Source organism: Paenibacillus sp. FSL K6-1318, from assembly GCF_037976905.1.
In the GTDB taxonomy this organism is placed as follows: Bacteria; Bacillota; Bacilli; order Paenibacillales; family Paenibacillaceae; genus Paenibacillus; species Paenibacillus amylolyticus_A.
Genome location: NZ_CP150270.1, coordinates 2,564,629 through 2,679,971 on the forward strand (window position 1 = coordinate 2,564,629; position 115,343 = coordinate 2,679,971).

At 44.1% G+C, this 115,343-nt stretch carries 126 protein-coding genes and 3 pseudogenes (1 of these 129 running past the window's edge); 115 read left to right on the forward strand and 14 right to left on the reverse strand.

From position 1 onward, the window contains the following. Nucleotides 1-110: 110 nt before the first annotated feature. The 6 genes from NYE45_RS11500 (at nt 111) to NYE45_RS11525 (ending at nt 4,859) form a co-directional block, all read left to right on the forward strand. Nucleotides 111-485: a helix-turn-helix transcriptional regulator gene (locus tag NYE45_RS11500; RefSeq protein WP_036609188.1), complete on the forward strand. Its 375-nt coding sequence runs from the start codon at nt 111-113 to the stop codon at nt 483-485. 2 nt (nt 486-487) lie between these two features. Further along, nucleotides 488-1,495 (forward strand): Gfo/Idh/MocA family oxidoreductase, encoded by a 1,008-nt coding sequence (locus NYE45_RS11505; protein WP_340016700.1) that lies wholly within the window; start codon nt 488-490, stop codon nt 1,493-1,495. A gap of 267 nt (nt 1,496-1,762) precedes the next feature. Then, nucleotides 1,763-2,203, forward strand: coding sequence for a ribonuclease (locus NYE45_RS11510; RefSeq protein WP_264929197.1), 441 nt, complete (start codon nt 1,763-1,765; stop codon nt 2,201-2,203). 14 nt (nt 2,204-2,217) lie between these two features. Then, the gene (locus NYE45_RS11515) at nt 2,218-2,493 is read left to right on the forward strand and encodes a barstar family protein (protein ID WP_340016701.1); all 276 of its coding nucleotides are present in this window, start codon (nt 2,218-2,220) and stop codon (nt 2,491-2,493) included. 249 nt (nt 2,494-2,742) lie between these two features. Continuing rightward, the gene (locus NYE45_RS11520; protein ID WP_340016702.1) at nt 2,743-4,032 is read left to right on the forward strand and encodes an MFS transporter; all 1,290 of its coding nucleotides are present in this window, start codon (nt 2,743-2,745) and stop codon (nt 4,030-4,032) included. Between the two features lie 134 nt (nt 4,033-4,166). Then, the gene (locus NYE45_RS11525; RefSeq protein ID WP_340016703.1) at nt 4,167-4,859 is read left to right on the forward strand and encodes a helix-turn-helix domain-containing protein; all 693 of its coding nucleotides are present in this window, start codon (nt 4,167-4,169) and stop codon (nt 4,857-4,859) included. Nucleotides 4,860-5,050: 191 nt separating this feature from the next. Here NYE45_RS11525 and NYE45_RS11530 read toward each other — a convergent pair whose 3' ends face one another. Then, nucleotides 5,051-5,617: a TraR/DksA C4-type zinc finger protein gene (locus NYE45_RS11530; protein WP_340016704.1), complete on the reverse strand. Its 567-nt coding sequence runs from the start codon at nt 5,615-5,617 to the stop codon at nt 5,051-5,053. A 199-nt stretch (nt 5,618-5,816) separates the two neighbouring features. On the opposite strand from NYE45_RS11530, the gene NYE45_RS11535 reads away from it, so the two are divergent. From NYE45_RS11535 to NYE45_RS11675, 29 genes are all read left to right on the forward strand, one after another. Continuing rightward, nucleotides 5,817-6,194 carry a DivIVA domain-containing protein gene (locus NYE45_RS11535; protein ID WP_024630343.1) on the forward strand — a complete coding sequence of 126 codons (378 nt, stop codon included), beginning with the start codon at nt 5,817-5,819 and terminating at the stop codon, nt 6,192-6,194. Between the two features lie 53 nt (nt 6,195-6,247). After that, the gene (locus NYE45_RS11540; RefSeq protein WP_340016705.1) at nt 6,248-6,682 is read left to right on the forward strand and encodes an Rrf2 family transcriptional regulator; all 435 of its coding nucleotides are present in this window, start codon (nt 6,248-6,250) and stop codon (nt 6,680-6,682) included. Nucleotides 6,683-6,718: 36 nt separating this feature from the next. Then, nucleotides 6,719-7,216 carry a metallophosphoesterase gene (locus NYE45_RS11545; RefSeq protein ID WP_145146978.1) on the forward strand — a complete coding sequence of 166 codons (498 nt, stop codon included), beginning with the start codon at nt 6,719-6,721 and terminating at the stop codon, nt 7,214-7,216. Between the two features lie 254 nt (nt 7,217-7,470). Beyond that, nucleotides 7,471-8,382, forward strand: a complete 912-nt coding sequence (locus NYE45_RS11550) for a sugar phosphate isomerase/epimerase family protein (protein ID WP_340017354.1) — start codon at nt 7,471-7,473, stop codon at nt 8,380-8,382. Beyond that, on the forward strand, nt 8,379-9,551 hold the full coding sequence (locus NYE45_RS11555; protein WP_340016706.1) for a Gfo/Idh/MocA family oxidoreductase: 1,173 nt from the start codon (nt 8,379-8,381) through the stop codon (nt 9,549-9,551). The genes NYE45_RS11550 and NYE45_RS11555 overlap by 4 nt, the downstream gene beginning before the upstream one ends. A 58-nt stretch (nt 9,552-9,609) precedes the next feature. Beyond that, nucleotides 9,610-10,707 (forward strand): Gfo/Idh/MocA family oxidoreductase, encoded by a 1,098-nt coding sequence (locus tag NYE45_RS11560; protein WP_340016707.1) that lies wholly within the window; start codon nt 9,610-9,612, stop codon nt 10,705-10,707. A gap of 302 nt (nt 10,708-11,009) precedes the next feature. Further along, complete coding sequence (locus NYE45_RS11565) at nt 11,010-11,300, forward strand: hypothetical protein (protein WP_090808356.1); 291 nt, start codon at nt 11,010-11,012, stop codon at nt 11,298-11,300. A gap of 199 nt (nt 11,301-11,499) precedes the next feature. After that, nucleotides 11,500-11,817, forward strand: a complete 318-nt coding sequence (locus NYE45_RS11570; protein ID WP_340016708.1) for a hypothetical protein — start codon at nt 11,500-11,502, stop codon at nt 11,815-11,817. Nucleotides 11,818-12,010: 193 nt separating this feature from the next. Continuing rightward, entirely contained in the window at nt 12,011-12,730 is a 720-nt protein-coding gene (locus tag NYE45_RS11575; protein ID WP_340016709.1) for a ferritin-like domain-containing protein, read from the forward strand. Between the two features lie 237 nt (nt 12,731-12,967). Beyond that, the gene (locus NYE45_RS11580; RefSeq protein WP_340016710.1) at nt 12,968-13,612 is read left to right on the forward strand and encodes an HAD hydrolase-like protein; all 645 of its coding nucleotides are present in this window, start codon (nt 12,968-12,970) and stop codon (nt 13,610-13,612) included. Between the two features lie 213 nt (nt 13,613-13,825). Beyond that, the gene (locus NYE45_RS11585) at nt 13,826-14,230 is read left to right on the forward strand and encodes a DUF4259 domain-containing protein (protein ID WP_340016711.1); all 405 of its coding nucleotides are present in this window, start codon (nt 13,826-13,828) and stop codon (nt 14,228-14,230) included. A gap of 327 nt (nt 14,231-14,557) precedes the next feature. Beyond that, entirely contained in the window at nt 14,558-14,989 is a 432-nt protein-coding gene (locus NYE45_RS11590; RefSeq protein ID WP_340016712.1) for a hypothetical protein, read from the forward strand. A gap of 176 nt (nt 14,990-15,165) precedes the next feature. After that, entirely contained in the window at nt 15,166-15,486 is a 321-nt protein-coding gene (locus tag NYE45_RS11595) for a hypothetical protein (RefSeq protein WP_340016713.1), read from the forward strand. Nucleotides 15,487-15,700: 214 nt separating this feature from the next. Further along, nucleotides 15,701-16,114, forward strand: a complete 414-nt coding sequence (locus tag NYE45_RS11600) for a CPCC family cysteine-rich protein (protein WP_340016715.1) — start codon at nt 15,701-15,703, stop codon at nt 16,112-16,114. 179 nt (nt 16,115-16,293) lie between these two features. Continuing rightward, nucleotides 16,294-16,923: a hypothetical protein gene (locus NYE45_RS11605; protein ID WP_340016716.1), complete on the forward strand. Its 630-nt coding sequence runs from the start codon at nt 16,294-16,296 to the stop codon at nt 16,921-16,923. A 153-nt stretch (nt 16,924-17,076) separates the two neighbouring features. Then, nucleotides 17,077-17,703, forward strand: coding sequence for a Type 1 glutamine amidotransferase-like domain-containing protein (locus tag NYE45_RS11610; RefSeq protein ID WP_340016717.1), 627 nt, complete (start codon nt 17,077-17,079; stop codon nt 17,701-17,703). Nucleotides 17,704-17,760: 57 nt separating this feature from the next. Beyond that, the gene (locus NYE45_RS11615; protein ID WP_340016718.1) at nt 17,761-18,531 is read left to right on the forward strand and encodes a nucleotidyltransferase; all 771 of its coding nucleotides are present in this window, start codon (nt 17,761-17,763) and stop codon (nt 18,529-18,531) included. 119 nt (nt 18,532-18,650) lie between these two features. Further along, complete coding sequence (locus tag NYE45_RS11620) at nt 18,651-19,136, forward strand: VOC family protein (protein ID WP_340016719.1); 486 nt, start codon at nt 18,651-18,653, stop codon at nt 19,134-19,136. A gap of 158 nt (nt 19,137-19,294) precedes the next feature. Next, entirely contained in the window at nt 19,295-19,927 is a 633-nt protein-coding gene (locus NYE45_RS11625; protein WP_340016720.1) for a hypothetical protein, read from the forward strand. A gap of 151 nt (nt 19,928-20,078) precedes the next feature. After that, nucleotides 20,079-20,774 (forward strand): hypothetical protein, encoded by a 696-nt coding sequence (locus NYE45_RS11630; protein WP_340016721.1) that lies wholly within the window; start codon nt 20,079-20,081, stop codon nt 20,772-20,774. 147 nt (nt 20,775-20,921) lie between these two features. Further along, nucleotides 20,922-21,425 carry an NUDIX domain-containing protein gene (locus tag NYE45_RS11635; RefSeq protein ID WP_340016722.1) on the forward strand — a complete coding sequence of 168 codons (504 nt, stop codon included), beginning with the start codon at nt 20,922-20,924 and terminating at the stop codon, nt 21,423-21,425. Between the two features lie 74 nt (nt 21,426-21,499). Continuing rightward, nucleotides 21,500-22,042 (forward strand): GrpB family protein, encoded by a 543-nt coding sequence (locus tag NYE45_RS11640; RefSeq protein ID WP_340016723.1) that lies wholly within the window; start codon nt 21,500-21,502, stop codon nt 22,040-22,042. A gap of 768 nt (nt 22,043-22,810) precedes the next feature. Then, entirely contained in the window at nt 22,811-23,347 is a 537-nt protein-coding gene (locus NYE45_RS11645) for a hypothetical protein (protein WP_340016724.1), read from the forward strand. Between the two features lie 234 nt (nt 23,348-23,581). Continuing rightward, nucleotides 23,582-24,148, forward strand: coding sequence for a histidine phosphatase family protein (locus NYE45_RS11650; protein WP_340016725.1), 567 nt, complete (start codon nt 23,582-23,584; stop codon nt 24,146-24,148). 72 nt (nt 24,149-24,220) lie between these two features. Further along, on the forward strand, nt 24,221-24,586 hold the full coding sequence (locus NYE45_RS11655) for a DUF4180 domain-containing protein (RefSeq protein ID WP_340016726.1): 366 nt from the start codon (nt 24,221-24,223) through the stop codon (nt 24,584-24,586). A gap of 110 nt (nt 24,587-24,696) precedes the next feature. After that, on the forward strand, nt 24,697-25,239 hold the full coding sequence (locus NYE45_RS11660; RefSeq protein WP_340016727.1) for an AAA family ATPase: 543 nt from the start codon (nt 24,697-24,699) through the stop codon (nt 25,237-25,239). Nucleotides 25,240-25,304: 65 nt separating this feature from the next. Then, entirely contained in the window at nt 25,305-26,102 is a 798-nt protein-coding gene (locus tag NYE45_RS11665; protein WP_340016728.1) for an AAC(3) family N-acetyltransferase, read from the forward strand. Between the two features lie 54 nt (nt 26,103-26,156). Continuing rightward, complete coding sequence (locus NYE45_RS11670) at nt 26,157-26,624, forward strand: DinB family protein (protein ID WP_340016729.1); 468 nt, start codon at nt 26,157-26,159, stop codon at nt 26,622-26,624. Between the two features lie 5 nt (nt 26,625-26,629). Then, nucleotides 26,630-27,256, forward strand: coding sequence for an HAD-IA family hydrolase (locus NYE45_RS11675; RefSeq protein ID WP_340016730.1), 627 nt, complete (start codon nt 26,630-26,632; stop codon nt 27,254-27,256). Here the strand turns inward: NYE45_RS11675 and NYE45_RS11680 are convergent. Then, complete coding sequence (locus tag NYE45_RS11680; RefSeq protein WP_340016731.1) at nt 27,236-27,685, reverse strand: DUF1569 domain-containing protein; 450 nt, start codon at nt 27,683-27,685, stop codon at nt 27,236-27,238. The genes NYE45_RS11675 and NYE45_RS11680 overlap by 21 nt on opposite strands. Before the next feature lie 204 nt (nt 27,686-27,889). Between NYE45_RS11680 and NYE45_RS11685 the strand changes: the two genes are divergently transcribed. From NYE45_RS11685 to NYE45_RS11720, 8 genes are all read left to right on the forward strand, one after another. Next, complete coding sequence (locus tag NYE45_RS11685) at nt 27,890-28,726, forward strand: aminoglycoside phosphotransferase family protein (protein WP_340016732.1); 837 nt, start codon at nt 27,890-27,892, stop codon at nt 28,724-28,726. A 191-nt stretch (nt 28,727-28,917) separates the two neighbouring features. Then, nucleotides 28,918-29,364: a GNAT family N-acetyltransferase gene (locus tag NYE45_RS11690; protein WP_340016733.1), complete on the forward strand. Its 447-nt coding sequence runs from the start codon at nt 28,918-28,920 to the stop codon at nt 29,362-29,364. An 82-nt stretch (nt 29,365-29,446) separates the two neighbouring features. Then, nucleotides 29,447-29,731 (forward strand): hypothetical protein, encoded by a 285-nt coding sequence (locus NYE45_RS11695; RefSeq protein WP_340016734.1) that lies wholly within the window; start codon nt 29,447-29,449, stop codon nt 29,729-29,731. 38 nt (nt 29,732-29,769) lie between these two features. Then, entirely contained in the window at nt 29,770-30,306 is a 537-nt protein-coding gene (locus NYE45_RS11700) for a GNAT family protein (protein WP_340016735.1), read from the forward strand. Between the two features lie 82 nt (nt 30,307-30,388). After that, the gene (locus NYE45_RS11705) at nt 30,389-30,919 is read left to right on the forward strand and encodes an AAA family ATPase (protein WP_340016736.1); all 531 of its coding nucleotides are present in this window, start codon (nt 30,389-30,391) and stop codon (nt 30,917-30,919) included. A 32-nt stretch (nt 30,920-30,951) separates the two neighbouring features. After that, the gene (locus NYE45_RS11710; RefSeq protein ID WP_340016737.1) at nt 30,952-31,302 is read left to right on the forward strand and encodes a DUF952 domain-containing protein; all 351 of its coding nucleotides are present in this window, start codon (nt 30,952-30,954) and stop codon (nt 31,300-31,302) included. Between the two features lie 74 nt (nt 31,303-31,376). Further along, entirely contained in the window at nt 31,377-31,862 is a 486-nt protein-coding gene (locus tag NYE45_RS11715) for an N-acetyltransferase family protein (protein WP_340016738.1), read from the forward strand. Between the two features lie 12 nt (nt 31,863-31,874). Next, nucleotides 31,875-32,405, forward strand: a complete 531-nt coding sequence (locus tag NYE45_RS11720; protein ID WP_340016739.1) for an AAA family ATPase — start codon at nt 31,875-31,877, stop codon at nt 32,403-32,405. Nucleotides 32,406-32,513: 108 nt separating this feature from the next. On the opposite strand, the gene NYE45_RS11725 is transcribed toward NYE45_RS11720, so the two are convergent. Next, nucleotides 32,514-33,101 carry an SMI1/KNR4 family protein gene (locus tag NYE45_RS11725; RefSeq protein WP_340016740.1) on the reverse strand — a complete coding sequence of 196 codons (588 nt, stop codon included), beginning with the start codon at nt 33,099-33,101 and terminating at the stop codon, nt 32,514-32,516. A gap of 448 nt (nt 33,102-33,549) precedes the next feature. On the opposite strand from NYE45_RS11725, the gene NYE45_RS11730 reads away from it, so the two are divergent. The 16 genes and pseudogenes from NYE45_RS11730 (at nt 33,550) to NYE45_RS11805 (ending at nt 43,791) form a co-directional block, all read left to right on the forward strand. Continuing rightward, nucleotides 33,550-33,906 carry an NIPSNAP family protein gene (locus tag NYE45_RS11730; RefSeq protein ID WP_340016741.1) on the forward strand — a complete coding sequence of 119 codons (357 nt, stop codon included), beginning with the start codon at nt 33,550-33,552 and terminating at the stop codon, nt 33,904-33,906. Then, the gene (locus NYE45_RS11735) at nt 33,903-34,427 is read left to right on the forward strand and encodes a GNAT family N-acetyltransferase (protein ID WP_340016742.1); all 525 of its coding nucleotides are present in this window, start codon (nt 33,903-33,905) and stop codon (nt 34,425-34,427) included. Before NYE45_RS11730 ends, NYE45_RS11735 begins: the two co-directional genes overlap by 4 nt. Before the next feature lie 2 nt (nt 34,428-34,429). Continuing rightward, entirely contained in the window at nt 34,430-34,972 is a 543-nt protein-coding gene (locus NYE45_RS11740) for a GNAT family protein (RefSeq protein WP_340016743.1), read from the forward strand. Further along, nucleotides 34,969-35,538, forward strand: coding sequence for a hypothetical protein (locus NYE45_RS11745; protein WP_340016744.1), 570 nt, complete (start codon nt 34,969-34,971; stop codon nt 35,536-35,538). Before NYE45_RS11740 ends, NYE45_RS11745 begins: the two co-directional genes overlap by 4 nt. Further along, complete coding sequence (locus tag NYE45_RS11750) at nt 35,535-35,993, forward strand: GNAT family N-acetyltransferase (protein ID WP_340016745.1); 459 nt, start codon at nt 35,535-35,537, stop codon at nt 35,991-35,993. The genes NYE45_RS11745 and NYE45_RS11750 overlap by 4 nt, the downstream gene beginning before the upstream one ends. Before the next feature lie 95 nt (nt 35,994-36,088). Next, nucleotides 36,089-36,564, forward strand: a pseudogene (locus NYE45_RS11755) (GNAT family N-acetyltransferase). Nucleotides 36,565-36,667: 103 nt separating this feature from the next. Continuing rightward, a complete protein-coding gene (locus NYE45_RS11760; RefSeq protein WP_340017355.1) occupies nt 36,668-37,480 on the forward strand; it encodes a serine hydrolase in 813 nt (270 codons plus the stop codon). Nucleotides 37,481-37,500: 20 nt separating this feature from the next. Continuing rightward, on the forward strand, nt 37,501-37,968 hold the full coding sequence (locus tag NYE45_RS11765) for an NUDIX domain-containing protein (protein WP_340016746.1): 468 nt from the start codon (nt 37,501-37,503) through the stop codon (nt 37,966-37,968). A gap of 361 nt (nt 37,969-38,329) precedes the next feature. Then, nucleotides 38,330-38,863 (forward strand): GNAT family N-acetyltransferase, encoded by a 534-nt coding sequence (locus NYE45_RS11770; RefSeq protein WP_340016747.1) that lies wholly within the window; start codon nt 38,330-38,332, stop codon nt 38,861-38,863. Continuing rightward, nucleotides 38,860-39,495 carry a hypothetical protein gene (locus tag NYE45_RS11775; RefSeq protein ID WP_340016748.1) on the forward strand — a complete coding sequence of 212 codons (636 nt, stop codon included), beginning with the start codon at nt 38,860-38,862 and terminating at the stop codon, nt 39,493-39,495. Before NYE45_RS11770 ends, NYE45_RS11775 begins: the two co-directional genes overlap by 4 nt. Before the next feature lie 81 nt (nt 39,496-39,576). Beyond that, nucleotides 39,577-39,732 carry a hypothetical protein gene (locus tag NYE45_RS11780; RefSeq protein WP_340016749.1) on the forward strand — a complete coding sequence of 52 codons (156 nt, stop codon included), beginning with the start codon at nt 39,577-39,579 and terminating at the stop codon, nt 39,730-39,732. Between the two features lie 17 nt (nt 39,733-39,749). Further along, a complete protein-coding gene (locus tag NYE45_RS11785; RefSeq protein ID WP_175623673.1) occupies nt 39,750-40,166 on the forward strand; it encodes a hypothetical protein in 417 nt (138 codons plus the stop codon). Nucleotides 40,167-40,373: 207 nt separating this feature from the next. Beyond that, a complete protein-coding gene (locus NYE45_RS11790; protein WP_340016750.1) occupies nt 40,374-41,561 on the forward strand; it encodes a glycoside hydrolase family 5 protein in 1,188 nt (395 codons plus the stop codon). Between the two features lie 203 nt (nt 41,562-41,764). Further along, the gene (locus NYE45_RS11795) at nt 41,765-42,304 is read left to right on the forward strand and encodes a GNAT family protein (protein ID WP_340016751.1); all 540 of its coding nucleotides are present in this window, start codon (nt 41,765-41,767) and stop codon (nt 42,302-42,304) included. Nucleotides 42,305-42,549: 245 nt separating this feature from the next. Continuing rightward, a complete protein-coding gene (locus NYE45_RS11800) occupies nt 42,550-43,350 on the forward strand; it encodes an aminoglycoside phosphotransferase family protein (RefSeq protein WP_340016752.1) in 801 nt (266 codons plus the stop codon). A gap of 18 nt (nt 43,351-43,368) precedes the next feature. After that, nucleotides 43,369-43,791, forward strand: coding sequence for a DUF1801 domain-containing protein (locus NYE45_RS11805; RefSeq protein ID WP_340016753.1), 423 nt, complete (start codon nt 43,369-43,371; stop codon nt 43,789-43,791). 204 nt (nt 43,792-43,995) lie between these two features. Here NYE45_RS11805 and NYE45_RS11810 read toward each other — a convergent pair whose 3' ends face one another. Then, complete coding sequence (locus tag NYE45_RS11810; protein ID WP_340016754.1) at nt 43,996-46,260, reverse strand: FAD-dependent oxidoreductase; 2,265 nt, start codon at nt 46,258-46,260, stop codon at nt 43,996-43,998. A 145-nt stretch (nt 46,261-46,405) separates the two neighbouring features. Between NYE45_RS11810 and NYE45_RS11815 the strand changes: the two genes are divergently transcribed. The 13 genes from NYE45_RS11815 to NYE45_RS11875 all read left to right on the forward strand — a co-directional run bounded on the left by NYE45_RS11815 (nt 46,406) and on the right by NYE45_RS11875 (nt 60,069). Then, the gene (locus tag NYE45_RS11815) at nt 46,406-47,173 is read left to right on the forward strand and encodes a helix-turn-helix domain-containing protein (protein WP_340016755.1); all 768 of its coding nucleotides are present in this window, start codon (nt 46,406-46,408) and stop codon (nt 47,171-47,173) included. 212 nt (nt 47,174-47,385) lie between these two features. Next, nucleotides 47,386-49,206, forward strand: a complete 1,821-nt coding sequence (locus tag NYE45_RS11820) for a histidine kinase (protein ID WP_340016756.1) — start codon at nt 47,386-47,388, stop codon at nt 49,204-49,206. A gap of 71 nt (nt 49,207-49,277) precedes the next feature. Further along, nucleotides 49,278-50,129, forward strand: coding sequence for a helix-turn-helix domain-containing protein (locus tag NYE45_RS11825; protein ID WP_340016757.1), 852 nt, complete (start codon nt 49,278-49,280; stop codon nt 50,127-50,129). Nucleotides 50,130-50,297: 168 nt separating this feature from the next. Then, nucleotides 50,298-51,614, forward strand: a complete 1,317-nt coding sequence (locus NYE45_RS11830; protein ID WP_340016758.1) for an ABC transporter substrate-binding protein — start codon at nt 50,298-50,300, stop codon at nt 51,612-51,614. Nucleotides 51,615-51,835: 221 nt separating this feature from the next. Then, nucleotides 51,836-52,717, forward strand: coding sequence for a sugar ABC transporter permease (locus NYE45_RS11835; protein ID WP_036670532.1), 882 nt, complete (start codon nt 51,836-51,838; stop codon nt 52,715-52,717). A 77-nt stretch (nt 52,718-52,794) separates the two neighbouring features. Next, the gene (locus tag NYE45_RS11840) at nt 52,795-53,625 is read left to right on the forward strand and encodes a carbohydrate ABC transporter permease (protein WP_145149084.1); all 831 of its coding nucleotides are present in this window, start codon (nt 52,795-52,797) and stop codon (nt 53,623-53,625) included. Nucleotides 53,626-53,720: 95 nt separating this feature from the next. Further along, nucleotides 53,721-54,239: an effector binding domain-containing protein gene (locus NYE45_RS11845; RefSeq protein WP_340016759.1), complete on the forward strand. Its 519-nt coding sequence runs from the start codon at nt 53,721-53,723 to the stop codon at nt 54,237-54,239. A 98-nt stretch (nt 54,240-54,337) separates the two neighbouring features. After that, a complete protein-coding gene (locus NYE45_RS11850; RefSeq protein ID WP_062833964.1) occupies nt 54,338-54,886 on the forward strand; it encodes a glutathione peroxidase in 549 nt (182 codons plus the stop codon). Nucleotides 54,887-54,966: 80 nt separating this feature from the next. Beyond that, complete coding sequence (locus NYE45_RS11855) at nt 54,967-55,815, forward strand: AraC family transcriptional regulator (RefSeq protein WP_340016760.1); 849 nt, start codon at nt 54,967-54,969, stop codon at nt 55,813-55,815. 137 nt (nt 55,816-55,952) lie between these two features. Continuing rightward, on the forward strand, nt 55,953-56,207 hold the full coding sequence (locus tag NYE45_RS11860; protein WP_340016761.1) for a hypothetical protein: 255 nt from the start codon (nt 55,953-55,955) through the stop codon (nt 56,205-56,207). Nucleotides 56,208-56,356: 149 nt separating this feature from the next. Next, nucleotides 56,357-56,956, forward strand: a complete 600-nt coding sequence (locus tag NYE45_RS11865) for a nitroreductase family protein (RefSeq protein WP_076330783.1) — start codon at nt 56,357-56,359, stop codon at nt 56,954-56,956. A gap of 215 nt (nt 56,957-57,171) precedes the next feature. Next, the gene (locus NYE45_RS11870; RefSeq protein WP_340016762.1) at nt 57,172-58,803 is read left to right on the forward strand and encodes an S-layer homology domain-containing protein; all 1,632 of its coding nucleotides are present in this window, start codon (nt 57,172-57,174) and stop codon (nt 58,801-58,803) included. Between the two features lie 348 nt (nt 58,804-59,151). Beyond that, nucleotides 59,152-60,069 carry an NAD(P)/FAD-dependent oxidoreductase gene (locus tag NYE45_RS11875; protein WP_340016763.1) on the forward strand — a complete coding sequence of 306 codons (918 nt, stop codon included), beginning with the start codon at nt 59,152-59,154 and terminating at the stop codon, nt 60,067-60,069. Nucleotides 60,070-60,190: 121 nt separating this feature from the next. On the opposite strand, the gene NYE45_RS11880 is transcribed toward NYE45_RS11875, so the two are convergent. Continuing rightward, nucleotides 60,191-60,400 (reverse strand): hypothetical protein, encoded by a 210-nt coding sequence (locus tag NYE45_RS11880; RefSeq protein ID WP_340016764.1) that lies wholly within the window; start codon nt 60,398-60,400, stop codon nt 60,191-60,193. A 242-nt stretch (nt 60,401-60,642) separates the two neighbouring features. Here NYE45_RS11880 and NYE45_RS11885 point away from each other — a divergent pair, with 242 nt between their 5' ends. From NYE45_RS11885 to NYE45_RS11905, 5 genes are all read left to right on the forward strand, one after another. Next, nucleotides 60,643-60,996, forward strand: a complete 354-nt coding sequence (locus NYE45_RS11885; protein ID WP_340016765.1) for a DUF3243 domain-containing protein — start codon at nt 60,643-60,645, stop codon at nt 60,994-60,996. Nucleotides 60,997-61,242: 246 nt separating this feature from the next. Further along, complete coding sequence (locus NYE45_RS11890) at nt 61,243-61,809, forward strand: hypothetical protein (RefSeq protein WP_340016766.1); 567 nt, start codon at nt 61,243-61,245, stop codon at nt 61,807-61,809. A gap of 158 nt (nt 61,810-61,967) precedes the next feature. Beyond that, the gene (gene cyoE / locus NYE45_RS11895; RefSeq protein ID WP_340016767.1) at nt 61,968-62,825 is read left to right on the forward strand and encodes a heme o synthase; all 858 of its coding nucleotides are present in this window, start codon (nt 61,968-61,970) and stop codon (nt 62,823-62,825) included. 196 nt (nt 62,826-63,021) lie between these two features. Beyond that, complete coding sequence (locus NYE45_RS11900) at nt 63,022-63,504, forward strand: tetratricopeptide repeat protein (RefSeq protein ID WP_340016768.1); 483 nt, start codon at nt 63,022-63,024, stop codon at nt 63,502-63,504. A gap of 30 nt (nt 63,505-63,534) precedes the next feature. Continuing rightward, a complete protein-coding gene (locus NYE45_RS11905) occupies nt 63,535-63,732 on the forward strand; it encodes a hypothetical protein (RefSeq protein WP_340016769.1) in 198 nt (65 codons plus the stop codon). A 42-nt stretch (nt 63,733-63,774) separates the two neighbouring features. Here the strand turns inward: NYE45_RS11905 and NYE45_RS11910 are convergent, their stop codons facing one another. Beyond that, nucleotides 63,775-64,650, reverse strand: a complete 876-nt coding sequence (locus NYE45_RS11910) for a LysR family transcriptional regulator (protein ID WP_340017357.1) — start codon at nt 64,648-64,650, stop codon at nt 63,775-63,777. Between the two features lie 165 nt (nt 64,651-64,815). On the opposite strand from NYE45_RS11910, the gene NYE45_RS11915 reads away from it, so the two are divergent. The 4 genes from NYE45_RS11915 to NYE45_RS11930 all read left to right on the forward strand — a co-directional run bounded on the left by NYE45_RS11915 (nt 64,816) and on the right by NYE45_RS11930 (nt 71,902). Beyond that, on the forward strand, nt 64,816-65,763 hold the full coding sequence (locus tag NYE45_RS11915; protein WP_340016770.1) for a DMT family transporter: 948 nt from the start codon (nt 64,816-64,818) through the stop codon (nt 65,761-65,763). Between the two features lie 187 nt (nt 65,764-65,950). Beyond that, entirely contained in the window at nt 65,951-66,982 is a 1,032-nt protein-coding gene (locus NYE45_RS11920; RefSeq protein ID WP_340016771.1) for a LacI family DNA-binding transcriptional regulator, read from the forward strand. 246 nt (nt 66,983-67,228) lie between these two features. After that, complete coding sequence (locus NYE45_RS11925; protein WP_340016773.1) at nt 67,229-69,775, forward strand: glycoside hydrolase family 2 protein; 2,547 nt, start codon at nt 67,229-67,231, stop codon at nt 69,773-69,775. 216 nt (nt 69,776-69,991) lie between these two features. Beyond that, nucleotides 69,992-71,902 carry an AraC family transcriptional regulator gene (locus tag NYE45_RS11930; RefSeq protein ID WP_340016774.1) on the forward strand — a complete coding sequence of 637 codons (1,911 nt, stop codon included), beginning with the start codon at nt 69,992-69,994 and terminating at the stop codon, nt 71,900-71,902. A 140-nt stretch (nt 71,903-72,042) separates the two neighbouring features. Here the strand turns inward: NYE45_RS11930 and NYE45_RS11935 are convergent, their stop codons facing one another. Together NYE45_RS11935 and NYE45_RS11940 are read right to left on the reverse strand one after the other, a co-directional pair. Further along, nucleotides 72,043-72,714: a hypothetical protein gene (locus NYE45_RS11935; RefSeq protein ID WP_062833979.1), complete on the reverse strand. Its 672-nt coding sequence runs from the start codon at nt 72,712-72,714 to the stop codon at nt 72,043-72,045. A gap of 43 nt (nt 72,715-72,757) precedes the next feature. After that, complete coding sequence (locus tag NYE45_RS11940; RefSeq protein ID WP_169482853.1) at nt 72,758-73,279, reverse strand: hypothetical protein; 522 nt, start codon at nt 73,277-73,279, stop codon at nt 72,758-72,760. A gap of 227 nt (nt 73,280-73,506) precedes the next feature. Between NYE45_RS11940 and NYE45_RS11945 the strand changes: the two genes are divergently transcribed. From NYE45_RS11945 to NYE45_RS11965, 5 genes are all read left to right on the forward strand, one after another. After that, complete coding sequence (locus NYE45_RS11945; RefSeq protein ID WP_062833981.1) at nt 73,507-74,184, forward strand: SOS response-associated peptidase; 678 nt, start codon at nt 73,507-73,509, stop codon at nt 74,182-74,184. Between the two features lie 186 nt (nt 74,185-74,370). Further along, nucleotides 74,371-75,501, forward strand: a complete 1,131-nt coding sequence (locus tag NYE45_RS11950; RefSeq protein WP_340016775.1) for an NADH-dependent flavin oxidoreductase — start codon at nt 74,371-74,373, stop codon at nt 75,499-75,501. A gap of 137 nt (nt 75,502-75,638) precedes the next feature. Continuing rightward, on the forward strand, nt 75,639-76,406 hold the full coding sequence (locus NYE45_RS11955; RefSeq protein ID WP_340016776.1) for a DeoR/GlpR family DNA-binding transcription regulator: 768 nt from the start codon (nt 75,639-75,641) through the stop codon (nt 76,404-76,406). 20 nt (nt 76,407-76,426) lie between these two features. Next, nucleotides 76,427-76,885: an OsmC family protein gene (locus NYE45_RS11960; RefSeq protein WP_062833984.1), complete on the forward strand. Its 459-nt coding sequence runs from the start codon at nt 76,427-76,429 to the stop codon at nt 76,883-76,885. 58 nt (nt 76,886-76,943) lie between these two features. After that, complete coding sequence (locus tag NYE45_RS11965) at nt 76,944-77,534, forward strand: DUF2062 domain-containing protein (RefSeq protein ID WP_340016777.1); 591 nt, start codon at nt 76,944-76,946, stop codon at nt 77,532-77,534. Here the strand turns inward: NYE45_RS11965 and NYE45_RS11970 are convergent. Beyond that, on the reverse strand, nt 77,512-78,441 hold the full coding sequence (locus tag NYE45_RS11970) for an AEC family transporter (RefSeq protein WP_340016778.1): 930 nt from the start codon (nt 78,439-78,441) through the stop codon (nt 77,512-77,514). The two genes, NYE45_RS11965 and NYE45_RS11970, sit on opposite strands and share 23 nt — an antisense overlap. Nucleotides 78,442-78,655: 214 nt before the next feature. Here NYE45_RS11970 and NYE45_RS11975 point away from each other — a divergent pair, with 214 nt between their 5' ends. Beyond that, nucleotides 78,656-79,738, forward strand: a complete 1,083-nt coding sequence (locus NYE45_RS11975; protein ID WP_062833987.1) for a lactonase family protein — start codon at nt 78,656-78,658, stop codon at nt 79,736-79,738. Between the two features lie 136 nt (nt 79,739-79,874). On the opposite strand, the pseudogene NYE45_RS11980 reads toward NYE45_RS11975, so the two are convergent. Next, nucleotides 79,875-79,991 (reverse strand): annotated as a pseudogene (locus tag NYE45_RS11980) (IS3 family transposase); the annotation flags it as partial. 737 nt (nt 79,992-80,728) lie between these two features. Here NYE45_RS11980 and NYE45_RS11985 point away from each other — a divergent pair. The 3 genes from NYE45_RS11985 to NYE45_RS11995 all read left to right on the forward strand — a co-directional run bounded on the left by NYE45_RS11985 (nt 80,729) and on the right by NYE45_RS11995 (nt 81,480). Further along, on the forward strand, nt 80,729-81,037 hold the full coding sequence (locus NYE45_RS11985) for a hypothetical protein (protein ID WP_340016779.1): 309 nt from the start codon (nt 80,729-80,731) through the stop codon (nt 81,035-81,037). A 16-nt stretch (nt 81,038-81,053) separates the two neighbouring features. After that, the gene (locus NYE45_RS11990; protein ID WP_340016780.1) at nt 81,054-81,188 is read left to right on the forward strand and encodes a hypothetical protein; all 135 of its coding nucleotides are present in this window, start codon (nt 81,054-81,056) and stop codon (nt 81,186-81,188) included. Between the two features lie 97 nt (nt 81,189-81,285). Next, entirely contained in the window at nt 81,286-81,480 is a 195-nt protein-coding gene (locus NYE45_RS11995; RefSeq protein ID WP_340016781.1) for a DUF6199 family natural product biosynthesis protein, read from the forward strand. Nucleotides 81,481-81,670: 190 nt separating this feature from the next. On the opposite strand, the pseudogene NYE45_RS12000 reads toward NYE45_RS11995, so the two are convergent. Next, a pseudogene (locus NYE45_RS12000) lies at nt 81,671-82,306 on the reverse strand (IS3 family transposase); the annotation flags it as partial. Between the two features lie 128 nt (nt 82,307-82,434). After that, on the reverse strand, nt 82,435-83,328 hold the full coding sequence (locus NYE45_RS12005) for a hypothetical protein (protein ID WP_340016782.1): 894 nt from the start codon (nt 83,326-83,328) through the stop codon (nt 82,435-82,437). Between the two features lie 372 nt (nt 83,329-83,700). Between NYE45_RS12005 and hxlA the strand changes: the two genes are divergently transcribed. From hxlA to NYE45_RS12065, 12 genes are all read left to right on the forward strand, one after another. Further along, nucleotides 83,701-84,333, forward strand: coding sequence for a 3-hexulose-6-phosphate synthase (gene hxlA, locus NYE45_RS12010; RefSeq protein ID WP_036670570.1), 633 nt, complete (start codon nt 83,701-83,703; stop codon nt 84,331-84,333). 4 nt (nt 84,334-84,337) lie between these two features. After that, nucleotides 84,338-84,901, forward strand: coding sequence for a 6-phospho-3-hexuloisomerase (hxlB, locus tag NYE45_RS12015; RefSeq protein WP_340016783.1), 564 nt, complete (start codon nt 84,338-84,340; stop codon nt 84,899-84,901). 271 nt (nt 84,902-85,172) lie between these two features. Further along, nucleotides 85,173-85,532: a helix-turn-helix domain-containing protein gene (locus tag NYE45_RS12020; RefSeq protein WP_036608849.1), complete on the forward strand. Its 360-nt coding sequence runs from the start codon at nt 85,173-85,175 to the stop codon at nt 85,530-85,532. Nucleotides 85,533-85,940: 408 nt separating this feature from the next. Next, nucleotides 85,941-87,743, forward strand: coding sequence for an oligoendopeptidase F (gene pepF / locus NYE45_RS12025; RefSeq protein ID WP_340016784.1), 1,803 nt, complete (start codon nt 85,941-85,943; stop codon nt 87,741-87,743). Nucleotides 87,744-87,852: 109 nt separating this feature from the next. Further along, nucleotides 87,853-88,368 carry a DUF2500 domain-containing protein gene (locus NYE45_RS12030; RefSeq protein WP_340016785.1) on the forward strand — a complete coding sequence of 172 codons (516 nt, stop codon included), beginning with the start codon at nt 87,853-87,855 and terminating at the stop codon, nt 88,366-88,368. Nucleotides 88,369-88,603: 235 nt separating this feature from the next. After that, on the forward strand, nt 88,604-90,097 hold the full coding sequence (locus NYE45_RS12035; protein WP_340016786.1) for a rhamnulokinase family protein: 1,494 nt from the start codon (nt 88,604-88,606) through the stop codon (nt 90,095-90,097). A gap of 1 nt (nt 90,098) precedes the next feature. Continuing rightward, a complete protein-coding gene (locus NYE45_RS12040) occupies nt 90,099-90,860 on the forward strand; it encodes a DeoR/GlpR family DNA-binding transcription regulator (RefSeq protein ID WP_340016787.1) in 762 nt (253 codons plus the stop codon). A gap of 306 nt (nt 90,861-91,166) precedes the next feature. Then, on the forward strand, nt 91,167-91,895 hold the full coding sequence (locus NYE45_RS12045) for a (Fe-S)-binding protein (protein ID WP_017688927.1): 729 nt from the start codon (nt 91,167-91,169) through the stop codon (nt 91,893-91,895). Continuing rightward, nucleotides 91,892-93,409: a LutB/LldF family L-lactate oxidation iron-sulfur protein gene (locus tag NYE45_RS12050; protein ID WP_340016788.1), complete on the forward strand. Its 1,518-nt coding sequence runs from the start codon at nt 91,892-91,894 to the stop codon at nt 93,407-93,409. The genes NYE45_RS12045 and NYE45_RS12050 overlap by 4 nt, the downstream gene beginning before the upstream one ends. After that, the gene (locus NYE45_RS12055) at nt 93,399-94,124 is read left to right on the forward strand and encodes an LUD domain-containing protein (protein WP_340016789.1); all 726 of its coding nucleotides are present in this window, start codon (nt 93,399-93,401) and stop codon (nt 94,122-94,124) included. The genes NYE45_RS12050 and NYE45_RS12055 overlap by 11 nt, the downstream gene beginning before the upstream one ends. A 214-nt stretch (nt 94,125-94,338) precedes the next feature. Next, nucleotides 94,339-94,893: a glutathione peroxidase gene (locus NYE45_RS12060; protein WP_340016790.1), complete on the forward strand. Its 555-nt coding sequence runs from the start codon at nt 94,339-94,341 to the stop codon at nt 94,891-94,893. Between the two features lie 298 nt (nt 94,894-95,191). After that, nucleotides 95,192-98,365: a bifunctional cytochrome P450/NADPH--P450 reductase gene (locus NYE45_RS12065; RefSeq protein ID WP_340016791.1), complete on the forward strand. Its 3,174-nt coding sequence runs from the start codon at nt 95,192-95,194 to the stop codon at nt 98,363-98,365. Nucleotides 98,366-98,564: 199 nt separating this feature from the next. On the opposite strand, the gene NYE45_RS12070 is transcribed toward NYE45_RS12065, so the two are convergent. Beyond that, complete coding sequence (locus NYE45_RS12070) at nt 98,565-98,987, reverse strand: hypothetical protein (protein WP_340016792.1); 423 nt, start codon at nt 98,985-98,987, stop codon at nt 98,565-98,567. 123 nt (nt 98,988-99,110) lie between these two features. On the opposite strand from NYE45_RS12070, the gene NYE45_RS12075 reads away from it, so the two are divergent. Further along, nucleotides 99,111-99,455, forward strand: coding sequence for a hypothetical protein (locus NYE45_RS12075; protein WP_253507822.1), 345 nt, complete (start codon nt 99,111-99,113; stop codon nt 99,453-99,455). A 158-nt stretch (nt 99,456-99,613) separates the two neighbouring features. Here NYE45_RS12075 and NYE45_RS12080 read toward each other — a convergent pair whose 3' ends face one another. Next, nucleotides 99,614-100,903: a Gfo/Idh/MocA family oxidoreductase gene (locus NYE45_RS12080; RefSeq protein WP_076330815.1), complete on the reverse strand. Its 1,290-nt coding sequence runs from the start codon at nt 100,901-100,903 to the stop codon at nt 99,614-99,616. A gap of 127 nt (nt 100,904-101,030) precedes the next feature. Here NYE45_RS12080 and NYE45_RS12085 point away from each other — a divergent pair, with 127 nt between their 5' ends. The 12 genes from NYE45_RS12085 to NYE45_RS12140 form a co-directional block, all read left to right on the forward strand. Further along, nucleotides 101,031-101,933, forward strand: a complete 903-nt coding sequence (locus NYE45_RS12085) for an AraC family transcriptional regulator (protein ID WP_340016793.1) — start codon at nt 101,031-101,033, stop codon at nt 101,931-101,933. After that, a complete protein-coding gene (locus NYE45_RS12090) occupies nt 101,930-102,376 on the forward strand; it encodes a RidA family protein (protein ID WP_340016794.1) in 447 nt (148 codons plus the stop codon). The genes NYE45_RS12085 and NYE45_RS12090 overlap by 4 nt, the downstream gene beginning before the upstream one ends. Nucleotides 102,377-102,384: 8 nt before the next feature. Continuing rightward, on the forward strand, nt 102,385-102,975 hold the full coding sequence (locus tag NYE45_RS12095) for a GNAT family N-acetyltransferase (RefSeq protein ID WP_340016795.1): 591 nt from the start codon (nt 102,385-102,387) through the stop codon (nt 102,973-102,975). A 179-nt stretch (nt 102,976-103,154) separates the two neighbouring features. Then, on the forward strand, nt 103,155-103,820 hold the full coding sequence (locus NYE45_RS12100; RefSeq protein ID WP_340016796.1) for an aminoglycoside phosphotransferase family protein: 666 nt from the start codon (nt 103,155-103,157) through the stop codon (nt 103,818-103,820). Between the two features lie 29 nt (nt 103,821-103,849). Next, complete coding sequence (locus tag NYE45_RS12105) at nt 103,850-106,072, forward strand: class I SAM-dependent methyltransferase (protein WP_340016797.1); 2,223 nt, start codon at nt 103,850-103,852, stop codon at nt 106,070-106,072. After that, the gene (locus NYE45_RS12110) at nt 106,072-106,647 is read left to right on the forward strand and encodes a histidine phosphatase family protein (RefSeq protein WP_340016798.1); all 576 of its coding nucleotides are present in this window, start codon (nt 106,072-106,074) and stop codon (nt 106,645-106,647) included. Before NYE45_RS12105 ends, NYE45_RS12110 begins: the two co-directional genes overlap by 1 nt. Before the next feature lie 61 nt (nt 106,648-106,708). Then, the gene (locus tag NYE45_RS12115; protein ID WP_340016799.1) at nt 106,709-107,371 is read left to right on the forward strand and encodes a 3'-5' exonuclease; all 663 of its coding nucleotides are present in this window, start codon (nt 106,709-106,711) and stop codon (nt 107,369-107,371) included. A 23-nt stretch (nt 107,372-107,394) separates the two neighbouring features. After that, a complete protein-coding gene (locus NYE45_RS12120) occupies nt 107,395-107,769 on the forward strand; it encodes a hypothetical protein (RefSeq protein WP_340016800.1) in 375 nt (124 codons plus the stop codon). Nucleotides 107,770-107,947: 178 nt separating this feature from the next. Then, nucleotides 107,948-108,946, forward strand: coding sequence for an ABC transporter substrate-binding protein (locus tag NYE45_RS12125; protein WP_340016801.1), 999 nt, complete (start codon nt 107,948-107,950; stop codon nt 108,944-108,946). 343 nt (nt 108,947-109,289) lie between these two features. Then, entirely contained in the window at nt 109,290-110,768 is a 1,479-nt protein-coding gene (locus NYE45_RS12130; protein ID WP_340016802.1) for an AraC family transcriptional regulator, read from the forward strand. A 792-nt stretch (nt 110,769-111,560) separates the two neighbouring features. Then, nucleotides 111,561-113,939: a putative PEP-binding protein gene (locus NYE45_RS12135; protein ID WP_340016803.1), complete on the forward strand. Its 2,379-nt coding sequence runs from the start codon at nt 111,561-111,563 to the stop codon at nt 113,937-113,939. 115 nt (nt 113,940-114,054) lie between these two features. Further along, a protein-coding gene (locus NYE45_RS12140) for an LTA synthase family protein (RefSeq protein WP_340016804.1) crosses the window boundary here: on the forward strand, nt 114,055-115,343 show its 5' portion. Its footprint extends 649 nt past the window's final position; 1,289 of the gene's 1,938 nt are visible here — the first part of the coding sequence; its start codon is at nt 114,055-114,057; its stop codon lies beyond the right edge, outside the window.

Below are 115,343 nucleotides of genomic sequence, written 5' to 3' on the forward strand. Positions count from 1 at the left end.
CGCCCTCCTTGAAGATGGATAAAGGGGAGGCAAAGCGGAGAAAGATGGCAGAACCCGAACATAAGTTTTATAATACTAGATATATAGGTTCTGACAGGAGGGGAATGAACGTGGCTTTTATGATTGCACAGCGGGCATTTATTAAGCTGTATCTGATTACGATGGTTGAACAGCACAGGGGATATGGTTACGAGATGCTGGAGGCGATGAAGCAGGAATTCAAAGACTACGGTTATGTACCACCCCAGAGCGAGGTATATCGGGCACTGCATGAATTGGTACAGCAAGGTGTTTTTTATCGCACGAAGAAGCTGAAGGGTAACGATCCGAAGGTCGATTTTCAGGAAATCGTTTTATATCATTTTACGGATGATGGTGCGGAGAAAGCCGAATTATACAAGAAACAGGTCAAAACAGATCTGGATCGTTGTCTAGGCATGTTACACAAGGCAGAAGAGGACAATTACGGTACGAAAGGAAGATGAGCATGAATAGACAGTTACAGTGGGGTGTACTCGGTACGTCAACCATTGCCAAAAATGCAGTCATTCCGGCGATCCAGCAGTCCGAACGTGGTGAGGTGCTGGCGATTGCCAGCCGTAGCAAGGAAAAGGCGGAAACCCTTGCCGAAGAACTCGGCATTGCCAGATCGTATGGCAGTTACGAAGAACTCATCGCTGATCCAGACATCGAAGCCGTCTATATTCCTTTACCTAACCATATGCACAAAGAATGGACCATCAAAGCTGCGCAGGCTGGCAAACACGTGTTGTGCGAGAAACCAGCAGCCCTGAATGCAGATGAATCCGCAGAAATGATAGAGGCATGTCACCAGCAAGGCGTTCTTTTTGCAGAAGCAATAATGTATCGATATCATCCCAAGCACAGACGTGTGCAAGAGATTATAGCCAGTGGAGAGATTGGCATCGTCAGAGCCATCCATGGTAACTTTACCTGTAATACTGCTGATGATAAGGAGAATGTAAGGTTCAAAAGAGAGATGGGCGGCGGATCATTATTCGATCTTGGCGTGTATCCGATCTCGGCAGCCCGGATGTATCTGGGACAGGAGCCGGAAGCGGTGACGGTACACGCGCTATTCTCGGACGAGCATGATGGCGTTGATATGATGGCATCGGGACTAATAGAGTTTCCGAATTCGGTAGCTTTAACTTTTGACTGTGGCATGTGGGCGTCAGGACGAGCAGAGATGGAGATTCTCGGGACGGAAGGGCGAATTGAACTGCCAAAAGTGTTTGGTTGGGAGAACAGTGATATTCCACCTCAAATTATTGTGCACACGGATTCTGTCAGCCGTGAGGAGCGTGTGTCCGTGTCGAATTCCTATGTGCTTCAGGTAGAGACGTTCGCAGCGGCTGCACTTGAAGGAGAGGCTTTGCCTTTCAGTCCGGAAAATACCATTCAGAACATGCGTGTCATTGATGCGTGCCTGGAATCGGCGCGAACTCGTCAACGTGTGCAGCTGATCGATTAGACCAATTCAAACCAGACCAAATGTACTAGAAAATGCAGACTCCATCTTCAGGATGAGAGTCTTTTTTTCCATCTTAAAATGTTAGAATTATAATATTTTACAATTAAATCGTCTTCATTTGATATTTACACCAAAATCATGTGATATAAATAGTCATGGGATGACTTGTTTACTATAATCTAGCAGAACGTACAACTAGACAGTTACAGCTTGCACAATGCATATGTGGCAACGTTCATCTACTATGAGGATCGGGAGGCAGGATTGATGAAAAAACTACTATCAACCGCTTTACTGGCATTGTTGTTAACATTCGTTTTCTTCACAGGTTCACAGTTCACCCCAGCCCCACAGCAGAAGGCTTCTGCTGCAACATGTACCATTATCAATACGTTTACGGGTGTAGCAAACTATTTGAGTGCAAACGGAACGTTACCATGTAACTTTATTACCAAATCACAGGCAACAGGACTCGGCTGGGTAGCTTCACAAGGAAACTTGGCTGTCGTCGCTCCTGGGAAAAGCATCGGCGGAGATACATTCGGCAATCGGGAAGGGCTTCTGCCAGCAGCGAGCGGACGGACATGGCGCGAAGCGGATATCAACTATACTTCCGGCTTCCGTAATTCGGATCGGATTGTGTATTCCAATGATGGACTCATCTACAAAACGACAGATCATTATGCATCATTTACACGCTTAAAATAGAGGAAGGGGCAGTCATGAATATTGTGATTCTGGATGGAGTAGACTTTGCGAGTAGTGCTGAACTTCATCAGCAATTAAAGGATAAGCTAGCTCTGCCAGATTTTTATGGCGGTAATCTCGATGCATTGTGGGATTGCCTGACGGGTACGATTGAACTTCCACTTGAGTTAAAATGGACCAACTACCGAATCAGCGAAGAACGCCTGGGAAATGAAGCAGACCGGGTACGTGATTTAATGTTGGAGGTACAGGCTGAGCAGTCTGGATTTCAATTGCGTGTTGAGAAGTAGGCAGAAAATGAAGGCAGTTCAAATACGATCAGCCCAACCTAACAGACCACATATGGTCTGTTTTTTGGTGTTATAGGAGATTTTTCAAAAAGTCTGTTATTGATTACGAAGCATCTGAAAGAAGAGCGAGTTTTTTTACTTTGCTTACTTGACGTTAAAATTATTTTCACGGAGGTATTGATTTCTGCATAATGTACGTTAAAATAAAATTAACATGAAAAATATTTTAACGTTAGGGAGTGGGAAGCCATGAACGATAGCACAGCAGTTGGCAAGCAAGGTATAGGTGAATTAATACGAATCAAGCCCTATATGCAATTTATGCTCAGTAGAGTTGTATCCAGATTTGGTGATTCCATTGATTCGATTGCATACAGCTGGATGGTGTACATTCTGACTGGTTCGAAAGTGTTGATGGGTACGTTACTGGCGGTGAATTTCTTGCCCAATATCCTCCTGGGTCTGTTCGCCGGGGCTTTGGTTGATCGCATGTCTCCCAAAAAAGTGATTGTGATCACCAATACGGGTCGCGGGTTATTCGTTGGGATTACAGCCCTGTTATTCGGACTAGGGCAACTCGAAGTGTGGCATCTGTTTGTCATCACGATTCTGAATTCTTTGCTGGAATGCTTCACTACTCCTGCGGAAGTGTCCAGTGTGCCCAGATTGCTTCCCCAATCGATGCTGCTCTCCGGTAATGCCATGTCGTCTTCCGCAACTAGAGTGGCAGAACTCGCAGGACTTGCAGTGGCTGGTGCACTCATTGCTTCAATAGGCATTGCCTGGACGATCTTGATAGACGCTGGGTTGTTTGCGCTAAGTGCTTTAATTATGAGCCGAGTAGGATACCCTGGAGTGTCAACATCTGCTAACAGTGAAAATGAGACATCAACTGAAATACATTCTCTTCGATCCGAAAAAAGGAGTATATTCTCCGAAATGGCGGAAGCCTTTCATTTTCTCCGTAAACAGGCCTTATTGCTAATCGTTTCAATCCTGTTTGCCTTCGTTAATTTCTGCCTGATGCCATTCAATGTTCTCCGTACACCGTATGTCATTGAAACGCTGCATGCTGGCGCTTGGGGATTAAGTCTGCTCAGTGGGCTGATGGTGGGAGGCATGTTGCTTAGTGGTGTGTGGTTAACGCAAAGGGGAGCAAATTACCGTAAAAGTGTGCTGGTCATCAGCGGTATTGTTATGTTGGGTCTCAGTTATGCGATGACGGCACTTCCGGCTTATATGAATTCCTTCCAACTGCCGGTTGCGGCGACCTTTTGTCTACTGATGGGCATAGGGATTCCACTGGCTACGACACCGCTGGCTACCTATCTTATGGAAGTAACCCCTTCCGAGATGCTAGGCAGAGTGTATGCCCTTCAGAGTATGCTTGTCTTGAGTGTTGCACCACTTGGGAGCCTGGTTTCAGGAGCACTTGCAGATTGGATGACTATGCCTGTTCTGTTTATCGTCTTCGGTATTATGCTTGCCATGTCAGCAGGTATGCTGCTATTTAGCAAAAGTTTTCGAACTGCCCTGTAAAGTACATTCAGAGGCGATCATTATCCGATTTTAGGTAGCATGTCATCTCTGGGATGTTTTGACCGAAGCCCTGAAGCAGCGGTATAATAGAGTCATCGATGGGCAACAGGTACCCCGGAAATGAGGATACAGGGATGCAGCACAAAGTTCTATCCACAATTGAAGAAATTAAAATCTACTCCGATCCGTATCGGATACAGATTATGAATATGTTTAACAAGCAGGGCAGACCATCCACAGTCAAAGAAATCGCCGATCAGATGGGTGAGGTACCAGCCAAAGTGCATTATCATGTGAAAAAGTTGGAGAAAATTGGTCTGCTCACCATTGTTTCCACGCGGGAGATTAATGGGATTATTGCGAAATACTACGAACCATTCACCGGAGAGATCCATCTCCGTCACGAAGATGAAGATAAGGAAAACTCACCATTGAAACAGGTATTTCGGTCTGAAACGCTCAAACTATTAAATGAGATGTTTGAACAAAGTCGTCAGCGATTCATGCATCAGGCGGAAAACGAAGATCGGATGTTTCTCTCGGACATCACGCTGTATGCAAACCGTGAGGAAGTAGAGCAATTGTATAAGAACATCATTAAACTCTGTGAACCCTATACAACAAAAGAGAATCAACAAGGGGAGCATGAGATCTTTCAGTTATTCTCTGCCCTCTCTAAACCGTTAGTGAAAATACCTGTGTCTAAGACAGATGCAAAAGAGAAAAAGAAAGCTACGTCCGGTAAGGGCAAATCAACTTCTAAAACGTCTCGAGCTGTTTCTAAACGGCAGGAATCTGCATCATCGGGTAGTGAGTCGGAAGATTAAACGGACGGAATATAAGTGTTCAGCGTTATCGCTGGAAGCAAGTAACGGCAACCGTGGGAGACTGTGTTGGAGAAAACTAGAAAAAGCCGCCAATGGCGGCTTTTTAATGCTTGATAAGACAGGATAACGTTCGTATATCCTATTGAATCAAATTTAATTTTGACGCATAACCGTTCTAGTTCATAACCACGTTACATGTTCTCATCATAGTCCTTCACATCACGTTTGGCTGCAGTTGCAGGGGAGTTGGAGGTACCGTATTCTTCGACCGCTTCCCAGGCATCTGCATTATCGAACTTACCGGCGTTACGCTGTCTTCCTTCTCCAGCACCACTTGGAGGCATGGTCATGACCTCTTCTTCAACGGGACGATCGTTGCTGACTTCCCGGTTAGGCGTGTCATCAATACAATAAGCGGTATAGGGGATAGCTTCAAGTCGTTCGAAGGGAATATCTTCTCCGCACGTTACACAGGTTCCGTATGTACCTTGTTCCATACGTTCCAATGCGTCGTTCACTTGATTGAATTCGTCTGTTAATGTATCGTCGATCGCCAGATCACGGCTGCGTTCAAATGTTTCCGTACCGGCATCTGCCGGATGATTATCGTATGATGACAGCTCACCGGTTGAATCTTTCAGCGACTCGACTGGAGCACCGTCTTCCATGCTGGATTCAAAATGACGCTGCAAGTTTTCGCGTTGCTCCAAAAGGGCGTTTTTCAGTTCTTGACGTTGATCTTTGGTTAAAGTACTCATAAGGACATGCTCCTTTCCCGTTGTGGGGTGTATGTGTCCTTACCCGAATCGGATGAAAAGCAATCATTTTCGTGAGGAATAGGGTCGTATCATTTTATATCTGACGGATTATGTGTTATAAAAAATAGAGAGAGAAAATGCCGTATGTTTTTCACTGGAAAAAGGAACCACGGCTTGGCTTATAATGGAGGTTGTCAATATGGATGAACATATGAAACGAAGATTGGATAAACAAAGACAATTGTTCAAACAATTGGGTGTACAGCTAGATGCGTTATCGATTCATGAAAAACAATTCAATTATAAACTTCGTGGTTATGATCCGGATGAGGTGGACGCTTATCTTGACCTGGTCATCAAAGATTACGAACGTTTCTATGCCAATATTGCAGATCTGATGGACAAATGGCAAGAGCAGCAGTTAACGATTCGGGATCTCAAGTCGTCCGCGAAACCAGTGGAAGATCCGACCAAGATTGATCGCAAACAGCTGGATGATATTGTGAAACAACTGGAATACAGTGTGCGACAACTCAAGATCAGAGCACGTCCCGAACAGGATCTGTTCTCTGAATAATGTCAGCTTGTCTAGAATGATATTAAAAATGCTCAAAATAAAGGTGGTTAATCATGAGTACTCATTTTTCGGTCAGTGTGCATTGTTTGTTGTTATTGTCACTCAGCGCGCCTGAACGAATCACGTCTGCACATATTGCAGGAAGCGTGAATACCAACCCTGTCGTCGTCAGACGGATTCTGGGCGGGCTGAAAAAGGCAGGATTGGTGAATTCCTCTCCTGGAACAAGAGGTTTCTATTTGGCGAAGCCATCCAATGAAATTACATTAGACATGATCTATCAGGCTGCCAAGGATGAAGGTCCATTGTTCCCGATTCACGGCAATTGTAACCCGGATTGTGAAGTGGGCTTGCATATAGACACCCTCTTGACCAATCTGTATCAGGTTGCAGAGTCCAAGGTGGAGCAGTTCTTCGCATCCATTACCCTTGAAGATATGGAACGTTCCAGTTCCCAGATGTTAGCTGTCCCATCGCAGGCAGAGTAGATTGTAATCAGAGGTAAAGGAAAGGTGGGTTGTTATATGAAAATTGTAGTCATCTCCGACACGCATTGTTCACGAAAATCACGCAAGTTACCGACACAGCTCCTAGAGGTATTGCCGAGTGCAGATCTCATTCTTCATGCCGGTGACTGGTCGGATTGGAGTGTATATCCATTGCTTAGCGAGTATGCACCTGTTGAAGGGGTAGCTGGTAATACGGACCCGTCCGAAATCGCTGAAAAACTGGGATATTCCCGCATAGTTGAAGTGGAGGGGCTTCGTCTGGGTCTTGTGCACGGTCATCTAGGGTCAAAGGGTACAGAGCAGAATGCAATTCATACCTTTGCAGGCCAGCATGTGGATGCTGTGATCTACGGACACTCACACATCCCGGTGATGCATACCGTCGATAATACGCTGGTATTTAATCCGGGGTCGCCTACGGATCGGCGTTTTCAAAAGCAATATTCATTCGGCATCATGACCATAGATCAGGGGAAAATACAGGCTGAGCATGTGTTCTTTGACCGGGATTAGAGAGATATGCATGGATTGCTAACTATAAACTTTTAAAAGGCATCTTTGAACAGAGGCAGATTCTGTTTCAGGGGTGTCTTTTTTGTTTTTTTGCTCATTTTGTCACTTGTGAAGTTATCTCTGAATGGGGAATGTGCCCTGTTCTTTATCTGTCATTCATCTGTTGGCGTTTCCCCCTATGGTGAGGTTCAGTGGAGTGATACAATGCCTTTACGACATAAAATGAATACGTTTACATAAGGAGATGGATCATGATGAAACTGTCTGTATTCACCGTGGCTACCCCAGATCTGAATGCAGAAGAATTGGCAGCGGCAGCGGCAGCAGCAGGGATTGATGGAATCGAGTGGAGATTCCGCGGAATTCCTGAAGATGCGATATCCGAGGAGCCTTCTTACTGGAGAAATAATCGATGCTCCGTAGATCCGAGCCGCTGGGAGGAACAGGTTCCTGTTTTCCGTGAAGCGGCGGAAGGGCAAGGAAGGAAATCCATCGCACTTGTACCGTATCTGAATTGTGGAGATCTGCCTGCCACCGAGCAGGCGTTTCAGGCTGCGGTTGGGTTAGGAGCATCAATGATGCGTGTGGGTGTTCCTGGGTATGATCGCAAGACCAGCTATCCTGAGTTGTATCGTAAAGCGGTTGAATATCTGAGTGAAGTGCAGGATCTGGCCAAACAGTACAACATCAAGGCCCTCGTAGAGACGCATCACCAGACGATTGCACCCACGGCATCGCTGGCCTATCGACTTGTGCAATCGCTGGACCCGCAGCATGTGGGTGTATTGTACGATCCAGGCAATATGGTGCATGAAGGATATGAGAATCATCGGATGGGACTTGAGTTGCTAGGACCTTTTCTGGCTCATGTGCATGTAAAAAATGCCGGGTGGTTTGAATCAGAGAAAGATTCGCAAAAGGCTAATGTGACTGAGAAGAGCGGCGGGGCGGCTCTGAATACAGCCTGGAAATGTCACTGGACGCCGCTGACTGAAGGCATGGTCGATTGGATACAGATGGTGCGGGATCTTCGTGCCGTCGGGTATGACGGATATTACGGAATAGAGGACTTTAGTGGTGCCTTGGAATCCAAGGCGATGTTACAGCATTTTGCAGACGTTTTCGCCGAAATTGAGCGTCGTGTGGACGAGGAGGAGCAGTCATGAGTATCGTAAGAGTAGCGGTGATTGGTATAGGAAATATGGGAGCATCACATGCCAGAACGTTGGTTGCCGGAGAAGTACCCGGTGCAGAACTGGTCGCCGTATGTGATGTAAGAAGAGAGATGGAGAGCTGGGTATCCAGTCATCTTCCGGCAACGGTCACCTATTGGCAGGATGCTGAGCAGATGATGGCTTCAGGTACGATTGATGCAGTCATCATTGCGACGCCGCACTATGACCATCCGGAACAGGCTATTCAAGCGTTCCAGCATGGCTTGCATGTCATGATTGAGAAGCCAGCCGGTGTGTATACGAAGCAGGTACGCAAGATGAATGAAGCGGCCGCAGCCAGCGGTAAAGTCTTTTCCATGATGTACAACCAGCGGACCAATCCACTCTACATTAAGCTGAGAGACTTAATCGCTTCGGGAGAACTGGGTGAGGTACGGCGGACCAACTGGATTATTACAAACTGGTACCGATCCCAGAGTTACTATGATTCCGGCGGCTGGCGGGCAACTTGGGCAGGCGAAGGTGGCGGTGTACTGATTAACCAGGACCCGCATCAACTGGATCTGTGGCAGTGGACCATCGGCATGATGCCGGTGCGAATGCGTGCTTTCTGTTCGTTTGGCAAGTATCGGAACATTGAAGTGGAAGATGATGTAACAGCTTATGTGGAATATGAAAATGGAGCTACAGGTGTGTTTGTAACCACAACAGGTGAAGCACCGGGTACCAATCGATTCGAGGTCAACGGAGACCGAGGTAAAATCGTAATCGAAGATGGAAAACTTACATTCTGGCGACTTCGGGAATCTGAGCCTGAATTCAATCAGCGGTTTACCGGAGGTTTTGGACAGCCAGAATGCTGGAAATGTGAAATCCCGATTACAGGTGTGGAAACGGGGCACCCGGGTCTGATTCGTAACTGGGTAGATGCGATTCGTACAGGCGCACCACTCATTGCTCCCGGTGAGGATGGTATACACGGATTAACATTGTCGAACGCGATGCTGCTGTCTACCTGGACGGATAATTGGGTGGATCTGCCAATCGATGAGGATCTATTCTATGAGCATCTGCAGGAACGCATTGCTGGATCAACGACGAAGAAAGACAAGGCATTCAGTGGCGCTCAACCTGCTGATCTGAGTCAGACGTTTAAATAAAGACGATTTGTTAGACGAATTCATTTTATCAAAAATTTTATAATGGGGATGGGATGACATGGCTAAAGATGGCATGTTTTATGCGCCAAAGAGCGTCACAAAAGAGGTGGTATGTGGTCCGGGTGAGTTCACCATTGCGGCTGTAGCCTTGGATCATGGGCATGTCTACGGCATGGTTGGGGGATTGTTGGAGGCCGGGGCTACCCTCAAATGGGTGTATGATCCGGACCCGGCGAAGGTAGAGGCATTTCGAAAGCAGTTCCCACAGGCTCAAGTCGCAGCATCGGAAGCTGAGGTGCTCGCAGATGATGAGGTGTTGCTGGTGGCAAGTGCAGCGATCACTTCAGATCGTGCGCCGCTTGGCATGAGAGTATTGGCCGCAGGCAAGGATTATTTTACAGACAAAGCTCCGTTCACCACGCTTGAGCAATTAAAACTTGCACGAGAAGAAGTGAAGCGAACAGGCAAAAAGTACATGGTGTATTACAGTGAACGACTGCATGTAGAAAGTGCGATCTATGCGGGGCAGCTCATCGAACAGGGGGCAATCGGCAAAGTAGTGCAAGTTATGGGGACGGGGCCGCATCGATTGAATGCGGGCGGACGACCGGATTGGTTCTTCAAGCATGAGCAGTATGGCGGCATTCTCTGTGATATCGGGAGTCACCAGATCGAACAGTTTCTGACGTTTGCATCATGTACGGACGCTGAGGTAGGGTTCAGCCGGGTGCATAACTTCAATCATCCACAGTTCCCGGAATTGGAAGACTTCGGCGAAGCTTCTCTGATCGGCGACAACGGAGCGTCCGGTTACTTCCGAGTGGACTGGTTCACACCGGATGGTCTGGGCACATGGGGCGATGGGCGTACAGTTATTCTGGGAACGGACGGTTATATTGAGCTGCGGAAGTATATCGATGTTGCGAGAGAGCCGGAAGGTGATCAGGTCTATCTGGTAAACCATGAAGGTGAGTTTCGCTACAGCGTGAAGGGCAAGGTCGGTTATCCGTTCTTCGGTCAACTCATTCGCGATTGTCTGGACCGGACCGAGACCGCCATGACACAGGAACACGCATTCAAAGCGGCAGAACTCTGTCTGATCGCACAGCACAAAGCGATGAGCGAGCGCGTGGTGTGGAGTAGCGGAGCGAAGTAAATGTTTTAGGTGAAGGGGAGCAAAGGTTGATTACTAAAGATTGTCCGCAATTTGAGTGAGGAAAGAGCAGCCCAAATGTTAAACTGCATCCAACAGGTTAGTTATGTCTAACGAATGGAGCAGTTCACACTGGGGCTGCTTTTTTTAGTATGTTCGTAACTTCGCAGATGGATTAATATGGGTTATATTATATGTAGTTCGGATATGGATTGATAAGAGAGGTATTTACGAAGTTCGTAGATATGATGTTATCGGAAATCGGACAAAGAGACTATAGAAAATGAAAAGAGTGAAATTACTTTATGGGTTTAGCTGTAAGTTTCAAATTACAAAAAATCATAGATGGCAAAGCGATTTATAACTATGGCTTGAACTTCAATAATTTTGAAGGGGAAATAGAAATAGATTTAAGTGAAACAAGTAACTCTTTAACAGAAGATGAGAATCGAGCAAAAATTAAAGCAATCTTAATTACTCCTTGCAATGGGGAATGGTCAAATTCTGGTCTTGCACTTAGAGTAGTTTCAAAAATTTATAGGAGCTACATAAAGGAACAAAAGTATATTGAATCAGGAGGACACTATGCGGGATAATTAGTGTGCATGTTATCCACTGAAGTGTCCGACATCCGATAACAATATATTCACGCTTAGGACATCCGTCCTTGGCCCGGCATATGCCGGACACCCGACATACGTCGGGTCGTGAATACAGGAACGTTATACGCAATTATTGCATTTTGAATATATCAAACATGATTATTTTATTTAAATGCATGAAGGAGTAGAAATGTTGAAATATTCAAATAAAGTTGATTGGTGTTCATGTAATCAAGGGTGGATAGAGATAAAGAAAGATAGTCGAAACGGGCAATTGTTTTTTAAGTGCTCAGAATGTATGGCAGAGTTTAATTTATATGAAGATATTAATAGATTAGCACGAGATATAACTAGAGATGAAAACCCTTTAGATCCGTCAAATATTGAAATAATTAAACATGAGTACTACAAACTAATAATTAAAGAGTGGGAAAACAAATATTTAATACGAAATGACAACAAAGTGATTAAAAAATGGAATGATGAGAAAAGAGAATTCGAAAGAATTTAGGAAATGAAAAAAGTTTTTTCAGATTAGTCAGGAAGGCAATAACAGCGTATAACATAATATTCAAGCAGCGGCTCCTTTGGAGCCTTGGTCTGCGGAGGGATTTCGAAGAGGAATTTCAGCAGACAACCCCTTTGGGGTTCATGAATACAGGGACGTTATCTGAAATAAACCTACTCCATTTTAGGAGCAAATAATGAATATCACTTTCTCGAAATGGGTGCAATATTATCGAAGAAATAATCAAAACCTCAAATATATTCATTGGGATGACAACTATAAATTAACAACTATTGAAAGAGAAATAATCAATAAGTCAATTCAACAGTTTCAATTAGGAGAAAACTCTGAAGGTAAACATCTAATTAAACGTGCGCAAGAATATGTACATCAGACACAAGATCAGGATTACTATGAAGCGCTTATAGAATTCATTAAAGAAGAACAGAGGCACGCTAGAGATCTAGGCAGATTTATGAAGGTACAGGGAATCCCACTCCTTCGTAGACATTGGGTGGACAATGTATTTAGAAGATTACGTCGATATGCGAGTCTAGAACAATCAGTCATTGTTCTATTAACTGCTGAGATCATTGCTAAGTTGTACTATAGAGCCTTGCAAAAATCTACAAAGTCAGAAGTATTAATAGATTTATGTAATCAGATTTTAAGTGATGAGGAGAAACATGTTCAGTTTCAATCCGAAACACTTCATAAATTTGCTCAAAATAGAAACGTTCTCTTTAACAGAATAGTTTATATCCTTCGTAGAATCCTTTTTGAAGGAACGCTAATTATAGTGTGGTATCAACATAAGCCTGTATTTAAAGCTGGGGGATATAAACTCAAAAGTTACTACTATGAATGCCGTCATGAGTTTAACTTAACAAAGAAGATTATAGCTAATTCACAGTAGAGGTTTACGTCAGATAACATTATATCCAAGCTTTGGGTCCTGACGCTCCCTCGGTCAGCCCGAAGGGAATTCGCAGGGAAGTGGAATCAGGCGGACACATCCGCACCTACTAACGGCATCGCGTTCGCCCCGAACGTGGCTTAAGTCGGTGGGGCGTCGTGGATACATTAACGTTATAGGAAATCAGCGTATAAAAATACAAAATAAATTATTCAAACTCTGAATAGGAGTGAAATCATGCTGGAAGCGGTTATTTTCGATATGGATGGTACACTATTTCAAACAAACAAAATCTTAGAGTTATCGTTAGAAGAAACGTTTTCTGTCTTGAGGTCTCGTAATGAATGGTCGAGTGAAACTCCGACTCAAAAATATCGTGAAATTATGGGAGTTCCTCTACCAGTAGTTTGGGAAACGTTATTACCGAACCATTCAAACGAAATCAGACGAATTGTGGACGAGATCTTCCTAGAGAAGCTAATTGCAAATATTAATTATGGCAACGGTGCACTTTATCCGCATGTCAAAGAAGTTTTTGATTTTTTAAAACAGGAAGGCTGCTTAATTTTTATTGCAAGTAATGGACTAATCGAATACCTCAATGCTATCGTTAACTGTTACAAGTTAAATAATTGGGTGACAGAAACCTTTAGCATCCAACAAATAGAGACTCAGAATAAGGATGACTTAGTTAGATATATTCTTATGAAATATCACATCAACAATGCTGCTTTAGTTGGCGACAGGATCTCTGATATCGAAGCAGCAAAAAACAATGGATTGAAGGCTTTCGGTTGTCGATTTGACTTTGCCCAAGAATGGGAACTTAAACAAGCGGATTATATTATTGATGATTTACTTGAATTAAAAAAATATATTTAACATCATGGGTAGTGGAGTATTTATGTAAGTATTTTCGAAGCAGACGCTGATATCCGATAACATCATATTCAAGTAGCGGCTCCTCAGGGAGCCTTGGTCTGCAAGGATCTCGGAGAGGAATTTCGGCAGACACCCCCTTCGGGGTTCATGAATACAGGAACGTTATGTCCATAAGAGCTTTAAAACTTAATGACACTTTTTGGAGGTTAATTGATGGGAGCATGGGGAACTGGAATTTTCGAGAACGATGATGTATTAGATTGGAAGGCAGATTTACTTGATTCTGATGACATCGAATTAATTGAAGAGACGATTGAAGAAGTATTAGAAGAAGATTATATTGAGTCAGATTTAGCTTCCAATGCTTTAGGCGCAATTGAGATCCTTGTAGCATTACAAGGTAATCCTGGGAAAGAAATATTGAATAAACAAAGTAATACAGAGGATCTATATGACTGGATCGATAAACATAAAGGTAAAGGAAAAAAACTTATTTCAAAAGCTAAACGAGCAGTTAAGAAAATTAAGAAAGATTCAGAACTAAAAGAGCTATGGGAAGAATCAGAAGAATACCCAATCTGGTTAAATACAATAAATGACTTAGAAAATCGATTGTAAAGAAATTGATAGCTTTTCGAGAAGAGGGAACTTCACATAACAAAATATTCAAGCTGGGGCTCCGTTGGAGCCTTGGTCTGCTGGAAGGGTTCCGATGAGGCAATTTCGGCAGACAACCCCTTTGGGGTTTATGAATTCAGGAAAGTTAGCTGAAATTAATGAAGAAACTTTATAAACCTTTACTAACTTCCAGAAAGGATAAACATGTATAAGTTAATAACTTTATTGATTTTAGTAGTTCTGTTGGGCTGTTCGGATAATACGCGAAGGAGCTCCGAACAAAATGATGCAATAAATGATAGTACTTTGAAGGAGGAACTTAATGAAATGTATACCTATAAAGCTATTACTGAAGAAGATGAAACATTAGAATCCTCAAAATTTCTGGATACAGGCATTATTGCGGGTGAAGAAAGTGCGAAGTTTAGAGGAGCGCTTCTTACTTTGTTTGGTGAACCGTTATATAAGTCAGATAATGCTGAAGATGCGTACTATTATTTAATTGAAGTAAGCGATGATACGAGTAAGTGGTACTTTACTGTTTATGAAGGTCCTTCAGGACCTACGATTGGTTATGATGAAAAGGAAAACCAAGCAAACGCAAGGGAAGCCTCCAAAGCTTTGCTAGAGAAAATTAAAGAAACCACACCTTCTGATTTTAATGAAGTCATATATTACGAAGACTTTGACTCGAAAATTACATATGGATGTAAGAACGGAGAATGTTATTATAATGAAGAAAACGAAGAAGGTCGTTAGAACTCGAAGGTATTTCATAGGAGTCATTAACTCCAGCTAACATAATATTCACGCTGTGGGCATACCCCCTTGGCCCGGCATACGCTGGGTCGTGAATACAGAAACGTTATCTGAAAGAACTTAAAGCTAGAGAATAATTATTGAAAACAATAACAGATTTATTTTGAAGGAGTCCTATGGAGAAGTGGGAAAAACTTATTGAAATATTGCTAGATGAAAGTGCTTCAGATGCCGAGCGAGACGACTCAGCCATGGATCTAAGTGAATATAATCATAAAAATGTAATTAAGACCTTAATGATAACGGCAAAACATGATAAAACTGACAACATAATAAAAGCAAGCTGTGGTGAATCCCTAGCCATGATTTTTATACAGAATGATCGATTTGAAAAAGAATTTTATAATTATCTAAGAGGCATAGCTAAGACAGAATTTGAAAGCAACATCATTTCAAAAAGAAACGATTGGAAGAAATACTTAGACATAGAGACATAGAGACATAGAGACATAGAGACATAGAGACATAGAGACATAAGGAGTAAGGAGAATCGGAGAAGACGTATCCATCAGATAACATAATATTCAAGCTGTGGCTCATTCGGAGTCTTGGTCTGTGGAAGGAATACGGAGAGGCATTTCAGCAGACAACCCCTTCGAGGTTCATAAATACAGGAACGTTAGCCGAAATCCGTAGAGGAGAATATAGATTATGAAACAGAGATACAAATGTCCTTGCTGTGGTTACTTGACCCTTTTCGAACTGTTTGAAATATGTAGCATGTGTAACTGGGAAGACGATGGACAGGACGATCCGTATGCTGAAGAAAGGTGGGGAGGGCCAAATGGAGACTATACATTAAGTGAAGCAAGGACGAATTTTATAAGATATCTCCATATGTATAGAGAGCCAATTGAAGATGAATATGAATACTCACTAAAAAAATTATTAGTCCAAAAACATCACATATCCATACAGAACAATGAAATGGCGTTATGGAAACAAATAATTGTTGTTGAGACTAAGTTAGATAAACTTATAGGGGAAAAGATCACTAAATACGAAAAAGATTTAGAAAATCGTAGAAAGAACGGATATGAAGGTGACTCAGAGGACATCGGCTAACACAACATTCCTACGTCGTCGCTATCGCTCCTTGGTTGCCAAGAGGATTTTCTGAGAAGTGGAATCAGGCGACTCATTCATCGGCTAAGTCTGACGATCCGGACCCAGGGTCCTTAAGCGGTTTGAACGTCAGGAATGCGCCAACCTTATATGTAATCATTTTAAAACTAGGAGGAAACATGCCAGCATATTTTTCGATAGAATACTCATTTCCTTATAATGATTTTTCTATTAATTTTACTCAAGAAATTTACGAAACCATATTTGAGGACTTTCCTTTTAAATCAGGTTATTGGAATTCAGAAAGAAACAGCCTTGAAGAAATCATAGCATGGAACTCTAAGTTGCTTTCAGATAAGTTTAAGTTGGGATTTGATCAGCATGTCAAACATAATTATAAACAAATGTTATTACAGTCAGATCAATTTAGTCACTTAAGATTATTCTGGATGTATCGAACTGATGAAATTGTGCTACATCTGATCTTACCAGAAAACGAGGTAGAGTTAGAAAATCATTATTGGAAATTTAAAAGAGAACAAATCGCACCTTTGCTAAATTTATCATTAAAAATTTGGGAGAAACACGAATTGAATATGGTACAAACATATAAAGAATTAGGAGAATCTACTGAAATAGAACATGTATTAAAAGGAGAATTAACTGCTTCAGAACCATTTTCAATTATAAAGTCTGGAATTTTTGAAAATCATCATAATGATCAAGACAACCGTGAAAAAATAGTGATAAATAAAGGCATGCTTATAATTGAAAAAGAGTATATGGATTTACTTGATAAGAGTAGATGACTACATATAACATAATATTCACGCTGCGGGCATACGCCCTTGGTCCGACGGACACCCGACATGCGTCGGGTCGCTAATGTACAACGTTAGCAGAAATCATGGGAATGCTTAATTAAAGATTAGATAAACTATTATTTAAGGACGGTGATTTCAATGAGTAGCTTGTTACTAACCTCTTGTGGTTTTTATACTGAAGATATTAAAAATCAATTTCTGGATCTTATTGATAGAGATATTTCTCAATTAAAGGTCTCTATTATTACAACAGGATCCCCCATGAAAGAAAATAATAGATATGCACAAAGGGCATTGCAAGAGTTCAAGGATATGGGGTTTCAGCATATCAATTTTGTAGATATAGAATTTGATGATCCGCAAATTCTTTTACATAGAGATGTTATATATATTAATGGCGGAAATCCATTTACATTATTGTATTACGCGAAGAAAAGCGGTGCGGATGAAATTATTAAAACACTGGCCGCACAGCATGTAATTATAGTTGGAGTAAGTGCTGGAACGTTATTACTGGGACCGAATATTAGCATTGTCGATTTCTTTACTCCACAGATGAACACTATGAATTTAACGGATTTTAAGGCAGTAGGTGTAACCGACAAGCTTATTTTTCCTCACTATGATCGAGAGGACATATTTAAAGATAGTACTAATAAAACAATTGAAGAGAGAATAGTAGAATTTGAATCCAATGAGAACTGTAAGGTGACAAGGCTTAAAGATGATGAATATATCTCAATCTTAATAAATCAAACACTTTGAAAGTCGTAAATTCATTATAAGTAGCTCGAAGAAGCTCATAGTTTAGGAGGAGTCTATATGATATTAGAAAAAGTTATAAATAGAATTGCAATACAAAGTGAATATAAGGACTTGGTTGATAAGTATGTGGATCGTATCCTTAACGAATTCAAAGCTAAGATTCATAGCATTTATATGTGTGGCTCGATTCCCAAAGGAACAGCTCAACCTTTTAAGTCAGATGCAGACTTTACTATTATATGTGTAAATCCCAAAGATATCGATTACGAAAGATTGTCAAATATTAAAGACAGGCTTTTGGAAGAATATCCAGTCGTAACTAAGATTGATACGACCATTTGCTCGATGGACGATGTATTAAGTAAACCGAATGAGTGGGGTTTTTGGGTTAAGGTCATTTGTGTTTGCATGTATGGTGATGATGTTGGCGAAAAAGTACCACCGATAATTATTTCTCCAGAGTTCATTTTAGACTTAAATACAGAGACCAGGGAGGAAGTAGATCGTGTACATCGTTCACTTTCTAATGTTAGTGATCACTCAATGAAAACTAGATATATTAAAGGTTACTCTAAGAGATTAATTCGTGCATTATACTCTTTGGTTTTAGAAGATACAGGGGTATGGGAAGATGAAATCATTAAGATGAAGACTGCCATATTAAATTATTGTGAGATTAACTCCGCTTTAGTTGAGTATCTATATGCTTGTTACTTGGATAGTAGCAATGTACTTGTTGAAGAGTTTTTGAGAATTGCAGATGAAGTATATCGCTGTTTTGAGAACGCTTTAAATACAATGGCTGCTTCCAGAAATTCATTTGGCTAACAATATATTAACGATCGTAATCACCTTGAGAAGTGAGTGACCACATCCAGCCCCTAAGCCCGTCGGACATCGCCAATACAAAACGTTATCTGAAACTGGCAAGATTGAAAGGAGAAAATATGATACTTGGGTTGTATGAAGCACATTTACCAGTAAGTAACTTACATCAATCTATCGAATTTTATTCTAAATTAGGATTAGAGCTGGCCTGGAGAGATGAAGATACAGCGTTCTTCTGGATTGAAAAAGAAAAGAGTAGGGTCGGTCTATGGCAGGGTAAAGAGCATAAAACTTCTTATCATCCATCATTAAGGCATATAGCATTTCGAGTTAGTTATGAAGATCTTAGAGACAGTGTGAAATGGCTTCAATCAATTGAAATAGAGCCTGTCCCTTTTGGAAAAAGAGATTCAATAAATCCATTTGTCAGGCCTAATCAGGGAAATGCTTCAGTCTACTTCAATGATCCAGATGGAAATAGTTTAGAATTAATGTGTTTTGTAAGTGTACCTGAAAACTTGAAGAATATATCCAATAAATTATCAATCGAAGAATGGGAAGACCTTTTGAAAGATAAAAACAAAAGAATGTATTGTTGTATTTAAAAGAAGTATCAGCATCAGATAACATAATATTTAAGCAGCGGCTCCTAACGGAGCCTTGGTCTGTCAGATGGAAGCGCTTCAGAAGACACATTCAACTACGTTCAACGTATGAATACAGAAACGTTAGGTGAAATAACTGCTAGTGGAAGGAGATTTAAATGCATATTAGAGGAATAATTCTTGAAGGATACTCAAATGCCGGGAAGACTTCAGTATTAAAAGCAATTAAACGATATCAATCACAAGAAGAATCCTCAGAACGGAGCGTAGTTATTCTTGGAGAACATTATTCTCAAATTTTGAATAATAAACATGGAAAATATGTAAGTCTAACCCGAGAAGGACACATTGAGTTACTTAAAGAGCGGGTTGAAATGCTAAAGAAACTTAACGAATGGGCAATTCAACTTGGTCCTGCATCTAGAGGATCTAGGGGACTATTTTATGTTCTGGAGAGGTTTCACTTAAATCATAGAGCTGCGTTTGTAGATTCGGATTTGGATGAGATAAATAAAATAGAAGAACAGCTTGAGTCTTTAAACGCTAGGTGTATTTTGCTTACAATCTCACCCGAAGTCGTAGAAGAAAGAATTAAAAGTAGACAACCCGAAGAATGGATCGATAAAACAGAAGAAGAAGTAAGATCGTCAGTAAGTGAATTATTAAGAATCCAAAATGATTTAAGACATCAAGCTCAAATCTCAAGAGTGCCAACAATAGAAATCAATACAGATGGTAAGGATTGGGATGAGTATGTAAGGGTAATCATGGAGGACAACGACATCGCCTAACAAGATTTTCAAGCATCGTCGCTAGTGCCCCTTTGTCCGGTAGAAGTTATAAGTAGAGGAGTGAATTCAGCCAGACGCACTCGGCATTCTCCGGGCGTTGTGAACACAAAACGTTAGGTGTAATTATTGTGAAAGTGAAATGAGGGGTACTATGAAGTGGGTCATATGTTTAGTTGGAGATGAAAAGGAGCTTTATGAACTTTCAAAGTCACTCAATACCGAAAAGCTAACAATTTTCAAAGAAGCAGGTGAATATCGATTAAAGTCATCAGGTATCTCCTCTACTGATAATTATAAAGATGTTTCAAAAAAAGTAGAAAATCTAGTGAAGCTAATCGATGGTGTGACAAAGTTAGTATTGGGAACACATAGGAGAATTACTGTATCGGATATTTATCTCCTAAAATATTATGGCGGACGCACTTTCTTTATGAGTGCGGAGCTTTCTGGTTCTGCAAGTATGAAGGCAATTCCGCAAATAATAAAAGCTGATGGAACAATTGAAATTTCTAATCCTGCTGATTCTGTACCTGATTTGTTAGAGCTGTGTGAAAAAAACGAGGTAATTGATAAAGTAATAAAATTGATATCGTACGATGATGAAAGTTGGGTAGGATTATATAAAATTTTTGAAGTAATAGCTAAAGAGGCTGATATAAAATCTTTTCCTTCAATTTCTTCAGAGAACCTTAAGAGATTTACTAGGACTGCTAACAGCTATAAAGCAATTGGAATGGAAGCAAGACATGCATTAGATTATGAACCTCCTAAAGAACCGATGTATGTAACAGAAGCAAAATCTTTAATTTATTTATTAGTAAACGAATGGATTAGACAGAAAAATTGATGCAATTATTCTAGGGAGGCAATAACTACACCTAACATAATATTCACGCTGCGGACATTTGCAGGATACCCAGCATGTGCTGGGTCGGGAATACAGGAACGTTATGTGAAAGTGATGTAGACATTGTATGGAGGGAGATTATTCTAGATGATTCGAAATACAGTACGAGCATTGATTATCCAGAATGACAATCTTTTATTAATAAAGAAAAGGAGAGCAAATATAGGTATTTATTATGTACTGCCTGGAGGAGCTCAAGAAGAGAACGAAACATTGGAACAGGCTTTAAGTCGCGAGTGTATGGAAGAGTTGGGTATTGAAATATCGAGTAGTGGGTTAGTTTGTGTAAGAGAATACATATCGCGCAATCATGAATACTCTTTCATAATGAAGGAAGTTCATTCTATTGATTTTATTTATGAGTGCAGCACTCATTTCCTAAATAATGAATTAAGAAGCCTACAAGCTGATGTTGGACAGGTTGGGATTGAATGGTTATCCATTAATGAAATTAAGAGGACAGTGTATAGGCTAGAAGAATCTTTAAAACATTATAAATTTCCTAGAACAACTAATGAATTCTTTAAAGAATATTTTTCGGATCAAGTAATAAAACCATATTCTAGCGTAATATTTGAAAGTAATCCATAGAAAACATCACCATCTCATAACACCATATTCACATATCGTGCATTCGTACTTTATTTTTTGGGGGCATCTCAAGGATGAGTAAAAAAACAATAATTATTGAAGATTACAACAATCAATGGCCTGAAATGTTTTTTGATCTGAAATCCATCATAGAACATGTACTCGGAGAACTAGTACTAAGAATTGAGCACGTTGGTAGTACCGCAGTACCTGGACTAGCGGCAAAACCTATTCTAGATATAGATGTAGTAATTGATTCTATGGACTTGCTTCCAGATGTAATTCAAGGATTAGAAAGTTTAGGTTACTATCATGAAGGTAATTTGAGTGTTGAGAACAGAGAAGCTTTTGCAAGAAAAGATGCAAATGTTCCTTATAGCACAGTAAAAATACAGAAACCTGAACATCATTTATATGTTTGTAATAAAGAGAGCAAAGAGTTATTAAGACATATATCCTTCAGAGATGCATTAATTGGCAACCCCGAATATGTAGTCGAATATGCCAATTTAAAGAAAGAACTTGCTATTAAATATATAGAAAATCGTCAGTCTTATACGGATGGGAAGACCGAATTTGTAAATAAAGTACTTAATGAATATGGAAAGAACTTGTAGGTTGCTCAATGGAACTAAAACATCCGATAACTAATATTAACGCTGCGGGGCTAACGCCCCTTGGTCTGCCAGAGATATTTCGAGGAATTCGTATCAAACAGACAACTCCTACGATGCTAGGTCTTCGACCCAGTCGCTGGTGTTCTTTAAGCTCTCGGGTTTGTGAATAAAACAACGTTATCGGAAATCTCACAAAGGATATGAGAACGTGAATACTAAAGATTTTAGAAAGCTAATCAGGGTGTATTTTGCTCCGAAACTACATGATGTTGGGTTTATGGGAACCGATCATCACTTTGTTAAAACGACTAATAATCACTTTATTTATACTCTGGTGATTCAGGCAGATAAATTCGATGGATCTTGTGTTATGGAGATGGGGGTGCATCTAGATTTCCTCGTGCCATATACCTGGAATATAGTTTTAATACAACAGAAGCCGTGGTATTTTGCTCGGTTAATATATTTTACGTAGAAGAACATATAGGAACCTATGCCATAGAGTTCTTTTTGAATGGTGAGATTGCTGATGATTATCTGGATTTTGGGGACGTGTTACTTAAAGATAGGATTACTAAGGTGAAGCATAACTTGAAGGTTGCAAGAAGGGCTCTGAAATTAGGATTTGAAACATCAGACATTTCTAGTATTACGGAAGTCCCACTTGAATATTTAGAAATATTAAAAAAGAAATATAGTTGAACGTTAGACGAAACTCTTGAAATTCGAAAAAATATCCAGTGATTTACTCCAGGAGGCTGAGGAACAATGGGGAATAAAAAGCCTAAGATCATTGCTATTGCAGCAGTATCGGGGGGAGGGAAAACCACTATTACGTCATGTCTAACCCAAGTGCTAAATAATGCAAAGACCTTATATTTCGATGAGTATGATTTAGAAGGACCCGACGATGTTGTTAACTGGGTTGAGCGAGGCGCTGATTGTAATGAGTGGAACCTAGAGCCACTAATTTCTGATCTGAGAAATCTTATTTCTTCAGAAGATACGGAATTCATATTGTTGGATTATCCATTTGCAAGGTTACACGACAAATTGAAAAATATTGATCTGACTATTTTCATAGATACACCTCTTGATATATCAATGGCAAGAAGAATATTAAGAGATTTTAGAGACAAGAATGCAGAATCTATTTTAGATGATTTAAGTCTTTATTTATCAGGAGGGAGAAGCGGATATGAAAGTATGTTGAAGACGATAAAACCGAATTCGGATCTGATTATTGATGGTCTGCTACCTACTGAGGAAATAGTTAACATCATATGTTATAGGATAAAGAGCTGATATCAAGTATATTCGAGCATGCCAAAGAATCGTCTTACATCTATCTATGTTGCGTCACTGACGCTCCTGAGTTTGTCCGTGGATATGCAAAGGATTGGAATAAGACAGGTAACCATGGACCGCCTAACTGCGCCGCGGCTACCCCTTAGGTCGTTTAAGGCAGTGAGGACTCGTGGATACACGAACGTTGTGAAATTATAGTCATAAATACAGCAACATTTCAAGGAGGATTATATGAAAACGACCCTCTATATGGTTAGGCATGCTGAATCACCATACAATGAAGGAAGCGAAATTACTAGAGGACTCACCACGAAGGGCAAGAGGGATATTGAAAAAGTTATTGAAATACTTAAAGTAGAAGGAATAGATGTTATTATATCCAGCCCGTATAACCGGGCAATCCTTAGTGTTGAGGGATTGGCGCAATACTTAGAATTAGATATCGAAACATATGAAGATCTAAGGGAAAGGTTTTTTGCTGAAGAAACTATTGATAACACTGAGTTAATGTCAGTTATTAGAGATAAATATAATGATTTTGATTATTCTTTACCAGGTGGGGAGTCTAATGCTGATTGTCAGAATAGATCGATATCAGTGATTAAAAACATATTAAAAGAACACGCTGGGAAGAAAGTAGCTATTGGAACACATGGACTTGTAATGACTTTGATGATGAATTATTTTGATTCAAGTTATGGTTTGAATTTTTTAGATCAATTAAAGAAGCCAGATATTTATAAATTACGTTTTGAAAATTTTGAATTAATAGATGTAATAAGACTGTGGAATGAATAGAGATATTGTCAGGGAAACGGTAGCAGCCTGACACATTGTTATGGTTAACGAGATATGGAAAGGAAGAAGCATATGAATATTAGAACAATCAACGCGAATGGAATAAAGATTGCCTACGTTACTAGTAGTGACAAGTTAATCATCGATGTTCAGTCCGCTTTAGATCTTCTGGCGACGGTCAGTTATCAAGCGGATAGTAACCGTATTATTATAAACAAGTCTGAAGTGTGTGATGAATTCTTTGATTTGAAAACACGTCTTGCTGGAGAAGTTCTTCAAAAGTTCATTAACTACCAAACCAAGATCGCAATCATTGGTGATTTTTCGAGTTATTCGAGTAAGAGCCTTAAGGATTTCGTATATGAAAGCAATAATGGAAAAGATATATTCTTCCTGCCTGATGAAGATCAGGCTATTGAGAAACTGAGCAAGGCTTAAGCGAATTCACTTGATGTATTCTGAAAGCGTTCTATAATGACATTCCTGCCTATTTCGATGCTCATTGGTATGGAGCAGTATCAAATCTATGTAAAAGGAAGATGATTACGATGGAAAAAGGCAAAATTATATTTTTGAACGGTGTAACCAGCTCTGGTAAAACTTCAATCGTAGAAGCACTGCAAGACTACTCTGATCCATTTTTCTACGTTGTAGCTAATGATCTTTTTGAAAATACAATTGGAGATAAACATCTTCAAACAGATTACTGGAAGTATTTGAGTGAAGCCATCATTATGATGTATCACACGGCAAAGTTATTTTCGGATAGCGGGAAGCATGTTCTGATCGATGGCATACTTGTCGAAAGACCTGAGCTCACGCCACATTATGAACAAGTCAAAAACATTTTTGACGGGTACCCATTGGATATCGTTGAGTTATATTGTCCTTTGGACATTTGTCGTCAGCGGAATATCGAACGTGGGGATCGAAGAGAAGATCAATCCGATGAGCAAAATAAAATCATGGCACCCAACATTCACTATAGTTATTCGGTTGATACGAGTGTGAATACACCGGAAGAGTGTGCAGAAATGATTATTACTTCCCTATTCAAACCACGTCATGGAACATTGGAAACTAACAAATAATACACAACGAAGCTGGGCATCCAATAACATGGTATTCCAGCTTTTTAATTATCTAGGGGGATAAAATGAAGGCTTCAATTGCGATACAAACAAGAAAAAGCATTGTTGATGATTTAAGACGAATGGGAATCAGTGAGGGTATGACGTTAATCGTCCACTCCTCCTTGAAATCCATAGGGAAAGTTGTAGGCGGGCCTGTAAGTATCATTCTAGCTTTAGAAGAAGCCGTGGGAGAGAACGGAAATATTGTGATGCCGACTCAAACTGAACATTTGTGTGAGCCCACAATACATGATGGTGGTGACCTAACTGTAGAGGAAATCAAGATTATAAAAGAAAACATGCCTATCTATTATCCTGATCTGACGCCGACTTCGTATATGGGGATTATTCCAGAGGTGTTCAGAAAGCAAAATAATGTGTTCCGAAGCTCACATCCTCATATGTCATTTGCTGCTTGGGGTAAAAAAGCTGAACAAATAACAGCAGATCATAAGCTGGATTATGCATTGAGCGTAACTTCCCCATTAGGCAAGGTCTACGAGCTAGGCGGGTATATTCTATTACTTGGTGCTCCAACGAATAGTAATACATCCTTACATTTGGCTGAGTATAGACAGCAGAATACATTTGTTAAGCCAAAAGTGTGGGGAGTGAAAATGCTGATCGAGGAGCATGAACAATGGGTCACGTATAATGATATTAATAATGAATCGGATGATTTTGATCAGATTTTTGATGAGTTTAACATGAACACTAATAGTGTAACAGAGGGCCTGGTAGGAAAAGCTGTGAGTTATCTGATACCACATAGAGAAATGGTAGATTATGCTGTGGGCTGGATGAATCGGAGAAGGAGCTAATTTAATGAGGTGCACTATTTCACGAGAAGGGAATGTCTAATAATGACCAACGAAATGGAACAACGAATTCAATCTTTCGAAGAGTGGGGGTTGTTTGTAAAGAAGATGATAACTCTCGATGAGAAGATATGGAATGCCAGCATCGAAGAAGGGAAGTGGACGATAAAATCAATCGTGAGTCATATGATGTTATGGGATCAATATTTTTACGAGGAGGCTATTAGAAAGATCGCCTTGAAAAAACAGGTTACTGTGAAGCACTTGGATTTTGATGAGTTTAATTGCAAAGCTATTGCATACGGAAACAGCACTGAAACGAGAGAAATTGTTGAAAAGGCTATATCTTATCGCCTAAAAATCATTAATGACATCAGTGTATTATCGGAAGAACAGATACATCAAACGTATTTGGACGCCGAAGGCAACGTATTTTATATTCCTCAATACCTTGAAGATTTTATATGGCATGACCAACATCATATGACACCGTTAAAGGAATATATTAGTAGCCTAAGAGCATAAAGGGTATGAAAGAGGCACAGTTTAATCGTTTTAATCCGGGAGATGACAAAATGAAAGGCAGGCCACAAATTGTTTTAGATATCGCAGGTGTTTTGTTAAGTAACATGTCAGCTACTTGCTGGGAAGATATGGCTGAGGAATATAATCTATCCTCAGATACATTGAAAGAGCATTTCAAAGGCATTAAAAGAGAGCTTTGGATGGGAAGTATGAAAGAAGAACAGTTTTGGGAATGGTTAATCGAGACATATCCTACGGTACCATTAAACAGAGCTAAGGAAATAATATTAAATGCAATAGTTCCGTTACCGGCTACTCAATGTCTTGAAGGATGGAGTAAACTTGCTGATATTCATCTACTAAGCAATCATTGCAAGGAATGGATAAAGCCGAATATGAGTAGTATTAACAAATTTGCGAAAAGTGTAACGATCTCTAATCAAGTTGGTTTATGCAAACCTGAAATTGAGATATACAAACTTGTTGACTCCTTTTTGCCTGTTGGAGAAGAGGTTTTATTTATAGATGATCAAGAGAAAAATTTGAAATCTGCGAAAGCTCTTGGGTGGACTACAATACTTGCAGATGAACATTGTAATTGGATAAACAAACTACACTCCAAATTGCTTTAGATGATGATCTAAATGTTTATAGATGCCTATACCCCATTGCTCAGGTGTTAATTTACCGAAAAAAGGATGAGGGTGAGTGGAGCATTTTTCTGGACCACCACGTTGGAAAGTTGCAATCTTTTGTTTCAGTTCCTCTTTCTCTACCATAAACTCTCTGTTGTCTTCTATGATAATTGTTGGGATGGTCGACATATTATGAGGTAATGGCTTTTCATTATAAAACATCGATTTGGCAAACCTCCCAACGAACCTCCCCAGCAATCCTCTAGGTGGAAAAGCGTTCCCCATGGGAATGTCTTGAAATGCCGAGCAGTGAGCCAGCATTTGAGCAGCCTGCATGCTACCCCATTCAGGTTTGGTATTCGCACAGAGTCGATCAATACGCTTCACGATTTCTGCAGCATGGGTTTTATTAAAGATACTTTTCATAAGAACACCCCAATCATCTATCTTTTTTGATTTCACTTTTCCATAGCGATTAAAGGTTTCGGAAGTTTGAAATCGAGAATATGATAGTATGGGTATTTTAACCAATTTAATTCGATTTAACAATGAATAGATTTTTTTGTTTCTCCAGTTAGGAGTGATTTACAGCGAGTTATGGCAAAAAAGTAGAAAGGAGGAACGTCTCAAGTGATTTACGATATTTTATTACAAAAATTCGATAATATAAAGATAGTTAAACTTACGGGTGGCTATACCAATACTACACTGTTACTTGAAGGTTCGAATCCATTAGTCATTGCAAAAATATATAGTAATAAAAATATAGATGCTAAGACAGAAGTTAGTTGTCTAACCTTTTTAGACAGTGCTGGAATGACTCCTCGAGTTCATGATTATTTTGAAGAAAACGAATTGCTATTCGTGATCATGGATTACGTTCCTGGTCTTAATGGTCAAGAGTTTCTAGAACAAGGGGACCTAAATCAACGGAGAACAATATTTGAGCGACTTGGAACATTTCTAGCCAGAGACGTACACTCTCTCATCAGGGATAATTATGAATTGGATTTGCCGCTTATGAACCTGTTTGATCCCAAAGGTGATGAGCACGATCTTGTTCCTGACCATTTGAAGAAATTGGTCGAACATGTTCTTAGTGTACCGGGTACAGGAAAATCAACCTTAATTCATGGAGATTACGGGCCGCATAATGTACTTATCTCCAATGATTCGATGCATATTATTGATTGGGAATGGGCAGCATGGGGCCATCCCTTGTATGATGTTGCATGGGTCATATGGTTTGTGAATCTTCATTATCCGCACTTCGCTAAGGAACTGTCAGAAGTTTTCTTGAACGCGTATAAAGAACATTCAGATCTTCCAATAACAAACGATTTAATCAAGGCTTATTCAACATCCAAAGTGATACATATAATAAATCGAATCAAGTACGCAAATGCAGATGTAAAGGCCGAATGGCTACGGAGGTTGGCGTGGACTTTACAGACTCGTTTTGTATAAAACGTGTAAGATAGCCCGTGTGGCAAGAGGTTTACATAACAATGTGAGAGGAGTGATGTCGTATGAGAAACAATATGAATATGAGTAGAAGAAATGGAGTTGCCAGAGGTGTTTTAGTCTAGCGTAGAGGACCCAAGGAAGGGTTCCGAGGGATTCCTCTGTGTAATTTTCACGAGGAGGAATTTCAAACAATGATTCATTTAAAAAGATTGTCTGTGGATAACTGGTATGCTTGCACTCAACTAAATGTAACTGAAGAACAGAAGAAAAGTTTTCCCGTGCCAGTGGTATATTGGATTGCTGAAACCAAGGTCGTGACAGACTTTCGCCCCATGGCCATCTATTTCTTTTCCGATCTGGTTGGTTTTGCTGTGTACTCCGATAAGCCGGATCATGAGGATAACTATTGGCTTCTTGCTTTAATGATAGATACAAAATATCAGGGCAGAGGTTATGGAAGAGAAGCGCTGAGGAAGTTAATTGATCTAATGAAAGAATCGCTGAATTGCAAACGAATCATGATTGGACATAGGCCGGAAAATGGTATAGCAGGGAGGCTATATGAATCACTTGGTTTTCACAGAGTAAATGATGGACTAATCGATGGCGAAGTCGTTTGGTTTCTAAGCTGCAAGTAGAGCCAAAACACACGCGATTTGGATCGTAGAGAGGTTGATTGTCCTGAAGCATTTACAAATCATTTTCTCATTAGTATATATTATGTTAGGAATTGTGATTATTACGATCTCAAAAATAATTGAAGAGGTGATTCCAAAATTAGGCTATGCGGCATTTCAGTCAGCGGCAGCTGGCAGTTATACTCCGATTGATTATCAAGTGGATTTTGAACTTAATTATTGGATTGGGGCGATATGTATTCTGGGTGGGGTCGTCTGCTTAATTAGTAAAATGAATGTTGTCCGAAACTACATTCGTGAAATGAATTTAAGAAACAGAGCGTTTGATGAAGCTCATAATTATGATGATACAAGAGGACAGAAGTAGTATATGATATAACATAAAAAAGGAAGGGGCAGATATACATGATTACATTCCAATACTTTGAACCGGAAGATTTTGATCAACTGATCGAATGGAGTGGGGATGAAGCGTTTCTGCTCCAGTGGGCCGGGCCTCAGTTTCATTATCCACTTTCCAGGGAACAACTATCTGATTATTTGGATGGTGCGAATGATAAGAACACTTCGAATAAGTTCATATATAAAGTGGTGGATGAATCGACTCAGGAGATTGTGGGCCATATTACTCTGGGTGGTATCGATCGATATAATCGTTCAGGGCGCATTGGTAAGGTGCTCCTTGGCAAGCCATATCAGGGTAAAGGGTATGGGAAGCAAATGATCGATGAGGCACTACGAATTGGATTTGAAGAGGAAGGCATGCATCGGATCAGTCTGGGCGTTTTTGATTTTAATGCATCAGCCATCCGATGTTATGAGAAAGCGGGCTTTGTACAAGAAGGACTTATTCGCGATGCTAGAAGATATGAAGATACATTCTGGAATCTAATCGAGATGAGCATTTTAGAAGATGAATGGAGAAGAATAAACGCCACTTAATGCAGAAGGAGCATACCTATGCGAGTAAAATCTCGACTCCAGGGTTGTGCTCTTTTGTAACATTTAGATTGGGAGTGATGAAATGATCATCATGATTAACGGAGCATTTGGTTCCGGAAAAACTTCGGCAGCAGAAGCACTTCAGCCCTTAGTTGCCAACAGTATGATCTATGATCCTGAAGAAATAGGTTATATGCTCAGAAAACTTCTTCCGGAGAATTGTAGAGAGGAGAGGGAACGGACGGATGATTTTCAAGATATCGAACTGTGGAGAATTCTAACCGTAAAGACAGCTAAGGAAGTAAAGCAGAAATACAACAAACACTTAATCATCCCCATGACCATCTATAAAGAGGAAAACTTTCATTACATCTATAGCGGGTTTAAAGAGATCGATCAGGACATTCATCATTTTTGCCTAACGGCTACAGAAGAGACAATTTATCATCGGTTGGCTAAACGTGGAGATGAATATGGAGGCTGGCAGTATCAACAAGCACCAAAGTGTATTGAGGCTTTTAAGAATGAACAATTTCAAACTCACATTGCTACAGATCATCTGGAGACCATTGAAATCATAGATATTATATTGAAGAAGGTCCTATCTAAGTAAATACCATTTGTTTTTAATAGGAGGGTTTTATGATGATGATTGTACATGTACTCTTAAGAAAAGAATGGGAAGATGCTTTGATCAATGGGGTATACAGAGCAACGTCTTTAGAAAAGGAAGGTTTCATTCATTGCTCACCCGTGGATAAGATTGTAGCTGTGGCTAATTATAATTACCATGGGACAAAGGGGTTAGTATTACTTGGCTTGGATGCATCTAAAATAAAATCCAAAGTTGTATGGGAAGATCTGTATAATGAAGGCAGGGAATATCCTCATATTTACGGTGAGTTAAACCTAGACGCGGTAGTTCATACATATGATTTTGAGCCTAATGAAGAAGGGAGATTTTCGCTACCTCCTGATTTAGAGAGAATGCAGTGAGTTCGGATCTCTTAGATAGACGCTGATACATTTGAAGAAAATGAACAGAAGAGGATGGATGGTAATTGACGATAGTGACTTTTGAAGAAGTAACCGAGCAGCACCTCCCTGAAATTAGAGCTATTTATAACTATTATGTATTGAATACAACGATTTCGTTTCATACGGAAGAATTAGATCTTGATCAGATTAAAACCTCTGTGATGAACAAGGATACGCGTTATAAAACTTACGTAATCCTTGAAAACAATCTAATGATGGGCTATGTACTGATCACCCAATATAAGAGTAAACAGGCATATGATATTTGCGGAGAAGTCACCATATATCTAAAGCCCGACATTTTGGGAAAAGGCTTGGGGAAACAAGCATTAAGTTTTATTGAGAAGGTTGCAAAAGAACAAGGATTCCATACGTTAATTGCGACGATTTGCATGGAGAATACCAGAAGTAAATCATTATTCGAGAGAAATGGATATGAGCAATGTGCTCTATTTAAAGAGATCGGATATAAATTTGATAGAAAACTGGATATTGGAAGTTTCCAAAAGATCTTGTAAGGAGAATAGGAAATGAGTACAAACCTTTATATTATATCTGGTCCCGCTGGAGTAGGGAAATCTACAACTTCAAAGCTGCTGGTTCAGACTTTAGAAAAAAGTGCATACATTTCTGGAGATGCGGTTAGTCACTTTCCAGTTAAAGGGCGAGGTAAACCTTGGCTTGATAAGGATACACACGACTTAAATTGGAAAAACATAGCCAGTATAGTGAAAAATCTATTGGATTATGGATACGATGTAGTTTTGGACTATGTAGCTTTTCCGGAAGACGTTAATGGATTATTAACAGAATTAGCAGACTATAATGTGCGCATAATTTATGTTGTACTCATGGTTGATCGTCAAACCATTATTCGTAGAGATCGCTTGAGAGCAGAAGAGTATCAAATGAAAGAAAGAAGTGTAATTCTGCTTGATGAGTTTGAAAATAATCTGGATGTGAAAGTAGATAACAAGCTGTATACTAATCATTTCACAGAAGAACAACTACCTGAAATAGTAAGTGAAATTATAAATAACGAAAAATATCGATTGAAATAATCCGTACCTCGTCACTTTGCATGATTGATTGTAAAAGAGACAGCGAAAAAGCTGTCTCTTTATTCATCTAAACCAATTTATGTTTAACTTTATACAAACCTACTGAAGTTACTCTTCTTCGTTTAGAAAAGCAAAACTACTGTCAACAAGCCCCTGTAAATACTCGTCAAAGCTGTTTGCAATCACTACGTATTCGTCAGGATCGTGCAAAAAGCGAACGATTTGACCACGTACACCTTCATCAGTAGGGTTAAAATCAATATAAAGTCTGGATGTTCCACCATTATTCATACAGTCTGAAAAGTGAATGTATTTTTCTGGAAGAAGCCCTTCACGATTGATCTTAGAGTCAACGGCATCCTCTTCACCTTCGTATTCTAAAAGATAAGAGACGTCTTCTTCATTTTTTGAACTTTCGAGCATTTGTTGGGTAGAGAGTAAGTAATATGGATATCTACCTTCTCCAACATCTGAGCCTAGAATACAAACCGTAATTTCTTTATCTCCGTACTTCCTCCAATATGTACCATCAATATTTTCAAGTAAACCGATGAGTGATTCTGGACAATTTGGATATTTTGATCTTAATGTAGTTATATCTTCTTGTGTAGCACCGCTCGCTGTATTTAGTTCTTCAAGTTCTTCTGTTGATAATGATGCTCTCAATCCATTTAAAAATTTGTTCACCAAATCCATTATGTTGACCTCCCAGTCATAAAATATAAAGCAATTATACGCAGATAAAGTAAAAGTACTTCGTTGGTATGAAAAATCTTTCTCATTACAATATGTTCTGTATCCTAAGATCAGTTTATCATTTTTCTCTAGTTTATTGGCAACTACAAGGTTTAATTTTAGGTCTGGTGATAAAGGTGTATGGGATTAACTGCTAAGGTTGGATAGACCCTCCCATGCTTTCGTAGTACAATTATGTAAGTAATTGGAATGCTTAGTTTTATAGTAACGATATAGAGGAGCGGAATACATTGTCATTACATATGCTGCACGACAATTTTAATAAATAAGATAGGCGTTTTATTTGGATTCTACTCACTAGCTCAACAACCAGGATGTGAGTGAATGAAAATCTTCTATAATATTTGAAAATTAATGAATACGATTACATCATATGAGGGGGAAGATCATGATATATCGGAGAATAACCTATATTATTGCGACTTCTTTTGTAGAAGAGTTGAACGCTCTATTTAATGATATTTTGCTGACATCACAGTTAAAATACGGATCAAGACTTATTGGGAGATGGCACACACCAATCGACGATGAAACCAGCGAAATTTTTGCGATGTGGGAATACGATACCCTTGAACAATACGAAGAGATTGAGAAAAAGATAAAATCAGATACAGAACACGTAAAGCGAGTTCAAGCCCGTTTTGATCAGATTGGAAGACATCGGTATAAAGAAGTAATTCGTGACGAGAAAAGGCAAGCGTTTTTCACATCGACAGTAGATCGCGAACAAACGATTTTGAAGTGAATACAAAAGGAGCTGAGAGAATGATGGAGACAGAACGACTTATGTTTCGGAAATATACCAAAAATGATTTTGATTTACTTTTTGAGATGACAAGTGAACCGAATATGATGAAGTTTATAAGACATGGAGGACCCTGGACGAAGGAAGAAACCATGCAAAGTCTAGAAAAGTTCATTAACTGGAATAAAGACGATAAGGGGCTGTTCCTCGCATTCAATAAAGAGAATAACAAGCTAATTGGTACCTCTGGACTCATTCCTCAAATCATTGAAGGCACGGATGAGCTTGAAGTCGGTTATTGGGTTGTAGAGCAACATTGGGGAATGGGTTACGGATACGAACAAGCAAAAGCATGGAAAGAATACGGTATGGATCACTTGAAACAGAGACGATTAATATCGTTAATTCAACATGGCAATGTGGGCTCTATGAAAGTCGCGCAAAAGAATGGCATGAAACACGAGAAGGATGTAGACATCATAGGGAAAAATGTAGCAGTTTACTCGATTGAGGTGAAGTGAATATGACTCCATATCCTGAACTAGAAACCAAAAGATTGCTGCTAAGAGAGATTAGACAGAGTGATTCCCAAGACATATTTCATATTTTTTCTTCAGATGAAGTTACAAGATTCTACGATGTAGAAACTTTTACGAATACGAAGCAAGCAGAAGATCTCATACAAAGGTGGAAAGAACGATTCGAAAATGGTCAGGTCATTCGCTGGGGAATCGCTTTGAAGTCGGACGGTAGAGTTATTGGAACATGCGGATTTCATGGTTGGTTGAAACAACATCATAAAGCTGTGCTGGGATATGAGTTAGCACCGGAGTTTTGGCGACAGGGTTATATGACCGAGGTTGCTCAGAAAATCGTTGAATATGGATTTAATAACCTTGAATTAAACAGGATTGAAGCCTTTGTAGAGCCGGAGAACACGGGATCAAGAGAATTGCTTAAGAAAATTGGTTTTAGTGAAGAAGGCATATTAAAAGAGAATTATTATTGGAAAGACCGATTTGTTGATAATGTCCTCTATGCATTTTTGAAGAAAGATTATGTATGAAAATACGAATTATTGGATCTTGCGGTAGTGGGAAATCAACATTAGCCAAAGAATTATCGGATAAATACGGTATTCCTTCTTATGAATTAGACAATCTCATCTGGGACAGAAGTGCCGAAAATCTGAGATATCCTGAAAGTGTTAGGGATGACTCGATCCAATCTATTGTCAGTACAGAGGCTTGGATCATAGAAGGAGTGCAGTGCAAAGATTGGACAATTAAGTCCATCCAGGAAGCAGATTTGATTTTTGTATTAAATCCAAATGTTTTCATCAGAGATTATCGAATTATAAAGAGGTTTGTATTGTCCAGAATGGGCTTGCAACCGTGGAATTACAAGCAGTCCTTCAAGAACTTATGCAAGATGATTGTGAAATGGAACCATCAATATAATATAGAAGAAGTTATATGTACAATTAACGAAAACCATAAGACTGCAACAATTACAAAGAATAAAAAACAAGTAATACAGTTGATTGAACATCATTTGGAAGTGGTTGTAAGTGAAATTGAAAAGAACGTTAGAATCAAACAAGGATTGTTGAAAGAGGAGATACAGTGGTGAATATAAAGATACAACCAGTCACACGAGAGAATTGGGAAAAGGCGCTGAAAATCTCTTTGTATGAACACCAAGCGTCATTAGTTCCGTCCGTTATTGAGGGGATCGCTTACGCCTATATAAAACCGTGGGATGAAGCATTTGATCCTTACATACTTGAGATCGATGGGAAGGTATTTGGTTTCTTTTATCTAAGTTATACTCCAGATAGTACAGATAATTACTGGATTGGTGGTTTTCAAATCGATAAATCCGATCAAGGTAAAGGAATGGGTAAGCGTGCTATAAGAGCCATTTTAGATTACATCACGAAAAAGCATCCGTTATGCAAGGTTATTTCATTAACGGTTGAACGGGATAACGAAATAGCACAAAATTTGTATAAGAGCATGTCCTTCATTAGTGAGAATAGAACCAATTCAGATGATGAAGTGATCTACAGGTTGGCAATAGAATGAAGACTCAGCATTATATCTATATGAAGAAGGTTATAGAGCATTTGGTAAGATAGATGAATATCTGGCTGAACAAAACAAAACTAGGAAGTGATAAGATGATTAGTTTGAGAAAAATTACGCTGGATAATCGTCGTGCCATATTTAATCTGGAGGTCTCGGATGATCAACGGCAATTCGTGGCCTCCAATCTGTCGAGTGTAGCCTCATGTTATGTTCTTTCGCAAAATGGAGGTCATCCATTTCCTTTTGCTATATATATGGAAGATCAACCGGTAGGATTTGTGATGATTACCTATGGCATTACCGGATATGATCTACCCTCTATCGCAGATAGTAGTTATTGCATTCTGAGACTAATGATTGATCATCAATATCAGAACCGCGGATATGGACGACAAGCTATGGTAGAAATTTTGGAATATATTCGTACATACCCAGCTGGACCTGCACAATATTGCTGGATTTCCTATAGTCCCGAAAATGTCAGTGCGAGAAATTATATGAAAGCTTTGGTTTCGTAGACAACGGCGAAATCTGTCATGATGAGTTAATAACCGTATTGGAGCTTTAAATCATAGGAGAAGGGAGTCTTTTATATCACTGAATTTTATGATCTCGAAAGAGAGATAAAACGAAATAAAGCGGAGAGCTGCATCATATACCGAGAAAACTCAATTCAATATGAATATTATCGAAATCGAAAAACGAAAGAAAAACAACATAAAGTGAATTCAATTACAAAAAGTGTGCTCTCCGCATTGATGGGAATCGCTATACAGCAGGGTTACATTGAGAATGAGGATGTTCCAATTGCGTATTATTTTAACGATCTGGATGACAGCAAAAAGGGGATTACGATTAAGCATCTATTAACGATGTCCTCGGGCTTGCACTATCCGGGGAATGAAGCGATGATTCCATCTAAGAATTGGACAAAATTTGTTCTTGAACAATCTGTTGAATTCGAACCAGGAATCCAAATGAAATATAGTTGCGGAAGTTCTCATATACTTAGCGCCATATTACAGAAGGCGACTGGTATGAACACTTCGGAATTTGCAAAAAAGAACTTATTTGCACCTCTAGGTATTAACGATTTCCATTGGTATCAGGATACACAAGGGATTGCCATAGGTGGTTTTGGTTTGCGAATGAAAATTGAAGATATGCTAAAGTTTGGAATGTTATACGCTCAGAATGGGAAGTGGAATTCTAAACAACTCATCTCTGCTGACTGGATTGCTAGAAGTGTAAGTCCTTCTCTTACTTCCGAAACCTTATATAGCTACCACTGGCGCATAATGAAAAACATCAAGGAAGAAGGTGCTAAAAATAAAACGTTTTATGCTATGGGTATGGGCGGTGGACGAGGGCAATATATCTTTGTTAACCAAGAGCGAGGATTGGTTGCGGTATTCACAACGATTATATCCGATGATAACTTGTTACCACTTCACTGGTTTAAAAATTATATTCTGAAAGAATAGTTGTTTATGGGAGAGATAACATGGGCCACTGGTTTGATCTAGATGAACTTGATTCAGAGTTAATAAAATTTGCAGTTATGATCGCGAAGTACAACAATAAATTCATCATCATAAAAAATAGGAAAAGAGGAGGTTGGGAGATCCCAGGAGGCAACAAAGAAATAGGGGAAACCATTGTACACACTGCTAGCAGAGAACTCTATGAAGAGACAGGCGCAGTGCGTTTTGAATTAACACCTTATGGAGTATATGAATGGAATGGGAGCTTTGGTATGGTCTTTTATGCTGAGGTTAAATTGCTCGAGAGCTTACCGGAGTCGGAAATTGATGAAATAAAGCTTGTGGATGTATTACCTAAAGGGATGAACTTCGGAGATATGTTTTATCAGTTCTCGGACAGATGGAGTGGACTTGAGAACCATGAGCTTAAGAAGTACAACATCGAAATAAATGTTTCGAATGAGTTACCTTTAATTAAAATAAGCTAGTTTTAGTTGGAGGAGAACTCTGTCTTGGAACTATAGGAGATGAAAAAAAACTGGTGGATAAGAAGAAGGGACTCATCAAGTCACTAGTACTTTTATTGCTTTTAGTTTTGTTGTGGAATTCCTTTCGAACTTCAATTTTTGAAGCAGTTACTGTTCAAAAAATTAGTGAGAATGAGATGATTGTAATTAATTTTGATAACATTGAAAGAACAATAACCGTTCCAATGGATATGTCAAAATTAATTGAAGAGAACAAGGAATACACTATTTTGTACGATAAAAGAGTTTTTGATAAATACAGACTTCGATCCATAAAACCATAGAATTTTAGATGTATTGGAAAGGGTGGGGAGCAACGACCATGATAACGTATAGAACGTTGACCCTTGATGATGTGAACCAGTTGCAGGAAATAGATCGTTCCGAACATATTGATCTCATATATGAAATGAGAGAGAACGAATTGGTAGAGCTAAAACAAGATCATCAGTGCTCAAACTGGGATGCAAAGCTGTTGGAGGAAATTCAAAATCGATATGTCTATGAACTAGAACAAGGCGGCATGGCGTATGGCGCTTTTGCTGAGGATCGATTAATTGGATTCGGGGTGCTGGCACATCAATACAGAGGCAGAGAACGTAATCAATTACAAATTGACTTGATGTATGTCTCTCAGGCGTACAGAAGACAAGGTATTGGAAAACGTATTCTGAACCAGTTAAGTGAAGAGGCCAAGAAACGTGGAGCGCAGTATCTGTATATTTCCTCCACAGAGACGAGATCGGCGGTATCCTTTTACAGAAGCCAGGGCAGTCAGATTGCAAGCGAGATTGATCAAGAACTCTATGACAAAGAGCCGAAAGATATACACATGATAAAGGAGCTGGGCACATGACAACGGTTGGCATACTCGGAACCATTCATAATCCAGAACTCAGGGAGCGATATCATTGTTCCCTTTCCCTGTACAAGGATGTGATTCAAGAGTTTAAGCCAGATATTATTTGCGGTGAAGTTCATCCACAGAGCTGGTTGAGGTATCTGAAGGACAAAAATGATAGAGGATACTGGGGAGAACCGGCCAGTGAGTATTGGGAGTTAATATTCCCTTTGTGCGAGGTGCAGAACATCACATTTGTCCCTATTGATTGGTTTGAATTGGATGTGTGGAATGCTTTTGATCCATTTAACGGCTATTCGAGCGTGGAACGCAAAGAACTTGAACAACGGGATAATCATTGGTTTGCTGAACAAATGGAGACGTATAGGTTCGGCGAGATTCCTTTTAATTCAAATGAGTTCGATAGCGCAACCAAACAAAAATATGAATGGTTGTATCAGGTAAATCCGAAGGCCCAGAACTTTCGCTGGGTTGTACGTAATCAGATTATGATTCAAAGAGTCAAAAATACAGTTGAAGCTCATCCAGGAAAAAGAATCCTCTGTATCATTGGAGCCGATCACAATTACATCTTCCAAGAAGAGCTGCTGAAAGAACCTGTTGAATTACTGTATCCATTACGGTGAACAAACCGTTGGTAGAATTGCAAATGAAACTTATGATTTAAGGAGATTCCTACTTATTTTGTGATGGGTAAATATGATTATATGACTACTGCGAATGCTGCACGTGATTATTTTGACGTGTTGGATGCACCGATCAAAGATTTCATTGTATTCAATGAGTCTGCGCATTACCCACAGTTTGAGGAGAAAGAAAAATTCGTACACTGGTTACAGGAGTTATTCTTAAAAGATGCCTAGAGAGGAGCAAGATCCTATTGTTAAGCCCATTCATTGAGCTTGAAGAAGAGAGTGATGAGAGTTACCGGTGCTATGTTCTGCAAAATGCAGTGCAAATATTTAAACATTCCATACAGGAGGAGGATTTAAACGATGTCCGAATATATGTGTCCACGAATACACAGTTAGATTCAATTACTAATAAAATAGAAGACTATGTTAAATGGTTTTCAACTTGTGAGACAGTCTTTCAAAAATATTATGAGAATGAACTTCATGAAAAGGTACATAAGGACTGGTTTAATGAAATTGAAGTGTACCGTGTAGATATAACATTTAACAGCATAGCGGATTACGGCGCAACAATATCTTGTGGAGACAATATCCTGCAAGATCACATCATGATTGTTGATTTTAATAGAGAACAAATCCAAGCAATCCACTTAAATGGATAGATGGAGTAATTTGTAATAAAAAGTGAAAATAAACACGAAATATATCGCTTTATTTTCCATATATGTGTTATTATGTTGGTGGTAGACGAAAAATTCATTTGTTTGATCGATAGGAAGGGAGGCACGAGTTCTCGAATCATTCAATCTGTATTGATAGATTAACTGTACTGCTTGTTAAAAAATAATAGAATAAGCGGAGGTATGGGTATGTTCAAAAAATGGAAGAAGTTTGGCATCAGCAGCTTGGCGCTAGTATTACTGGCTACGGTGGCCTTTACCGGATGGAGCACTAAAGCATCAGCAGCGGACGCTTCGCAAATCGTGTCTGAGATGGGTGCAGGATGGAATCTGGGCAACCAGCTGGAAGCAGCGGTGAACGGTACACCGAATGAGACAGCTTGGGGCAATCCTACGGTAACTCCAGAGTTAATCAAAAAAGTGAAAGCTGCTGGCTTCAAGTCCATTCGTATTCCAGTCTCCTATTTGAATAACATTGGAAGCGCTCCCAACTATACAATCAATGCGGCATGGCTGAATCGAATTCAGCAAGTCGTGGATTATGCGTACAATGAAGGTCTGTATGTCATCATCAATATTCATGGCGATGGATACAATTCCGTACAAGGTGGATGGCTGCTCGTGAATGGTGGCAATCAGACTGCCATCAAGGAAAAGTATAAAAAGGTGTGGCAACAGATTGCCACCAAGTTCAGCAACTACAATGACCGTCTGATTTTTGAATCCATGAACGAAGTATTCGATGGCAACTATGGTAATCCGAACTCGGCGTATTACGCCAACCTGAATGCCTACAACCAGATTTTTGTGGATACAGTTCGTCAAACTGGAGGAAACAACAATGCCAGATGGTTGCTGATTCCGGGCTGGAATACCAATATTGACTTCACCGTTGGTAATTATGGCTTTGTTCTCCCAACAGATAATTTCAGATCCTCGGCAATTCCTAGTTCGCAGAAGAGAATCATGATCTCGGCACACTACTACTCTCCGTGGGATTTCGCTGGTGAGGAAAATGGAAATATCACACAATGGGGCGCAACGGCTACGAATCCTGCCAAAAAGTCTACTTGGGGACAAGAGGATTATCTGGAATCACAGTTCAAGTCCATGTACGATAAGTTTGTGACTCAAGGCTATCCTGTGGTGATTGGTGAATTCGGTTCGATTGATAAAACGTCGTACGATTCAACCAACAATGTATATCGCGCTGCTTACGCCAAAGCAGTTACAGCAAAAGCCAAGAAATACAAAATGGTTCCTGTGTATTGGGACAACGGGCATAACGGTCAACATGGATTCGCTTTGTTTAACCGTTCAAACAATACTGTGACGCAGCAAAACATCATTAATGCGATCATGCAAGGCCTTCAATAATTTCCTATTTATCTGTATCCGTGAAAACGGCGTGTTCCTGCAAAAGGGACATGCCGTTTTTTGTGCGACGGGATGTGAAGATGAACAACATTTACCAATGCATTTTACATAAGCCATATACAGAATTCATTAAATCCCACACTACCTTTTATATACTTAATTTGCTTGATATAGCGGACTAAAAGGACTAGGTGGTAGACAGAATGTTAAAAAAACGTGATTTGCAGGAATGCCATTCACTGTACAGCTTAATGATGGACCCCGCAGTTTCTCCTTACGTTCGTTATGCATGCCAATCGTATGAAGAATATCTATTCCTGACCAAACAATTGATGGCCGAAGAAGAACAAAAGACGGTGATTTCCCGAACGATTTTGAATGAAACAGGCCAACCTATTGGTACGATTGATCTGTATCATATCGAGCATCAAACCGGTTTCTTAGCCACATGGATTGGATCACCGTATTTTGGTAATGGTTACAGCCAAAGAGCGAAATCAGCCTTTTTCGTTGAGCTGTTTCTGGAACATGACATTAAAACGGTATTTATGAAGATTCGTAAGCAAAATATAAGGTCCAGAAAAGCGGTAGAAAAACTGCCATATGTGAAGTTAGCCAATGATGTGTATCCAGATGTATATCAATTCATCAATGCCAAGGAGCAGCTCTATGATCTGTATCATGTAGAACGGTCAGCCTTTTTCGAAAATAGTATGGATCTGCACCATGTAGTAGCTACCTAACCTGTTCAGAGAGCGTACAACAGCGCCGTCAGTGATGACGACGCTATTTGCTATGATGAAATGGGATGAGATTCGTTGATATAAATGCAGGAATATGGAATAGTGAACCGAAAGACATTAAGTAGATAACCTCATAAATAGTGGACGGATAATAAAAGAAGGCGTGACATGAACAATATTAACAAGATTTGTTATAAGAAAAATCGTAATCACGCCCATACCAAAGAAGTTTAACTTTAGGAGGGATGAGATTGTCTGAACATGAGGAAGAATTTAAGGGAGGTAATGTGAATCAGGTTGTCAGAATAGGTGAGACGGTTCGCCGGCATGCCAAACCAAATCCATATGTGCATGAACTGCTTTTACATCTCGAAAAAGTTGGTTACGACCATGCTCCTCGATTTCTGGGAATAGATGAACAGGGGAGAGAGGTACTTTCTTACCTCGAAGGAATCGTTCCAGGCAATGACTACCCTGAGATCGAAGAGTATATGTGGTCAGACGCAACTTTGATCCAAATCGCTAAACTGTTGAGAAGTTACCATGATGCAACCGTTGGATTTACAACAACATCAGAGTCAATGAACAGATATCCAGGCATAACAGAAGATGAAGTTGTATGTCATAACGATTTTGCGCCGTATAATATGGTGTACAAGGGTGGACGTCCTCAAGGGATTATTGATTTTGATATGGCAGGTCCGGGTCCGCGAATGTGGGATATCGCTTATGCCTTGTATACATCCGTTCCCCTCGCAGATTTTTCACCAGAGATGGATGGAAAAGGTGTTGTACCTTACACTAGCCATGCGCACGGAACTGTTCGAAAAGAACGCATTGCATTATTCATGACTACGTACGGGCTGAGTGTGTCAGCAGATTTGAAGGAATGGGTCATATCCCGTATCCGTTTTATGTGTAAAACACTGACTGATCGTGCGGCTGCGGGGGAACTCGCTTTTATAAAAATGATAAAAGAAGGTCATCTGGCACACTATGAGAAAGAGCTTATCTTTCTGGGAAAGCATTTCGATGACTGGACCTAATGAAGGAGTGATGCTTCAATGTACAAACTTAAAACAACCATAACAGACCAAAGTGTCATTGAATTTATTGAACAGGTTGAGAATCCAAAGAAACGTGAGGACGCCTATCAATTATTGGATATTTTCACGGAGACGACAGGTTATGATGCAAAAATGTGGGGACCGAGTATTATCGGATTCGGTGCATACCATTACAAATATGAATCGGGCCACGAAGGGGATGCACCTCTGGTGGGCTTCTCGCCACGAAAAGCAAAGATTAGTTTATATTTTGCCACAGGGGATAGCGAGCGAGAAGATCTATTAAAGGACTTTGGAAAACATACGACAGGAAAAGCGTGTGTGTACATCAACAAGATAGCAGACATCGATGTGGATGTGTTGAAAGCGCTAGTGGTACAGTCTGTCCGGTTTCTCAAAGAAACCTATCCGGATCAATAGAATAACTCGACAAGCTTTCTACACACACTGAATAACTTGAGAAAAGAGACCGCGTCTCTCTTCGCCATCACATATGTGATTAATGTTTAAACAGGCTGTCTTGCAGGTTAAGACAACCTGTTTTCTTTGCATTCTGATCTCATCCATCGTATATATTGACCAGTGCCAGGATCAGCTATCAAAAAAGGATACGCTAAAATCCTCCTACCGTGTAGCTTCCCCATACGCTCGAATCTCGATTAACTCCGCGTACCTGCTGCCATTGGTGGCATCAATGCTTACCCTAAGCGCCTGTACATCCACAGGTATATCCAGGGAATGAATGATTTTTCTTCTGCGGTTTTCCGTTACACGTACAATCTCGATCCATTCCCCAGACCCACTCAATACTTCCACCCGATAATCGCGCACAAGTTCAGGCATGACGCGGAACGTTGTGCGATGATGATGCAAATTAACCAGGTCCTCGTTCACATCATCGTTGAACGTCAAGTGCAGTTCAGCAAAGGTCTGTGGCTCTTTCCATGTCAGTTGCACCCATTCCGACTTGCCAGACTGCATCGGCTGCGACATCCACTGCTGCGGTCCGCCGAAAGGGCGGTGATAACCGTTGATCGTATTGTCCGCTGAATAGGCCATGGTCTCGGAGAGAGTACGACAGCAGAATGGCTGACGCGCCAACCCTTGCATGGACCATAAGACGACAGGCTGATCCGTGGCATGATCCTCCAGATTTTTGGACACATGATTCTCTTCTGTTCTGAAGAAGATCAGCACCCCGCTTTGTGCTTCTATCGAATGGTAGAGAGAGACCGCTTTATTGGAGCGGATGATAATAAAAGCATTCTGCGGTTCTTCCGGTCGCCATTCGAGCGGAAGCTTCACCCACTGCGCAGTTCCTGTTGTAACGTTAACAGTCGCCGTAACTTGTAACGAATGCGGGACGTAGTTCTCCTTACGCCCCGTATCCCACAGCTCTACCGTCAGCGCGGTATCGCTGGATGCATCCAGCAGCAGCTCCAGACCACTGAGCAGTGGATGCACAGGCAGCAGCAGGGCAACATCCGTACCCAGCGGGTACGTCTCGCCAGGCTGCTCCAGAGCGATGCCCGTCAGCGTGCTGGAGGCTGTAGCCTTGGCACGCCGGGCCAGATCCAGCTCATCGTGGCTGCGCACCCCGATGATGGATGCGTCCTGCCGCAGCAACGTCTGCTGCAGCAACGCAAGATGCCTCGCGTGCAGCTCGCGCGGCGACACCCCCATGGCCGCGCAGAGCGCCGCGCCCGTACCTGCGGCTTCGCCGATGACCGCGCATGTCGCCATGACGCGGGTCGTGCCGAAGGCGACATGCGAAGCGCTGATGTCGCGTCCGGCCATGAGCATATTCCGCACATTCGCGGAATACAACGAGCGGAACGGCACGTGATAGACGCCATCGGCATGCATATGCTTCGAGCCGCTCGCTTCGGCGTACATGCCCTGCGGGGGATGCAGGTCAATGGACCAGCCGCCAAAGGCAACGGCATCCGGGAACTCCCGCTGGCTAATAATATCGTTCTGGGTGAGCACATAGTCACCCGTAAAGCGGCGGTACTCCCTTTTGCCAGGCAGCGAACCGATCCACTCCAGCGTCATATGGTCGGCTTCGAATTTGCCGGAGTTCTTGATATAGTCCCAGATCCCGTAGATCACGGACCACAGTTCATCACGGATCAGCTCATTGTCATGAACGGTGTCATGCTCACCGCCCCATTCAATCCACCAGTAATGACAGCCGGAATCCCCGCTGCGAATGACCCGGCGAATCGGAATGCTCGTCTGCGTGATATCCTTGGCAAAAGAGGGTGGGATATAACGGACAGGTGCGCCCATATCCTTGGTATAAAAGAGGAGCGTACTGCCCAGCGTGATCTGATCGGCCACCTCCGGCGCCCATTCTTCACCATATTCGCTGCGGGCTTCCCGGCCGAGTGCAAACTTGGCACCTGCCAGAAAGCCAACCAGTCCATCGCCCGTACAGTCCAGATAGATCTGACTCTCGAATCGAATTTTGCGTTCAGAGCCCATCATCCATCCGGTAACGGAGGTAATCATGCGCTCATCTCCATCCCCGGTGGCCTCGACTTCGTGGACATCGGTATTCAGGTACAGAGTGATGTTGGATTCAGCTCGAACGGCTTCCAGAATGACCAAGTCCCAGAGATAAGGATTGCCCTCCGGATTACGATACTGATTCTCTACAAACAGTTCCCCCATGATGCCCGTCTCGCGGGCATAGCGATTAATGCCGTGGGCGGTAGCGCCACAGACCCACACGCGTACTTCGCTGCTGGAATTGCCGCCGAGTACGGGGCGATTCTGCACCAACGCGACTTGTTGGCCCAGTCGTGCCGCAGATATAGCCGCGCATACGCCAGCAAGGCCACCCCCGATGACGGTGATACCCGGTTTAACGAGTTCGTGTTTCATAAGAACACCTCTCTCATTGAATGTAAAGGAGCCTAAGCTCTTATTTCATATCTATAATTTCATATTAGTTCTATATATTTACTTTTCAAATACACTATATTATCATCGAGCATATACTTTATTTCACAACAAAGGCAGGTGTGTCATGGACCTCCTTAACCACATCTACTGGAAGAAGAAAGCTGCATTTGCTCTGGCAGAAGATATCTACGACGCTTGGGTGGTCTTTGCTGTTGAAGAGGGCGTATTCCGTTACGAGATTGGGGGGCAGACCGGAGAGGCGGGTTTCGCTGATCTGGTGTTGTGTCCACCCCACGTGCCTTTTCGCAGAGAGACGATAACCCCGCTGACGTTTCACTATATGCAGTTCCGTTGTGACGCCGCAGAGGATGAGTGTCTCCTACCGCCAATTGGAAAATCGCAGATTAATGATACGAAGCGGTTAGCTTCAACATATGCTTATCTGCGTCAGGCGAGAGAGGAGAACGATGCGGTTACAACAGGATGGAAGACCCATTTATTGATGGATTTGTGGCAATTGTATCAATGGGAGCGCAGACAGAGCAGGCTAATGGAACGAAAGTTTACCGAAGATGCTCTCATGTCTGAAGCGGCTGTTTTGTTGGAGGAGTGGGCAGGAGAGGCGGTCAGTCTCCGAGCATTGGCCGAGCGCTTGGCTTTGAGTCCAGTTCAGTTCACCCGAAGGTTCCGGGAGGCCTTTCAAGAAACACCATCCGATTATCTGAAAGCGATCCGTCTCAAAAAGGCAAAAGCTTTGCTGGCAGATAGCGGTCTGACCCTTGCACAGATTGCTGAGAGATGTGGATATGAGAACGGATTTTATCTGAGCCGCGTATTTTCGTCCACCATAGGAATCAGTCCCTCGGAGTATCGGAGAAGACATCAAGTATGAGGTAAAGCGTCTCGTCCATCTAGCCATCCATTCATTCACTCACTCATTCATCCATTTATTTCTTTCTTTACACCAATAGAACATATCTGTGCATTTCACATGAAAGCAGGCAACGAATATCACAAATCCATGCAAATCATTCGACCCCGGCTGTAAATGGCAGGCAGGTGCTATAATGGGGTCATTAATTGTAGGGGAGCGAGCGCAAAGGAATGAAGAAGCCAAATTGGAAGAGTTGGTTGCCACAGCGGCTCAGGTACCGTCTGTTCGGTGCATTTGTGGTGTTAATTCTCTTGCCGTTCAGTGCATTGAATGTCTACAATTATCAGCAGATTGAATCCTTGGTCGAGCAGAAAATCAGTGAACAGAGTCATGAGCAGCTGGTGCAGATGTACCGCTCTCTGGAGGATCAGATGAGTATCGCCTTCAAAACGCTCATTTTTCTGGAACAGGATTCTGCGGTAAGAAGTGTGCTCACCTCCCCGGACAATCGTACTCAGCTTGAGAACAAGTCGTTGGTGGAAGAAAAGTTCAAGATGATCAACAACAGTTTCTTTCTATATAATCCTTCGGTGTACTTTACCTTGCTGGATTTTCATGATAGCGTTTACACTTCGTATTTGCCGAAAAAAGCACTGGCGTATGGCCCCTATCTGGAGCAATTCCGCGAGCGTCTTGGAGAAATAACGATGCCAAAAGGTGGTGCAGATTCGCACCCGCTTCAACCGGAAGAACTTTTCTATCGCTGGGATGCACGGGATACCAACCATGTGCTCAGGGAGTTATCCTCCAGCCCGTACCTGTTGTCACTGTATGCCTACATGAAAGATAGCGGCGGCAAGCGGTACGGACTGGCTCGGATCAGCATTGATTACTCCTACTGGTTCCAAACGATGCTGAAGGATTCACAGAGTAACCGGGAGTACTTTCTGATTACAGGTAGCGGAGAGACCATCGCCCGTTCATCCAAAACAGCGGCGCTTTCCCCGGAGGTTACCCGTGAAATAGCTCTTCATCCGGCACAGGCTTATCTGACTGATCCTGCCTCGGATACGCTGATTAACTACGTGTACATTGAATCACTGGACTGGTATATGGTGAATCGCATTCCACTTTCTATTCTGTTTACAGAGATATCTGAGCTTAAGCAGCGTTACTTTCTGACCTTTTTTGGTTTCACAGGCGCATTTGTGCTGATGGCTTTTATGATCTCGGCGACGTTTACGCGCCCTTTGTCGCATCTACAGAAACAGATGAAGGATGTCGTCCGCAAAAACCTCAAGATTCGTATTCCTGAGGGCCACAGCCGTGGAGAAGTACTGGAACTGACACGTACGTTTAATACGATGCTGGAAGATGCCAATCAGATGATCAACAGACTCAAGGCGGAGGAACGCCAGAAGGAAGCGGTACATTTTCATATGCTCCTCGCCCAGATGAATCCGCACTTTCTCCTGAATACATTGAATACAATGAAATGGAGTGCGATCCGCAGCGGGAATGAGGAGATATCCGAGATGTGTGTTTCCTTGGGCAAATTACTGGAGGTCAGCCTGAATTCACAGGTCGAATTGGTATACCTGAAGGATGAGATCGAGCTGGTTCAAGCCTACCTTCATATCCAGCGGATTCGTTACCGCGATAGCTTCGAGGTAACTTGTGAATTTGACGACAAGCTGGAGTACGCGCTGGTGCCCAAGCTGAGCTTGCAGCCACTCGTGGAGAACGCCATTCACCACGGTGTTGGACCACAGGAGCAGCTTGGTCAGATCCGTATCAGCATATATAGGCAAGACACAGGAACACTGATGCTGGAGGTGGCAGACAACGGAATCGGAATGGAGGAATCCCGGCGTCAGCAGGTAACCCGGACGCGTCCGGGGATCGGTCTGTCCAACCTCAGGGAACGATTGCGGTTATTGTTCAAAGGTCAAAGTAAACTTGAAATAATGGATAATCAACCAGGGACATTAGTAAGGTTCAGCATTCCTTTTTTATTGTCGACGCCTTACGTACAGAAGCGGTCTGACTAGGGCGTGTCTGAAAACTAAGAAGCGCGAGTTTTGAGACACGTTCCGGACGACTGGAGAGGGGAATCTGGAACATGTGGAAGGTACTACTTGTAGAAGATGAGGTATTCGTACGAGAATCGGTGCGAGAAATTATTTCCTGGGAGGAGCTGGGCTTCACGGTCATCGGAGAATCCGGTAATGGGACCGAAGCGCTGGCGATGATCATACAGGATACACCGGATCTGGTGCTGACCGATATTGTCATGCCGGGTATGGACGGTCTGGAATTACTCAAACAGACCCGTCAGGCGGGGCTGAAGACCAAATTTGTGATGCTCACCTGTATGGGAGAGTTCGAATATGTACGCCGTGCGATGGAATATGGGGCTTCGAATTATATTCTGAAGCTGTCCATGAGTGTGAATTCACTGCGTGATACACTACGTAAAGTAAGTGCGGAACTGGGAGCTTCGGCTGAAGCCCGGACAGAGACAGATCATCATGAAGTGTCGACTTCCCCACCGGTTCTCACATCAACGCCTGATTCGCCTACTTCACTGACGGTCTCTTCTGCGCCCCCGACTGAGACGGATCTTCTGTTCACACCTGTTCGTGAGCCGGTTGTGAAGCATCCAGAGATTAGTAAAATTATAGAGTACATCGGACAGCATTATGATCAAGACATTACCGTCAAATCCATGTCACGATATGTGATGATGGGCGAGAATTATGTGAGTGCTTTGTTTAAAAAGAAAACTGGTCATACCCTCATTCACTACCTGCACGGGGTACGGATGGAGAAAGCCGCTGAATACTTGCGCGAGACGGATCTTCCTGTACAGGAGATTGGTTACCGGGTAGGGTTCGGAAGTGATAATTATTTCATCAAAATATTCAAGCGTTGGACCGGTTGCACGCCCAGCCAGTATCGCCATCGCTCGTGACTCACAGGATGAGTAGAAGGAATATGTGTATCGAGTGCTCAGGCAAGCACAAGTAAATCCGTATTTTTGTTCAATTCGAATCATGGATATGTATCTTATGAACCCAGCAAGGTCCCTGCTACGATGTAACGGAAGGTACACTTCAATTCAGGGAGGTCATGTGACCAGATGAGAATCAAAAAAGGATTAACCGGGTTAATCGTAGGTGCGCTGATGCTGGGCTTGCTTGCCGGCTGTGTTGGTAAAAATGAAACGAACGGTGGAGATAACGGAGGTGGAGCGGCAGGGGGAAAAGTGAAGCTCACCATGTGGGGCGCGGTGCCGCCCGAGAATGGTCCACAGGAAGTGGTGGATACCTGGAATGCGGAGCATCCTGATATTCAGGTGGAATATGTGCGGTTTGTGAATGACGATGATGGCAACCTGAAGCTGGATACGGCGCTTTCCACGGGGCAGAACGTTGACCTGTACGTAAACTATACTCTCACGAATCTGGATAAACGCATCAAGGGTGGAACAGCACTGGATCTGGGCGAGTTCACTGACTACAACATTGATGAGAAAATGGGGGAAGACGCGGCTTCCTGGAAAGTGGACGGAAAATATTACGGTATGCCAACCAAGAAAAATGCTGCTTTCTTCGCTTTAAATATGAAAGCGCTTGATCAGGCCGGGCTGAGTGTTCCAACAGCCTGGACTTGGGATGAAGCCCGAGAGTATGCACTCAAGCTGAAGTCCGCTGGCTTCAAGTACGGATTGGTGCAGCATACCGCTTCCTATGTAGACCCGCTTGATTCCGTTCTGGTGAAGAACGGCTATGTTAAGGCAGACGGTACTTCCAACCTCGATGATCCGCTCGTCACCAAATGGTTGGAGACGTTGAACGGAATGATGAAGGAGGATGCAACGACGCCACCACTTGGTGAGCAACTGACTTCCAAAATGCCGGTGGAGAACATGTTCCTTGGCAGTGAGTCTGCCATGATCAACATTGGCGAATGGCTGATCCGCACATCGAACAATATGACCGAGTTCCCTCGGGATTGGAAAATCGCTTTTGCCCCTGTACCGAGGCTGGCTACACAAGAAGCAGATATGGTGAAAAGTGGAGGACTGGGTGACTTTATTGCGATCAATTCCAAGTCAAAAAATAAAGAAGCCGCATGGGAGTTCCTGAAATGGTACGCCGATGGAGGAATGATGCCGATGGCTGCGGGTGGGCGTCTGCCTTCCTCCAATGCGGTCGATCAACAGACTGCTATTGATCATCTGCTAGGCGATTATGCCGATTCTTATGACAAGGAGTCTCTGGAATTCGTGTTGTATGGTGACGAGACACCTACGTTTGTCCGCAGCATTGCGCAGGAAGTGGTCGATCTGCGTGCACAGGAGTACGAAAAGTTCTTCCTTGGTAACCAGACTGCCGAAGTTACGGTACAGAACATGGTCAAACGCCATAATGATTGGCTGAAGCAGAATCAATAGAAAGCAAAATTAGAATGTAGTTGCACTGAGATCGAAGGCCGTCCCCAAAGGGGCGGTTTTTTTATATAAGCAATAGAACAATTCCATGTTGTCTCCCTTCCGAAAGGCACTGCCGAAATGCATATATCTGTGATATCAGGTACAGGGTTATGTTCCTTAAATGTTAGAGGACATCTTGTTATGCTTAATTCCAGAACAGATGTTAAGGAGTGGGGGAGCATATGCATAAATCCTGGATGAAACGGCAGAGCAGGCTCGGGTATCTGTTTATTGGGCCCAATATGATTGGCGTGCTGTTGTTTTTTATTATACCGGCTGTCTATTCGTTCTATCTCATGTTCACCGATTACAAATTCATGAGCCCGGAGACGAATTTCGTCGGGCTGGATAATATCCGCCGGATGTTGAATGATGATCTGTTTGGCGTGGCGCTGCGAAATACATTTGTCTTTCTGTTAGCTGTTCCGGTATCAATGGGGTTGGCATTTATCGTGGCTGTAGCACTGAACAAGTCGGTGTACTGGCAAAAAACGCTGCGTGCCCTCTATTTCATGCCCTATATCACCAGCGGCGTTGCCATCGCCTTTGTTTGGATGCTGCTGTTTCAGCCAACATCGGGGCCGATTAACGGTTTCTTGCGCGGAATTGGTATTACGAATCCACCGGGATGGTTATCGACAACGGAATGGTCCATGTACGCGATTGATATCATCTGGATTTGGTTCATGCTGGGTTACAACATGATTATTTATCTGGCCGCCTTGCAGGAAATCCCGGAGGAATTGGTTGAGGCAGCACGGATTGATGGAGCCCGCCCCTGGCAGACGATACGCCAAGTGATCTGGCCGCTTGTGAGCCCGACTACTTTTTTGCTGCTGATTACCGGGCTGATTATGACCATCAAGAACTTTGGTATCATTCAAGCGATTACCCAGGGTGGGCCGGGGAACAGTACAACCGTGTTGTCGCTTTTTATCTACCAGAATGCCTTCCGATATTACGAGATGGGATACGCTGCTGCCATTAGCTGGGCGCTCTTTGCCATCATCATGATCTTCACTGTATTGCAGTGGCTCGGTCAGAAACGTTGGGTTCACTATTAAGGAGGGAGGGAATCGTTATGGAGAAACCAATTGCCACGAACGCGAAGCCCACAGCTCCGCAATCACCTAAAGTCCGCATGGAGTCCTTGACGCAGATTCGGAGAATCATACTGACACTTCTGATGTCCGGTTTTGCTTTATTGATGATTATGCCGTTCATCTGGATGATCAGCACGTCGTTCAAATCTCCTGCGGACGTATTCACCTATCCCATCCAGTGGATACCCTCCAGCCTGAACTGGGAGCACCACATTAAGGTCTGGAGCGGAGCGGATACCTTTGCGACGTATTATCTGAACTCGTTGAAAATATCGCTAATTAGCACGGTCGGAGCTGTATTTCTCTCGGCGTTTGCAGCCTATGGCTTCGCACGGATTCAATTCAAAGGTCGGGAGACATTGTTCCTGATCTATCTCTCGATGATGATGGTGCCTCCGCAGGTGCTCTTTGTACCGAAGTTTCTGATGTTTGAGTGGGTCGGCATATATAATACGCATTGGGCCTTGATCCTGCCCGGAATGTTCACGATCTTTGGGGTGTTTATGCTACGGCAATTCTTCCTGTCAGTGCCTTCAGAGATCTCGGAAGCGGCGTTCATCGATGGTGCTGGACACTTGCGTATATTCTTCAGGCTGATACTGCCCCTGGCGAAGCCTGCGCTGGCTACGCTGGCGATCATCGATTTCTCCTGGCACTGGAATGATTATGAGAATGCGCTCGTGTTCCTGATTGACAAAGACCTGTACACCGTGCCGCTCGGACTGCAGAACTTTATTCTGGAGAACAATGTAGACTACAACGGCATGATGGCTGCTGCCACGGCAGGCATTATTCCGATGATTATCGTCTTCCTGGTGGGGCAGCATTATATTATCCAGGGCGTGGCCGGAAGTGCCGTGAAGGGCTGAAGCTGCTGTCACTGTGATCCCATATAATAACCCTTTTGCTGAACGAAGAGATTTTCGCGGCAGAAGGGTTTTCTGTTGAAAGGGAGAATTAATCCATGATCAGAATTTATCAATTGGAGGAGATTCTTGTGGAAATGAAAGTCATCACTTTGCCTGCTTTTCACATTGTAGGATACTCAATCGAAGCGACTATAGAAGAGTTCGAATCGGGGCTGGGCAAGAGCCACTATCATAAGCTTGTTGAGAGAAAAGGTGAAATTCAATATCGAAAAAATGATAACGTCATGTTGATGCAGATATATCCGATCAATGAAGATTTCAACGCAAAGACTGATAAATTTACACATCTATTGGGATATGAAGTAACTAGTTTGGAGAATGTCCCATCCGAGATGATAAGTCATGACGTCCCTGACAGCCAATATGTGACGTGCACGCATCGAGGGATTGAGTCAGCGATTGGTGATACATACGATTATGTCTATGGACAGTGGATCTGTGAGAACGGACATGAACCCAAAGACTATGATTTTGAAATTTGGGATGAGCGTTATCAACCGGAAAGTGCCAGCAATGAGATTGATATATATGTAGCGGTGCAATCATCGTTATAGATGGATCTTTCCGCAATACAATAGTTCAAACTTCGTATATAATATAAAATCATATGATTCCATATGACTACATAACTATCGCGAGGTGCACTAGACTTATGCCAACCATCTATGACTTTACCGTAACCAGAACCAGTGGAGAGCGTTTCCCACTCTATCAATATGAAGGAAAACCTGTGCTCATCGTAAACACGGCAAGCAAATGTAAATATACGCACCAGTTTGATGACATGCAGAAGCTGTATGACCAGTACAAGGATCAAGGGCTTCAGATTATTGGTTTCCCGTGTAACCAGTTTGCAGAGCAGGAGCCTGGAAGCAGTTCGGAAGCGGAATCGTTCTGCCAGATTAACTATGGTGTGAAATTTCCGATGTTCTCCAAACTGGATGTGAATGGAGAAGCGGCGCACCCGCTCTACGACTTTTTGAAAAGATCAGGGCCTTTTGCTGGCTTTGATGAAACAGATATACAGGCAAAACTATTGAAATTGATGGTGGCTGATAAAGCACCAGAATGGTTACATGGAGATGCGATCAAATGGAATTTCACAAAATTCCTGATTGATGCAGAGGGTCGGGTGGTCAGACGCTTTGAACCGATCGACTCCATCGACGAAATTCAAGAAAGTATTAAACAGCTTCTATAATTTCACTTTCATATATCCTATAGGGACATGACTGGAGTCATTTCCCTCTCCCGAACAGGAGGTGCATGAATGTGCCGAGTATGATGCAATTTAGTGCTCCACTAGAGTATAGCTACCGTTCCACCAGTATGTTTAACCCAGGGAAGTCAGATGGATTCCATTCACATCCACACTATGAAATTTATTATTTTCATGCTGGAGAATGTACCTATATCATAGGAGACCGGGTATACAATCTGGAGCCGGGTGATCTGGTGCTGATGCATGGCTTGACTCTTCATCGACCGCATCCGAAACCAGGCAGTGCTTATGAGCGAAGCACACTGCATTTTGATCCGTCTGCCATGCGCAGCAGCCTGCATCCGGACCGCATGGTTGAGGTGCTCAAGCCATTTGAAGAACTCAGAAATTGCCGAGTCAATCTGACGGGAGAGACCCGCTCTGAATTCGAAGCACTGTTGCATGATCTTCATCAACTGTCTCAAAGTCAGACCAGTTACAGGCAGGAGCGCATGAATGTGCGGCTGTGTGATCTGTTGTATTTTATAGCAGAGATCTGCCAGGGAGATGTAGAAGAACACCTTCCTTCATCGGAGAGGGAGCGGCATGTGCAGCACATTATCCGTTATGTGGATACGCACTATATGAAGGATATTGGTCTGGATGATTTGGCACTGGAATTGCATCTGTCGAAGCCATATCTGGCAGGCATGTTCAAGGAAATGACAGGGCTGACGATATTCAAATACCTGTATGACCGTCGCATCAATCAGGCGAAGCTGTTGTTTCAGTTCCAGCCGGAAATCACCGTGACAGAAGCAAGTCGATTGTCCGGTTTCAAACGCCTTTCACATTTTAGCCGGATGTTCAAACAAAGTGTGGGATGTTCGCCTGATCTGTATCGTTCCCAATTGCATCGTCAAACATAGAAGCCTTCTGTGAGCTGACCAGCTTGTCTGGTTGGCTTTTTTTGATGATTTTCTTTCAGGAAATGCATATCACCTTGTTTAGAGGACAGGCAGAACAGGTAAAGAAAGGGTAATGAAACCAGAGGAGGCGATCATGAATGAAAGAGCGCACACCGGATCAGAATAACAGTGATACCCGTCAGGAACGATCCCATGACAATCCCGAACAATATAAGACGGAGCACGAAAGTTTGCTTGACCGACATGAAGAAGAACAGACTGTAGATCCAATTCCGATGGAAGATCTGAATATGGAGGCTCAGGAAGAGAAGAATAAAGATCAGACGAAAAGCAACTCGTCTACCGAAGAGAAATACCGGGCAGATTACCGTAAAAAGGCGAGCGAAGGGTAATTACAATTGCTGTTTTGAGCAAAGAGGTTGAAGTGTTTTCGGTGAATATATATTTAGTGAAAATAAATTAGTTTGTTGACTAATGTATGTTACTATATTATAGTTACTATGTTGGCAATGAAAAACACCATTTTGGGAGGCGAATAAGAATGACTACTTTTTTTGATGCGTTAAAAAACAGAAGATCTTATTATGGAATCAGCAAGGAATCCACAATTTCGGATGCCAAAATCCAGGAAATCGTAGAAGAAGCGGTGAAATATACACCAACTTCCTTCAACTCACAAACATCCCGTGCCGTTGTATTGCTCGGTGAACAACATGATAAATTGTGGAATCACACAGAAGAAATTTTGCGTGAAGTGGTAGGTAATGAAGAAGCCTTCAAATCCACAGCTGAGAAAATGACCGGATTCCGCAGTGGATATGGTACGGTTCTCTTCTTCGAAGACAACAATGTGATCGCACAGCTTCAACAGAATTTTGCAGCTTATGCAGATAACTTCCCGATCTGGGCTAACCAATCCAACGGTATGTTGCAACTGGTAATCTGGACTGCTCTGGAACAAGAAGGTCTGGGTGCATCTTTACAGCACTACAATCCGTTGATTGACGAGAAGGTTAAACAAGAATGGAACATTCCTGAGAACTGGAGATTGATCGCTCAGATGCCATTTGGTAAACCAACAGCAGCACCGGGTGAGAAAGAATTCCAACCGATTGAAGAGCGTGTAAAAGTACACAAATAAATCAATTTCATAATACCTTTAGCTGCTTCAATCAAGGCTAGATATAGATCAAAACGTTTCAATTTGTCTATATCTAGTTACATAAATTCATTTTAATGAGTTATGAAATTGATTTAAGTAAGCTTCGCATTTCCCAACATTTAACCACATACGGCCTCGCTTCAATTTGATACGATGATAGTTGATCGTAATCCAATGAAGCGAGGCTTTTTGATGTGAATACTAGATTAAAAGACATAACGAACCAACGTTTATGGAAAATGGCTTTATGCGGGATATTAGCTCTTGGATCGGTGGCTGGATACAGTTCTCCCGTTCAGGCTGCAAGCGTACAGCAACAGTTTCAGGATACGCGTACCAGTTATGCCAAGGATGCCATTACACATTTGGTGGACAAAGGCATTGCTGCCGGTACGTCAGAGACTACGTTTGAACCGAAGAAAGCCGTTACTCGTGCAGAATTTGCGACATTTGCGGTGAGATTGCTAGGTTTGAAGCCGGTTAAAAATAATATAAATCCCTATCAGGATATAAGCATGAATGCTTGGTATTACGGCAACGTTGCCGCCATGACGAATCTTTTTATTTTGGAGGGTAAGGGTCAGGGAACGTTCCAGCCTAATGCTTCCATTACGCGTGAAGAAGCGGCTGCTTTACTTGTTCGAATGTTAAAACAACAACCCGTAGAGACATCACTCTTGTCTTCAACCTATTTTGACGCAGATGATATCTCGGACTGGGCACGCCCTTATGTGCAGACGGTATATCAGCTTGGACTGATGAAGGGAAGCGGGGGCGTGTTCCGACCACATGATCAGGTAACGCGCGAAGAAGCAGCCGTCATGCTCGATGCCATTTTACAAAAGAAAACATGGTCTGAGCAGTTACAACGTGGGGATGAGCTCGGCGTTCAGCTGGGTTGGCAATATAACTCCACTACAGCCGAATTCAAGAAGCAAGTGGAGCAGTCTGAAGTGAATACGCTGGTCCCGCGCTGGTTTTTCCTGAACAGCAGTATGAAAGTAACAGATCACGCGGACCCGGCATTGATTTCCTGGGCATCCGCCACAGACAGGCAGCTATGGCCATTGCTTGGTAATCGTTCAGATTCGGCACTCACCCATCAGATGTTATCCAGTTCGGTCAACCGAGCGGCAGTGATCTCACAGGTAGCCTCCTATGTCAAAACCTATAAATTGGACGGCATCAACGTCGACTTCGAGAATGTCGATCCTGCGGATCGTGAAGGGTTAACCGCATTTGTAACCTCCTTGACGGCTACGTTGCACGCACTGGGTGCAGTAGTGTCTGTGGATGTATCACCAGACCTCGGTACAGATTGGACGGATGCATTTGATTATGCCAAACTGGGTGCTGTATCGGATTATATGGTGCTGATGGGATACGAGGAACACTGGAACGGTGATCCGAAAGCAGGATCAGTGGCGTCTCTTCCATGGGTGGAAAAGGCATTGGATACTATGCTCTCTGAAGTAGTACGTGCCAAAACGATTTTGGCCTTGCCGCTATATACACGAGACTGGTCTTCAGTCAATCCGGCAGCTAGCTCCTGGGACATTACACTGGCAGAACAGGGAATCCGTGCACATGCCACGGGATCTGTAAGACGATGGGATGCAAGTCTGGTTCAATATATGATCGGGTACAACAGTAACGGTATGCCGAGATATATTTGGGCAGAGGATAGTCGTTCGTTATCAGCCAAAGTGTTGATGAGTGAGCAACGGCAAATTGCTGGACTGGCTTACTGGTATATGGGCGGCGAAACAGCCGATGTATGGAACGCCATTTCGAATGCATCACGATTTGAATCTTATAACTTCTAAATATTCATGAATCTGATAGACTCAAACGAACCGTGATTCCGGCGGATGGTTTGGGTCTGTTTGTTTTGGTATAAGATAAGCAATAAGAGGACGCGTTAAGTTTGACTGAACGGTTTAATGTATATAAGGACAAAATATATATATATTGAGCTAAACATTTACACAATAACGGAGAGGACAGAAAGAGCCTGAAGAAGCGAAGTGTTCGCCTTTATCCCCGGATTTACCCTTTGTAAAAGGTATTAAAAAAATCTGGGGATAACAGCGATCGGAAGGTTGTTCTGTCATCGGAGTGACCAGTGTAAATATTCTTTAGTTCAATGTATATAGTTCAGGAGGAGAAGGAGCATGCGAGAGGTAGATTGCATAATCGTAGGTGGAGGGCTCGCAGGGCTTCAGGCAGCCATTCAGCTTGGACGTTATTCGGCCCATCAGGTGTTGGTGATCGATGCGGGAGAGGGCAGATCGACGTTGTGTCGGACGTATCATAATATTCTCGGGTTCCCCGATGGGGTGTCCGGCGAAGAACTCCGTGCCCGAGGCAGGGTGCAGGCAGAGCGCACCGGTATATCTTTTGAGAAAGATCGTATTGTTAAAGCAGGGCGTCAGGGTGAGAAAATTCAATTATTCGGTACTTCCGGATCTGAATATAGGAGCAAAACCGTGCTACTGGCAACAGGGCTCTCGGATAGAGTTCCGGACATTCCAGGATTAACCCCTACGCTTGGCCGAACGGTCTATGTCTGCCCTGATTGCGATGGCTATGAGATCCAGGATCAACGTACAGTCTTGTTGGGATCTGGTGAAGCAGGTGCCAATATGGCGATGATTTTAATTCAACGTACGAATGATCTGTTATATATCAATCATGAGCAGGCGCCCATATCTGCAGAACTTCATCGCAGCATGAAAGAGGCGGGCGTTCGCTATCTGGAAGCAGCGGTTCAGGAAGTACAGCAGATTGAGGACGGCCATATCACCGGTGTTCTGACCGAAGATGGACAGATTTTTGAGTCGGAGCGAGGGTTTATCGCATTTGGAGGCAATCGTGTACACTATGAACTGGCGGAGCAGCTTGGAGCTGTAATCGCAGATAATAAACATGTAGAAGCTGATCCACGCAGCTTGCAGGCAGCGACGAATGTATGGATTGCCGGAGATCTGGGGTTACATGCAGAGCAAGCAACGGTTGCGATGGGTGAAGGTTCCATTGCCGCGATCTGGATTCATAAGGCGTTACAGCAGATGACAAAGGATTTACTTTGAAATTGACCTCCTAATATGAGGTTGGTTATTCAATTGTTCATTACCAAAAAGTCCTCCCAAGCCATGCATATGGCAGGAGGACTTTTTGAGCTATCTTTTGCTAGGGAGGAGAAGATTACTTTTATTTGTCTGATGAATCCGTTGACTTGGAAGAAGACTTCTCGTCCTTCGAATCATGTGAGAAATCTTTGCGAATGTTTTCTACGATATCGCCAACGACACCTTCAATCATATCGGTTGGCCCGGGATTCTTCTTGTCTGGATGGATAACTGTGTTCACGCCTGGTTCAAGTTCATCATTTGTTTTCTCATGTTTGGCTTTGTCGCTCATGGGAAATCCCTCCTTGTTCCGTAATGTTCAGGTGTTTCTTAACATATCCAAACACCATTACGTATATGTAAACGATTAACCGCTGGAACTCATTTGAAACGTGATGCTCGATGATCAGGACTCTTACAGGATAGAAATGGACTGATTAATCTTGGGCAAGCAGTTTATATTATAGATAACCGGTTATTGTTATACATGTTGCATGAATCCAATGAACGATTACTTTCAAGGAGGTTATTCAAATGAGTGAACAAAATCATGTCATCCATAAAGATGGCCAAGTTTCTACTGACAAGGTGGACAATGCAATTGAGAAGATTGCGCCAGAAGAAAGAGAACAGATTTTACAGAACTTTGATGCATTCAAAGAATACCTGGGTAAGCGAATCGCTATGGGTGAATCCATTGGACTCAGCGAGGAACAGATGGCCAAAATCGCCGAAAAAGTAGCAGATTATCTGGCAGATCGGGAAGAACCTCGTAATCGTGAAGAAAAACTGCTTCAGGAGCTGTGGAATGTCGGTAAGGAAGATGAACGCCACATGCTGGCTCATATGCTCGTTCGTTTGGCACAAAGCTCCACACCCAATCATTAAGATTAGCAAGTAAAGAACCCCTGAATGGTAATGCCTTCAAGGGTTTTTTGCCGTTCACGAAGACGATAGACAGAAGTGATGACGCGCGTTGTAACTATTTTTAATCTGGCTGATACTTTTACAGTTCCTATTGCAAGTATGATAGGAAAAGAAAGAACGTTGGAATCGATAGTTCACATGAGCGTTTGAGAAGCAAGACTTCCGGTTAAGGAATAGTAACGTTCATATTAAGGAGAGATGTAACCTATGAAGAACGCGGCAAAACAATGGAAACTACGAATGATCGGTGCAGTTGTTGCTTTACTTGGTATGATTGTGCTGACTACATATTTGCTTACCCCTGCGAATGCTCAAGGTAGTACGGACGCGCAACAACCTTCTGCGAAAGAAGCTCAAGCTGCAAACTCCGAGATGTTTACAGCCTATGTAGAAGGCTTGCACCAAGAGAATGGCAAGTTGTATATGACAGTGGACAAAATTGGCTGGTATCAAGGTGAAGAAGCCGATGCGGTTTTTGCACAGCGTAATCCGGAAGCTGGTATAGATGGTGCTCCAGATGGTTACTATATTGTTAATGACAGCAAAGAGCAGGAACAGGTTGAAGTTAGTGCCAATGCTGAAGTATTGATGCAGTTGTATGATCGGGATGGTACGATGCAGGGCGCAGACATTCAGTGGAATGAACCTGTGACATTATCCAAGTTTGAAACGTTGTATGAGAATACCCGTATTCTCGATCTGTCCGTATTCCCGTATCATCTGACGGTGCAGGACGGAAAAGTCACTAAAATTGTACAACAATACATCCCATAAAAATGAGATGAAATTGATCAGTCAAGCATTCCTCCTGTTCATTGGAACGGTGAGGGATGCTTTTTGGTTATGACAAATTCATGAAAGCGATTGTAATTAATGGTAGGTACATGTATCATTATTGGAATGGCGTTTTTACATAGTTCAGGAGGAGCCTCATGCTTAAAGACATGATTGCATTAACCAAACCCGGACTTCTAAGGCTGAATGTGTTTGCGGTGGCGGTAGGATTCTGGGTAGCTTCAAAATGGGATATCAACTGGTTATCTCTGCTCATGGTCGTGATTGGATCAACTTTGGTTATTGCTTCAGCTTGTGTGATCAACAATTATTGGGATCGTGAATTGGACCAAAAGATGGAGCGCACCAAAAAAAGGATGGATTACATCAACCATCTGAAGCCAGGGTTTGTACTTGGCTATGGCATTATCCTCGGTGTTGTGGGACTAGCAGTACTGTATCTTTTGGTGAATCCGTTATCAGGTTGGATGGCTTTACTCGGATGGTTTGCTTACATCGTGATATACACGATGTGGTTGAAACGCAGTTCGACGTGGAGCACGTCACTGGGTGGAATTGCAGGAGCGATGCCGCCTGTCATCGGTTATACGGCTGTAACGAATGAAATTGATGCAGGTGCCTGGTTGCTTTTCGCGCTTTTGTTCCTGTGGCAACCACCACACTTCTGGTCATTGGGTATTCGCCGGGTGGAGGAGTATCGTGCTGCCGGTTTCCCGTTGTTGCCAGTGGTAAAAGGGGTGAAACGCACCAAGCTTCAGATGATCCCTTATGTTTTTCTGCTGCTTCCAGCCGTATTCCTGTTGTATTACTACAACTACGTTGGTCTGGTATTTCTGATTGTATCTCTGATCGGTGGGCTCATCTGGTTCGTGCATACACTTAGCGGACTCAAGACACAGGATGATGAGAAGTGGGCAAAAGTGAACTTTCTGATCTCGGTTAATTATCTCATGCTCGTATTTATTGTCATGGTCGCCAATACGACATGGTCCTAATTAGACGATGAACAGATCCTTTTGAGAGAGATTTCACCTTAAGTTAGCTGGCTTGATCGAATGAAAAAGCACACGATGGAATAGCGTTTGGACAACCTTGGGTTGTTACAACATATTCTCTGGGGTGCTTTTTTGGTATAATAAAACAATTGAATCATATATGTGGGAATTATAATGCAAGATGGGAAGTGGCAGCATGAGTAATTTGGAACAGGCCGTGCGATGGAGACAAGAAGGCAAGGTGCAGGAAGCGATTGAGCTTCTGCAAGAAATTACTGGGCAGGAACCCGAGAATGCGAATGTCTGGTATCAGCTGGCTTGGGCACATGATTCGCTTGGATTGGAGCGGGAAGCTGTCCCGCATTATGAGAGGGCACTGAGTCTTGGGCTTTCTGGTGAGGACAGGGCAGGCGCGATACTCGGACTGGGTAGTACATATCGAACGCTTGGACAGTACAAACAGGCGAAAGCTTGGTTTGAAAAGGGGATGAAAGAGTACCCGGCGTACCGGGAATTTGAGGTATTCTATGCCATGGTGCTCTACAATCTGGGTGAACATGCAGAAGCGATGCAACGACTGCTCGTGCAACTCGCGGATACATCAAGTGACAAGAGAATCAATGACTATAACCGAGCGATCCGTTTCTATGCAGATCAGCTGGATCGGGTGTGGGAATAGATCCATTACACCGAAAAGGGGGATGGATGAATGAACTCCAATCAAGATCTGAAACAGGTAAATGAAAGGTTGGATCAAATTGAGCAGAAATTGGATAAACTGGGAGGCAGCCAGCAGAACAAACGCTCACCTGGCGTACGCTTCCTGATTGGTTTTGGCATCACGATTGCGGTTATATCTGTTCTGCTTCTGACACTTGGTGTTATTCAATTTGTGAGTAACGGATAGGAGAAATTGATCATAACGACACAAGTAGTCCGATCTCCCAATTTACATGGCTAGGGCAAGCCACTGCTGCACCTCTTCAATGAAGCGCCGCGTAGCGGGCGATAGATTGCCTAAAGACGGACAGGCCATGCCGATCGTGCGATAAGGGTCTCCAGTGAGTGGTACGAGCGCGAGCGAATCGGTATGATTTTGAAGAACCATCTCCGGAAGCAGGCTGATGCCGAGGCCGTTACGGACCATCGCCATGATGGCTTGATCTTCTGCGACTTCATAGACGACATTGAGCTTGGCTGCATGCTGCCGGATCAATCGTTCAATCTCGTTATCTCCGCCCCACTTGGGCAGAATAAAGGGTTGCTCCAGTAGAATATCAAATGAAACAGATTCCTCTGAGGCGAGAGGATGATCCAGAGGCAGGATGCACATCATCCTGTCTTTTTGCAATGGGATGGTCTCAAAAGGCGATGAATCGCCGAGGGACAGAAATCCAAGATCGATGGCGCCTCCAGCCAGCCAGCCCTCAATCTCAGCATAATCGCCTTCCCACAGCTTAATCTCAATTCCTGGGTGACGCAGGCGAAATTGCTTCAGAATACCAGGCAGCCACTGTGTGGATACACTAGCGAATGTACCAATACGCACGGTACCAATCTCGGCACCGCGAATGAGGGAGATCTCCTGGTTCATCAGTTCCGTCCAGCGCAGAATCTCACGTGTGTATCCCAGAATGCGTTCGCCTTCAGCGGTAACCCGTACACCGGAGCGGCCGCGATGGAGCAGTGAGAAACCACATTCTGTCTCCAGACTGGCGATGGCATGGCTGACCGCGGACTGGGTGATGTTCAATGCTTCTGCTGCTTTGGTAAGACTGCCATATTCGACAACGGTATTCAAAATTTCGTATTTGATCAGTGACATGAATGGTTCCGTTCCTTCCCATTTCAGATGCATGAGTTTATTTCATATAATACATTATAAATATTCATTTTTATAATGCAAAGAGATCGTTTATACTTGCCAAGGCGAGTTAGTTTGACGCACGATCTCACAGATCAGAATACATAGAATGAAGGTTGAAGTAAGATGAATGGTGTACAGGTAAATCAAGGTCAGGCAACAAGAAGAGCGGACATACAGATGCTGCTCGCAACGGTCATATGGGGATCATCCTATCTGTTTATGAAATCGGGCCTGGAGTCCATGCAAGAATTAAATCTGGTGGCATTTCGTTTCGGAATTGCCTTTATTGCGGCAGGGCTTCTTTTTCATCGGCGGTTGTTTAACATGGATCGTAGAACACTTGTGGCAGGCGCCATTATGGGAACAGCTTTATTCGCTGCATTTGTGTTCATCACCTACGGTGTGCAACGAACAACGACATCCCAAGCGGGATTTCTGATAAGTTTGGCCGTTATTTTTGTACCCATCCTGACGACAATCCAGCATCGTCGTATGCCGGACAAACGATTGACGCTCAGTATCCTGGTTGCAGTTACCGGGCTTGGGTTGCTGACGCTTCAACAGGAGCTGAGTCTGCACACGGGAGATATTCTGTGCATTCTTGCAGCACTCGTGTATGCGATCTATATAATGATTGCTGGCAAGTACACACCAAAGCATGATCCGCTAACATTGGGAACGGTGCAATTAGGTGTTGCGGCGATGTGGGGTATAGCGGCTACATTCATGCTGGAAACGCCACGTATGCCCGACACGGCTGAATCTTGGGCAGCGATTCTTGGGTTAGGTGTGTTGTGTAGCGGATTGGGGTATATTTTGCAGACACTCGCACAGCGTCATGCTTCACCCACGAGAACAAGTCTGATTTTTTCACTCGAACCACTGTTTGCAGCAGCCTTTGCATTTACCTTTCAAGGGGAGTCACTAACGTTACAAGGATATGTCGGAGCAGCGCTGATGTTGGTCGGTGTTCTGATTACAGAGATCAAGCTTCCACAGCCTATCTTCTGGCGCAGAAAACGTCCGGCTTTACAGTCGGAACTTGGCGATCAGGGAGCACCGGGCGTATAAGTAAGGGACAAAGGTCCTTTCGTCATCTTCTATGGAAGGTGAGGAGAGGACCTTTTTTGTTATGTTGAATACCTTGTGTAACAGATAAATGGCTACCTAACAAAAACAGAATAACATAACCTTGTTTTGTTGATTTTTGTTTTTTATGCTACACTGAATGGAAAATCAGGAAAAACGGGTGAGTAGGATGGCCAAAAGAGTAACGATGCAGCAAATTGCGGATGCTGCGGGGGTGTCCAAATTCGCAGTCTCTCGTGCACTCACGGGCAAGCCTGGTGTGAGTGAGCTTACACGCGAGATGATTGTCAGAACGGCGGGGCAGCTCGGGTATTTCAGAACCGAACCGAAGCGTTATCCAGGGGAGACACCGATGTCAGCGGAGATGAAACCAGAAGCGGAGCGTCAAGGTACTGTATTGATTTTGTTTCCCAACATTCGTTCTCAGAATCGCTCATCCTTGTATTGGGGGCCTGTGTTCGATGGCATATCTGAGAGGCTGAATGAGAAGGGATTGGATATTTTAACGTTAACAGAACCCTCTTCAGATCGGATGTTCTCCGTTCTTAATCCGGAAGCGATCAGCGGAGTTATTACCGTGGGCACCATCTCAACATCGGTATTGCTGGAGATATACAGGCTGCGTATTCCGCTTGTGATGGTGGATCATGAAGACCCTGCTGTATACGCAGATTCGGTTTTTACAGACAATATGAAATGTATGAAAGAACTGGTTCTCATGCTTGTAGGAAAAGGGTACAGAAGGTTTCAGTTTGCCGGTCAACTGCCTGATGCAGCAAGCTTTCGAGAACGCTGGCTTGCATATCGTACGGTGCTGGAAGAGAAGCAGTTGGAGGGGGATCAGCAAGAAGACTTACTGGGACCAGAGTATGAGCAGATCCGGAGATCTATTGCTGAAATGAAGCTTGAGGATATCCCTGAAGTGATCGTATGTGCCAATGATCATACGGCTGTTATTGTCCTTCAGGCACTTCGAAGCCGAGGTATTCAGGTACCTGAACGCTGTGCCGTAACCGGGTTTGACAATACGCAGACAGATGAGCCTATTCTCGCTTCGGTGCATATTAACAAAGAGAATCTGGGCACGAGAGCGGTAGATCAGCTGTTGTGGCGAATCAAACATCTAGATGAACCTTATGAACGCAAGCTGATCTATTCGGAATTGATTATTCGAGATGAATATAACGCCAGTATAGAGTAATGAGGTATGCACGTATTGGATCATTTTAACGACGACTTACAGGTGAATAAGCTCAGATGAGAGACATGGAGAGGTTGGAGCTTCATGTCTTTTTGATATGTAGAAACCATTTAACAAATTAAATTACAAAACAGATTGACGACGAGAAGCATATCGTGTTAATTTTGTTTTGTAAGTTATTTATTTTTATGCTAACAAAACCTAACAGAATATTGGTTAACAACTCTAACAACAATGGGGGCTGTCATGAGTACAATACAATCACATGTTTTTCAGAATTGGACGTTCAAGGCTTGCGAAGATCAAGAGTGGATGCCGGCTCAGGTGCCAGGCTGTGTGCATACAGATTTGCTGAAACTGGGCAAAATTCCAGATCCTTTTTATGGAACGAACGAGAAGGAAGTACAATGGATTGATAAGATTGATTGGGAGTATCAAACGGAATTTGACGTTGCCGAAGCGTTGTTCTCGCAGGAACATCTGGAACTGGTGTTTGATGGTCTGGATACATATGCTGATGTGTATGTGAATGATGTGCATGTGTTATCAGCAGATAATATGTTTCGGGTATGGAAGGCAGATGTGAAGTCCGTATTGAAGGGGAACGGCAATATTCTCCGAATACGTTTTCGGTCTCCAATACAGGAAGATCTGCCGAAGCTGGAGAAGCTCGGCTATGCATTGCCAGCATCCAATGATCAGTCCGATGTCGGCGGACTTGGCGATAAGAGAGTAAGTATTTTTGCCCGTAAAGCTCCATATCACTATGGCTGGGACTGGGGTCCGCGCTTTGTAACCAGTGGAATCTGGCGTGAAGCACGTCTTGAAGGTTGGACACAGGTACGAATCAATGATGTGTATATCCAGCAAAATGAAGTGAGCGCTACCTCAGCTTCATTAACGGCTGTTGTGGAAGTCGAGACATCACAAGCGGTAGATACGGTCATTCGTATCGGCGCAGATGGTCAGAGATGGGAAAGATCCGTATCGCTACAGCCCGGAGCTCAGACGGTGGAGATTCCAATCTCCATTAATGAACCGAAATTGTGGTGGAGCCGTGGGCTTGGTGATCCACACATGTACACTTTCCTTGCCGAAGTGCTTCAAGGTGAGCGAGCTGTGGCTGAATCTACGCTCAAAACAGGGCTTCGTTCAATTCGCCTGGTACGTGAGAAAGATGAAGCGGGAGCATCCTTTTACTTTGAACTAAACGGGGTTGCGGTCTTTGCCAAAGGTGCAAACCATATTCCGAATGATAGCTTCATCACCGAAATTACTCGTGAACGTTATCGACATGAGATTGTATCTGCTGCCGAGTCCAATATGAACATGCTTCGTGTGTGGGGTGGCGGGATCTATGAGCAAGATGACTTCTACGAACTGTGTGATGAATACGGCATCCTGGTATGGCAAGACTTCATGTTTGCATGCAGTATGTACCCGGGAGACGAAGCGTTCCTGAACAGTGTGAGACATGAAGCCATTGATAATGTGAAGCGTCTGCGCAATCATCCAAGTATTGCACTCTGGTGTGGAAACAACGAGATTGATTCGGCTTGGGCTCACTATGTTGAGAATGGTGGCTGGGGCTGGAAGAAGGAATTTACTGTCGAGCAGCGTGAAAGCATCTGGGCCGATTACGAAGCCATCTTCCATGATCTGCTGCCAGAAGTGGTTGAGGCGTATGCTCCAGGTGTGGATTACTGGCCTTCTTCACCACTTGTATCACTGACAGGGGATGAGAAGCAGCATGCGCATCCGTCCACAGCTGAAGGGGACATCCACTACTGGGGCGTGTGGCACAATGTAGAACCATTCGAAAACTACAACGTGCATGTGGGTCGTTTCATGAGTGAATACGGATTCCAGTCATTCCCAGAGTACAAGTCAGTCCGGACTTATGCAGAAGAAGAGGATCTGGCTCTGGAATCGGAAGTCATGCTTGCGCATCAGAAGAACGGGGCAGGTAATCGTCTGATCAAACAGTACATGGATATGTACATGCATGAATCGAAGGATTTCCCATCGTTCCTGTATATGAGCCAAGTGCTTCAGGCAGAAGCGATGAAGACAGCGATTGAAGCGCACCGTCGCCGCAAACCATTCTGTATGGGCACGCTTTACTGGCAAATGAATGACTGTTGGCCGGTGGCTTCATGGGCCGGTATGGACTACCTTGGTCGCTGGAAAGCATTGCAGTATTATGCGAAACGCAGCTTCAGTGATGTATTGGTATCCGTAGACGGAACCAAGGAAGATACAACGGATATTTATGTCATCTCGGATCAGCTTGAGCCAGTGAATGGCCAATTGCAGGTACGACTGATTGGATTCGATGGCACGGTGTACCGTGCAGAAGAGCATGAAGTAACAGTGGCTTCCAACTCGGGTCAACAGGTATTGTCCTTGAGCCAGGCTGAATGGCTCGAAGGACATGATGCAGCAACAACGCTTTTGCGCCTGGATCTGAAGCAGAATGGAGCAGCTGACATTGTGCAGGAGCATTATTTTGCACCATCCAAAGATCTTGCATTGCAGCCTGTACAAATTAAAGTAACTGAGGTTACTGAAAATGATGGCAAATATCTTCAACTGGAAAGTGATGTGCTTGCCAAACAGGTATGGATTTCCTCCGAAGCGGAAGGCGTATTCTCGGACAATTTCTTCGACCTCATTCCAGGTATTCCGGTGAAAGTGCAGTTCACTTCCAGAGAAGGGCTGCAATCTGCCGATGCGGCTTCCAATACAGGACTCATTCAGGTTCGTTCCATGGCTGACTTTATCAAACTATAATAAGGCGTAACATTAGAACGGTTGAGATCTCTCTATGAGGGATTTCGACCTTTTTTTATGTTGGAGCACCGAAAACAAACTAAACCAAATCAGAAGTGGGCTTCAAAGACAGCTTCAATGTTGCTATAATTGATAATCATTATCAATTATAGGTGGTTTTTTAGTCACAATGCCAAAGTGTTGTGCGTGTTTGATTGCTTAGGAAAGGGAGACTATATGGGAATTCAGAATGACATCAAGCTATGGGATCAGGTTCAGGTTCGCGTGCTTGATGTCCGTCTTATATCACTGGCAACAAACGAGTTCATACGAAATTATGTGTTACCGACCAGTGCATTTGTGTATGTTCAAGGCAGGGGACAGGTGTGGCTGGACGAAGAGGTGTGGTCTACAAGCCAGTTCTTGCTGCTGCACGGGGGAAAAGGAAGACGTCTGACACTTGAAGCGACCGGGGCTACGGAGGTACATCTGATTTTGTACAAATCAACGTTACCCTCCAATGTGCTGGTGGAGTACCGAATGATGCTGAACCAGCGTAATCCGTTTGAAGAGTCCTGGGCGACAGCGCCGGATCATGCACTTGAGCTACGTGAGCTTGTGCGGAATATACATGAATGCTGGTCAGGGCAGGAGCAAGTGGGCAAAATTCAGGTCAAAGTGTACTTCTTTCAACTGGTACAGCTTGTATTGTTACAGCGGAATCGCATGCTTAACGAAGTTCAGCAGCCTTCGCTTACCGATCAGGTTTTGCGATATATCAAAGCTCATTATCGGGAAGCGATCTCGCTTGATTCACTTGCCCAGTCCTTGAGTTACAGTCCGCAATATTTATCACGCAAATTCAAGGAACAGACGGGATGTACACCGACAGAATATGTGATTCGGTTACGAATGGGTGAGGCAAGAAGTCTGCTTACATCCACTGAAGCTTCATTACAGGAGATTGCTGCGTATGTGGGTTATATGGATCCGTTCTATTTCAATCGTATATTCAAAAAAGAGACCGGGATAACACCGGGACAATATCGGATGAAGCAGCAGGCAAACTCGAAATCAGTTTCGAAAAGTACATCAAATGCAACAAATGAATCCATTGTAACCGAGGGAGAGGAACGTTATCCTTTAATTGATGATGATAATCATTATCAATATGAGGGAGATGAGGAAATCAACATGTTTAACCATTTTAAATCAGCGATTATGTCGCTTGCGCTTGTACTCACATTGAGTGCTTGTGGAACAGCCCAGCAGGGGGCAGAAACATCCGAAGTTGCGGCTGAACCCGAACAACCGGCAGTCGTGGAAACCCAAATGGTAAATACGACCTTTGGTGAGGTAGAAATTCCTACACATCCGGAGCGAGTTGCTGCCATAGATTATCTGGGAACGGTGCTTGCTCTTGGTGTCAAACCGATTGGTGGAGGCCAATTTCTGATGAACAGTCCTTATCTGGAAGGTCACATGGATGGTCTTGAAACGATAGGAGATTCCGTTGAACAATTGATGGAGCTGGAGCCGGATCTCATTATTACATTGAATCCGGACAAGGCCGCTTATGAGAAATACAGCAAGATTGCTCCAACCGTTTCGATCGCATCCATCACTTTCCCAACACTGAAGGACGAAGTAAACTATTTCGGTAAAGTCCTTGGCAAAGAAGCGGAAGCAGAGAAGTGGCTGGCTGATTTCGATGAGGAGATTGCCAAAATCAAGCAGGAGGTGCAGAGTGTTGTTCCAGCTGACGCTACATTCTCCGTTATGCAGGAATATGATCGCCAAGTCTTCATTTTTGGTAATCAGTCGGGCCGGGGAGGACGTAACATCTACGAATTGCTTGGATTGCAAGCACCAAAGAACATTCCATCCGAGTTGATGCAGGGCGCTTATCATGAATTCTCCATAGAACTGCTCTCGAAATATGCCGGAGATTACATTGTGCTGACCAGTAACTCTCAGCTGAAAGAGCTTCAGGCAGATCCGATCTGGGGTTCATTGCCTGCTATCAAAAATGGAAAAGTGTACATATGGACGGAAGAACAATCCTGGTTCCGGGACCCTATCGCCTTGTTGAAACAGACACAGGATCTCGCTGAATGGATTATTGGACTTAATACACCGTCTAAGTAAGAAGCTTCAAAAAAACCGTGCCGCCCAGTTTGTTGAGCAGCACGGTTTTCATATTTTTATGTAGGACTGAACAGTAGAAGGGGACTAGCTGTCTGTACGGAGAAGAAATAGCGGTGTGATTGCCGTATAAAAGATATTGGTTATTGTTTCTTTTGTTCGTTCTGAATTTCTTGCAGATCCTCCAGTTGCAGTGTGAGGTCATTCTCGGGGTTTGCGCTCACGATGACTTCCGATTGTGATTGTTGCTGACCTGGTTGGTTCGACTTGGCGGCAGGTTTGATTACGTAGAGACTTTGAACGGAGTTGAGCAGGCTGGCAGGGGTGTCTTCATACGTTTCCAGGAAAAGCACATAGTCTTTGGTAGGGATCAGCTTGAGGTTATCATCATTTATAATCTCGGTGTTGCCTAGTTGTCCGCCAAGTTGCTTCACTTCAATGTGTTCCCCGGCAGTGTAACCGCCCTTATAGGATTCAGCGACCTGAATCGTGTGGATCGTATAGATTTTCTCAAAAGAAGACGGCTCTCCGCCCGGATCGGACGCTGGGTTTAACTCGTTTTCATTCGCAGCATCGGTAGCTTGTACGATATCGTTTAAAGCTTCCACACGAGTCTCAACCACACTGCCTTTCACAATGGTATTTGCTCTCTCGGACAGGTCGCCAATGCTGGTATAACTCGGGTAATCTTCAGAAGCAATGATGGTCAAGGGTGCATCGGACGGGGACGCGGTAGGTGTAACAGAAGAGCAGCCAACAGCAGATAGAATGAAAATGGAAGAGAGAAGAAGCGTTAATACTCGTTTTTTGTTCATGGACAGGAATCCTCCTTGGATTTTGGAATGAGTTCGTAGCGGATTAGTACTTGGATCTTACGTTGTTGATATCAAAAGTTTGGGGTTGGGTCATGGAATTGCGGTTGCGGGAGTAAGACATAATGGAAGGACTGCTTGTTGTCGGGTTGTCACCGAGCCATACGGAGTGTCCGAGTTCGTGGACGAATACGCTTTGAATGAAGTTGGATAAGTTGGTCGCGTCAGGGGTGATCGTGGATGCATTGAGTTCGATGCGGAAGCTTACAACTTGACTGCCGGATACGGAGGCGTAGTTGACACCATATGCTGTGTTATTGAAGTTTCCTGCGGTGATGGTGTTCGGAGAGTTACTTGTTTTGGTGAATTGAACTTTGGCACCTGCATTGTTCCAGTTGGCAAGGGAAGCGTCCATAGGGGTCTGCCAGGCGGAGGCGTAATTATACGTGCGAATGGGGATGGTGGTGCTGGGATAACCGTAGGTTAGAAAGGTTGCCGCATAGATGGTACTGCCGAACATGGCAATCGCCGAGAACAACATGATGCTCATCAAAAACTTCCTTTTCATACTTAAAACCTCCAATAAATGTATTTTATTCTCTATTATAGTAACAAGTAATATTGGAGTTGAAATGAGTCCGAGGTCGTTGTTTTTGTCGTGAAAAACATGAAATATATCTTGATCCGACCCTAACGGTGTCAAAATAAGTCATTTTCTGTTCGATGTGCATGCATAATTTCCCTAAAGTTACAAACAATACATCCAACTTACACAGGGAAAGGTAGTGCTTGAGCATGTGCAACCGTTTTTCATTGGCAGCCGATCTGGACGAAGTCAGAGATCATTTCAAGATTCAGCGAGTGATGTATTATTACAAAAACCGATACAATATCAGCCCAACTCAGCATACGCCGATCATTTTGCATCAGGATGGTGAGCGTGTATTGGATGAGTTCCGGTGGGGGTTCATTCCATTCTGGGGTCGTGATGCCGTTAACGCGAATCTCATGACCGTGCATGAGAATCCTTCCTATTACAAACTGGTAGAGACCAAGCGCTGCGTTATTCCGTGCAACGGATTGTATTACTGGCGGCAAGAGGGCAAAAAAAGTTATGCGGTTCGTGTTGTTATGCCAGATCGTGGCTTGTTTGGCATTGCTGGTTTATATGAAGTATGGAAAGACACACGGAAAGAGCCGCTTCGGACCTGCACGATGCTTATGACAGGCGCGAACATGGTTACACGCGAATTTGGCAGCAAAATGCCAGCCATTCTCTCCGAAGAAGAGATCAACACCTGGCTTGATCCTGCCAATACACGAGTGACTCAGTTGCTGCCACTGATCAAATCCTATAACAGTACAGAGATGAATCTGTATCCGGTAACACCGATGGTTGCCAATGACGAACACGACTGTTTCGAATGCGTGGAAGAGATGGATCAGAAGCTGGCCTACATTCGGAGTTTCTGAAAATCATTTGAATAGAGTGAAGAAGATGAGGGGGCCGAGAGTCTGAAGACACTCTGCTCTTTTTTTCCTTTCTGAAAATGAAGAGTTGCAATTGCGGTGAAACGTAACTATAATCATTACAGTAAGTGAACGCATATATTCATATATCTATTAAAAGAGATATTTATAATCAGGAGGGAACCACGAATGAATCCAAAGTTTAACCAGATGTTCGAACAAGTTTCACTACCAACTGGCATTACACTGAAAAACCGTATCGTGCTCGCTCCGATGACTCATATGTCCTCGAATGCTGATGGTACTATTTCCGACGCTGAACTTGCTTATTATGCACGTCGCACCGGTGGTGCCGGCATGTCGATTACAGCTGTAGGGCATGTGACCGAGACTGGTATTGGTTTTCCGGCTCAGTTTGGCGTCTATGATGATCGCTTCATTCCCGGCCTGAAGAAACTGGCTGATACCATTAAACAACAGGGCTCTGTAGCCGTATTGCAAATTTTCCATGCGGGCCGTCTGACACCAGAACAAGCCGTACCTGCGGGTCAAGTGGTTGCTCCTAGTGCAGTTGCGAGTGAGCGTCCGGGATCTCCTGAACCAAGAGAATTGACGGATGCCGAGATTACTTCCATTATCAAAGACTTTGGTGAAGCGACACGTCGTGCAATCGAAGCCGGATTTGATGGTGTTGAGATTCACGGTGCGAACGGTTATCTGATTCAGCAATTCTTCTCCCCGCATTCCAACCGACGTGAAGATCGTTGGGGCGGAAGTGCCGAGAAACGTCTGACATTCCCGCTTGCTGTAGTGGACGAGATTCAGAAAGTTGTTGCCGAACATACGAAACTGCCGTTCATCATTGGCTATCGCTTCTCCCCGGAAGAACCGGAAACACCGGGACTCACGATGGAAGATACGTACCTATTAGTGGATGCGCTGAAAGATAAAAACCTGGATTACCTTCATGTCTCTGTGAACGAGTTCTGGTCCAAACCAAGACGTGGCGAAGCAGATACGCGTTCAAGAATGGAATTCATTCTGGATCGTGTGAACGGCAAATTGCCTGTGATCGGTGTGGGTGCGATTCATACAGCTGCTGAGGCTGCTGAAGCGCTTCAAACAGGAGTACCATTGCTTGCAATTGGACGTGAGCTGATTATCGAACCGGATTGGGTTGAGAAAATCGAGAGTGGACGGGAAGAAGACATCGAAACGATTCTGACCAAATCGGATCAGGAGCGCTTGGTTATCCCTGACGGATTGTGGAATGCAATCATCCACACGCCGGGCTGGTTCCCTATGGCAGAAGATAAATAAGATACACTTCAGAACTGGAATGGAGGGGGCGAAAGCTCCCTCTTTTTGCACGTGGACCAAATTCTCCTAGTGATCGCACTGTGGTATGATGGAGGAACAGGATCAACTGGATAATCAACGGTTTGGAGTGAAGGAATATGCTCGTAGCTGAACGGTATGAGAAAATAGTGGAGTGGGTGGATACGCAAGGCAGCATGCGTGTGACCGAACTTAGTGAGCGCTGCGGGGTGACGGAAGAGACGATTCGTCGTGATCTGGACAAGCTCGAACAGGCGGGCAGGCTCAGACGGTCCCATGGCGGGGCGGTCAGCGTGAAATACAAGGAAGAGTTACAGTCGGAGATTCCGTATCCGGAACGGGCTGTAGCCCATGCAGAAGAGAAGCGCAGAATTGCAAGCGAAGCGGTGAAAATGGTGGAATCCGGTGACCGGATCGCCCTGGATGCAAGTACAACGGCGTGGTATATGGCGGCAGGATTGCCGAACATTCCACTGACGGTATTAACCAACTCGATTAAGGTCGCCGCAGAGCTGAGTAACAAGGAGCAGATTCGTGTGATTGCCACAGGTGGGCAACTGGCTTCGAAGTCACTGTCTTTTGTAGGACCGCTGGCGGAACGTTCACTGGATGCTTACCATGTGGATAAAGTGTTTCTGTCTTGTAAAGGTGTGCATCTGACCAAAGGTATCAGTGAATCCAATGAATTGCAGGCCTTGGTGAAGCAAAAGATGATCCATATTGCGGATGAGGTCATTTTACTTGCAGATTCCAGCAAGTTTAACATACAGGCGTTTACCAGAGTCGCTGAGATGAGCAGTGTGGGGAAAGTGATTACAGATCAGGGTGTAGACGAAGATCAAGTTAGCGCATTGATCGAACAAAATATTACGTGTATACGTGTGTAAATCAGAAAGGAATGAATGTCATGAAACATCCTTTTCATCTGAAAGCGGTATGGAATGGTGGACGTAACAGTGAGGGAACCATTGATGCAGGTGGATTAAAAACGGTCATATCGATTCCGCAGGAGATGGGCGGACCCGGTACGGGAACCAACCCGGACGAGATGCTGCTGGGTGCAGCCTCGACCTGTTACCTGATCACGCTGGCAGCGATGCTAGAGCGTTCGGATATTACGCCGGATGAGTTGACGCTGGAGTCAGAAGCAACGGTGGATGTTACAAATAACGTGTTTACGTACGAACGGATCGTACATAGACCCCGGATCGTGCTCAGCGCAGATGCCTCTGAGGCGGATCTGACCAAAGCCGAGCGCTTGGCGCACAAGGCTGAATCATCCTGCATGATCTCCCGAGCGGTGGCAGGAAATGTCGAGATGCAGACACAGCCAGTCATTGTTACCACTGGAGCTAACGCGGTGTGATATACTAAAGAATAGACGATTCAAGTCGTCATTTGTGCAAAATAAGGAGAAGTTCGGTATGACCACACAGAAGCGCAAGACTAACCGCTGGGTACGTTTAACACGTGCGATGAAGCTGAATTTTCTCAAATTGTTACGTGCTCCCGGAGGTGCCCATAAAGTATCTACCGGATTTGCAATAGGGTTCGGACTGGAACTGATCGTGATCTCGACCGCATCCCTGATATATCTCGTATTTTATCCCATTGTGCGACTGTCTGGAGGTTCGATGCCAGCAGCGATTGTTGGTAACGTGATTGGAAAACTTACGTTTTTGCCTATTATTCTGATGCCGCTCGCGAAGCAGATTGGTTCCTGGATTCTGCCTGCTCACAGCATGGGACAGGGACTGGTACACGAGAGTGCATTCATGGAGCTATTTCGTGGTAACTGGTCGGCGGTGAGTGAACTGTTGCTAGGAGGATTAGATATTCTGGCAGGTATGTCTGTGTTCGGTGTCATTCTGGGTGTGATTTCGTACTTTGTCGTGAAATTCTTCTACGTCAGAGCACTCAACCGGCGTTATGAACGCCGGCTGGAGAAACGCCGACAAGCGGATCTGGCGTCGGTATCGCCTCCGGTATTAATCAGGAAGCCATCACAATCATAATCGGCAGCATTAACATGGACGCAGCGGTGGTCCACAGGATGCAACGGGATACAAACTGCGGAGAAGCATTGAACTGTTCAGCCAAAATAACGGCGTTCACTGCGGTCGGCATCGATGCGAGGATCAGCAGCACACTGAACAACGTACCCTCGACCTGTAGCGCGGTCAGAATTAGCCAGGAGAGGATCGGTGCAGCTGCGAGACGGACTACAAGCCCGGTCCAGAAGGCTCGGCGTACATTGGGCAGCCAAGGCGCTGTAGCACCTTTTGGTCTGAGCATCTGTGCTCCCAGAATGGCAAGAACGACAGGAGAATAGCCCGCAGCCAGCATGGAAATCCCTCCATCGAGTGCGTCAGGCAGGCTCAGATTGGACGCGCGCAGCGCAATGGCGATACCAGCAGCATAGATGGATGGCATGCGGAAAACGGAAAGAATCGCATCTTTCACCGTGAATTCGGATCTCGCGGCAAAAAAGATACCTACCGTATTGACAATGATCATCTGTCCAATGACGTAGACGGAAGCCTTGTCCAGTCCAAGCTGACCAAAGGCAAGCAGTACAAGCGGGAGCCCGTAATTCACGCAGTTCGTAAACGTGGAGACGAGGGTGAGACCCGCTTTTTCGCTTGCACCCAGACGGAAAACCCGGCTGAGCAACTCGGCGAGTGCCCAGAGGGTAATCAGATTAATAATGGAGAACCAGAACGTGCTGGTGACGTCTGTCCAGGTAATCTCGGCATGCAGCAATGTATTGAAGATGAGCGCAGGGCTCAAAATATAAAGGGAAAAGGTCGAGAGCGACCGGGTATCCCAATTCTTGAAGCGTTTTAACAGAATACCTCCGATCACGGGAAGTGAAATCGGCAGGAATACATGGTATAACGTGAGTAAAAATGAGTGAAGCAATGCAGTTCAGTCCCTTCTGGATGAAAAACCTATCTTATCATAGCAGAAGATGCACCTCATATGAATGGATTTCAGTATGATCGTGTGCATTCCACCCGTTGTTTAACCCATGATTTTACGGATGTGCAGCGACAGCGGATTGCTATTTTGATATGGCAGATTTATTATAGAAGAGGTGCAACAAGATTACATACACATAGAGGAGGAAACTGTAATGAGTGAATCAAAACGCTTGCTCGTACTTGCTGGCTCTTATGCCGAAACGGAAAATGAGGGCATTTATGCATATGAATTGAATGAGGATACAGGCAGCTTGTCCAAACTTGACGGCATCGCTGGTGTGAAAAACCCAACGTTTGTCAACGTGGATGCTGAGGGTAACAAACTGTATGCGATTGGTGAAACAGCGTCAGCTGAAGGCAATAAAATGTCTGAAGCTGTAGCTCTGAGCATTGATCCTTCTACAGGAAAATTAACGTTGCTGAACCGGAATGACTCCATTTCAGCTCCACCATGTCATATCCAGCGTGATCCATCCGGAAAATACTTGATCCTCTCCAGCTACCACGGTGGTCTGGTAGGTCTGCAAGCCTTGACGGATAACGGTGAAGTTGGAGCGCTTCTGGACGAGAAGAAACATGAAGGCCAAGGTGCGCATCCTGAACGTCAGGACAAGCCACATGTGCACTCCGCATTCTTCAGCCCGGATGGCAAATACATGATGGTACAGGATCTGGGTGCGGATAAAATCGCGATCTATTCCATTGATGCAGACAAGAATGAACTTGTACTGCACAGTGAAACCAAAACGCATGCGGGTGCAGGTCCACGTCACTTGGCGTTCCACCCAAATGGTCAATTCGCTTATGTCATCAACGAAGTGGATTCTTCCATTACTTCGTTCCAATATGATGCAGCAGCGGGTACGTTGACTGAATTGTCTACCGTATCCACATTGCCAGATGGTTATGATGGCAAAGAAAATACAACAGCGGAAATCACAGTTTCCAATGATGGACGTTATGTATATGGTTCTAACCGTGGACATGATAGCATCGTTGTATTTGCAGTAGATGCAGACAAAGGTCACCTGACACTGGTTGAGCATGTGTCTGCTGAAGGTGAGCACCCGCGTCACTTTGCTCTGACACCTAACGGCAAACTGTTGATCGCAGCTAACCGCGATACCAACAACATCGTGACATTCACAGTAGATCAGGAGAGCGGACGTCTGAAATACACAGGTCATAGCACAGGTGTATCCAAGCCGGTATGCGTGAAACCTGTATATCTGTAAGCCTTACATCACACGGTAAAGCACCAATTTTTTGCAAGAAACTCCTGAATGGCAGGGTCATTATAAAAGAGACCACTTTCTTTCTTTTTAGAGAGAGGTAAAGTGTATCCTTTGTAAAGGACATTTTGAAAAAGACCTAAGCAACTTGTTGAAGTTGCTGTCTGTATTTTACAGGCGGCAACTTTTTCAAATTCCATTGCCCTCGATCATGATTGTAATATGTTATATAACTCTTAATTTCTCGTTTCACTTCTGCTAGAGCCTGTTCAAAAAGCCCTCAATTTCAGAAATAAAATAAAAATGCACCGATGCATTAAATGGTAAAATGGAGGTATCTAGACCGCCAAAAATGCCATTATGCGAGGTGTATTTTCATAGAGTTGCAGTTAGAACTGCTACCCTATCACGACTATAGCACACCCGGCTTTGATGCTGAACTTATCGATTATATGGATCATGTGGATGACTCCACTGTACTTGAGAAGATTGCGCCCCTTTTACAAGGATGGCCGTCTTCTTCCTGTTGATCCAAGAGTCTACTTTCGGATGCACCATTTATACTTCACTCGCCCAGAAATTTCTTCATTCAGAGAACTGGAGAGACAATTAAAGAACCGAAGAATCAGGCATGCAGTAATTTTATTGGCATTCCCACCATCAAAAAGGTACCTGTACATAGCAGCTTGAGCCATTTCAGAACCCGAATAACCGCAGAATTATTTTACGCCATTCTATTCGATATTATCACACAAGCCTTGCTTGCGAAAAAACGTATTCCGATCCAGATGCCACTTGTGGCGTGCAAAGAACGAAGGCGAACCAGAACAAGTTTTAAATCGGCTACTGTAAGCATTCCATTGTTTGTCCGATTCCCAAGAGGCCCATGGTCTTGTTCTCGATTATACTCCCTAATAACACGGCTGATGTTAAAGTGATGCTGCCGCTCGTTGAAATGATAAGAACATTGAAGGACTGAAGGTTGACTATTTGGTGGCTGACTTGGGCTACTTCGATGCTGAGGATCAAAAGACGACACTTATGAAGCACGATGTGGCGGTCGTGACGGAAATTAAGAAAAATACAATCGTTCCCGACCATTGCTCTTCTGATGGAAAACCAGTATGCGAACAAGGTCATGCACTTATGTTTGATGGATTTGAGAGAAACACGTACAATGCGTGGTTCCGTGGGGATAATGCGAAATGCTCTGCCTGCCCGCTGCAAGGTCTTTCTGATAAACAGTTTGGTTATTCTTTTAAGGAAACCCCCTTTTTTTCTATGGACCTGTGCGCAAGATAACACGTTGCAAACATACATGCTACAGTTCCGAAAGCAGGTTGAACTGGCGTTTGCGCAAGAGTCGAATCAACTGTTCTCCGTCATGAAACACAAGAAGGTTCCGGTTCGGACAACCAAACAACGTGTCGAGAAATGGTTCACAGGCTCGTAGTATACAATTATTTACTTTATTATTCTAAAATGTATACGCTTACTATATAATGTGTGTTAAGAACGTTTCATGAATATATCTCTGGGGGGAACATTCAATGTGGATTTTTATTATTGTTTTTAACTTAATGGGACTCATTTCTGTTTTTAGTCCCCGTACTTCTTGGTTATTATCCAACTGGTGGCGTTTTGAGGGTGATGCAGAACCGAGTAGCGTTTCTCTCTTATTTTACCGGATCGGTGGAGTTGTTTTCTTGATCGTTGGTATCTCATTACTTTTTAGAGAGATATGAAACCACTTTCTGGATCGATTCAAGCTGTCAAGAAAGTCACTGACGGCTTTTTAATGTCTCTGTTGTCTGAATTTTAGTTATTTTATAAAAATTGTGTGAATATTTACGTAACAGAGCATGGATTGAAATAGAGAAAAACCAAGGCAATAATATAAAGTGTACCCTTTGTAGAGGACACTTTGAAAAAAAATCAGATGACTTGTTGAAGCTGCTGTCTGTATTTTACAGGCGGTAGCTTTTTCAAATTCCATTGCCCGCGATAATGATATTATATGTCATATAACTCTTAATTTCTCGTTTTATTTCTGCGAGTGTTTCGCATTCTTTGATATTCGTCTCATCTTTAAAATGCCCAAAGAACGATTCTTGGGGGGGGGGCATTATCCCAACAGTTGCCTCGACGTGATATAGATTGACTTAATCCCATTTTCTTTACCAGGGATTGGAATTGTGGGCTCAGATCATGAAAGCCTTGATCGGAATGGATCAACGCATCCTTGGTTATATGGCGGTACTTCTTCAGTTGATGGAGCGTGTTAAGCGCAATTTCTACATGTAACGAAGAAGATACCTCATACGCTAAAATTTCATTCGTCTGTGCGTCTTTAATGGTCGATAAATACGCGCGTTTATTGCCTTTGTACGTTAAATAGGTGATGTTGGTTAACGACACTTTTCCAGCTTGACCTTGCTTAAAATGGCGTTGTAATTGGTTTCGACATGTCCGATGCACTTTCGTTGTTTTTGTCATTCTACGGGCTGGATTAGCCTTTCGAATGGGACAGATGATTTCAAATTTCTTCATGATCCGGCGAATCCGCTCCAACCTCTTTTTTTCATTATAAACAAAACACCCTATAAGTTAGACTTTTTTCAAAGTGTCTATCTTATAGGGTATATTTTAATATAACTGGTTTCACTGAACATTTTGTAGCTTCTTAATAGGCTTATACTTTATCGAATATTAGCTGTATCATAGATTGTCCACATCAGAGGAACGAGTTTTACAATAGCGCTAACTGTAGTTTCTGCTGCGAATTTACCTTTAGTAGCATCAATAATCCATTCTCCTCCTACATTCTGTTGTCCAGCAGACGGCCAAGCCGGTGAGTGATATGCCTGATTACTATTTAAGTAATCATACCATAATGATACGCCATCAGAAGGCCAGTTATAAGCGATACTGTATCTTAAATTAGTAAGTTTGAAAAATTGTTGAGTTTGATAACTAGAATATACCCAGCCTTCTGAGAAACCACCGCTGATTAAAAATGGAACACTTAGTCCACTTGCCAGTACATGCAAATCAGCAGCCATGGGGCGAACATCAGATAAAGACAACTCTTGGTGAGGCAGGGAATTGATATTTTGTAAAGATTTTTTAAGAGTTATGCTATGTTCAGATTTTACTTGATTTAGTGTTTGCTTCAGTGCAGTTTGATCCGCACTTTTAGAGATAACAAATCCAAAGGCATCCTCAATGGTTTGATTTATAGGAGAAACCTTGGTGTTTACTGCTACACCCGTAATATTACCATTGGATTCAAGTAGATTGAACGAAATACCGTCTTCACGTTCCTTTGTCGCATATTTATTTCCGTTTTCATCTTTGCCGAAGTTAACGGCCTCAATCTCAATATTCTTCCCATTAAGTTCAAAACTGACTTCTAGATATCCTTCATCTTGGGAGAACTTAATGTTTTCTAAGCTTGCAAACTCATTCAAATCGGCCTTGTTATAAGCAATCCCCTCAAAAGCTTGTGGTTTAGATGCATCTGCAAAAACATTTGGTCCAATAGATAATAGAGCCGCCACCAAAAAACCGGAAACTAAGGACTTGAATTTCATAATGATTCCTCCTTCAAATTCGGTTGTTTTTAGAAGAATTTTCCATCTTCATATATAGTGAAACACATATGATATTTTTTGTCAAATAATTACATATATTTTATTTACTTAATTATAAAATGAGTAAATTCAAGAGGGGATAGATCTAGATCATATATTCGTATAACAATGAATTAGTTTCATTAGTTCCCCCCACGTAACTACCCCACTTCAAAGTGCGTACTTCCTGAATGGATAGTCAGGGTCTACAATGAGTGAGTAGCCAAAACAAACACTGCATGCATCTGAACAGACGAATTGGTGCAGGCTAAATATCTGATTATTATTTTTACAGGAACGACTCATACTTGAACAACAAAGGAGAAATAAATGATGAAATTGCAATTGGCACTCGACTTGGTAAACATCCCTGAAGGTATCGCACTGGTTAAAGAGGTTGAACAATATATTGATATCGTTGAGATTGGTACTCCAATCGTTATTAATGAAGGTTTGCACGCGGTAAAAGCGATGAAAGAAGCATTCCCTAATCTGCAAGTTCTTGCAGACCTTAAAATCATGGACGCTGGTGGTTATGAAATCATGAAAGCAGCTGAAGCTGGTGCGGATCTGATCACTGTGCTTGGAGCAACCAATGACAGTACGATCAAAGGTGCAGTAGCAGAAGCGAAGAAACAAAACAAACAAGTTCTTGTGGACATGATCAACGTGCCTAACCTGGAACAACGTGCTCGTGAAATTGATGCGCTTGGCGTAGATTACATCTGTGTACACACAGGTTATGACCTGCAAGCTGAAGGACAAAGCCCGTTCGAAGATCTGCAAACGATCAAAGCTGCTGTGAAAAACGCTAAAACGGCTGTCGCTGGTGGAATCAAGCTGGAAACATTGCCAGAAGTAATCAAAGCACAACCGGATCTGGTTATTGTAGGCGGCGGTATCACAGGACAAGCAGACAAAGCCGCAGTTGCAGCTGAAATGCAACGTCTCGTTAAACAAGGGTAAGCAGATGAGCAAAACACAGTACGCAGCTGACATCTTGAAGGAGCTAAAACGTACGCTAAGCCAGATCGACGATGCAGAGATGCAAGCGATGGCTGAACACATTCTGGCTGCAGAACAGATTTTTGTGGCTGGAGCAGGTCGGTCAGGTCTTATGGGAAAGGCTTTTGCCATGAGATTGATGCAGATGGGGCTTCGTGTATATGTGGTAGGTGAGACCGTTACACCTGGGATCAGTTCAAAGGACTTTCTCTTGTTATGCTCAGGCTCAGGAGAAACAGGCAGTCTTGTAGCGATGGCTCAGAAAGCTAGTTCGGCAGGTGCACCTGTCGGTCTGATTACGATCAAGCCAGAATCCACGATTGGGCAATTGGCGACTACGGTCGTGCGCCTTCCGGCTTCAGCCAAAGAGGACACGGCAACTTCCGGAGCGGATGTAACCATTCAGCCGATGGGCTCGTTGTTCGAACAGGGACTGTTGATTGGCATGGATGCACTCATCCTTACGATGATGGAAATGAAGGGAATGACCGGAGCGGATATGTTTGGCCGCCACGCGAACCTGGAATAGCGATTAGATGAAAGAAAGACCGGAATCCTTTGATTGCAAAGGGTTCTGGTCTTTTCTGCGATGCACAGTCATTTATCTGTATAGGTTTTATCCGTAATTTTCACTTAAACTTTGCATCCCGACCAGGCTGTAGTAGAATTAATAGATAGCTGTATCGAATGAATGTACTTATTACATCATGCATGGAGCGGAAAGCTTACCTCGTGTGAAGTTTCCCCGTGATATGCGTAATATACGCGATATAAGATTGAAGATGAGGGGGCTCGGAGCCATGGCGTCTGAAGTGAAGGAACGGATTAATCTGAAAGAAATCAACTGTGAGAAGGAATTGACCCTTGCGGTGATCGGTGGCAAATGGAAACTGATTATTTTGTGGCATTTGGGTCTGGAAGGCACCAAACGTTTCAGTGAGCTGAAACGCCTAATCCCTCATATTACCCAGAAGATGCTGACCAACCAGCTACGTGAACTGGAGGAAGACAAGCTGATTGAGCGTAAAGTGTATGCAGAAGTCCCTCCACGGGTGGAATATACGTTGACAGATCACGGTCAAAGCCTGATGCCTGTCCTGCACGCAATGTATAACTGGGGTAAAAATTACGGTGAAAATGTAATCTGGAAAGAAAGCTAAATAAGTTATAGTCAGAATGACCGCTAGGTAAATGGATACTTCCATTACCTGCGGTTTTTTTATTTACTTACAAATTTCGGTAAATGAATCAATAGTTTACTCCAAACGCAGCGGGCAGAAATAGACTTAAGAAGCGGAGCTAAAAGCTTTCTGAAATAAAGCTACATCGGAAGCATACGCCTCGCCTTTATCACCGGATTTTCACCTTTGAAAAAGTGAATCAAAAAATCCGGGGATAACAGCGATCGAAAGGCTATTCTGCCAGCGGAGTAATATGGAGTAACCCGTTTGTCTGCTCTACCATAAATCCATACCAAAAGTCTCATTGTTCGCAGATGTCATGTATATATAAGCGGAATATGATACGATGAGAGATATTGGAAAATGCAAGGAGGATGACAACTAACGATGGAAAAAATACGTACACGTGCTGAGGTAAACCAGGAAACGACTTGGGATCTGAGAGACTTATTTGTAACTGATGTAGAGTGGGAGCAGGAGCTTCGATCACTTCCTGAGGCTGCTGCACAGATCGAAACGTTCAAAGGGCGTCTGGGCGAAGGCGCTGAGCAATTGCTGGCTTGTCTGGATGCGCGTGAAGCTTTGCAAGAGCGGATTGGCAAGACGGCTTCCTATGCCCGCCTGAAGCAGTCAGAGGACAGCACCAATCCGGTCAATATTGAGAATTCAGCCAAGGCAGGAGATATCCTATCGAATCTGTCGTCGTCCTTGTCTTTTGTCAATTCGGAGATCGTTGATCTGCCGGATGGAACTGTAGAGCGTTATATTCAAGAACTTCCGGGATTGGAACCGTACGCCCGCAGTTTGAAACGTTTGATTCAAGAAAAAGCACATCGGCTTACGCCAGAGACCGAGAAGGTACTCGCTTCACTCGGAGAGGTACTGGATTCGCCATACCGAATCTATCTGCGCGGTAAACTGGCAGACATGACGTTTGAAGATGCCCTCGATGGAGAGGACAATAACCGTCCGTTATCCTGGTCATTCTATGAAAATAATTATGAGATGTCGTCCGATACGAAGCTACGCCGTTCTGCTTATGCTGCGTTCAGCTCGACATTGAATGAGTACAAAAATACGTTCGCAGAAGGTTATGCAACCGAAGTGAAGAAACAGGTTGTTTTATCCAGACTGCGTGGTTACGACGATGTTACAGATATGCTTCTCAGCCCACAGCAAGTGAGCAAAGAGATGTACAATAATGTGCTCGATATTATCCAGCAGGAACTCGCACCTCATATGCGCAGACTGGCAGCTCTCAAGAAACGCGAGCTGGGTCTGGACAAGCTGATGTTCTGTGATCTGAAGGCCCCGCTTGATCCTGAATTTAGCCCAGCCATTACATATGATGAGGCGTGCACACTCATTCGTGAAGCACTTGATGTGCTTGGGCCGGAGTATGGCGAGATCGTAGAGCGCGCATTCAATGATCGTTGGGTGGATTACGCAGATAATGCAGGCAAATCCACAGGGGCATTTTGCTCCTCTATATATGGTTCGCACTCCTATATTCTAATTTCATGGGCGAACAATATGCGCGGGGCCTTTACACTTGCGCATGAAGTAGGACATGCAGGCCACTTTATGCTCGCGGGACGTTACCAAAAGCTCACGAATACACGGCCATCCCTTTATTTTATTGAGGCACCGTCGACCATGAATGAAATGCTGCTGGCAGATCATCTATTGAAGCGTTCCGATAATCCGAGAATGCGTCGTTGGGTCATTTTGCAACTGTTGAATACGTATTACCATAACTTCGTTACACATCTGCTGGAAGGGGAATTACAGCGCAGGGTGTATGCACTCGCAACCAATGATGAGCCCATTACAGCGAAGACGTTAAGTCAGCTCAAAGGAGACATCCTTTCCGAATTCTGGGGACCTGATCTGGTTATTGATGAAGGGGCCAAACTCACGTGGATGAGACAACCTCATTATTATATGGGACTATATCCATATACCTATGCGGCAGGCTTGACGGCTTCCACAGCGGCTGCACAGCAGATCCGGGAAGAAGGACAGCCAGCTGTAGATCGCTGGCTTGAAGCACTCAAAGCCGGTGGAAGTCTCACGCCGCAGGAGTTAATGAAGCTCGCGGGTGTGGATATGTCCGGACCTGAGCCGATTCGTTCTGCAGTTGCGTATGTCGGCAGCCTGGTCGACGAACTTGAACGTCTGTATTCCTGATCTGGTTCATATAGTATACGGACAAGGCAGAACGGGTTGTCTGCATGCACCGCCTTCCTTGCGTGGGGGCGGTGCATCTTATTTTGCAAGGGGAAAGGAACGATGATGAATGGCGTTAACAAGCGTGTCCTCATCGATCGGCCGATTAAGCGTAGATGGCTTCGGTGTTTTTGATGACATGAATGGAGTACCGGGTTTTGAAGGCAATCAGGGTGGCTTTTTTTCGGGATTCAATGAGTTTGCTGCAATGAATGCATTTGCTTCGATTTTCATTGGCGCCATATTTCTCATCATTGCGGGAGTTATTGTTTTTGTTATTATTTCAGGAATACGCTCAGGGGCATCAAATAACGCGGCAGCTTTGTTAACCCTTCATTCTACGGTGGTGGCCAAACGAACGGAAGTCTCAGGTGGAAGCGGGGATAGCAGTGCGACTACTCGTTATTATGCTACATTTGAATTCGACAATGGGGAGCGTACTGAACTATTTGTTGGCGGAAACCATTATGGCATGATGGTGGAAAATGATCGAGGGATGCTGACGTATCAGGGCACACGGTTCAAGCATTTTGAGAGAGATGTACAGCCCCAGTCGGGGGTAAGCAAAGGTCAATTTTATACGTAAAAAAAGAACTGCGGCTCCTCCCAGGTGGGAGAGAGTCGTTTTTGGTATGCCTAAAAGAAAGAAAAACCGAAGGGTATTCAAACGCTTACAATGGTGATATACTCGTAAAATAAAGTAAAACAGTATTAAACAAAAACAAACAAACAATAAATACAGAATAAAGTACAGGGTTACGGACTGAATCAAGAGATGCCGTTTGGAAAATAGGACTGGTTCGAAAGGTTGGTGAAGCGCGGTGAGTGTGCTGGCTTATGATTTGGGCGCCGGGAGCGGGAGAGCGCTACTGGGACATCTGAATGATCGAGGGATTGAAACGAGCGAAATTCATCGGTTCAAGAATGAACCGGTGAAGGTTGGCGAGCGGATGCACTGGGATATTCTGCGATTGCATCATGAATTGTTGCAAGGGCTTACGCTTGTGAAGCAGCAGGGGGAACAGCCGGAGAGTCTGGGGATCGATTCCTGGGGCGTTGATTTCGGTCTGCTCGGCAGTAACGGGGAGTTGCTGGGTAATCCGTATCATTACCGTGATACACAGTTTAACGGCATGATGGATCAGGTACTGCACGAGCTGACCTCTCAGCGAATCTTTGAACGTACAGGGATTCAGTTTCTTAGCTTTAATACCCTGTATCAATTGGCAACGCTTCAACGCAGTGGCTCCCCGTTGCTTCATGAAGCAGAGCGTTTTCTCATGATTCCGGATTTGCTACGTTATTTCCTGACAGGAGAAGCGGTGAATGAGTTCACGAATGCAACGACAACGCAATTATACAATCCATCGGTGGGGCAGTGGGATAGTGAGTTGCTGGCGCATATTCGCATTTCGGAAAAACTGTTCGGTGAAGCCGTGCTGCCAGGTACCCGTGTTGGACAATTGCGAAGCAGTATCTGTAACGATCTGGGATTGTCTCCGATCCCCGTGATCGCTGTTGCGGAGCATGATACGGGTTCAGCCGTTGTGGCTGTTCCTGCAACGGAACGTTCATTTGCTTATCTGAGCTGTGGAACCTGGTCCCTGATGGGTACGGAGATAGATCATCCTGCGATAAGTAGCCAGAGTCTGGCCTTGAACTTCACGAATGAAGGCGGGGCGGGCGGAACATTCCGGCTGCTCAAGAACATCATGGGACTGTGGATTTTGCAGGAAAGCATGCGGGAGTGGGATCGCCAGGGACAGGGAATTAGCTACGATGCGTTATTGGTGAAGGCGGAACAGGCACCTCCATTTGCCAGTTTGTTTGATCCGGATAATGAACTATTCATGCCAGCAGGAGATATGACGACCCGTATACGTCAGTATTGTCGTGATACAGGGCAAGTAGTGCCAGAGGATCAAGGTGCTATTGCCCGGGCAATTCTGGAGAGTCTTGCATTGAAGTATAGAAGAGTGCTGGAATGGACGGAACAATTGTCGGGACAGACGTTCAACGGATTGCATATGGTCGGTGGAGGTATCCAGAACCGCCTGTTATGTCAGTGGACAGCAAATTCCATTGGAAAACCGGTATGGGCGGGTCCGGCAGAGGGCAGTGCCATCGGGAATATGGCTGTGCAATGGATGGCAAGCGGAGCTTTTAAGGATATCTGGGAAGCCCGTAAGGCCATTCGTGATTCATTTCCGGTAACTGCATATGAGCCGCAGGACAGGTCAGTTTGGGAAGATGCTTACGGCAAATTTCTGCATGTGACGGCTTCAGCTAATTCACAAGCGGGGAGTGAGGTGTAACATGCTGGCAGCCGAGCGGTATGACCGGATTGTGGAGATGGTGAATGTAAAGGGCAGTATGCGTGTATCTGAGCTTAGTGAGCGCTGCCGAGTGACGGAGGAAACCATCCGGCGGGATCTGGATCGGCTGGAACAGGCAGGACGATTGCGTCGTTCTCATGGTGGTGCAGTGAGTGTGAAGGAAGATCAACCGGAGATCCCTTACCGGATCAGGGAGACAACTCATGCGGAAGAGAAGAAGCGGATTGCACAAGCGGCTCTGGCGATGATTCATCCGGGTGATCGCATTCTGTTGGATGCCAGTACAACGGCAGGCTATATGGCAGCGAACATGCCGGATTTTCCGCTGACGGTCTTAACTAATTCCATTCAGGTAGCCACGGAACTGAGCAGTCGTGACAAGGTGGAGGTCATCTCAACAGGAGGCCAGCTGGCACCTCGCTCATTGTCTTTTGTAGGGCCGCTCGCGGAGCGTTCTCTGGAAACGTATCATGTGGATAAATTGTTCTTGTCGTGCAAAGGCGTACATCTTGAAGGCGGCGGAATCAGTGAATCCAATGAACTTCAGGCAAGACTGAAGCAGAAAATGGTTGGCATAGCCGATCAGGTTATCTTACTTGCAGATGCCAGTAAATTTGGTGTTCGTGCCTTTGCCCGGGTATCCGGGTTAAATGCAGTCCATATGATCGTTACCGATCAGCCATTGGAGGCTGAACAGACAGAACGTTTGAGCGGATACGATATTGGTATCATCACGGTTTAAGCTTTTATATTTTATTTATATAAATTGAACTAAATTAAAAAATCTGGGGATAACAGCGATCGGAAGGTTATTCTGTCATCGGAGTGTCCAGTGTAAATATTCTTAGGGCGTGTCTGAAACTCCGAAGGAAGCAGATTTTGCTGAATTTTCGTTCCAAGCAAGGAAGTTTTCCGCAGGCGTGCCGGGGCACGTCAAGGGAAAGTGACGCAGTATGGGGCGAAAAGGCGGTAAAAGATGCACTTCAGCGAGTTTTGAGACACGTCCTAGTCAATTCATCTACTAATCAGTTAATAGGAGCGTGTAATTATGAAGGTCTCCTTATTCATTACCTGCCTTAGCGATGCCATCTATCCCCGAGTAGGGGAAGCCATGGTCAGATTGCTCGCCGCTCATGGCGTTCGGCTGGATTTTCCGCCGGTTCAGACCTGCTGCGGTCAGCCTTCCTACAATAGCGGGTACTGGGATGAGACTCGGGTAGCGGCCAAGACGATTCTTGAAGCGTTTGACGACAGTGATTTTGTAGTTTGTCCATCCGGATCGTGTACGTATATGATTCATCATTATCCCGAACTGTTCGCGGACGAACCGGTATGGCTGGAGAAGGCAAAACGATTGGAAGCCAAAGCCTATGAGTTTACTCAATTCCTCGTTCAGGTACTCGGGATAACCGATCTGGGCGCACATTTTCCGCACAAAGTAACCTATCATCCATCCTGCCACGGCAGCCGTCTGCTTGGTGTAAAGGATGAGCCGATGGCGCTGCTCTCTCAGGTGAAAGGACTGGAATTGGTTCCACTTCCATTCGCTGAGGATTGCTGTGGGTTCGGGGGTACGTTTGCCATTAAAATGTCCGATATTTCAGGAGCGATGGTGACGGAGAAGGTCGATCATGTCAAAGAGACACAAGCCGAAGTACTGGTGGGGCTGGACATGGCCTGTCTGATGAATATCGCAGGTAATCTGCGTTATCGGAATGAACCGGTGCGTGTGATGCATTTGGCGGAACTACTGTATGAGGGGGTACGAACAGGATGAGCCAACCGGGAGTGATGGATACGACGGTCAAAGAACGTGCCGGACTGGCCTTGAATGATGATTTTCTGCGTAAAGCGGTCAAATTCACGACAGAACGATTGCGTAATGGGAAGAAGTCTGCCTCAGAAGAACATGGAAACTGGGATGAATGGCGGGAACGTGGACGTCAGATTCGTCTGCATACGATTGCGTATCTTGATTATTATCTGAATGAATTTGTAAATAACGCCCGTGCGAATGGGGTTCATATTCATTTTGCAGATACATCGGTGGAAGCAGCGGCAATTGCGCTGGATATTGCTGCGCATAAGCAAGCTTCTACGGTGGTGAAATCCAAATCGATGGTGTCGGAGGAAGTACATCTCAATCATGTGCTGGAGTCGGCGGGTATTGAAGCCATCGAGACCGATCTGGGTGAATACATCATTCAGCTGGCAGGCGAAGCCCCTTCTCATATTGTCATTCCGGCCATCCATAAGAACCGCTATCAGATCGCAGAGTTGTTGTCGAAGGAAGCGGGTGAAATTCTGGAGCCGGACACGACGGTACTTGCCGGATTTGTTCGCAAAAAGCTGCGCGAGAAATTCCTCGAAGCGGATATCGGCATGACCGGCTGCAATTTTGCGATTGCAGAGACAGGTTCCATGGTTTTGTTCGAAAATGAAGGCAATGCCCGTATGGTATCCACTGTTCCCAAAACGCAGATTACACTCATGGGCATGGAGCGGATCATCCCATCGTGGACGGATCTGGAGGTCATGGCAACCTTGTTGCCGCGCTCTGCAACAGGTCAGAAACTCACGATGTACATGTCAGGCATCACAGGTCCTCGCCGTACAGCGGATGCGGATGGACCGGATGAAATGCACATTATTATCGTGGATAACGGTAGATCCCTTCAGCTCGGTGATCCCGAATTCCAAGAACTGCTGAATTGTATTCGCTGCGGTGCTTGTCTGAATGCCTGCCCGGTATATCGCCATATTGGAGGTCATGCCTACGGTGGAACATACAGTGGCCCGATTGGCGCGGTACTGACACCTGCACTCAATGGCAACATTGATGAATGGAATGATATTGCCGGTGCTTCGAGTCTTTGCGGAGCCTGTTATGAAGCATGTCCGGTCAAAATTCCGCTGCATGATATGCTCGTTTATTTACGCAGACGCAAGGTAGAGGATGGTCATGGAAACAAAATGGAGAGCATGGGCATGAAGGGCTTTGCTGCCGTGGTTTCCAATTCGAAACGCTTCAGTGCGGCCATACGTCTGGGACAGATCGGGCAGAAGGCAGTTGTACGCAACAACGGCATTTCTCTCAAGCTAGGTCCACTCAAAGGCTGGAATAATTATCGGGTTGCGCCAAGTCTCGCCAAGAAATCTTTCCGGCAGCAATGGAACAAGCTGGATCAAGAATTGAACCAGGAGCAACCAACCATGAGTTCTTCCGTTCGCAGCCGCATGGAGCAGATTATTCGTGAACGAGAGGAAGGGGAGGATAAGCATGGTCACTGAACATCAGCAATGGCTCGCGCAATTGGAGAAGAAGTCCATGGAGCAACAGGAGCAGTTCATGAACGACATTGCTTCGAAATTGAGAAGACCAAGGCAACGACATGCGCCGACCCAACCCTTTCGGGGAGCACCCGACTTTTGGACTAAGCTGGAATGGGATGAAGAGAAGCGTATTCAAGCATTTACCGATAACTTTGTGAGTGTAGGCGCCCACATTGCCCGGGTTCAGAACATGGAAGAAGTATCTCAATTCATTGCCAACAAATCTCATGAGCTGAGTGCGAAATATATCATTCGCCAAAATGAACAGGCGCTAAAGGATCTCGGATTGGAAGAGCAGTTACCGGATGTGCAGATCGCAGTCTGGAATAGTCAAGCGGATGAGAACTGGAGGGCACGTGCAGCTGAGGCTGATATCGGTGTGGTCATGGCGGATTATGCGACAGCATACACAGGCTCGGTCACTGTACTTTCTTCACCGGAAAAAGGTCGGTCCGTCAGTCTGTTGCCTACGGTACTCATTATCATTATTCCAGTGGATCGACTGTACACCAGACTGGGTGAGACGCTGAATCGATTTGACGAAGCGGGAAGAGAGAATCTTCCGGCAGGCATCCACTTTATTTCAGGGCCAAGCCGCTCTTCCGATATTGAAAATGATTTAACCATTGGCGTACACGGACCAGGTATTGTATATGGTTTGATTATGGGTTAACGGTGTGTTGAGCGTGATAGCGCATCATTATTATGATAACTGTCCTAGATGCAGAATTCGTCTGCTGAGGGCAGTTTTTTGTTTATGTTTTATAGTTAAAAACTATTAATATTATATTTATTATATATTTCACCTATTAATAATGAGGGTGTATAATCCATCTCAAGAGAGAATTTATATGGGATACGAAAGAGACAGAGGAGGAGAAATACAGATGAGTATATTTTCTTATCAAGTTCCGTTTATGGATGGCCACGAGGGTGATTTTTCTGCGTTGAAAGGCAACGTACTGCTTATTGTGAATACTGCTAGCCGGTGCAGCTACTCCCGCCAGTTCAGTGAACTTCAGCAAATGTATGAGAAATATCGTGATCAGGGGCTGGAAATTCTGGCGTTTCCGTGCAACCAGTTTAATGACAAGGAACCTGGGAGTAACACCGAAATAGCAGAGTATTGCAGAAGTCAGTTTCAGATATCCTTTCCGATTTTGGAGAAGGTTGAGGTCGTTGGGCAATCGATGCATCCTTTGTTCCGTTATCTGATTGAAGAAGCGCCGTTTGAAGGTTTTGATCTGGATATGAAGGAAGGACAGTGGATGGACACCTTTGTGAAGGAGAAGTATCCAGAGCTGTATCAAGGAGACGGGATCAAATGGAATTTCACCAAATTCCTGATTGATCGTAATGGGGACGTCCATGGCCGTTATGAAACGACAGTAGCTCCGTTAGAGATGGAGTCGGTTATTCAGAATCTGTTGAAGAAATCATAAGTATAACTTAATCCCTGTCCTGAGGTCCTATGACTTTGGGACTGTTGAAGATTAGAACTGGAAATGTTAGGGTAAAAGAAGATAACAAGGTCATCCATTTTTTTTAATCAAAAATGACCAATATACCATTTCGGTCAGTTGGTTCTCTTGTGGTTTTATAGTTATCTGGATGAAATATGAAAATGTGCAAAAAATAACTTGAATGTGTTGTTCTGAAGAGGAAGTGTAATCGCGTCTGTAGTCACGTCATTATTTTTTAGTTGTAGAACTCTTAACTTGGAAAGAAGGAGTGAGTGTCATGCCACCAATTTCAGTGCCTCAACCGAAAACATTTGGCCCACTGGGCAACTTGCCGCAATTGAACTTTGATGAGCCAGTGCAATCCCTGGTGAAGCTGGCTGAAGAATATGGACCGATCTTTCGAATGGAGTACCCTGGACGAAGCGAATTGTATATTTCCGGTCACGAGCTGGTCGCAGAGGTAACGGATGAATCCAAATTCGACAAACGGGTGTGGGCACCCCTTGCGAAGGTTCGTGCTTTTGCAGGAGATGGACTGTTTACGAGTTGGACCGAAGAACCGAATTGGAAAAAAGCCCATAACGTGCTGCTGCCAAGCTTCAGTCAACGTGCCATGCAGGGATACCACAACAAAATGATTGACCTGGCTGTGCAGTTGGTTCAGAAATGGTCGCGATTGAACCCGGATGAGACGGTTAACGTTCCGGATGATATGACACGGCTAACGCTCGATACGATTGGACTGTGTGGTTTCAACTATCGGTTTAACAGCTTCTATCGGGAAGAACCACACCCATTCATTACGAGTATGGTTCGTGCGTTGGATGAATCCATGAGTTCATTGCAGCGACTGCGTCTGCAAGACAAGCTGATGATCACCAAAAAGAAACAGTTTGAACAGGATATTCGTTCGATGTTCTCGCTAGTGGATCATATTATTGCCGAGCGCAAAGAGCAACCACAGGAAGGCGCAGACGATCTGTTGTCTCACATGCTTAGCGGCAAGGACCCGGAGACGGGAGAAACACTGGATGATGAGAACATCCGTTATCAGATTATTACCTTCCTGATTGCTGGACATGAGACCACAAGTGGACTGTTATCCTTCGCCGTCTATTATCTGATGAAGAATCCGGAGACGCTGGCTAAAGCTCAAGCTGAAGTGGATCAGATTCTGAAAGATCCAGTTCCAACGTACAACCAGGTTCGCAATCTGAAGTACGTTCGTATGGTTTTGAACGAAGCATTGCGGTTATGGCCTACAGCTCCTGCATTTTCCCTGTATGCAAAAGAGGACACGGTACTTGCAGGTCAATATCCTTTGCAAAAAGGCGACAGCGTCAGTGTACTTATTCCCAAGCTGCATCGCGACCGTGAAGCATGGGGAGACGACGTAGAGGAATTCCGTCCGGAACGGTTCGAAGATCCGAGCAAAGTGCCGCATGATGCCTACAAACCTTTCGGTAACGGTCAACGGGCCTGCATTGGTCAGCAGTTTGCACTTCAGGAAGCAACGCTGGTACTGGGTATGGTGCTCAAGCATTTTGACTTCATAGATCATTCCGATTATCAGTTAAAGGTGAAAGAAACCCTGACGCTCAAACCGGATAACTTCACAATTCGTGTACGTGCACGTGGCGGTCAGCCAGTCATGGCGGTTCCGGGTGTAGCGGTCGAAGAACCGACGCCGGTTGCCAAAAGAACAGAGCCGGATGCAGCGAATGCCCATCACACACCGATGCTTGTTCTGTACGGTTCTAATCTGGGTACGGCCGAAGGAATTGCGCGTGAAATTGCCGATACTGCCAGATATCAGGGATTCCGCAGTGAGGTTGCTGCGCTGGATGATCGCGTTGGTAAACTGCCGAAGGATGGTGCCGTTATTATTGTCAGTGCATCCTATAACGGTCAGCCGCCAAGTAATGCCAAGATGTTCGTTGAGTGGATTGAACATGCGGACGCTAATGAATTCAAAGGTGTGCGTTTCGCCGTTCTTGGTTGCGGTGACCACAACTGGGCCAGCACCTATCAGCGTATTCCGCGTTTAATAGATGAACAATTGTCTTCCAGAGGAGCAGAGCGGTTATCACCGCTGGGTGAGTCAGATGCCAGCGGAGATTTCGAGAAACAGGTGGGGGATTGGACGGAGCAATTATGGCCGGATCTCGCACGAACGATGGGATTGAAACTGAACACAAGCTCCAATAGCGAACGCAGCTCATTGTCTGTACAATTTGTCAGCGGACTCGCCGTGACACCGCTTGCGGATACGTATGATGCACATGTGGCAGCAGTACTGGAGAACAGGGAGCTTCATGACGCGGGCAGTGAACGTAGCACACGTCACCTGGAGATCAAATTGCCTGAAGGCATAACCTACAAGGAAGGGGATCATCTGGGCATTCTGCCACAGAATCCACCGGAGCTTGTGGAACGTGTATTGCGTCGTTATGGATTCACCGGAACGGAGCATCTCGTTCTGGATGCATCCGGTCGGAGTGCAGCGCATCTACCGTTGCATCAACCGGTTAACCTGTATGATCTGCTCAGTCATAGTGTTGAGCTTCAAGAAGCTGCAACTCGTGCACAACTGAGAGAAATGGCAGCATACACGGTATGTCCACCGCACAAGAAAGAGCTTGAAGCTCTGCTTGATGAGTCCATGTATATGGATGAAGTGCGGAATAAACGGATCTCCATGCTGGATTATCTGCTGAAATATGAAGCATGTGAACTGCCGTTCGAGCGCTTCCTTGAATTACTGCCTTCATTAAAAGCCAGATACTATTCGATCTCCAGTTCACCACGTGTTCAGCCTGATCAAGCGAGTATTACGGTTAGTGTTGTGCGTGCCCCGGCATGGAGTGGACAGGGAGAATACAAAGGCATTGCATCCAACTATCTGGCTAACCTGAAGTCGGGTGATGAGATTGTCATGTTCACACGGACACCGGAATCCGGGTTCCAACTGCCGGAGGATGCACAGGTTCCCGTCATCATGGTGGGTCCGGGTACAGGCGTTGCCCCATTCCGTGGTTTCCTGCAGGCAAGACATGTATTGAAGGAACAGGGTCAAGAGGTTGGCGAAGCCCATCTGTACTTTGGATGCCGGAATCCCGAACATGATTATCTGTACAAAAATGAACTGGAAGCAGCCCAGCAAGAAGGGCTTGTAGAGCTTCACACAGCCTTCTCCCGAGTGGATGGGGAAGAAAAATGTTATGTACAGCATCTGATGAGAGAAGATGCCCGTCATCTGATTCCTTTGCTTGAAGAGGGTGCGCATCTGTATATCTGCGGTGATGGTAGCAAGATGGCACCTGATGTAGAAGCTACACTCGAGCAGGCATACGCTGATATTCATGGCAAGTCTGCGAAGGAAGCAGAAGATTGGCTTAATCAGCTTCAGCAGGAAGGTCGTTATGCCAAGGACGTATGGACAGGCATCTGAACTAAACATGTGAAAGATCAGCTTGATCCGTAACTGGCTGAGCGGTGAGATACAGAAGCAGTTCTGTTCTCACCGCTTTTTGACATAAAATGATTCTTCAGCAGAAGAGTGGGTGCATGGGTTATAATTATATATTGGAAGGGAGCACCCGTATGCAGACATTCGGGAATCAGTATAAGATTTGCGAAAAGAACCGGCTTTACTTCCGGCTACACGACCGTTTCAGGCTCTTTCTTCCAGCGGTTGGCCGATAGATCGACTCAACGCTGGAGAGAGGAAATAGAATACGGGAAGGGACTCTGCCTTTTCCCTGGAGTTCAAGATAATCCAGTCCCACGCCTACAAGTCTGATATTGTTAAATGCATTCCAAGAAGGGAACGTTGTGCGGATTCCCACTCTGATGCCTCGCTGTGTTCGAGGAATATCGAATACCCGAATGGAATTCAGACTAAGTGGAATGAATAACTGACGGTTTACTTTGATAAACTGCTTTGAATAGACACGACGAATACGTCCCGGTTCCAACCCGGAGAGTGGAGTATTCAGTTCTGCAAGGTGCCCCTGGAGTTCTGCCAGACGCTGCTGAAGTGTTTTTCCAGTATGGAGATGCTGCCAGCTCATAAGTATTCCTCCGTTCGCCATTTGTACCTAGTATATGAAGGAACGGGGTCGGAAGGTGTACGTTTGACAGCCCATGTTCGTTAAGGCTAACGGGGTTTCTTTTATAATAGAGGAGTGATTCAAATGATCGTAGAAATGTATAAAGACCTCATTAAGGATGAACGTGGCAATTATTATATGGCAGTGCAGATCGAGGGCAATGAGCTTACGCTCGTTAATGCATTCGTCGAAGCGGCATTCACGCCTGAACTGATCTACAATGAAGAGTTTCGTACCAAGCATAAGGAGATGGAAGGCGGATTTGTAGGCAAAATTGCGATGGACCTGCTTCGCCATGATGTGGTTATGGGTATGAAGCAAATCGACCGCAAACTGTTGAATCTGTCAGATGTGGAGCAGCAGTTCACGGTAAATTATATTGATACGATTGAATTTTATCGTCATCCGGCGTGGCAACGGAAGGTGTAGAAGGAAAGTCATCTCCTCTGAAACTAGAGAGAGGATTCTTCACATATCAAGTTGGCTATTATCTACCTGAATATAATGAAATATAAAAGCGCAAGTGCAAGGCAGTAAGCCTTTGCAACTTGCGCTTTTTGGCGTATATGGTCAACGACGTGGGAGCCTTAGAAACGAACCAGATTATTGACGTTGACAGGTAAGCCCGTGGCGATGGCACGATTAGCCGCAATCCCAGTCAGGATGGATCTGGCACCGTCTACGTGGTTCGCAGCACGATGGAACGGATCTTCTACAGGCTCTCCAAACAGATCATTCAGCAGAACCGGGTCACCTCCGCCATGTCCACCCGCTTTCTCTTCCACTTCAACCTCATATGGCGCACCGAACATTGGAAGAACCCGCAACGTTTTACCGATCAACGCACCTTCCTTACTCTTGTCACCCAATGAATTGACATAGGATTGCTCCACAATGTTCATCTCAATCCGGCCTTTGGTGCCATTAATGGCAATGCGATAACCTTCCCATGGCTGGTAGGCGACGAGGGAGTAGGTCAAAATCGCTTTGTTCCGATACTTCACAAGAACGCCCATCGTATCCTCAATGTTGATGCCATCCCCGAATACGCTCTGATCCCGCTGGTAACCATCTTCTGATTCTGCATCCAGATACATGGACTTCATATGAGCATCCGAATCCAAATGCAGTGCAAAAGGATCCTCTTTCGCGATCGGATTGCCTGTTGCCCGATTGTAGAACTGCGTTACACCGCGTTCTTCTGCATTTTCTCTGCCGTAATACATCAGATCACCGAATGCGAACACGGTATCCGGCTGTGAGCCGATCCAGAAATTCACCAAGTCGAAGTGATGGGTAGATTTGTGAACGAGCAGTCCGCCGCTATTGCGCTTGTCCCGATGCCAGCGGCGGAAATAATCTGCCCCGTGGCGGGTATTGAGCAACCATTCGAAGTGAACGGAAGTAACTTTTCCAATGGTATCATTCAGAATAAGTTCCCGAATTTTGGTGTGGTGCGGTGCATAACGGTAGTTAAAGGTTACTCTCACGTTCTGGCCAGTCCGCTTGACGGCATCCAGAATCTCCTGACATTTCTCCTCATCGATGGTCATGGGTTTCTCGGTGACAACGTCACAACCAAGTTCCATCGCACGAATGATGTACTTGTGATGGGTACGGTCAACGCTGGTTACGATGACATAGTCAGGCTTCTCGTTCTCAATCATCTGATCAAACTGATCTGCAGGATAAGTGGGTACCTCAGGATACTCGTACTTTTCCTTCAACAGTTGATTCGCGTAGTTCATACGGACTTGATTTATATCGCAAAAGCCGACAAGCTCGGATGTATCCCTGTAATCCCGGGTCAAAGCACCATAAAAAAATTCGGCGCGGCCGCCGGTTCCGACTAATACATAACGTTTCTTGTTACTCATGTCTATCGCCTCCTTGAATATAGCTCTAGACTATAACAAGGGAGTACTTCTTTCGCCGCATTTTATGCGTAACCGCTTTCAAATGCCGCATATTTTGCTATAATTTATGAAAAGGAGAGAGGGCGACATGACAGAACCTTTTCGTGCAGATTTTCATGATCCCACGGATTTGCTACACATCGAATATGATCGTCGCATTGGATACTTCTCGATGACGGATGACCATCTGCATGATCATTATGAGTTGTATTATCTGTTGTCTGGCGAGCGTATTTATTTCATCAAGGACCGGACATATCGGGTGAAGGCTGGTGATCTGGTATTTGTTGACCGAAATACGGTTCACAAGACATTGGAGAGCGGTATGCCCGACCATGAGCGGATGGTGCTCTATTTGAAGCCGGAGCTGTTTGCTGCCATGTCGATTTCACCTAACTTCGTTGAAGAATTGAAGGAGCCCTTCTGTTGGGAGATTCCCATTGTAAGATTTCCTTCTCAGGTCACGGAGGTTTTGGAGCGGATGGTTAGCGAAATGATGGATGAAATGCTTCGTCCCCAACCCGGAAGCAACCTGTTGCTTCGTCACCGGGCTATTGAATTGTTGGTGCATGCCTATCGGAATCAGTATCTTGGCAGATTATGCTCCGATGATCGTGAGCCGGTTCTTCATCCCAAAACACAGGCCGTCGTGCGTTACCTGAATGAAAATTATCAGAAGCCACTGACATTACCGGAGGTGGCGGGTATGTTTCGCATTAGTCCGCATTATCTAAGTCGATTGTTCAAACAAACGACGGGGTTTACCTTCAGTGATTATCTGAATCTGTTACGGGTGAAGGAAGCACAGCGTTTGCTGCGGGAAAGTGAGGAATCCATTACGGATATCGCCTGGCTTGCGGGATTCAGCAACTTCTCTCATTTTGGCAAGATGTTTAAGCGTACCGTTCAGGTATCACCAAGAGTCTACCGACAGGAATACAAGGAATCGGGTTCCGTAAGGACCTTAAAAGAGGGAGAGAATATAAAATGATTGAAGCAAGATTGAATGAACTGGGGATCATTTTACCACAGGCCAGCGCGCCCGCAGCAAAATATGCCAATGCCGTTATTGTCAATGGAATCATGTATGTATCCGGGAAAGGACCTGATACCTCTGAACGTGGCAAACTGGGATCAGACTTCACAACAGAGCAGGGATATGATTTTGCCCGGAACGCTGGGCTGGAGGTGCTCGCTGTCGTTCGCGACGAACTGGGTTCACTGGATCGGGTAAAGAGAGTGGTTAAAGTGCAAGGCTTTATTAATGCATCTGCTTCGTATCAGGAGCATCATAAAGTGCTGAACGGATTCTCCGATCTGATGATGGAGGTATTTGGGGATCAGGGGGCACATGCTCGTTCAGTATTCGGTGCAGTGTCTGTGAGGGACAACTTGCCGTTGATCATTGATTCTATTTTTCAAGTGGAGGAGTAGGTATAACGATGACAGAATCGCCTTCATTTAATCCGATCATGTTAACGATACCCGAGAGCTTCCATACGGAACGCCTCTCGATTCGAGCACCACAGTGGGGGGATGGCGCAGCCGTTAATGAAGCCGTCCGTGAGAGTGCGGAGCAGCTGCGATTGTGGTTACCTTTTGCCGAGAAAATCCCTTCATTGGAAGAGTCTGAAGTGACTGTTCGCAAAGCAAGACTGAAATATCTGGAGCGTACCGATCTGATGCTACATTTGCGTGATAGACATACGGATGAATTCGTAGGCAGCAGCGGGTTACATCGCATTGACTGGAATGCACGCTGTTTCGAGATCGGTTACTGGATTCGAACCTCACGAGCTGGCGAGGGTTTGATGACAGAAGCGGTGAGAGGCATTGAGCAATTTGCCAATACTCATTTGGAGGCTAATCGATTGGAGATCCGCTGTGATGCTCGTAATGTGCGAAGTGCCAAAGTAGCCGAGCGAGCGGGCTATACACTGGAAGGTATATTGCGCAAGATGCGGCGGGACAGCGCAGGTACGCTGGTGGATTGTATGGTTTTCTCCAAAGTTAGAGGCAGTGAGTTCGAGTAAGGGGAGGGTAGGTATGGAGCGAATTGGTCAGGGAAGAACTGCGGAAATCTATGTGTATTCGAACGAGCACATTATGAAGTTATATCGAATGGATTTTCCACTCGCAGCAGTCCAAAATGAATTCAGAATAAGTGAGTTGGTATTCAAAAAAGGAATCCCCGTCCCACAAGCAGTATTCCTTGATAGAAGATACGCCGCGTGCAGGCATTGTTTTTAGAAGAGTGGAGGGTAACACCCTGTTATCCCTTATCATTCAACAACCTGCTATACTAGAGCAGCTCGCATCCAAAATGGCCGAGTGCCATTACAGACTTCATTGCGAGAGAGATGATGAAGCAACACTGCCCTCCCAGAAGAAGATTTTATCCGGAGCGATTCGCAATGTTCGATTATTGTCCGAGAACGATCAAGCGCGAGTCCTTTCTTACTTAACAACACTGCCTGATCAACAGCAGATCTGTCATGGCGATTTTCACCCTGATAACATTATGCTGAGTGAGGCTGGTGATCAATACTGGGTCATCGATTGGATGACTGGCATGTCGGGTGATCCAGCGGGTGATGTGGCTCGAAGCTGGGTAATATTAATGAGCGGCACTTTGCCGGAAGATACGGAGCCTGCGATACGAATGGGATTTGAAATGGCTCGTGAATCACTGGTCGAATATTATGTTAATCACTATATACAGCTTTCCGGTATTTCCCGGGAAACGATTGAATCCTGGATGCTGCCCGTTGCTACCGCGCGTCTTGACGAGGATTTGCCCGCTCAAGAAGCGGAACAGCTGCTAAAGTTTGTTCAGGAACGAATTCGTCGGTTAGACGAATCTAACTATATTATATAAAAAGAGTAGAGAAAGAGAGGGGAGTATTCATGCTGCATTCATTAAAGGCCATACAATTATATAAGTCAGGTAACACGCCCGAAGCCCAGCAGCAATGGTTGCAACTGCTGGCAGCAGCGGAGAAGCCCCGTATTAACCTCGAACGCATTCATTCCATTGCCGAACTTGAGGGAACAAATCCGGTGCTGGACTACACCGAGCGTACACTTCACGTACTGGAGAAGCTTCAGGTTTCTTTTTGGGTGCGAGAAATTCTGGAGGACGTATTAATCTGGTCAGAGACGGCGAAGGCCGGATCATTAGAGCAACGGCGGGTATGGCAAAAGCAAGGCGTTAACCTGTTTGTACACAATGTGGGGTCCGCTCAGTTATATGATCTGTACGCAGGGGCAGGCCACCTGGATAGCGAGATGGGTAAAACCAATGAGACGAGTATCAATCAACATGGATCTGCGAGCGATGCCCTAAGTAAGAATGAGGAGTTAAGCAAGCATACTACGCCTTCTTCACACATGCCAAGGCATGAGATTATTCGTACTCTAATTGCTACGCATGGACTTATCGGCCAATACATACGCGGCGAGATTCCATTTGCCGAGAATGCGCCGCTTCACACCTTAATCGTTAAAGGATGGCTGTCTACAGATGAATTGCACAACCTACTGATGGCATTAAATGAGTGTATTATTGCAGGCGTTGACCCAGCGCTATGGAATCAGGTTCAGGCTGAGGTAGAGCGAATTGTAGGCTGGATTATCGCCGGACCGGATCATGAGGACTGGAGCGTCAAGGAACGGTTATCCCGCTTAAGAAGCTCATCTATTCGACAAGGAGAAGCTATGGACGAGGCTTATGCCAAACTCCAAACGGAAATGGATGTGGAACCCATTCTGGCTCCGTTGGCGCATCGTACGCTGTGGTATGTGGAGTCGGCCATGCAGGATTTTTCGTTGCAAGAGATGGTGAAAGTGTTCCTGTTGACGCTCCGCAGCGAAAGTATGAATCCAACATGTATGGAGAGTCAATCCGATATGGTCCGTCATATCAGCTTCGAACCGTTGATGAACACGATGTATTACGACTATAAAGGCGTCAAGAAGCTGAATATTTACAAGAAACGAATGATTGAAAAGTATTTGGAACAGTATTCATGGGAACAGATTGCTTCCGGGGAGCAGATCGTCTATCCCCATCTAACCCATCGTATTGAACGTCATACGGATCTGCCGGATACATTATTCGTGACCTTCGAATTTTCTCCAGCGGCGGAGAAATTGATCGCATTCTGTATTGAAGCGGAAAAGTCGCCGTTATATGAGAAGGCTGTGCTGCTTTTATTCGATCTGTTCGGGTTGCGCCGGGATGCCTATGATCGGTTCCATAACGAAGAGACGTATTTGTCCGATATGAACAGTTCCGGGGATTACAAAAAAGTGCTGCTGGACTATATCGTTGGTAAACGGGTACTGGATATTGGTCCAGGTGGAGGAATTCTTCTGGATCTGATTGAGCAGGAAAAACCGGAAGTGGAGCCGATTGGTATCGATATCTCAGCCAATGTGATTGAAGCGCTGGAGCGCAAAAAACAGCGCGAGGGACACAACTGGCAAGTCATGAAGGGCGATGCCCTGCAACTGGAGCAGTATGTGCAGCCTGGCACCGTGGATACGGTTATTTTTTCATCCATTCTGCATGAATTGTATTCATATATTGAATTGGATGGTCGAAGATTTAATTCCGATACGGTTGTGGCAGCGTTGAGAAGTTCATTCCGTGTGCTGTCACCTGGAGGAAGAATTCTGATTCGGGATGGTATCATGAGTGAGCCGGAGGCACAGAAGCGCAGGATTCGTTTCCTGGAACCGGATGGGATGCGCTGGTTGGAGCGGTATGCAGAGGATTTTCAGGGACGTGCAATTGAATATGAGCGGGTCTCAGACAACGAGGTTGTACTGCCGATCAACGATGCGATGGAATTTCTCTACACGTATACGTGGGGCGAAGAGGCATATGTGCATGAGATTCAGGAACAGTTCGGTATTTTTACACCAACTACCTATGAGAACTGTATTCGAGAAGCACTAGGTGAACAAGCGGAGATAATCACTTTCGAACATTTCCTTCAGGAGGGGTACACAGAAGCACTCGGAGAACGGATAATCTTCATGAACGAAGATGGTGAACCTGTGCCTTTGCCAGACAGTACCTGCCTGATTGTCATTGAGAAGAAGAAAGGGTTGGCGAAAGGATGATGAGCGAGACCAGTACGGTTTTGTATTTTGTTAGACATGCGGAGTCTCGATATGTTGAAGGACAGGAGCGCGAGCGTGGACTGACAGAACAAGGTCATCAGGATGCGAGAACGGTTGCTAGTCTGCTCCATGAGGAGCAGATTCAACTGTTCTATTCCAGTCCTTACAGGCGGGCGGTAGATACGATTCAGATTCTGGCAGATCGGTCAGGTGGAATGGTGGTGACAGAGGAAGATCTGCGTGAACGCCAGTTATCGAGTTCGGATGTGAAGCATGAGAGTTTCCATGAATCCAAGGAACGATTGTACCGTGATCCTACGTATGCATTTCCTGGTGGGGAATCTGGTGAACAGGCTCGCTCAAGGGCAGTAGCGGTGATTGATAGAATTCTGGATAAACATAGGAGTCAGAAGGTGGTCATCGGAACACATGGAGATATAATGACGCTTATTTTACAACACTATGATTCTTCTTACGGATATGACTTTTGGGAGAGTACTTCGATGCCTGATATCTATAAGCTGGAGTTTAATAAAATGCACAACTTGGTCCAGGTCACTCGATTGTGGAAGTAACAGAGCCGTATATGAGACAGGCATTAGCCAGGATGATAGTGTAGAGGAGGAAGTTGGACGGATGAAAATTACGCTGTTGCCTGATACATACTATGTTGAAAATCTAAGCGTATCTTCATTACAGGAAAGAATGTACTGTATATTTGATCTCGAAGGTACAGGCATTAATCCTGTGGTGGAGAGTGTGACTCAGTTTGGTGCGATGCATTACCAAAGAGGTCAACGATGTAATACAACATTTTCTTCACTTACACGCGCAAACAAACCTATACCAGAAGCTGTGGCGAAATTAACAGGCATTTCGAATGAGGATATGGTGGAGGCTCCGTCATTCGTAGAAGCATTTCAGTCCTTTCAGGAATTTATTGGTTACAATGTGCTTGTAACACAAGCAGGATATGAGTATGATCTGCCCATACTGAAGCGGCATTGTGATGAGTATGGTCTTCCGATGTTGACCAACCCGGTGTTGGATACAAAAGCGATGTTTACCTATATTCATCCTGAGATTACCGAGGTCGTCTCAACGGATTTTCTGATTCGGTATTATGATCTGAATACAGATGGGATTCACAGGCACAATGCGTTGGCAGATTGTGGTGTAATTGCTCGTATCTTTGAATGTATCCTTCGCGAATATGAGGAACTTCAATTGGATCATTTTACAGCCGATCCCAAGCAGATGATGAAGCGTTTTGTTATACCTGAGATGTATTTGACATGATGAGGAACTGGAGGGGAGATCAAATGAGCAAAACGGATGTGGAGAAGCTACTGACAGATCTTAACGAGGGACGGATTCTGAACCAGCAGACATTCGAAGGATTGGATGTGGAAGTTTACCTGGATGAGCGGGATGCCTCTGCATTTGCTGACGAATGGATGCAATCCTTTGAACGATGGGCTAAAGCATCCGCTGTGGCTGAAGAAGAGGTGCTGCGTGCATGTAGGGAACAGGCGTTCAAACAGACCTTAGCTCTCACCGGCGAACCTGAGTTAGCGGGGTATGTGAGTGATGATATGGGTTTAATTGGCGCTGTACTGTTACAGGATGTGATGCAAGATTCCTTTGTGAATCAACTATTGGAGAGTTATCGTCAAGGTCGGTTGCCCCTGCGATAAGCGGGGAGCGACCAATATGGTTGTTTTCGTTTGTATAAAAAAATAGCATCAAATGTACATTGTGAGTCGGCTGAAACATGAGTTACAATTCACCTAAGCAATAAATGAGAATGATAATCATTATATGTAAAACATTCTCATGGTTACATCAACAGATCACATAGGGGTGAAGGGTATCATGGTAGGTTTTATTAAAGGTTTCAAAGGGTGGGCGATCACATTACTGCTCATGGGTCTAGTGATTTCAGGATGTAGTACAAATACCGCAACGAATGCGGAACAGACTCCTGCAACTGAAAGTGCAGCTTCTGGAGAAAATACTACTGAAACCGAGACAGAGCCTGCGACACGGGTTGTACAGGATGAATTTGGAGATGTGACGATTCCGGTTCAGCCACAGCGGATTGCTGGAATATATGTAGAAGATTATTTGAAGGCGCTCGATATTACACCTGTAGTGCAGTGGTATCATCCGTTGTGGGGTGTGCAGGAGTATTTAAAACTGGACGTTCCGCAATTTGATATAACAGGAAGTATTGAAGCTTTGTTGGAATATGATCCGGATCTCATTATTGTGGATGGTGTAGTAGATGCGGAGAAATATGAGATGTATTCCAAGGTAGCACCGACGTATCGTCTACCTGAAGGCATTCTGCAGGATTCCAATCAAATCTTGACAGCCATTGCCGATGTTGTAGGTAAACCGGACAAGGGTGAAGAAGTTTCAAAGGCATTTGAGGCGAAAATTGCGGATGCCAAGTCGAAGTTGCAGGAAGCGGTCGGAGACGAGACTGTTGCGGTTGTCCGACTGAATGTTAACGATGACACGCTGGCGTTGTTCGGCATCAAAAACCGTTACACCGGATTTATCTACTCGGAGTTAGGTCTGACCCCGCATCCACTAGTAAGTAAAATGGAGGAATACCAGGAGATTCTGTCAGAAGAAGCAATTCCGCAGCTTGATGCGGATCACCTTATTATTTTCCCTTCTAATGGGGAGTGGTCATCTCCAGAGAACAAGGAAGCCTTGAAGGTACTAGACAGCAAGTTGTGGAAATCCCTTCCGGCGGTTAAAAACAATCAGGTGTACATCATGGAAAGATCACATTGGCAATCAGGTGCGATTACAGCAAATTCGATGAAAATCGATGATCTCTTGGAAAAAATGACTCCATAAGTGAATCAATTTCATAAGACCTTAGTCTATTTTAGTGAGTTATGAAATTGATTCGAGCATAATCCCATAAGAAAGTTCTTCAGCCAGGGTTGAAGAGCTTTCTTTTTTCGTATACACTATTTTAAATGATAATAATTCTCAGTTAAGGACGATGAACATGTGCCCCATGATAATACAACTGATTCCCAAGCCCTGGCTATGCACACTTCAGCATATGGAATACGTAGATCATAATACATCACATATCGATAAACGTTTGCTATACAGAATATCGTCCTCCCACTCTCTATTCGTTGTAACGTCTGGGAAAGGTTCAATGGTTTGCTCAGATCGGGAAGTTCATTTGGAAAAAGGAATGATTATGTTTGTTCCGGCTGGAACATCCATTAAAATAGAAAGTTCTTCTTGGACTGAAAATGAATTGCAATACTATAAGCTTGATCTGATGGTGGCTGAATTGAAAGAAGAGAATTCGAACCAATTGCATATTCAAGATACGACTGAGCAACATAGGTTTCTTAATGGGATACAGACTCAAGCATCGCTATCTCTTATCGAGCTGAATTACAGTCCGTGGAGTTCTTGTCTTGAATCAATGGAACAAATGTTGCGTCAACAGATTAATAGCGATTGGCTAGAGCAATGGGAGGTACAGCTTCGTTTCCAGGAGTGGTTTCGTGCTCTGCTTCGCCAGAGTAATCCTGAAACAGAAGCGCCCGATGAGCGTTCACGTATTAAAAGTTCAATTCGCTATATTGGCGACCACTATGATCAGACCATAACCGTGGATGAGCTTGCTGCAGATATTGGTCTTACCCGAGCGAGCTATACTCGGCAATTCAAAAAAATTACAGGCAAGCTTCCGCTTGATTATGTGAATACGGTTCGGCTGGAGCGTTCGAAGCAACTATTGCAGCTGACGGATGACCGCATCCATGAAATTGCACAAAATGTGGGATTTAGTAGCGAGTACTATTTTGGTCGCCGTTTCAAGCAATACGCTGGTATTTCACCTGGGTTATATCGCCGTCATCACCGTCAAGAGGTTCGTGTCTTTGCTCCGTATCTGGAAGACTTTGTGTTGGCCCTTGGCGTAAAGCCTGTACTGCAATGTTCGCATCACTCATGGGGTAGACAGCATTATTTGGGATTGGACGATGTGCCCGAATTCGATGTGAGCCAGCAGGATGCGCAGTTTAACCTAGGCAATGTACCTGACTTTATCATGCTGGACAAAGGATATGATCGATGGAATCTGGATCGCTTTGAGCAGGTAGCACCTACGTTTTACGTGGAACATCTGGGAGAAGATTGGCGTTCCATTTTGAAATCCACAGCCGATGTTTTGGGGAAGGTGAATCGGGTTCAAGATGTAATCGGTGCGTATGAAGACAAGGCAATGGAAGCCAAAGGACGGTTAGAACAATATATGCGTGGTCAGACGGTAGCTTTTTTACGTATATCTGCATCCGATATTACCCTCTATGGGGATCAGCAGGGCTACGTCGGGCCTGTAATTTATCAGGATCTTGGATTGACTCCTCACTCCCGTGTGCAGCAATGGACAAGACACGAGCGGAGGATTCTCATTGGATTGGAGCAGTTAGGTCAGCTTAATGCGGATCACTTGTTGATTACATTTGACACTGGAAATTCTGCTAAACCTGGAGATGAGCGCGAACTGCTCGAAAGGGACGAATGGAAACGCCTGCCTGCGGTGAAGAGTGGCAATGTGTATGAAGTGGATTTTATGAGCTGGATGAACTACGGTGTGATCTCTCATGGGAAGAAGATCGAGGATATTCTGCGGTTTATGGCTTGATGGATGAATTAACTTGAGATGTTTTAATTAAATAGATCATATTCTTTTCTAAGCTATCAAAATTTTGTGATGTAATTCGCGGGCACGCTAAGAATCTACGGGTGCTGCCTTTTTTGGTTAATCTATAATCTGCTTGATTAATAGACCAAATAAAGGGGTTTTAATTAGGTTGTGGAATATAATATAAAAGATAGGATGCAACCTAAAGGAGAAGAATAATGATCAAGGATAAGATTCCAATTTGGTTCTGGTGTACCTCGATAGTAGTTGCCATTATGCTGATATTCAACTTGTTTCAAGTAGATTCTCGTATTAGCATGCTTGCATTAGGCATTATTAATATTGCTAATGCAATTCGGATGTGGAAGAAAGATCGAAATTCAGCAATTATATTTTTGATATTAGGTGTTCTTGGTTCAGTTTTATTTTTCAAGTATCTATTTCAATAATCATCTTGAAGCTTGACCGTCATTTATATGGCGGTCTTTTTCGTTTGAAAATTTAAACAGTGGAGGTATCACAATAAGCGAAAAACTACAAAAATACCCTGGTGGCCACGTGTGTTAATCGATCCTGATCACTAAGATGATTGAGCTAATGCAACTGCTCAAAAGGCTTGTTTCATCTTATTTTAGTGTAGCGTTTACAAAAAAACAGGATAACGAGCACAAAATGCGAAAGCGGATGTCCTTGACTGAAAGATTGCGACATACCATTAGAATGAAGGCTGATCTGTAACGCAGGGATTGAGGTTTTCAAGCATAGCCATAAATGGCGGATGGGAGAGCTGTAATGACAATACGGGTAATTCTGTTGGAAGAAGGTACGGCAGAGATGAAAGGGCTAATGGGCAGTAAAGGGGCTGATCTTGCAGAACTTATCCTTGCAGGGTGGTCTGTCCCAGCCGGATTTGTGGTCACAACGGAATACTGTCGCGAGTTCTGTACCCGTCTTGGACATCTTTCCGGTGAAGGAGAGGAAGAGATTGTTAACGCAATCCGGCATCTGGAACAGCAAACCGGCAAGTTCTTGGGACATTCGGAGAATCCGCTACTACTCGCGGTACGCACGGACCAGGACCAGGATCGAACATCAGCAGCTTCGACACAATCACTGCTCAATGTTGGTCTGAATGATGTTACTGTGGAAGGATTCGCACGTCAAATTGGTGATCGGTTGTATGCACTCCAATGTTACCTAGATTATTTAAAGCAATATGGACAGCTGGTATATGCAATTCCATCTGAATTTTTCACAGAAATATCGAGTCACGTCAAGGGTCAGGATGAAGCTGAACTTGAATTAACCATTACGGAATTTAAATATTTAATTGAAGCGAAGGGACGTAACCCATTTCCTCAAGATGTTCAAATTCAATTCAAAGAAGCAGTGCGTGCGGTATCTCATTCACAGCGTATCAAAGCATCCAGTTCTCAGGACGAGATCATGCGTAAACCATATTATATTTCTTCGGAGCAAAGCGCTCCTGTTCTTATACAGACGATGATGCATGGAACATGCGGAGATTTAAGCGGGATTGGAACAATATATACGCGTAATCTACTTACAGGAGAAAGGGGAGTCACTGGACAATACATCCCAACCGGGAACGTCAGCCAAACAGATCACGGTCTGGAGCATTTACGGAATGAAGAACCTGAGCTGTACGCACGTTTGCTGGAGATAGGTAGCCAGTTGGAGATGCATAAGGGAGAAGTGCAGGAAATCAACTTTGTGATTGAATCCGGCGCGTTGTATGTTGCGCAGATTCAGCCAGCCCGATTATCCTCAACAGCTGCACTGAGGAGTGCCATGGATTTTGTCGATGAAGGACTCATCACCAAGGAGGATGCACTTCTTCGCATCCAACCTGCGCATATCACGGAAGTGCAGAAGCTTTACACAAATCCTATTTCTAACAGAGAAGCGAGCACTGGAAATCTGCCCATACAGAACCAGCCAGTAACGAATGATGAATGTCCAGCATCTAAGAATAACTCAAGTTCACCTTCATCAGCAGATCTGCAACTACTGCTCGAATGGGCTGAAGAAGTTAAAGAGTTGACGATACTTGCTAATGCTGATCGACCACAGGATGCCATCACTGCAAGACTAATGGGGGCTGAGGGTATAGGTCTGTGCAGGACTGAGAACATGCTGTTGTCACCTGCACGGTTACCTTTTGTACAAAAAATGATTCTGGCTGACAGTGAATCTGAGCGCAGGCGTGGGTTGGAGCGTCTGTTACCGATGCAGCAGTCTGATTTTGAACAGATATTCGAAGCGATGGATGGATACCCGGTAACCATTCGATTGCTCGACTCACCGTTACATGAACTGCTACCGGATCTGGGAGTGTTGGAGAAACGGCGCGAGTGGTTACAAGCAGAGGAGCAGCAGGAACCAAAAGACCATCAGATTGAACTGGAGGAACTGGAGCGTGTAATTCGCAGAGTCAGTGAATTGCATGAACATAATCCGACATTGGGGCAACAGGCTTGTCGGCTGAGTACGGTGTTCCCGGAGATCGTTGATATGCAGCTGGAAGCGATTTTCCGCGCAGCGGTGAAAGGCATCCGGCAAGGCTGGTGGGTACGTCCCGAGATTATGATCCCGCAGATCGGTCATGTGCATGAACTTCAGGAGATGAGAGATCTGGTAGATCATGTGGCTGACCAAGTGCTTGGTGAGGAGAAGCGGCATTGTCACTATAAAGTGGGGGCGATGATCGAAGCTCCGAGAGCTGCGCTGACGGCGACTCACATTGCTCGGCAGGCAGACTTTTTCTCGTTTGGCGCGGATGAGCTGACAGAGAAGACGTTTGGATATAGCCGCCAAGAAGCCGAGAAGCGATTCCTTCAACGTGATAAAGACTCTCGTACGGTAACGAATAATCCATTCCATGTGCTGGACACTGAGGGCGTTGGACAACTGGTGGAGATGGCGGTTGTTCAGGGTCGGATTCGTAAACCTTATCTGAAGACAGGGGTCTGTGGAGAAAATATTGTGGATCTGGATTCCATTACGTTCTGCCACCGGATTGGGTTAGATTACGTAAGTTGTTTGCCTGAACAGATCCCTTATGCACGAATTGCGGCTGCACAAGCAGCCATTAAGGGACAGAGAGAGGGTGCGATCACACAGAATGCAGATATAACCACAATTGCGTAACGCTCACCCTGTCCTACAGGGAACTTCCATGGAATAGCAACCAGAAAACTGTTATACTGAAATATGCGTTTTGTAAAATGAACGTAAAATTTCAGGGTAAGGGTTGAAAGCGACCATGTATAATTCCAAAAATGAACGTACTTCATCACGGACCTTATTTGCCGTGTTATTCATTCTGATGCTGCTGAAGTTATCACTGCTGCGGTATTTCTTTTTCCAGGGTCTGTCCGGTATCGGTCTGTTAACTGACGCATTAGGCGCACTAACCGTGGTATGCCTGCTGGATCTGATCGTTCCCAAAGGCTGGAAGCGAGCAGTATACGGAGGATTCAATATTCTGTTTTCTCTGGTTCTGTTCGCGGCTACGCTGTATAACGTTCATTTCAGTTCGGTGCCCACCTATACCGCGCTTAGTGAGTTAGGGCAAGTTGCACAAGTGCGAGGCAGTATCGGACCGTTGGTACGAACGGAGCACTTTCTGTTTTTTGCAGACATCGTGCTGGCATTGCCAATATGGTTGATCATGCGCAGACGTTCCGGCGGACGTAACCACAGCAGTTACCGCGATAGCGGTCTGACGTTTGGCAGAATTCGCAGACGTTACTGGGGCAAGCTGGGCGTCGCGCTTACTGCTGCATTCTGCATCGTGCTGTCTGGCAGTTTTATTGTCAAAGGTGAAACGATTGATAACGAGCTGGTGCGGGCCGAGAATCTCGGATTCCTGAACTATCAGGTATCGTCCGCCATTCTGACGAGCAAAGAGAATGAGGCCATTGCGAATGGCAACATTAACGAAACGATCGCCAAGATCAATGAGCTGGTTAGCCAGTATCCGTATCAGGATAAACCAAGTGACGGTACAGCCGTGAAAGCCAAATATTTCGGTCAGGCGAAAGGCAGTAATCTGATTGTACTGCAATTGGAGTCCTTTCAGAATTTCCCGATTAATGCTTCATTGGACGGTCAGGAGTTAACACCGGTACTGAATGATCTGGCGAAAGAAAGCTATTATTTCTCTCATTTTTTCCAACAGATCGGACAGGGAAACACATCAGACGCCGAATTCATGTCGAACACGTCGATCTATCCAACCGGAGTTGTTCCCATGTCAGCAGGCTATAGTGACCGTGAACTGCCAAGTCTACCCAAATTATTGGGAAAAGAGGGATATGAGTCCGAGACGTACCACGTCAATGACGTCACCTTCTGGAACCGGAACAAAATGTATCCGGCACTCGGATTCACTCGTTACTTCGACAAGCCTAGCTTCGAGAACGACAGATTCAATGACTTTGGACCATCGGATGAAGAGTTATATCGTGTAGGTGTGGAAAAAATGACTGCGCATCAGGCTGCGAATCAGCCGTTCTATGCTCAGTTCATTACGGCATCGAGCCACTCGCC

Coding starts and splice junctions, on each gene's coding strand:
- NYE45_RS11510 (WP_264929197.1), top strand. CDS start 1,763: ATGAAAAAACTACTATCAACCGCTTTACTGGCATTGTTGTTAACATTC.
- NYE45_RS11655 (WP_340016726.1), top strand. CDS start 24,221: ATGAATATTAGAACAATCAACGCGAATGGAATAAAGATTGCCTACGTT.
- NYE45_RS11875 (WP_340016763.1), top strand. CDS start 59,152: ATGCGAGAGGTAGATTGCATAATCGTAGGTGGAGGGCTCGCAGGGCTT.
- cyoE (WP_340016767.1), top strand. CDS start 61,968: ATGCTTAAAGACATGATTGCATTAACCAAACCCGGACTTCTAAGGCTG.
- NYE45_RS11700 (WP_340016735.1), top strand. CDS start 29,770: ATGATTACATTCCAATACTTTGAACCGGAAGATTTTGATCAACTGATC.
- NYE45_RS11640 (WP_340016723.1), top strand. CDS start 21,500: ATGAGTAAAAAAACAATAATTATTGAAGATTACAACAATCAATGGCCT.
- NYE45_RS11525 (WP_340016703.1), top strand. CDS start 4,167: ATGCAGCACAAAGTTCTATCCACAATTGAAGAAATTAAAATCTACTCC.
- NYE45_RS11615 (WP_340016718.1), top strand. CDS start 17,761: ATGATATTAGAAAAAGTTATAAATAGAATTGCAATACAAAGTGAATAT.
- NYE45_RS11840 (WP_145149084.1), top strand. CDS start 52,795: ATGGAGTCCTTGACGCAGATTCGGAGAATCATACTGACACTTCTGATG.
- NYE45_RS11795 (WP_340016751.1), top strand. CDS start 41,765: ATGTTAAAAAAACGTGATTTGCAGGAATGCCATTCACTGTACAGCTTA.
- NYE45_RS11540 (WP_340016705.1), top strand. CDS start 6,248: ATGAGTACTCATTTTTCGGTCAGTGTGCATTGTTTGTTGTTATTGTCA.
- NYE45_RS12125 (WP_340016801.1), top strand. CDS start 107,948: ATGGTAGGTTTTATTAAAGGTTTCAAAGGGTGGGCGATCACATTACTG.
- NYE45_RS11780 (WP_340016749.1), top strand. CDS start 39,577: ATGACTACTGCGAATGCTGCACGTGATTATTTTGACGTGTTGGATGCA.
- NYE45_RS11790 (WP_340016750.1), top strand. CDS start 40,374: ATGTTCAAAAAATGGAAGAAGTTTGGCATCAGCAGCTTGGCGCTAGTA.
- NYE45_RS11695 (WP_340016734.1), top strand. CDS start 29,447: ATGTTAGGAATTGTGATTATTACGATCTCAAAAATAATTGAAGAGGTG.
- NYE45_RS11770 (WP_340016747.1), top strand. CDS start 38,330: ATGATAACGTATAGAACGTTGACCCTTGATGATGTGAACCAGTTGCAG.
- NYE45_RS12055 (WP_340016789.1), top strand. CDS start 93,399: ATGGTCACTGAACATCAGCAATGGCTCGCGCAATTGGAGAAGAAGTCC.
- NYE45_RS11885 (WP_340016765.1), top strand. CDS start 60,643: ATGAGTGAACAAAATCATGTCATCCATAAAGATGGCCAAGTTTCTACT.
- hxlA (WP_036670570.1), top strand. CDS start 83,701: ATGAAATTGCAATTGGCACTCGACTTGGTAAACATCCCTGAAGGTATC.
- NYE45_RS11580 (WP_340016710.1), top strand. CDS start 12,968: ATGCTGGAAGCGGTTATTTTCGATATGGATGGTACACTATTTCAAACA.
- NYE45_RS11515 (WP_340016701.1), top strand. CDS start 2,218: ATGAATATTGTGATTCTGGATGGAGTAGACTTTGCGAGTAGTGCTGAA.
- hxlB (WP_340016783.1), top strand. CDS start 84,338: ATGAGCAAAACACAGTACGCAGCTGACATCTTGAAGGAGCTAAAACGT.
- NYE45_RS11605 (WP_340016716.1), top strand. CDS start 16,294: ATGCCAGCATATTTTTCGATAGAATACTCATTTCCTTATAATGATTTT.
- NYE45_RS11765 (WP_340016746.1), top strand. CDS start 37,501: ATGGGCCACTGGTTTGATCTAGATGAACTTGATTCAGAGTTAATAAAA.
- NYE45_RS12065 (WP_340016791.1), top strand. CDS start 95,192: ATGCCACCAATTTCAGTGCCTCAACCGAAAACATTTGGCCCACTGGGC.
- NYE45_RS11930 (WP_340016774.1), top strand. CDS start 69,992: ATGGGAATTCAGAATGACATCAAGCTATGGGATCAGGTTCAGGTTCGC.
- NYE45_RS11705 (WP_340016736.1), top strand. CDS start 30,389: ATGATCATCATGATTAACGGAGCATTTGGTTCCGGAAAAACTTCGGCA.
- NYE45_RS12090 (WP_340016794.1), top strand. CDS start 101,930: ATGATTGAAGCAAGATTGAATGAACTGGGGATCATTTTACCACAGGCC.
- NYE45_RS12030 (WP_340016785.1), top strand. CDS start 87,853: ATGGCGTTAACAAGCGTGTCCTCATCGATCGGCCGATTAAGCGTAGAT.
- NYE45_RS11860 (WP_340016761.1), top strand. CDS start 55,953: ATGAAAGAGCGCACACCGGATCAGAATAACAGTGATACCCGTCAGGAA.
- NYE45_RS11675 (WP_340016730.1), top strand. CDS start 26,630: ATGAAAGAGGCACAGTTTAATCGTTTTAATCCGGGAGATGACAAAATG.
- NYE45_RS12045 (WP_017688927.1), top strand. CDS start 91,167: ATGAAGGTCTCCTTATTCATTACCTGCCTTAGCGATGCCATCTATCCC.
- NYE45_RS12075 (WP_253507822.1), top strand. CDS start 99,111: ATGATCGTAGAAATGTATAAAGACCTCATTAAGGATGAACGTGGCAAT.
- NYE45_RS11595 (WP_340016713.1), top strand. CDS start 15,166: ATGGAGAAGTGGGAAAAACTTATTGAAATATTGCTAGATGAAAGTGCT.
- NYE45_RS11960 (WP_062833984.1), top strand. CDS start 76,427: ATGAAACATCCTTTTCATCTGAAAGCGGTATGGAATGGTGGACGTAAC.
- NYE45_RS11690 (WP_340016733.1), top strand. CDS start 28,918: ATGATTCATTTAAAAAGATTGTCTGTGGATAACTGGTATGCTTGCACT.
- NYE45_RS12085 (WP_340016793.1), top strand. CDS start 101,031: ATGACAGAACCTTTTCGTGCAGATTTTCATGATCCCACGGATTTGCTA.
- NYE45_RS11990 (WP_340016780.1), top strand. CDS start 81,054: ATGCTACAGTTCCGAAAGCAGGTTGAACTGGCGTTTGCGCAAGAGTCG.
- NYE45_RS11995 (WP_340016781.1), top strand. CDS start 81,286: ATGTGGATTTTTATTATTGTTTTTAACTTAATGGGACTCATTTCTGTT.
- NYE45_RS11560 (WP_340016707.1), top strand. CDS start 9,610: ATGGCTAAAGATGGCATGTTTTATGCGCCAAAGAGCGTCACAAAAGAG.
- NYE45_RS12095 (WP_340016795.1), top strand. CDS start 102,385: ATGACAGAATCGCCTTCATTTAATCCGATCATGTTAACGATACCCGAG.
- NYE45_RS11890 (WP_340016766.1), top strand. CDS start 61,243: ATGAAGAACGCGGCAAAACAATGGAAACTACGAATGATCGGTGCAGTT.
- NYE45_RS11945 (WP_062833981.1), top strand. CDS start 73,507: ATGTGCAACCGTTTTTCATTGGCAGCCGATCTGGACGAAGTCAGAGAT.
- NYE45_RS11965 (WP_340016777.1), top strand. CDS start 76,944: ATGACCACACAGAAGCGCAAGACTAACCGCTGGGTACGTTTAACACGT.
- NYE45_RS11925 (WP_340016773.1), top strand. CDS start 67,229: ATGAGTACAATACAATCACATGTTTTTCAGAATTGGACGTTCAAGGCT.
- NYE45_RS12070 (WP_340016792.1), bottom strand. CDS start 98,987: ATGAGCTGGCAGCATCTCCATACTGGAAAAACACTTCAGCAGCGTCTG.
- NYE45_RS11950 (WP_340016775.1), top strand. CDS start 74,371: ATGAATCCAAAGTTTAACCAGATGTTCGAACAAGTTTCACTACCAACT.
- NYE45_RS12115 (WP_340016799.1), top strand. CDS start 106,709: ATGAAAATTACGCTGTTGCCTGATACATACTATGTTGAAAATCTAAGC.
- NYE45_RS11955 (WP_340016776.1), top strand. CDS start 75,639: ATGCTCGTAGCTGAACGGTATGAGAAAATAGTGGAGTGGGTGGATACG.
- NYE45_RS11940 (WP_169482853.1), bottom strand. CDS start 73,279: ATGAAAAGGAAGTTTTTGATGAGCATCATGTTGTTCTCGGCGATTGCC.
- NYE45_RS11845 (WP_340016759.1), top strand. CDS start 53,721: ATGATCAGAATTTATCAATTGGAGGAGATTCTTGTGGAAATGAAAGTC.
- NYE45_RS11545 (WP_145146978.1), top strand. CDS start 6,719: ATGAAAATTGTAGTCATCTCCGACACGCATTGTTCACGAAAATCACGC.
- NYE45_RS11915 (WP_340016770.1), top strand. CDS start 64,816: ATGAATGGTGTACAGGTAAATCAAGGTCAGGCAACAAGAAGAGCGGAC.
- NYE45_RS11745 (WP_340016744.1), top strand. CDS start 34,969: ATGAAAATACGAATTATTGGATCTTGCGGTAGTGGGAAATCAACATTA.
- NYE45_RS11625 (WP_340016720.1), top strand. CDS start 19,295: ATGCATATTAGAGGAATAATTCTTGAAGGATACTCAAATGCCGGGAAG.
- NYE45_RS11590 (WP_340016712.1), top strand. CDS start 14,558: ATGTATACCTATAAAGCTATTACTGAAGAAGATGAAACATTAGAATCC.
- NYE45_RS11660 (WP_340016727.1), top strand. CDS start 24,697: ATGGAAAAAGGCAAAATTATATTTTTGAACGGTGTAACCAGCTCTGGT.
- NYE45_RS12020 (WP_036608849.1), top strand. CDS start 85,173: ATGGCGTCTGAAGTGAAGGAACGGATTAATCTGAAAGAAATCAACTGT.
- NYE45_RS11775 (WP_340016748.1), top strand. CDS start 38,860: ATGACAACGGTTGGCATACTCGGAACCATTCATAATCCAGAACTCAGG.
- NYE45_RS11565 (WP_090808356.1), top strand. CDS start 11,010: ATGGGTTTAGCTGTAAGTTTCAAATTACAAAAAATCATAGATGGCAAA.
- NYE45_RS12050 (WP_340016788.1), top strand. CDS start 91,892: ATGAGCCAACCGGGAGTGATGGATACGACGGTCAAAGAACGTGCCGGA.
- NYE45_RS11575 (WP_340016709.1), top strand. CDS start 12,011: ATGAATATCACTTTCTCGAAATGGGTGCAATATTATCGAAGAAATAAT.
- NYE45_RS11900 (WP_340016768.1), top strand. CDS start 63,022: ATGAGTAATTTGGAACAGGCCGTGCGATGGAGACAAGAAGGCAAGGTG.
- NYE45_RS11910 (WP_340017357.1), bottom strand. CDS start 64,650: ATGTCACTGATCAAATACGAAATTTTGAATACCGTTGTCGAATATGGC.
- NYE45_RS11645 (WP_340016724.1), top strand. CDS start 22,811: ATGGGGAATAAAAAGCCTAAGATCATTGCTATTGCAGCAGTATCGGGG.
- NYE45_RS11725 (WP_340016740.1), bottom strand. CDS start 33,101: ATGGATTTGGTGAACAAATTTTTAAATGGATTGAGAGCATCATTATCA.
- NYE45_RS11740 (WP_340016743.1), top strand. CDS start 34,430: ATGACTCCATATCCTGAACTAGAAACCAAAAGATTGCTGCTAAGAGAG.
- pepF (WP_340016784.1), top strand. CDS start 85,941: ATGGAAAAAATACGTACACGTGCTGAGGTAAACCAGGAAACGACTTGG.
- NYE45_RS12120 (WP_340016800.1), top strand. CDS start 107,395: ATGAGCAAAACGGATGTGGAGAAGCTACTGACAGATCTTAACGAGGGA.
- NYE45_RS11815 (WP_340016755.1), top strand. CDS start 46,406: ATGGACCTCCTTAACCACATCTACTGGAAGAAGAAAGCTGCATTTGCT.
- NYE45_RS11665 (WP_340016728.1), top strand. CDS start 25,305: ATGAAGGCTTCAATTGCGATACAAACAAGAAAAAGCATTGTTGATGAT.
- NYE45_RS11820 (WP_340016756.1), top strand. CDS start 47,386: ATGAAGAAGCCAAATTGGAAGAGTTGGTTGCCACAGCGGCTCAGGTAC.
- NYE45_RS11650 (WP_340016725.1), top strand. CDS start 23,582: ATGAAAACGACCCTCTATATGGTTAGGCATGCTGAATCACCATACAAT.
- NYE45_RS11805 (WP_340016753.1), top strand. CDS start 43,369: ATGTACAAACTTAAAACAACCATAACAGACCAAAGTGTCATTGAATTT.
- NYE45_RS11830 (WP_340016758.1), top strand. CDS start 50,298: ATGAGAATCAAAAAAGGATTAACCGGGTTAATCGTAGGTGCGCTGATG.
- NYE45_RS11835 (WP_036670532.1), top strand. CDS start 51,836: ATGCATAAATCCTGGATGAAACGGCAGAGCAGGCTCGGGTATCTGTTT.
- NYE45_RS11720 (WP_340016739.1), top strand. CDS start 31,875: ATGAGTACAAACCTTTATATTATATCTGGTCCCGCTGGAGTAGGGAAA.
- NYE45_RS11555 (WP_340016706.1), top strand. CDS start 8,379: ATGAGTATCGTAAGAGTAGCGGTGATTGGTATAGGAAATATGGGAGCA.
- NYE45_RS11865 (WP_076330783.1), top strand. CDS start 56,357: ATGACTACTTTTTTTGATGCGTTAAAAAACAGAAGATCTTATTATGGA.
- NYE45_RS11620 (WP_340016719.1), top strand. CDS start 18,651: ATGATACTTGGGTTGTATGAAGCACATTTACCAGTAAGTAACTTACAT.
- NYE45_RS11810 (WP_340016754.1), bottom strand. CDS start 46,260: ATGAAACACGAACTCGTTAAACCGGGTATCACCGTCATCGGGGGTGGC.
- NYE45_RS12105 (WP_340016797.1), top strand. CDS start 103,850: ATGCTGCATTCATTAAAGGCCATACAATTATATAAGTCAGGTAACACG.
- NYE45_RS11905 (WP_340016769.1), top strand. CDS start 63,535: ATGAACTCCAATCAAGATCTGAAACAGGTAAATGAAAGGTTGGATCAA.
- NYE45_RS11610 (WP_340016717.1), top strand. CDS start 17,077: ATGAGTAGCTTGTTACTAACCTCTTGTGGTTTTTATACTGAAGATATT.
- NYE45_RS11635 (WP_340016722.1), top strand. CDS start 20,922: ATGATTCGAAATACAGTACGAGCATTGATTATCCAGAATGACAATCTT.
- NYE45_RS11825 (WP_340016757.1), top strand. CDS start 49,278: ATGTGGAAGGTACTACTTGTAGAAGATGAGGTATTCGTACGAGAATCG.
- NYE45_RS11585 (WP_340016711.1), top strand. CDS start 13,826: ATGGGAGCATGGGGAACTGGAATTTTCGAGAACGATGATGTATTAGAT.
- NYE45_RS11535 (WP_024630343.1), top strand. CDS start 5,817: ATGGATGAACATATGAAACGAAGATTGGATAAACAAAGACAATTGTTC.
- NYE45_RS11710 (WP_340016737.1), top strand. CDS start 30,952: ATGATGATTGTACATGTACTCTTAAGAAAAGAATGGGAAGATGCTTTG.
- NYE45_RS11935 (WP_062833979.1), bottom strand. CDS start 72,714: ATGAACAAAAAACGAGTATTAACGCTTCTTCTCTCTTCCATTTTCATT.
- NYE45_RS11530 (WP_340016704.1), bottom strand. CDS start 5,617: ATGAGTACTTTAACCAAAGATCAACGTCAAGAACTGAAAAACGCCCTT.
- NYE45_RS11600 (WP_340016715.1), top strand. CDS start 15,701: ATGAAACAGAGATACAAATGTCCTTGCTGTGGTTACTTGACCCTTTTC.
- NYE45_RS12060 (WP_340016790.1), top strand. CDS start 94,339: ATGAGTATATTTTCTTATCAAGTTCCGTTTATGGATGGCCACGAGGGT.
- NYE45_RS11505 (WP_340016700.1), top strand. CDS start 488: ATGAATAGACAGTTACAGTGGGGTGTACTCGGTACGTCAACCATTGCC.
- NYE45_RS11630 (WP_340016721.1), top strand. CDS start 20,079: ATGAAGTGGGTCATATGTTTAGTTGGAGATGAAAAGGAGCTTTATGAA.
- NYE45_RS12040 (WP_340016787.1), top strand. CDS start 90,099: ATGCTGGCAGCCGAGCGGTATGACCGGATTGTGGAGATGGTGAATGTA.
- NYE45_RS11670 (WP_340016729.1), top strand. CDS start 26,157: ATGGAACAACGAATTCAATCTTTCGAAGAGTGGGGGTTGTTTGTAAAG.
- NYE45_RS11520 (WP_340016702.1), top strand. CDS start 2,743: ATGAACGATAGCACAGCAGTTGGCAAGCAAGGTATAGGTGAATTAATA.
- NYE45_RS11680 (WP_340016731.1), bottom strand. CDS start 27,685: ATGAAAAGTATCTTTAATAAAACCCATGCTGCAGAAATCGTGAAGCGT.
- NYE45_RS11800 (WP_340016752.1), top strand. CDS start 42,550: ATGAGATTGTCTGAACATGAGGAAGAATTTAAGGGAGGTAATGTGAAT.
- NYE45_RS11855 (WP_340016760.1), top strand. CDS start 54,967: ATGATGCAATTTAGTGCTCCACTAGAGTATAGCTACCGTTCCACCAGT.
- NYE45_RS12005 (WP_340016782.1), bottom strand. CDS start 83,328: ATGAAATTCAAGTCCTTAGTTTCCGGTTTTTTGGTGGCGGCTCTATTA.
- NYE45_RS12080 (WP_076330815.1), bottom strand. CDS start 100,903: ATGAGTAACAAGAAACGTTATGTATTAGTCGGAACCGGCGGCCGCGCC.
- NYE45_RS11880 (WP_340016764.1), bottom strand. CDS start 60,400: ATGAGCGACAAAGCCAAACATGAGAAAACAAATGATGAACTTGAACCA.
- NYE45_RS11975 (WP_062833987.1), top strand. CDS start 78,656: ATGAGTGAATCAAAACGCTTGCTCGTACTTGCTGGCTCTTATGCCGAA.
- NYE45_RS11850 (WP_062833964.1), top strand. CDS start 54,338: ATGCCAACCATCTATGACTTTACCGTAACCAGAACCAGTGGAGAGCGT.
- NYE45_RS11550 (WP_340017354.1), top strand. CDS start 7,471: ATGAAACTGTCTGTATTCACCGTGGCTACCCCAGATCTGAATGCAGAA.
- NYE45_RS11730 (WP_340016741.1), top strand. CDS start 33,550: ATGATATATCGGAGAATAACCTATATTATTGCGACTTCTTTTGTAGAA.
- NYE45_RS12110 (WP_340016798.1), top strand. CDS start 106,072: ATGAGCGAGACCAGTACGGTTTTGTATTTTGTTAGACATGCGGAGTCT.
- NYE45_RS11920 (WP_340016771.1), top strand. CDS start 65,951: ATGGCCAAAAGAGTAACGATGCAGCAAATTGCGGATGCTGCGGGGGTG.
- NYE45_RS12135 (WP_340016803.1), top strand. CDS start 111,561: ATGACAATACGGGTAATTCTGTTGGAAGAAGGTACGGCAGAGATGAAA.